110 protein-coding genes and 6 tRNA genes (2 of these 116 running past the window's edge) are annotated in these 113,005 nt (G+C 63.5%); 62 read left to right on the plus strand and 54 right to left on the minus strand.

The features are described 5' to 3' along the window. The 9 genes from V1261_RS04130 to tatC form a co-directional block, all read left to right on the plus strand. A protein-coding gene (locus V1261_RS04130; RefSeq protein WP_329770183.1) for an NAD-dependent epimerase/dehydratase family protein crosses the window boundary here: on the plus strand, positions 1-56 show its end. The gene continues 925 nt to the left of window position 1, outside the view; only the last 56 of its 981 coding nucleotides appear in the window; its start codon lies beyond the left edge, outside the window; its stop codon occupies positions 54-56. Beyond that, complete coding sequence (gene hisF / locus V1261_RS04135; protein WP_329770184.1) at positions 50-832, plus strand: imidazole glycerol phosphate synthase subunit HisF; 783 nt, start codon at positions 50-52, stop codon at positions 830-832. Before V1261_RS04130 ends, hisF begins: the two co-directional genes overlap by 7 nt. A 15-nt stretch (positions 833-847) precedes the next feature. Then, on the plus strand, positions 848-1,243 hold the full coding sequence (gene hisI / locus V1261_RS04140; protein ID WP_329770567.1) for a phosphoribosyl-AMP cyclohydrolase: 396 nt from the start codon (positions 848-850) through the stop codon (positions 1,241-1,243). Continuing rightward, a complete protein-coding gene (locus V1261_RS04145; protein WP_329770185.1) occupies positions 1,243-1,602 on the plus strand; it encodes a phosphoribosyl-ATP diphosphatase in 360 nt (119 codons plus the stop codon). Before hisI ends, V1261_RS04145 begins: the two co-directional genes overlap by 1 nt. A 36-nt stretch (positions 1,603-1,638) precedes the next feature. After that, a complete protein-coding gene (locus V1261_RS04150; RefSeq protein WP_329770186.1) occupies positions 1,639-2,082 on the plus strand; it encodes a DUF4870 family protein in 444 nt (147 codons plus the stop codon). A gap of 76 nt (positions 2,083-2,158) precedes the next feature. Continuing rightward, entirely contained in the window at positions 2,159-2,512 is a 354-nt protein-coding gene (locus V1261_RS04155) for a histidine triad nucleotide-binding protein (protein ID WP_329770187.1), read from the plus strand. Positions 2,513-2,587: 75 nt separating this feature from the next. After that, entirely contained in the window at positions 2,588-2,824 is a 237-nt protein-coding gene (gene tatA / locus V1261_RS04160) for a Sec-independent protein translocase subunit TatA (protein WP_329770188.1), read from the plus strand. Positions 2,825-2,857: 33 nt separating this feature from the next. After that, positions 2,858-3,415 carry a Sec-independent protein translocase protein TatB gene (tatB, locus tag V1261_RS04165; RefSeq protein ID WP_329770189.1) on the plus strand — a complete coding sequence of 186 codons (558 nt, stop codon included), beginning with the start codon at positions 2,858-2,860 and terminating at the stop codon, positions 3,413-3,415. A gap of 58 nt (positions 3,416-3,473) precedes the next feature. After that, positions 3,474-4,268, plus strand: coding sequence for a twin-arginine translocase subunit TatC (tatC, locus tag V1261_RS04170; protein WP_329770190.1), 795 nt, complete (start codon positions 3,474-3,476; stop codon positions 4,266-4,268). Between the two features lie 70 nt (positions 4,269-4,338). Here the strand turns inward: tatC and V1261_RS04175 are convergent, their stop codons facing one another. Together V1261_RS04175 and yhbY are read right to left on the minus strand one after the other, a co-directional pair. Further along, entirely contained in the window at positions 4,339-5,070 is a 732-nt protein-coding gene (locus V1261_RS04175; protein ID WP_329770191.1) for a glycosyltransferase, read from the minus strand. A gap of 4 nt (positions 5,071-5,074) precedes the next feature. Next, entirely contained in the window at positions 5,075-5,548 is a 474-nt protein-coding gene (yhbY, locus tag V1261_RS04180) for a ribosome assembly RNA-binding protein YhbY (protein ID WP_329770192.1), read from the minus strand. 50 nt (positions 5,549-5,598) lie between these two features. Here yhbY and V1261_RS04185 point away from each other — a divergent pair, with 50 nt between their 5' ends. The 4 genes from V1261_RS04185 to glmM all read left to right on the plus strand — a co-directional run bounded on the left by V1261_RS04185 (position 5,599) and on the right by glmM (position 10,798). Beyond that, entirely contained in the window at positions 5,599-6,267 is a 669-nt protein-coding gene (locus V1261_RS04185) for an RlmE family RNA methyltransferase (protein WP_329770193.1), read from the plus strand. Positions 6,268-6,404: 137 nt separating this feature from the next. Continuing rightward, positions 6,405-8,372, plus strand: a complete 1,968-nt coding sequence (gene ftsH / locus V1261_RS04190) for an ATP-dependent zinc metalloprotease FtsH (protein ID WP_329770194.1) — start codon at positions 6,405-6,407, stop codon at positions 8,370-8,372. Positions 8,373-8,445: 73 nt separating this feature from the next. Next, the gene (folP, locus tag V1261_RS04195; protein WP_329770195.1) at positions 8,446-9,360 is read left to right on the plus strand and encodes a dihydropteroate synthase; all 915 of its coding nucleotides are present in this window, start codon (positions 8,446-8,448) and stop codon (positions 9,358-9,360) included. Between the two features lie 97 nt (positions 9,361-9,457). Further along, positions 9,458-10,798, plus strand: coding sequence for a phosphoglucosamine mutase (glmM, locus tag V1261_RS04200; protein WP_329770196.1), 1,341 nt, complete (start codon positions 9,458-9,460; stop codon positions 10,796-10,798). Between the two features lie 50 nt (positions 10,799-10,848). Here the strand turns inward: glmM and V1261_RS04205 are convergent, their stop codons facing one another. Further along, positions 10,849-11,457, minus strand: coding sequence for an NUDIX hydrolase (locus V1261_RS04205; RefSeq protein ID WP_329770197.1), 609 nt, complete (start codon positions 11,455-11,457; stop codon positions 10,849-10,851). 91 nt (positions 11,458-11,548) lie between these two features. On the opposite strand from V1261_RS04205, the gene pgeF reads away from it, so the two are divergent. The 6 genes from pgeF to V1261_RS04235 all read left to right on the plus strand — a co-directional run bounded on the left by pgeF (position 11,549) and on the right by V1261_RS04235 (position 16,390). Beyond that, positions 11,549-12,340 carry a peptidoglycan editing factor PgeF gene (pgeF, locus tag V1261_RS04210; protein WP_329770198.1) on the plus strand — a complete coding sequence of 264 codons (792 nt, stop codon included), beginning with the start codon at positions 11,549-11,551 and terminating at the stop codon, positions 12,338-12,340. A 174-nt stretch (positions 12,341-12,514) separates the two neighbouring features. Continuing rightward, positions 12,515-14,269 (plus strand): PHA/PHB synthase family protein, encoded by a 1,755-nt coding sequence (locus V1261_RS04215; RefSeq protein ID WP_436231817.1) that lies wholly within the window; start codon positions 12,515-12,517, stop codon positions 14,267-14,269. A gap of 101 nt (positions 14,270-14,370) precedes the next feature. Next, a complete protein-coding gene (gene phbB / locus V1261_RS04220) occupies positions 14,371-15,108 on the plus strand; it encodes an acetoacetyl-CoA reductase (RefSeq protein ID WP_329770199.1) in 738 nt (245 codons plus the stop codon). Between the two features lie 159 nt (positions 15,109-15,267). Continuing rightward, positions 15,268-15,343 (plus strand) — tRNA-Asn (locus tag V1261_RS04225). A 44-nt stretch (positions 15,344-15,387) separates the two neighbouring features. Then, a tRNA-Asn gene (locus tag V1261_RS04230) sits at positions 15,388-15,463 on the plus strand. A gap of 117 nt (positions 15,464-15,580) precedes the next feature. Further along, on the plus strand, positions 15,581-16,390 hold the full coding sequence (locus tag V1261_RS04235) for a GIY-YIG nuclease family protein (protein WP_329770200.1): 810 nt from the start codon (positions 15,581-15,583) through the stop codon (positions 16,388-16,390). Positions 16,391-16,398: 8 nt separating this feature from the next. Here V1261_RS04235 and V1261_RS04240 read toward each other — a convergent pair whose 3' ends face one another. Then, a complete protein-coding gene (locus tag V1261_RS04240; RefSeq protein ID WP_329770201.1) occupies positions 16,399-17,682 on the minus strand; it encodes an IS256 family transposase in 1,284 nt (427 codons plus the stop codon). 314 nt (positions 17,683-17,996) lie between these two features. Between V1261_RS04240 and thiD the strand changes: the two genes are divergently transcribed. Continuing rightward, positions 17,997-18,836, plus strand: coding sequence for a bifunctional hydroxymethylpyrimidine kinase/phosphomethylpyrimidine kinase (gene thiD / locus V1261_RS04245; RefSeq protein WP_329770202.1), 840 nt, complete (start codon positions 17,997-17,999; stop codon positions 18,834-18,836). A gap of 78 nt (positions 18,837-18,914) precedes the next feature. Here thiD and V1261_RS04250 read toward each other — a convergent pair whose 3' ends face one another. The 7 genes from V1261_RS04250 to V1261_RS04280 form a co-directional block, all read right to left on the minus strand. Continuing rightward, positions 18,915-19,985, minus strand: coding sequence for an NAD(P)/FAD-dependent oxidoreductase (locus V1261_RS04250; RefSeq protein WP_329770203.1), 1,071 nt, complete (start codon positions 19,983-19,985; stop codon positions 18,915-18,917). Positions 19,986-20,073: 88 nt separating this feature from the next. Continuing rightward, complete coding sequence (gene fdxA / locus V1261_RS04255; RefSeq protein WP_329770204.1) at positions 20,074-20,403, minus strand: ferredoxin FdxA; 330 nt, start codon at positions 20,401-20,403, stop codon at positions 20,074-20,076. A gap of 144 nt (positions 20,404-20,547) precedes the next feature. Beyond that, positions 20,548-21,897 (minus strand): sulfate adenylyltransferase subunit 1, encoded by a 1,350-nt coding sequence (locus V1261_RS04260; RefSeq protein ID WP_329770205.1) that lies wholly within the window; start codon positions 21,895-21,897, stop codon positions 20,548-20,550. After that, positions 21,897-22,832, minus strand: a complete 936-nt coding sequence (cysD, locus tag V1261_RS04265; RefSeq protein WP_329770206.1) for a sulfate adenylyltransferase subunit CysD — start codon at positions 22,830-22,832, stop codon at positions 21,897-21,899. Before cysD ends, V1261_RS04260 begins: the two co-directional genes overlap by 1 nt. Before the next feature lie 30 nt (positions 22,833-22,862). Further along, positions 22,863-23,618: a phosphoadenylyl-sulfate reductase gene (locus V1261_RS04270; protein WP_329770207.1), complete on the minus strand. Its 756-nt coding sequence runs from the start codon at positions 23,616-23,618 to the stop codon at positions 22,863-22,865. Next, complete coding sequence (locus V1261_RS04275) at positions 23,615-24,016, minus strand: DUF934 domain-containing protein (RefSeq protein WP_329770208.1); 402 nt, start codon at positions 24,014-24,016, stop codon at positions 23,615-23,617. The genes V1261_RS04270 and V1261_RS04275 overlap by 4 nt, the downstream gene beginning before the upstream one ends. A gap of 9 nt (positions 24,017-24,025) precedes the next feature. Beyond that, a complete protein-coding gene (locus tag V1261_RS04280) occupies positions 24,026-25,828 on the minus strand; it encodes a nitrite/sulfite reductase (protein WP_329770209.1) in 1,803 nt (600 codons plus the stop codon). Between the two features lie 225 nt (positions 25,829-26,053). Between V1261_RS04280 and dnaB the strand changes: the two genes are divergently transcribed. Continuing rightward, positions 26,054-28,531 (plus strand): replicative DNA helicase, encoded by a 2,478-nt coding sequence (gene dnaB / locus V1261_RS04285; RefSeq protein WP_405198043.1) that lies wholly within the window; start codon positions 26,054-26,056, stop codon positions 28,529-28,531. A 3-nt stretch (positions 28,532-28,534) separates the two neighbouring features. Here dnaB and pabB read toward each other — a convergent pair whose 3' ends face one another. The 4 genes from pabB to V1261_RS04305 form a co-directional block, all read right to left on the minus strand. Then, positions 28,535-30,439: an aminodeoxychorismate synthase component I gene (pabB, locus tag V1261_RS04290; RefSeq protein ID WP_329770210.1), complete on the minus strand. Its 1,905-nt coding sequence runs from the start codon at positions 30,437-30,439 to the stop codon at positions 28,535-28,537. 3 nt (positions 30,440-30,442) lie between these two features. Continuing rightward, the gene (locus V1261_RS04295) at positions 30,443-32,284 is read right to left on the minus strand and encodes a PhoH family protein (protein WP_329770211.1); all 1,842 of its coding nucleotides are present in this window, start codon (positions 32,282-32,284) and stop codon (positions 30,443-30,445) included. Positions 32,285-32,515: 231 nt separating this feature from the next. After that, positions 32,516-33,004, minus strand: coding sequence for a peroxiredoxin (locus V1261_RS04300; protein WP_329770212.1), 489 nt, complete (start codon positions 33,002-33,004; stop codon positions 32,516-32,518). A gap of 208 nt (positions 33,005-33,212) precedes the next feature. Then, positions 33,213-33,593: an Mth938-like domain-containing protein gene (locus V1261_RS04305; protein ID WP_329770213.1), complete on the minus strand. Its 381-nt coding sequence runs from the start codon at positions 33,591-33,593 to the stop codon at positions 33,213-33,215. Between the two features lie 125 nt (positions 33,594-33,718). Between V1261_RS04305 and V1261_RS04310 the strand changes: the two genes are divergently transcribed. The 14 genes from V1261_RS04310 to sstT all read left to right on the plus strand — a co-directional run bounded on the left by V1261_RS04310 (position 33,719) and on the right by sstT (position 47,624). Further along, complete coding sequence (locus tag V1261_RS04310) at positions 33,719-34,951, plus strand: pyridoxal phosphate-dependent aminotransferase (RefSeq protein WP_329770214.1); 1,233 nt, start codon at positions 33,719-33,721, stop codon at positions 34,949-34,951. 35 nt (positions 34,952-34,986) lie between these two features. Next, the gene (locus V1261_RS04315; RefSeq protein WP_329770215.1) at positions 34,987-36,312 is read left to right on the plus strand and encodes a homoserine dehydrogenase; all 1,326 of its coding nucleotides are present in this window, start codon (positions 34,987-34,989) and stop codon (positions 36,310-36,312) included. A 1-nt stretch (position 36,313) separates the two neighbouring features. Continuing rightward, entirely contained in the window at positions 36,314-37,741 is a 1,428-nt protein-coding gene (thrC, locus tag V1261_RS04320) for a threonine synthase (RefSeq protein ID WP_329770216.1), read from the plus strand. A gap of 99 nt (positions 37,742-37,840) precedes the next feature. Then, positions 37,841-38,326, plus strand: a complete 486-nt coding sequence (locus tag V1261_RS04325; protein WP_329770217.1) for a copper resistance protein NlpE — start codon at positions 37,841-37,843, stop codon at positions 38,324-38,326. A 248-nt stretch (positions 38,327-38,574) separates the two neighbouring features. After that, a complete protein-coding gene (ppsA, locus tag V1261_RS04330) occupies positions 38,575-40,968 on the plus strand; it encodes a phosphoenolpyruvate synthase (RefSeq protein ID WP_329770218.1) in 2,394 nt (797 codons plus the stop codon). 195 nt (positions 40,969-41,163) lie between these two features. Beyond that, entirely contained in the window at positions 41,164-41,535 is a 372-nt protein-coding gene (rpsF, locus tag V1261_RS04335; RefSeq protein WP_329770219.1) for a 30S ribosomal protein S6, read from the plus strand. Between the two features lie 20 nt (positions 41,536-41,555). Further along, complete coding sequence (priB, locus tag V1261_RS04340; RefSeq protein ID WP_329770220.1) at positions 41,556-41,906, plus strand: primosomal replication protein N; 351 nt, start codon at positions 41,556-41,558, stop codon at positions 41,904-41,906. Between the two features lie 21 nt (positions 41,907-41,927). Beyond that, positions 41,928-42,203 carry a 30S ribosomal protein S18 gene (gene rpsR, locus V1261_RS04345; protein WP_018714095.1) on the plus strand — a complete coding sequence of 92 codons (276 nt, stop codon included), beginning with the start codon at positions 41,928-41,930 and terminating at the stop codon, positions 42,201-42,203. Between the two features lie 17 nt (positions 42,204-42,220). Then, positions 42,221-42,673, plus strand: coding sequence for a 50S ribosomal protein L9 (rplI, locus tag V1261_RS04350; RefSeq protein WP_329770221.1), 453 nt, complete (start codon positions 42,221-42,223; stop codon positions 42,671-42,673). A 111-nt stretch (positions 42,674-42,784) separates the two neighbouring features. Beyond that, positions 42,785-43,669, plus strand: coding sequence for an ATP-binding protein (locus tag V1261_RS04355; RefSeq protein WP_329770222.1), 885 nt, complete (start codon positions 42,785-42,787; stop codon positions 43,667-43,669). Then, complete coding sequence (locus tag V1261_RS04360) at positions 43,666-44,139, plus strand: NUDIX domain-containing protein (protein WP_329770223.1); 474 nt, start codon at positions 43,666-43,668, stop codon at positions 44,137-44,139. The genes V1261_RS04355 and V1261_RS04360 overlap by 4 nt, the downstream gene beginning before the upstream one ends. 99 nt (positions 44,140-44,238) lie before the next feature. Then, a complete protein-coding gene (gene nadA, locus V1261_RS04365; protein WP_329770224.1) occupies positions 44,239-45,375 on the plus strand; it encodes a quinolinate synthase NadA in 1,137 nt (378 codons plus the stop codon). A gap of 9 nt (positions 45,376-45,384) precedes the next feature. Continuing rightward, positions 45,385-46,239 (plus strand): carboxylating nicotinate-nucleotide diphosphorylase, encoded by an 855-nt coding sequence (gene nadC, locus V1261_RS04370; protein ID WP_329770225.1) that lies wholly within the window; start codon positions 45,385-45,387, stop codon positions 46,237-46,239. A gap of 179 nt (positions 46,240-46,418) precedes the next feature. Next, positions 46,419-47,624, plus strand: coding sequence for a serine/threonine transporter SstT (gene sstT / locus V1261_RS04375; protein WP_329770227.1), 1,206 nt, complete (start codon positions 46,419-46,421; stop codon positions 47,622-47,624). A gap of 2 nt (positions 47,625-47,626) precedes the next feature. On the opposite strand, the gene V1261_RS04380 is transcribed toward sstT, so the two are convergent. The 8 genes from V1261_RS04380 to V1261_RS04415 all read right to left on the minus strand — a co-directional run bounded on the left by V1261_RS04380 (position 47,627) and on the right by V1261_RS04415 (position 54,920). Beyond that, positions 47,627-48,253 (minus strand): LysE family translocator, encoded by a 627-nt coding sequence (locus tag V1261_RS04380; RefSeq protein WP_329770228.1) that lies wholly within the window; start codon positions 48,251-48,253, stop codon positions 47,627-47,629. Positions 48,254-48,256: 3 nt separating this feature from the next. Further along, on the minus strand, positions 48,257-49,933 hold the full coding sequence (gene nadB, locus V1261_RS04385; protein ID WP_329770229.1) for an L-aspartate oxidase: 1,677 nt from the start codon (positions 49,931-49,933) through the stop codon (positions 48,257-48,259). 42 nt (positions 49,934-49,975) lie between these two features. Further along, entirely contained in the window at positions 49,976-50,215 is a 240-nt protein-coding gene (locus tag V1261_RS04390) for a DNA gyrase inhibitor YacG (protein ID WP_329770230.1), read from the minus strand. 12 nt (positions 50,216-50,227) lie between these two features. Further along, the gene (gene zapD, locus V1261_RS04395) at positions 50,228-50,983 is read right to left on the minus strand and encodes a cell division protein ZapD (RefSeq protein WP_329770231.1); all 756 of its coding nucleotides are present in this window, start codon (positions 50,981-50,983) and stop codon (positions 50,228-50,230) included. Then, the gene (coaE, locus tag V1261_RS04400; protein WP_329770232.1) at positions 50,980-51,615 is read right to left on the minus strand and encodes a dephospho-CoA kinase; all 636 of its coding nucleotides are present in this window, start codon (positions 51,613-51,615) and stop codon (positions 50,980-50,982) included. Before coaE ends, zapD begins: the two co-directional genes overlap by 4 nt. A gap of 77 nt (positions 51,616-51,692) precedes the next feature. Then, on the minus strand, positions 51,693-52,538 hold the full coding sequence (locus V1261_RS04405) for a prepilin peptidase (RefSeq protein WP_329770233.1): 846 nt from the start codon (positions 52,536-52,538) through the stop codon (positions 51,693-51,695). Continuing rightward, on the minus strand, positions 52,535-53,731 hold the full coding sequence (locus V1261_RS04410) for a type II secretion system F family protein (RefSeq protein ID WP_329770234.1): 1,197 nt from the start codon (positions 53,729-53,731) through the stop codon (positions 52,535-52,537). The genes V1261_RS04405 and V1261_RS04410 overlap by 4 nt, the downstream gene beginning before the upstream one ends. Continuing rightward, complete coding sequence (locus V1261_RS04415; protein WP_329770235.1) at positions 53,715-54,920, minus strand: GspE/PulE family protein; 1,206 nt, start codon at positions 54,918-54,920, stop codon at positions 53,715-53,717. The genes V1261_RS04410 and V1261_RS04415 overlap by 17 nt, the downstream gene beginning before the upstream one ends. Positions 54,921-55,000: 80 nt before the next feature. Between V1261_RS04415 and V1261_RS04420 the strand changes: the two genes are divergently transcribed. Next, positions 55,001-55,699: a histidine phosphatase family protein gene (locus V1261_RS04420; protein ID WP_329770236.1), complete on the plus strand. Its 699-nt coding sequence runs from the start codon at positions 55,001-55,003 to the stop codon at positions 55,697-55,699. Then, entirely contained in the window at positions 55,699-57,246 is a 1,548-nt protein-coding gene (locus V1261_RS04425; RefSeq protein WP_436231798.1) for an ABC transporter substrate-binding protein, read from the plus strand. The genes V1261_RS04420 and V1261_RS04425 overlap by 1 nt, the downstream gene beginning before the upstream one ends. A gap of 15 nt (positions 57,247-57,261) precedes the next feature. Here the strand turns inward: V1261_RS04425 and V1261_RS04430 are convergent, their stop codons facing one another. The 4 genes from V1261_RS04430 to V1261_RS04445 are packed head-to-tail and all read right to left on the minus strand — an operon-like array spanning position 57,262 to position 60,861. Further along, entirely contained in the window at positions 57,262-58,047 is a 786-nt protein-coding gene (locus V1261_RS04430) for an ATP-binding cassette domain-containing protein (RefSeq protein WP_329770237.1), read from the minus strand. Beyond that, entirely contained in the window at positions 58,044-59,024 is a 981-nt protein-coding gene (locus tag V1261_RS04435) for an ABC transporter ATP-binding protein (protein WP_329770238.1), read from the minus strand. Before V1261_RS04435 ends, V1261_RS04430 begins: the two co-directional genes overlap by 4 nt. Continuing rightward, complete coding sequence (locus V1261_RS04440) at positions 59,024-59,905, minus strand: ABC transporter permease (RefSeq protein WP_329770239.1); 882 nt, start codon at positions 59,903-59,905, stop codon at positions 59,024-59,026. The genes V1261_RS04435 and V1261_RS04440 overlap by 1 nt, the downstream gene beginning before the upstream one ends. After that, entirely contained in the window at positions 59,902-60,861 is a 960-nt protein-coding gene (locus tag V1261_RS04445) for an ABC transporter permease (RefSeq protein WP_329770240.1), read from the minus strand. Before V1261_RS04445 ends, V1261_RS04440 begins: the two co-directional genes overlap by 4 nt. A 109-nt stretch (positions 60,862-60,970) precedes the next feature. Here V1261_RS04445 and V1261_RS04450 point away from each other — a divergent pair, with 109 nt between their 5' ends. Further along, positions 60,971-61,228, plus strand: coding sequence for a YfhL family 4Fe-4S dicluster ferredoxin (locus V1261_RS04450; RefSeq protein ID WP_329770241.1), 258 nt, complete (start codon positions 60,971-60,973; stop codon positions 61,226-61,228). A 39-nt stretch (positions 61,229-61,267) separates the two neighbouring features. Further along, positions 61,268-61,510 carry a hypothetical protein gene (locus V1261_RS04455; protein ID WP_329770242.1) on the plus strand — a complete coding sequence of 81 codons (243 nt, stop codon included), beginning with the start codon at positions 61,268-61,270 and terminating at the stop codon, positions 61,508-61,510. A gap of 6 nt (positions 61,511-61,516) precedes the next feature. Here V1261_RS04455 and pth read toward each other — a convergent pair whose 3' ends face one another. The 7 genes from pth to V1261_RS04490 all read right to left on the minus strand — a co-directional run bounded on the left by pth (position 61,517) and on the right by V1261_RS04490 (position 67,372). Then, positions 61,517-62,089 carry an aminoacyl-tRNA hydrolase gene (gene pth / locus V1261_RS04460; RefSeq protein ID WP_329770243.1) on the minus strand — a complete coding sequence of 191 codons (573 nt, stop codon included), beginning with the start codon at positions 62,087-62,089 and terminating at the stop codon, positions 61,517-61,519. A gap of 93 nt (positions 62,090-62,182) precedes the next feature. Beyond that, entirely contained in the window at positions 62,183-62,797 is a 615-nt protein-coding gene (locus V1261_RS04465; protein ID WP_329770244.1) for a 50S ribosomal protein L25/general stress protein Ctc, read from the minus strand. A gap of 103 nt (positions 62,798-62,900) precedes the next feature. Next, the gene (locus V1261_RS04470) at positions 62,901-63,875 is read right to left on the minus strand and encodes a ribose-phosphate pyrophosphokinase (RefSeq protein WP_329770245.1); all 975 of its coding nucleotides are present in this window, start codon (positions 63,873-63,875) and stop codon (positions 62,901-62,903) included. 86 nt (positions 63,876-63,961) lie between these two features. Further along, positions 63,962-64,038, minus strand: a tRNA-Gln gene (locus tag V1261_RS04475). Positions 64,039-64,080: 42 nt separating this feature from the next. Further along, positions 64,081-64,941: a 4-(cytidine 5'-diphospho)-2-C-methyl-D-erythritol kinase gene (gene ispE / locus V1261_RS04480; protein WP_329770246.1), complete on the minus strand. Its 861-nt coding sequence runs from the start codon at positions 64,939-64,941 to the stop codon at positions 64,081-64,083. Further along, positions 64,938-65,465, minus strand: a complete 528-nt coding sequence (locus tag V1261_RS04485) for a lipoprotein insertase outer membrane protein LolB (protein ID WP_329770247.1) — start codon at positions 65,463-65,465, stop codon at positions 64,938-64,940. The genes ispE and V1261_RS04485 overlap by 4 nt, the downstream gene beginning before the upstream one ends. A 2-nt stretch (positions 65,466-65,467) precedes the next feature. Next, the gene (locus V1261_RS04490; RefSeq protein ID WP_329770248.1) at positions 65,468-67,372 is read right to left on the minus strand and encodes a tetratricopeptide repeat protein; all 1,905 of its coding nucleotides are present in this window, start codon (positions 67,370-67,372) and stop codon (positions 65,468-65,470) included. Positions 67,373-67,529: 157 nt separating this feature from the next. On the opposite strand from V1261_RS04490, the gene mutM reads away from it, so the two are divergent. Both mutM and mutY read left to right on the plus strand, forming a co-directional pair. Beyond that, positions 67,530-68,369, plus strand: a complete 840-nt coding sequence (gene mutM / locus V1261_RS04495; RefSeq protein ID WP_329770249.1) for a bifunctional DNA-formamidopyrimidine glycosylase/DNA-(apurinic or apyrimidinic site) lyase — start codon at positions 67,530-67,532, stop codon at positions 68,367-68,369. Then, positions 68,366-69,460, plus strand: coding sequence for an A/G-specific adenine glycosylase (gene mutY, locus V1261_RS04500; RefSeq protein WP_329770250.1), 1,095 nt, complete (start codon positions 68,366-68,368; stop codon positions 69,458-69,460). The genes mutM and mutY overlap by 4 nt, the downstream gene beginning before the upstream one ends. On the opposite strand, the gene rapZ is transcribed toward mutY, so the two are convergent. The 3 genes from rapZ to V1261_RS04515 are packed head-to-tail and all read right to left on the minus strand — an operon-like array spanning position 69,461 to position 72,971. After that, entirely contained in the window at positions 69,461-70,357 is an 897-nt protein-coding gene (gene rapZ, locus V1261_RS04505) for an RNase adapter RapZ (RefSeq protein WP_329770251.1), read from the minus strand. A 17-nt stretch (positions 70,358-70,374) separates the two neighbouring features. Then, a complete protein-coding gene (gene recN / locus V1261_RS04510) occupies positions 70,375-72,060 on the minus strand; it encodes a DNA repair protein RecN (protein ID WP_329770252.1) in 1,686 nt (561 codons plus the stop codon). 2 nt (positions 72,061-72,062) lie between these two features. Then, on the minus strand, positions 72,063-72,971 hold the full coding sequence (locus V1261_RS04515) for an NAD kinase (protein ID WP_329770253.1): 909 nt from the start codon (positions 72,969-72,971) through the stop codon (positions 72,063-72,065). Between the two features lie 31 nt (positions 72,972-73,002). Here V1261_RS04515 and hrcA point away from each other — a divergent pair, with 31 nt between their 5' ends. Both hrcA and V1261_RS04525 read left to right on the plus strand, forming a co-directional pair. Further along, a complete protein-coding gene (gene hrcA, locus V1261_RS04520; RefSeq protein WP_329770254.1) occupies positions 73,003-74,022 on the plus strand; it encodes a heat-inducible transcriptional repressor HrcA in 1,020 nt (339 codons plus the stop codon). A gap of 159 nt (positions 74,023-74,181) precedes the next feature. After that, positions 74,182-75,519 carry an MFS transporter gene (locus tag V1261_RS04525; protein ID WP_329770255.1) on the plus strand — a complete coding sequence of 446 codons (1,338 nt, stop codon included), beginning with the start codon at positions 74,182-74,184 and terminating at the stop codon, positions 75,517-75,519. 52 nt (positions 75,520-75,571) lie between these two features. Here V1261_RS04525 and V1261_RS04530 read toward each other — a convergent pair. Next, positions 75,572-75,649, minus strand: a tRNA-Arg gene (locus tag V1261_RS04530). 82 nt (positions 75,650-75,731) lie between these two features. Between V1261_RS04530 and V1261_RS04535 the strand changes: the two genes are divergently transcribed. Beyond that, on the plus strand, positions 75,732-76,919 hold the full coding sequence (locus V1261_RS04535) for an MFS transporter (protein ID WP_329770256.1): 1,188 nt from the start codon (positions 75,732-75,734) through the stop codon (positions 76,917-76,919). A 60-nt stretch (positions 76,920-76,979) separates the two neighbouring features. Here V1261_RS04535 and V1261_RS04540 read toward each other — a convergent pair. Beyond that, a tRNA-Arg gene (locus V1261_RS04540) sits at positions 76,980-77,057 on the minus strand. A 284-nt stretch (positions 77,058-77,341) separates the two neighbouring features. Here V1261_RS04540 and V1261_RS04545 point away from each other — a divergent pair. The 6 genes from V1261_RS04545 (at position 77,342) to V1261_RS04570 (ending at position 82,962) form a co-directional block, all read left to right on the plus strand. Next, positions 77,342-77,653: a c-type cytochrome gene (locus tag V1261_RS04545; RefSeq protein ID WP_329770257.1), complete on the plus strand. Its 312-nt coding sequence runs from the start codon at positions 77,342-77,344 to the stop codon at positions 77,651-77,653. Further along, a complete protein-coding gene (locus V1261_RS04550; RefSeq protein WP_329770258.1) occupies positions 77,650-78,942 on the plus strand; it encodes an NAD(P)/FAD-dependent oxidoreductase in 1,293 nt (430 codons plus the stop codon). The genes V1261_RS04545 and V1261_RS04550 overlap by 4 nt, the downstream gene beginning before the upstream one ends. 139 nt (positions 78,943-79,081) lie before the next feature. Further along, on the plus strand, positions 79,082-80,419 hold the full coding sequence (locus tag V1261_RS04555) for an FAD-dependent oxidoreductase (protein WP_026320381.1): 1,338 nt from the start codon (positions 79,082-79,084) through the stop codon (positions 80,417-80,419). After that, on the plus strand, positions 80,403-80,894 hold the full coding sequence (locus V1261_RS04560; RefSeq protein ID WP_329770259.1) for a thiosulfate oxidation carrier protein SoxY: 492 nt from the start codon (positions 80,403-80,405) through the stop codon (positions 80,892-80,894). Before V1261_RS04555 ends, V1261_RS04560 begins: the two co-directional genes overlap by 17 nt. A 13-nt stretch (positions 80,895-80,907) precedes the next feature. Next, positions 80,908-81,237: a thiosulfate oxidation carrier complex protein SoxZ gene (locus V1261_RS04565; protein ID WP_018714054.1), complete on the plus strand. Its 330-nt coding sequence runs from the start codon at positions 80,908-80,910 to the stop codon at positions 81,235-81,237. A gap of 312 nt (positions 81,238-81,549) precedes the next feature. Continuing rightward, the gene (locus tag V1261_RS04570) at positions 81,550-82,962 is read left to right on the plus strand and encodes a GntP family permease (protein WP_329770260.1); all 1,413 of its coding nucleotides are present in this window, start codon (positions 81,550-81,552) and stop codon (positions 82,960-82,962) included. 192 nt (positions 82,963-83,154) lie between these two features. Here V1261_RS04570 and V1261_RS04575 read toward each other — a convergent pair whose 3' ends face one another. From V1261_RS04575 to V1261_RS04585, 3 genes are all read right to left on the minus strand, one after another. Further along, a complete protein-coding gene (locus tag V1261_RS04575; protein ID WP_329770261.1) occupies positions 83,155-84,339 on the minus strand; it encodes a GIY-YIG nuclease family protein in 1,185 nt (394 codons plus the stop codon). Further along, positions 84,336-86,423 carry a DEAD/DEAH box helicase gene (locus tag V1261_RS04580; protein ID WP_329770262.1) on the minus strand — a complete coding sequence of 696 codons (2,088 nt, stop codon included), beginning with the start codon at positions 86,421-86,423 and terminating at the stop codon, positions 84,336-84,338. The genes V1261_RS04575 and V1261_RS04580 overlap by 4 nt, the downstream gene beginning before the upstream one ends. A gap of 92 nt (positions 86,424-86,515) precedes the next feature. Continuing rightward, complete coding sequence (locus V1261_RS04585; protein ID WP_329770263.1) at positions 86,516-89,293, minus strand: class I SAM-dependent DNA methyltransferase; 2,778 nt, start codon at positions 89,291-89,293, stop codon at positions 86,516-86,518. Between the two features lie 381 nt (positions 89,294-89,674). Between V1261_RS04585 and V1261_RS04590 the strand changes: the two genes are divergently transcribed. Together V1261_RS04590 and V1261_RS04595 are read left to right on the plus strand one after the other, a co-directional pair. Further along, on the plus strand, positions 89,675-89,959 hold the full coding sequence (locus V1261_RS04590) for a BrnT family toxin (protein WP_329770264.1): 285 nt from the start codon (positions 89,675-89,677) through the stop codon (positions 89,957-89,959). A gap of 16 nt (positions 89,960-89,975) precedes the next feature. Beyond that, positions 89,976-90,239 carry a BrnA antitoxin family protein gene (locus tag V1261_RS04595; protein ID WP_329770265.1) on the plus strand — a complete coding sequence of 88 codons (264 nt, stop codon included), beginning with the start codon at positions 89,976-89,978 and terminating at the stop codon, positions 90,237-90,239. A gap of 56 nt (positions 90,240-90,295) precedes the next feature. Here the strand turns inward: V1261_RS04595 and V1261_RS04600 are convergent. After that, positions 90,296-90,372: transfer RNA gene (locus tag V1261_RS04600), tRNA-Ile, on the minus strand. A gap of 87 nt (positions 90,373-90,459) precedes the next feature. Here V1261_RS04600 and V1261_RS04605 point away from each other — a divergent pair. Further along, positions 90,460-91,113 (plus strand): DUF1345 domain-containing protein, encoded by a 654-nt coding sequence (locus V1261_RS04605; RefSeq protein ID WP_018714047.1) that lies wholly within the window; start codon positions 90,460-90,462, stop codon positions 91,111-91,113. 3 nt (positions 91,114-91,116) lie between these two features. Here V1261_RS04605 and paeA read toward each other — a convergent pair whose 3' ends face one another. The 6 genes from paeA to hemA form a co-directional block, all read right to left on the minus strand. Beyond that, on the minus strand, positions 91,117-92,412 hold the full coding sequence (paeA, locus tag V1261_RS04610; protein ID WP_329770266.1) for a polyamine export protein PaeA: 1,296 nt from the start codon (positions 92,410-92,412) through the stop codon (positions 91,117-91,119). Positions 92,413-92,527: 115 nt separating this feature from the next. Continuing rightward, the gene (grxD, locus tag V1261_RS04615; RefSeq protein WP_329770267.1) at positions 92,528-92,860 is read right to left on the minus strand and encodes a Grx4 family monothiol glutaredoxin; all 333 of its coding nucleotides are present in this window, start codon (positions 92,858-92,860) and stop codon (positions 92,528-92,530) included. Positions 92,861-92,962: 102 nt separating this feature from the next. Continuing rightward, positions 92,963-93,814 (minus strand): peptide chain release factor N(5)-glutamine methyltransferase, encoded by an 852-nt coding sequence (gene prmC, locus V1261_RS04620; RefSeq protein WP_329770268.1) that lies wholly within the window; start codon positions 93,812-93,814, stop codon positions 92,963-92,965. Further along, a complete protein-coding gene (gene prfA / locus V1261_RS04625; RefSeq protein WP_329770269.1) occupies positions 93,811-94,914 on the minus strand; it encodes a peptide chain release factor 1 in 1,104 nt (367 codons plus the stop codon). The genes prmC and prfA overlap by 4 nt, the downstream gene beginning before the upstream one ends. Before the next feature lie 78 nt (positions 94,915-94,992). After that, positions 94,993-95,631, minus strand: coding sequence for a DUF805 domain-containing protein (locus V1261_RS04630; RefSeq protein WP_329770270.1), 639 nt, complete (start codon positions 95,629-95,631; stop codon positions 94,993-94,995). Further along, positions 95,628-96,914 (minus strand): glutamyl-tRNA reductase, encoded by a 1,287-nt coding sequence (gene hemA, locus V1261_RS04635; protein WP_329770571.1) that lies wholly within the window; start codon positions 96,912-96,914, stop codon positions 95,628-95,630. Before hemA ends, V1261_RS04630 begins: the two co-directional genes overlap by 4 nt. 71 nt (positions 96,915-96,985) lie before the next feature. Here hemA and V1261_RS04640 point away from each other — a divergent pair, with 71 nt between their 5' ends. Both V1261_RS04640 and V1261_RS04645 read left to right on the plus strand, forming a co-directional pair. Continuing rightward, positions 96,986-97,315 carry a hypothetical protein gene (locus V1261_RS04640; protein WP_329770271.1) on the plus strand — a complete coding sequence of 110 codons (330 nt, stop codon included), beginning with the start codon at positions 96,986-96,988 and terminating at the stop codon, positions 97,313-97,315. A gap of 155 nt (positions 97,316-97,470) precedes the next feature. Then, positions 97,471-101,427 (plus strand): FAD/FMN-binding oxidoreductase, encoded by a 3,957-nt coding sequence (locus tag V1261_RS04645; RefSeq protein ID WP_329770272.1) that lies wholly within the window; start codon positions 97,471-97,473, stop codon positions 101,425-101,427. A 96-nt stretch (positions 101,428-101,523) separates the two neighbouring features. On the opposite strand, the gene V1261_RS04650 is transcribed toward V1261_RS04645, so the two are convergent. Both V1261_RS04650 and V1261_RS04655 read right to left on the minus strand, forming a co-directional pair. Next, entirely contained in the window at positions 101,524-102,126 is a 603-nt protein-coding gene (locus tag V1261_RS04650) for a class I SAM-dependent methyltransferase (RefSeq protein WP_329770273.1), read from the minus strand. 102 nt (positions 102,127-102,228) lie between these two features. Further along, positions 102,229-102,798, minus strand: coding sequence for a YceB family lipoprotein (locus V1261_RS04655; RefSeq protein WP_329770274.1), 570 nt, complete (start codon positions 102,796-102,798; stop codon positions 102,229-102,231). Between the two features lie 109 nt (positions 102,799-102,907). On the opposite strand from V1261_RS04655, the gene V1261_RS04660 reads away from it, so the two are divergent. Beyond that, positions 102,908-103,351, plus strand: coding sequence for an HIT family protein (locus tag V1261_RS04660; RefSeq protein ID WP_329770275.1), 444 nt, complete (start codon positions 102,908-102,910; stop codon positions 103,349-103,351). A 20-nt stretch (positions 103,352-103,371) separates the two neighbouring features. Here V1261_RS04660 and V1261_RS04665 read toward each other — a convergent pair whose 3' ends face one another. Both V1261_RS04665 and gloB read right to left on the minus strand, forming a co-directional pair. Next, the gene (locus tag V1261_RS04665) at positions 103,372-105,534 is read right to left on the minus strand and encodes a transglycosylase SLT domain-containing protein (RefSeq protein WP_329770276.1); all 2,163 of its coding nucleotides are present in this window, start codon (positions 105,532-105,534) and stop codon (positions 103,372-103,374) included. A 42-nt stretch (positions 105,535-105,576) separates the two neighbouring features. Continuing rightward, positions 105,577-106,383, minus strand: coding sequence for a hydroxyacylglutathione hydrolase (gloB, locus tag V1261_RS04670; RefSeq protein ID WP_329770572.1), 807 nt, complete (start codon positions 106,381-106,383; stop codon positions 105,577-105,579). Between the two features lie 28 nt (positions 106,384-106,411). Here gloB and V1261_RS04675 point away from each other — a divergent pair, with 28 nt between their 5' ends. From V1261_RS04675 to coaBC, 5 genes are all read left to right on the plus strand, one after another. Next, on the plus strand, positions 106,412-107,233 hold the full coding sequence (locus tag V1261_RS04675) for a class I SAM-dependent methyltransferase (RefSeq protein ID WP_329770277.1): 822 nt from the start codon (positions 106,412-106,414) through the stop codon (positions 107,231-107,233). A gap of 35 nt (positions 107,234-107,268) precedes the next feature. Beyond that, a complete protein-coding gene (gene rnhA, locus V1261_RS04680) occupies positions 107,269-107,715 on the plus strand; it encodes a ribonuclease HI (RefSeq protein WP_329770278.1) in 447 nt (148 codons plus the stop codon). Between the two features lie 76 nt (positions 107,716-107,791). Further along, a complete protein-coding gene (locus V1261_RS04685) occupies positions 107,792-109,048 on the plus strand; it encodes a Y-family DNA polymerase (protein ID WP_329770279.1) in 1,257 nt (418 codons plus the stop codon). A 54-nt stretch (positions 109,049-109,102) separates the two neighbouring features. Continuing rightward, complete coding sequence (aroQ, locus tag V1261_RS04690; RefSeq protein ID WP_329770280.1) at positions 109,103-109,576, plus strand: type II 3-dehydroquinate dehydratase; 474 nt, start codon at positions 109,103-109,105, stop codon at positions 109,574-109,576. Between the two features lie 21 nt (positions 109,577-109,597). Further along, a complete protein-coding gene (coaBC, locus tag V1261_RS04695) occupies positions 109,598-110,848 on the plus strand; it encodes a bifunctional phosphopantothenoylcysteine decarboxylase/phosphopantothenate--cysteine ligase CoaBC (RefSeq protein ID WP_329770281.1) in 1,251 nt (416 codons plus the stop codon). A gap of 19 nt (positions 110,849-110,867) precedes the next feature. On the opposite strand, the gene earP is transcribed toward coaBC, so the two are convergent. Next, positions 110,868-111,974 (minus strand): elongation factor P maturation arginine rhamnosyltransferase EarP, encoded by a 1,107-nt coding sequence (earP, locus tag V1261_RS04700; protein WP_329770282.1) that lies wholly within the window; start codon positions 111,972-111,974, stop codon positions 110,868-110,870. A gap of 46 nt (positions 111,975-112,020) precedes the next feature. On the opposite strand from earP, the gene uvrC reads away from it, so the two are divergent. Then, a protein-coding gene (uvrC, locus tag V1261_RS04705; RefSeq protein WP_329770283.1) for an excinuclease ABC subunit UvrC crosses the window boundary here: on the plus strand, positions 112,021-113,005 show its beginning. It continues 1,040 nt past the right edge of the window; the window shows 985 of its 2,025 coding nt (coding positions 1-985); its start codon is at positions 112,021-112,023; its stop codon lies off the right edge, out of view.

Genomic DNA, 113,005 nt, shown 5'->3' on the forward strand with positions numbered 1-113,005 from the left:
CGACGCCGGAACAGGGGCTGCTGCCAAGGCAGCCGTTACAATCCGCATCATGCTAGCCAAACGAATCATCCCCTGTCTCGACGTTACCGGTGGCCGCGTGGTCAAGGGCGTCAATTTTGTCGAACTGCGCGATGCCGGTGACCCGGTCGAAATCGCCGCCCGCTATAACGAGCAGGGCGCCGACGAACTCACTTTCCTGGACATTACCGCCACCAGCGATGGGCGCGACATGATCCTGCACATCATCGAGGCGGTGGCCAGCCAGGTCTTTATCCCACTGACGGTAGGCGGTGGCGTGCGCACGGTCGATGATGTACGTCGCCTGCTCAACGCTGGCGCCGACAAGACCAGTTTCAACTCGGCGGCCATTGCCAATCCCGAGGTCATCCGCGAGGCTGCCGGCCGCTACGGCTCGCAGTGCATTGTGGTGGCAATCGACGCCAAGCGCCGCGTGCTGCCCGAAGATATTGCCGCACGCGGAGAGGGCTGGGACGTTTATAGCCACGGCGGCCGCCAGAACACCGGCCTCGATGCCGTGGCCTGGGCGCGCCAGATGGCCGACTATGGTGCCGGCGAAATCCTGCTCACCAGCATGGACAAGGATGGCACCAAGAGCGGTTTTGACCTGGAACTCACGCGTGCCGTCAGCGATGCGATTTCGGTACCGGTAATCGCTTCCGGTGGTGTTGGCAACCTGGATCACCTGGCCGATGGCGTGCAGCAGGGCGGTGCCGATGCCGTACTGGCCGCCAGCATCTTCCACTATGGCGAATACACCGTGCTGCAGGCCAAACAGCACATGGCGGCGCGCGGCATTCCGGTGCGCCTGTAAGGAGACGCCATGACGATGACGCCAGACTGGCTCGATGCCGTGCGTTGGGATGCCAACGGCCTGGTGCCGGTGATTGCCCAGGAAGCCGCTACCGGCGACGTGATGATGTTCGCCTGGATGAACCGTGAAGCGCTGCAGAAGACTGCCGAGCTTGGTCGCGCCGTCTACTTCAGTCGTTCGCGCAACAAGCTCTGGTTCAAGGGCGAGGAAAGCGGCCATGTGCAGACCGTGCACGATATCCGCCTCGACTGCGACAACGACGTGGTGCTGCTCAAGATCACGCAGCTCGGCCACGAGCCCGGCATTGCCTGCCACACCGGCCGCCACAGCTGCTTTTACCAAAGCTTGCAAAACGGCCACTGGCAAGCCATCGATCCGGTCTTGAAAGACCCTGAAAGCATCTACAAGTAATGGCCATGACCTTCACCACGCAAGACATCCTCGCCCGTGTCGCCGACACGCTGGAATCGCGCCTGCCGGCACGCGGTGGCAATCCCGAGACCAGTTATGTGGCGAAACTGCTGCACAAGGGCCCGGACGCCTTCCTCAAGAAAATTGGCGAGGAAGCCACCGAAACCGTGATGGCAGCCAAGGATGTGGATGCCGGTGCCGACAAGGCCAAACTGGTGTATGAAATCGCCGATCTCTGGTTCCACAGCATGATCGCGCTCACGCACTACGGCCTGCGTCCGGAAGACATTACGGCGGAACTTGCGCGCCGCGAAGGGATCAGTGGCATTGCAGAGAAGGCGAGCCGTCCGGCCGACTGACTCCGCGCCACCCACCGTTCTCGACAAGGAGTTGCCATGAACGACGTGCTTGACGTAAAAGCCCGCGAAACCCGGCCCCAGGCGCAAGTGCAGCCGCCAGCCTTCCCGCAGGGATACGACCTGGAAACCCGCGCCCGCAACCTCAAGGCCGTGGGCTGGGTCAGCTATCTGCTGCACTTGGCGGTGGCGCTGGCCGCCGTCATTCCGGGCCTGCAGGTGGGGGTGGCGGTGCTGATCCTGGCCTTCGTGATTGACCTGGTCAAGCGCGATGACGCCAAGGGTACCTGGCAGGAAAGCCATTTCAGCTGGCGCATCCGCTCCGTGCTCTGGGCCACCTTCTGGTATGTGGTGACCAGCCCGCTGTTCCTGCTGCTGATCGTGCCCGGCTACCTGGCCTGGGGCATTGTCTCGATCTGGTTCCTGTACCGCATCGTGCGCGGCATGGTGCGCATGAATGACAACCGTCCGGTAGGTGCATGACGCAGCAATGTCAGCTATGTGTCACGGTTCCGGGTGATAATCCACGGATTGTTTGTCAAACCACCCGGACGTGAGCATGCAAGCCGACTGCATTTTCTGCAAGATTGCCGCAGGACAGATTCCCTCGAACAAGGTGTACGAGGACGAAGACATCTTCGCCTTCCATGACATCAACCCGTGGGCACCCGTGCATTTCCTGATCATTCCCAAGCGCCATATCAGCTCGATGGCGGCGCTGACCGAGGCCGATGCGGCCCTGATGGGCAAGATCATGACGCTGGCACCGAAGCTGGCCATGGAGCAGGGCTGCGAGCCCTATCCCGAAGGCGGCTTCCGCGTGGTCATCAACACCGGCGAGCAGGGCGGTCAGGAAGTGCACCACCTGCACGTCCACGTGATCGGCGGACCGCGTCCGTGGAAAAAAGGCTGAGTCAGGGCATTCCGCCTTGCTGCACCGCACATTACAATCATTTTTCTGAACTGAACATACATCAAGGAGTTCAACATGGGTTCTCTGTCCATCTGGCACTGGCTGATCGTGCTGCTGATCGTGGTCCTGGTATTCGGTACCAAGAAGCTGAAGAACATCGGCACCGACCTGGGCGGCGCCGTCAAGGGTTTCAAGGACGGCATGAAGGAAGGCGAAACGCCGGCCGATGCCGCTGCCCAGCAGCAGGTCACGGCCAGCAAGGCGGCTGACCAGGCCAACACCATCGACGTCGAAGCCAAGAACAAGTCCTGATGCGCCGTCTGACGGTGACAGGAGCAGGCGAGCGTGATTGATCTCGGTATTTCCAAGCTGGCGCTGATCGGCGTGGTGGCGCTCGTCGTCATCGGGCCGGAAAAGCTGCCGCGCGTGGCGCGCACCGTGGGTGCGCTGGTTGGCAAGGCGCAACGCTATGTGAGCGACGTCAAGGCGGAGGTCACGCGCAGCATGGAGCTGGACGAGCTGCGCAAGATGAAGGAAACGGTCGAGGGTGCCGCGCGCGATGTCGAGCGCGAGATCCACGAAACCGGCCGCAGCGTGCAGACCGACCTGGAAGGCAGTTACGACAGCGGCAGTACCAGTAGCACGATGGGTAGCGCTGCTGACAGCAGCTCCAGTTCCGGTGCCGGCTCGGTGTTCCAGTCTGACGACAGCTATGCCACGGCAGAAGGTGGCCACACCGGCTACACGCCGCGTCCGGCCTCGTCGTATCGCCATCCGCGCAAGAACTGGCGCGTCAAGCGCGGTGCCACGCCGGTCTGGTACAAGCAGCAGCAGGGCGTTCGCACCCATATCCAGTCGGCAGCTGCGCGCGTGGCACGCTTCCGCCCCAAGAAACGCATCTGATGCACACCCGGTGCCGGATCTTCCGGTGCCGGCCATCTTTTCCATCTGAACAGGTACCATGGCTGAGGACAACAAGCAGGACGAGCTCGCGGGTAGCGAGCAGCCCTTCGTCGAGCATCTGATCGAGCTGCGCGACCGCATCCTGTACATGCTGTACGGGGTCGCCGCGGTGGCGCTGGTGCTGGCCTTCTTTCCCGGTCCGGATGGCCTGCTCAACTTCATTGCGCAGCCGATCCGGGCCCATATGCCGGCCGATTCGCGCCTGATCGCGGTCGATGTGTTTTCCCCTTTCTTCGTGCCGCTCAAGGTATTGATGATGGTTGCGGTGCTGGCAGCCTTGCCCTGGCTGATGTACCAGGCCTGGGCCTTTGTCGCGCCGGGCCTGTACAACCACGAAAAGAAATTCGCGATGCCGCTGATCATCTTCGGCAGCCTGCTGGCCTATGCCGGCATTGCCTTCGTGCAATTCTTCGTGCTGGACAAGATGTTCAATTTCATCCAGCACTTCACGCCGGATTCGGTGGCGGCCACGCCTGACGTCGCTTCCTACGTGCAGGCGATCCTGTCGCTCTATCTGGCGTTTGCGCTGGCCTTCCAGGTGCCTATCGTGGTGATGCTGCTGGTGCGTTTCGGCATGGTCACGGTGGCGCAGCTCAAGTCCTTCCGGGGCTATTTCATCGTACTTGCTTTCGTCGTGGCCGCGATTGTCACGCCGCCTGACGTGCTGTCACAGCTGGCACTGGCGATTCCCATGTGCTTGCTGTACGAGGTCGGCATCTGGGGGTCGGGCTGGTTCAATCGCGTCAGCAAGTCGCCTGACAGCGAGAACGAGGACGAGGCCAAGGCGGAGTAAGCACCGCCACAGGCACGCAGGATGCAAAAGGCCGGCTTCAAGCCGGCCTTGCTGTTGCTGTATGCGCGCCTTATTCGCGCCAGTATTGCGATACCCAGGTGGCGGGTTCGATATGGCGGAAGCGGCGGTTGCGGCGGCCCGCCAGGGCATCCGGCGGGTTGCATTCGCCATGGAAGATCACGATGCGCGCGTTCTTCGGCACAAAGGGCGGCTTCCAGTAGTTGGTTGGCCAGGCGGGAATGCAGTGGTACTTGAAGCTCGGGCACCAGTCTTTCGGCCAGTAGCTCAGCTTGCCCAGCTTGTGCATCTCGTCCGACAGGTAGGCCTGCTCGTTGCGGAACTGCTCGCGGATGGTCGCAAACTCCTTGCGGAACTTGTCGAGGATTTCCGGATAGGCGCCAATCTTGAAACGGTAGACCGAGGAGTTGCCGGTAATGCGCCAGGGGCGCTTGTAATCGTGGATGATGACGAAGTCGCCGGGATAGGTAAAAAAGTCGTCCAGCGGGCCGGTGATGACGACATCCACATCCAGGAACAGGGCGGTGCCTTGCAGGCCGTGCAGGTCTGCGGTGAAGGTGGTCAGCTTGTTCCAGCCACGTTCGGGAATGCCGGGCGGCAGATCCAGCGGCGGAATCGGGTAGCATTCGACTTCTTCGCGAATGCCCTTGCTGTCATCGGTCAGGCAGACCAGACGAAAATCGCCACTCAGGTGACGGCGCACCATGGCGTACAGGCGGTTGATGTACTCGGGGCCGTACTTGGTGCCCCATTTCATGCACAGGATGATGCGATCATCGCTCATGGGCTCAGTCTCCCTGGCGCTTCTTGGGCGATACCTGGCGCTTCTTGGCGCGCTTGAGGATGCCGCCGGCAGTCAGGCGCTGGTTGCCGAGCACGCGTACCGTGCGCACCTGCGGACGCTGGCCGCCACGGCTACTGTTCTTGATGACCTTGATGTCGCGTGGGCCGGGCATGCGGTCCTCGTCAATCTCGCGCTCCTTTTCGGGGATCGGGCGCCACAGCACGAACAGCTTGCCGATATGCTGGATCGGGGCAGCATTGAGTTGGTCGGCGATCTGCTGGTACATCTGTTCGCGCGCTTCGCGGTCGTCGCCGAGCACGCGGATCTTGATCAGGCCGTGGGCGTTGAGGGCAGCATCGGCTTCGCGCAGCACGGCTTCAGACAGGCCATCGGCACCGATCATCACGACCGGTGACAGGTGATGGGCTTCGGCGCGGTGGACCTTGCGTTGCTGCGTGGTCAATACAATCTGGGGCATTGGACTATGATTCCTGAAAAGGGAGTGTCTGCAGTATGCAGGCGACAAACATGAAATTCAAAACCAAAAGCAAGAAAGTCAACAAGTCATGGCTGCATGACCATATCAACGATCCGTACGTCAAGCTGGCGCAGCGGGAAGGGTATCGTGCGCGCGCAGCCTACAAGCTCAAGGAAATTGACGAGACGCTGAACCTGATCCGCCCGGGCGACTGGGTCGTCGATCTGGGATCTGCGCCGGGAGCCTGGAGCCAGTATCTGCGGCGCAAGCTGTCTCCGGACGGAGCGGCGGTTGGTGAGCTCAATGGCAGGATTATCGCACTGGACCTGCTTCCCATGCAGCCGATCGAGGGTGTCGAATTCCTGCAGGGGGATTTTCGTGAGGACGAGGTGCTGGAACAGCTGCAGGAAAAACTGCAGGGGCGCAAGGCCGATGTGGTGGTGTCCGACATGGCGCCCAACCTGTCCGGCGTGGAATCGGCCGATGCCGCGCGCGTGGCGCACCTGATCGAGCTGGCGATCGAGTTTTCGCTGCAGCACCTCAAGCCGGAGGGTGCGCTGGTGACCAAGGTGTTCCACGGCAGCGGCTACAGCCAGCTGGTCAAGCTGTTCAAGGAAACCTTCCAGGTGGTCAAGCCGGTCAAGCCCAAGGCTTCGCGCGACAAGTCGTCTGAAACCTTCATCGTCGGCATGCGCCTGAAGGCACCGCAGCAGGACTGAAGGCCGGCGCATATCCGTGTATCCGACATGGACGGACACAAAATGCTGTCCTGCCCATGTCTTGAAACACCTAAAATGGCCCCATATGGAAATATCGGCATGCCTTCTGCATGCCATGGAATGTCATGGAGTAAGGCTTGAACAGGCAATTGCTATCAAAAGTCGCAGTATGGTTCGTGGTTGCCATGGTGCTCTTCACCGTCTTCAAACAGTTCGAGACAGGTGCAACGGGACCGGGCAGCACGGTTGCCTATTCCGAATTCATTTCGGACGTGCAGAACCGCAGGATCAAGAGCGCCACCATCCAGGAAGGCAGCAATGGTTCCACCGAGATCATGGCGGTCACGATGGACGACCGTCGCATCCGTACCACGGCCACCTATCTGGATCGCGGCCTGGTCGGTGACCTGCTGAACAACGGCGTCAAGTTCGACATCAAGCAGCGCGAGGAAGGCTCGCTGCTGGGCAGCCTGCTGATCAGCTGGGGGCCGATGCTGCTGCTGATTGGTGTCTGGGTCTATTTCATGCGCCAGATGCAGGGCGGCGGCAAGGGCGGTGCCTTCAGCTTTGGCAAGTCCAAGGCGCGCATGCTGGATGAAAACAACAACACCGTGACCTTTGCCGATGTCGCCGGCTGCGACGAGGCCAAGGAAGAAGTCAAGGAAGTGGTGGACTACCTGCGTGACCCGCAGAAGTTCCAGAAGCTGGGTGGCCGCATCCCGCGTGGCCTGCTGCTGGTTGGCCCGCCGGGTACCGGCAAGACGCTGCTGGCCAAGTCCATCGCTGGTGAAGCCAAGGTACCGTTCTTCAGCATTTCCGGTTCCGACTTCGTCGAGATGTTTGTTGGCGTGGGCGCGGCCCGCGTGCGCGACATGTTCGAGAACGCCAAGAAGAATGCCCCGTGCATCATCTTCATCGACGAGATTGACGCCGTCGGTCGCCAGCGTGGTGCCGGTCTGGGTGGTGGCAACGACGAACGCGAGCAGACGCTGAACCAGCTGCTGGTCGAGATGGACGGTTTCGAGACCAACCTGGGCGTGATCGTGGTGGCTGCCACCAACCGCCCGGACATCCTGGATGCCGCACTGCTGCGCCCGGGCCGTTTCGACCGCCAGGTCTATGTCACGCTGCCCGATATCCGTGGCCGCGAGCAGATCCTCAACGTGCACATGCGCAAGATCCCGGTAGGTCCTGACGTCAACCCGGCCATCATCGCGCGCAGCACGCCGGGCATGTCCGGTGCCGATCTGGCCAACCTGTGCAACGAGGCTGCGCTGATGGCGGCTCGCCGCAACGCGCGCCTGGTCGAGATGCAGGACTTCGAGAAGGCCAAGGACAAGATCATCATGGGCCCCGAGCGCAAGAGCATGGTCATGCCCGAGGAAGAGCGTCGCAACACGGCCTACCACGAGTCCGGCCACGCCTTGATCGGTCGTCTGCTGCCCAAGTGCGATCCGGTGCACAAGGTCACCATCATCCCGCGCGGCCGTGCGCTGGGTGTGACCATGAGCCTGCCCGAGAAGGACCGCTACAGCTACGACAAGGAGTTCATGCTGAACCAGATCAGCATGCTGTTCGGTGGCCGTATCGCCGAAGAGGTGTTCATGAACCAGATGACCACTGGTGCCAGCAACGACTTCGAGCGTGCCACGCAGATTGCGCGTGACATGGTGATGCGCTACGGCATGAGCGAGGCCTTGGGCCCGATGGTCTATGCCGAGAACGAGGGCGAGGTGTTCCTGGGTCGCAGCGTGACCAAGACTACCAACATGAGCGAAGAGACCATGCGCCGCGTGGACGAGGAAGTGCGCCGCATCATCGACGAGCAGTATGCGCTGGCGCGTCGCCTGATCGAGGAAAACTCCGACAAGATGCATGCCATGGCCAAGGCGCTGCTGGACTGGGAAACCATTGACAGCGAGCAACTGGATGCCATCATGGAAGGCCGCGAGCCGCAACCGCCCAAGGACTGGGCACCGCGCACCCCGCCCAAGGGCGATGGCGATGCGGGTGGCGGTACGGCACCGGCCACGGTGACCGCTCCCGCCACGCCGCCGGCAGCCCCGGCGCCCGAGGCCAAACCGCCGGCCTCCAACCCGACCTGATCACGCTGGCGTGATGTCCACAGCGGAGCCTGGTGCTCCGCTGTTTTGTTTTCTGAAGCGACTGGAGATTTGCATGACCGAACAGACCCTCTGGCAAGCCGGCGACTACACGCTGGACCTGCAGCGCCCACATATCATGGGCATCGTCAACGTGACTCCCGATTCCTTTTCTGACGGAGGCCACCATGCCGATACGCGCAGTGCGCTGCTGCATGCCGAGCAGCTGTTGTACCAGGGTGCAACGATCCTGGATATTGGCGGTGAATCGACCCGTCCCGGCTCGCCGGCGGTGCCGCTGGAAGAAGAGCTGGCGCGCGTGCTGCCGGTCGTGAAGGCGGCGACTGCCTACAAGGTGCCGCTCTCGGTCGATACCTACAAGCCGGAAGTGATGCAGGCCGTACTCAATGCCGGCGCCGCCATCATCAACGACATCTGGGCATTGCGCTGGCGTTCCGGCCCCGACGGGCTGGATGGCGAGCAGGTGGTGGCCCAGCATGGCCGCTGCGGCGTCTGCCTGATGCACATGCACCGTGATCCGCAAAGCATGCAGGTGCAGCCGATGCAGGGCAGCCTGCTGGACACAGTGCAGGAAGTACGCGCCTTCCTCGACCAGCGTTCGCACGTGCTGCGCAGCCTGGGCGTCAGCAAGGACCGCATCGTGCTGGATCCGGGCATCGGTTTTGGCAAGACGGTGCCGCAGAACCTGGCGTTGCTGGCGCACCAGCGCGAGCTGATGCGTGGTGGCCATGCGGTGCTGGCTGGCTGGTCGCGCAAGTCCAGCCTGGGTGCGGTGCTGGAAGCGCTGCCGCCCGGCGTGATGGACGTGAGCTACAAGTCCGACTTGCTGGCGCACGAACGCAGCCTGGCCAGCGTCAGTGCTCATGTGCTGGCCGTGGAGCGCGGTGCGCGCATCGTGCGCGTGCACGATGTAGCCGCCACGCGCCAGGCGCTGGCGGTCTGGGAAGCCATGCACCGCACCGAGTCCTGAGGCCGGGAACGTGGACTGCTACCGCCGGGATCTCACCGGAATCAGGTAGTATGGAAAGATCGCCTGCGACAGGCAAAGAAGAAAAGGTCAGAGACGCATGAGTGGCAAACGCAAGTATTTTGGAACCGATGGCATCCGCGGCCCGGTCGGACAACATCCGCTGACGCCGGATTTCGTGATGCGACTGGCGAATGCCGTTGGCCGCGTGCTCAAGCGCAGTGACGAGCGTCCCACTGTCATCATCGGCAAGGACACGCGCATTTCCGGATACATGCTGGAGAGCGCGCTCGAGTCCGGTTTCAACGCAGCTGGCGTGGATGTGGTGCTGCTCGGTCCGGTGCCGACGCCGGCCGTGGCCTATCTGACGCGTGCCCAGCGTGCCTCGCTCGGCGTGGTGATCAGCGCCAGCCACAACGCCTTTGCCGACAACGGCATCAAGTTCTTCAGCTACAAGGGTGCCAAGCTGTCCGATGCCTGGGAGCTGGAAGTAGAGCAGGGCATTGACGAACCGATGGTGTGCATGCCGTCTGAGCAGCTGGGCCGCACCTGGCGCCTCAAGGATGCGGTCGGGCGGTATGTCGAGTTCTGCAAGAGCAGCTTCGATTATTCCCTGAGCCTGCGCGAGCTGAAAATCGTCGTCGATGCCGCCCATGGTGCGGCCTACCAGATCGCGCCCATGGTGTTCCATGAGCTGGGCGCGCAGGTGATTGCCATCGGCTGCGAACCGGACGGCATCAACATCAACAAGGGCGTGGGTGCTACCGCCCCTGATGCACTGGTGGCAGCGGTGCGTGAGCATGGCGCCGATTACGGCGTGGCCCTGGATGGCGATGCGGATCGCCTGCAGATGGTCGATGCTTCCGGTCGCCTCTACAACGGTGACGAACTGGTCTACCTGCTGGCGATGGATCGCCTGGCGCAGTACAAGCCGGTGCCGGGCGTGGTCGGTACGCTGATGACGAACATGGCGATCGAGACCGCGCTGCGTGCCAAGGGCATCGAGCTGATTCGCGCCAAGGTGGGCGACCGCTATGTGCTGGAGCAGCTGCAGAAAAATGGCTGGCTGATTGGCGGCGAAAGCTCCGGCCACATTCTGGTGCTGGACAAGCACAGCACCGGCGATGGCCTGGTGAGCGCGCTGCAGGTGCTGAATGCGGTGGTGCGCAGCGGCAGCAGCATGGCCGAGATGCTGGCCGATGCCAGCCTGTTCCCGCAGACCATGATCAACGTGCGCATGGAAGCCGGCACCGACTGGCAGGGCAGTGTGGAGCTGCAGCAGGCGATTGTCGAAGCCGAACAGGCGCTGGCTGACAATGGCCGCGTACTGATCCGTGCCAGTGGCACCGAGCCGGTGCTGCGCGTGATGGTGGAAGCGCGTGATGCCGCCGAGGCGCAGCGCTGGGCCGAGGCGATTGCCGCGAAAGTGCCTGTGCGCTGACGGGTCGACTGATCGATGACGACGCCCTGCCATGACCGGCAGGGCGTTTTTTACGCCTGCTGGTCGCGTACGAAATCGCGGCCGCTGATGTCGCCGGTGTGGACCAGGAAGTGGCCGCGCACGCGATCGGCAAAAAAGGCCTGCAGCGCGTGCTGCACGGTCAGGAAAGAGAGCTCTTCCCAGGGGATTTCGTCTTCGGCAAACAGGCGCGCTTCCTGTGTCTCGATGCCCGGATCGAACTGGTCATGCTGCAGCGTGCACAGGTAGAACAGGTGCACCTGGCTGGCTTGCGGCACGTTCATCACGGCAAACAGCGGACCCATGTCAAAGGCGGCACCGGATTCCTCGCGCGTTTCGCGCGCGGCGCCCTGGGCGGTGGTTTCGCCAAGTTCCATGAAACCGGCTGGCAAGGTCCACTTGCCGTAGCGCGGCTCGATATTGCGCTTGCACAGCAGGATCTTGTCGCCCAGCACCGGAATCGTGCCGGCCACCACCAGCGGGTTGACGTAATGGATGGTGCCGCAGGCCGGGCAGACGGCGCGTTCGCTGCCATCGCCTTCGGGCACGCGCATCTCGTTACGCGTGCCGCAGTGGCGGCAGAAAAGGTTTTCGGTTCGGGGGGGCTGGCAGGTGGGCGTAAACACGTCGGGCTGATACATTGGACACACGGCAGGCGTGCGAATGCCTGCCAATTTACCATGATGTACCGATGGCAGCGTCCTGCCATGTTGATCTGCTGGAGTGATTCTTATGCCTACCGATTCCTGTTCCGACTGGATACTTCCCGACTGGCCGGCGCCGCCCTGGGTTGGTGCCGTGTTTACCACGCGCGCCGGTGGCGCGTCACAGCCGCCGTTTGACAGCTGCAACCTGGGTGACCATGTGCAGGACGATGCGGCGGCGGTGGCGCAGAACCGCGCCTTGCTGGCGCAGCGCAGCGGCGTGGAGCCAGGCTTCCTGCAGCAGGTGCATGGCGTACAGGTGGTCGATGCCGGACAGGCGCAAGGCTGTGCACCGCAGGCCGATGCCTGTTTCACGCAACAGCCAGGGGTCGGCTGTACCGTGATGGTGGCCGATTGCCTGCCGGTGCTGCTGGTGCACCGCCGCTTCCCGATCGTGGGCGCCGCGCATGCCGGCTGGCGCGGGCTGGCCGATGGCGTGATCGAACAGCTGCATGCGCGCATGCGGCAGACCCTGGCCGAACAGGGCAGGGCGCAGGATGCCGGCGGCGACTGGCTGGCCTGGCTGGGGCCGTGCATTGGCCCGACGGCGTTTGAAGTCGGCGGTGAAGTGCGCGCCACCTTCCTGCGCCATGACGCGGCTGCAGCAGCAGCCTTCCAGCCGGCCGGCCGCCAAGGCAAGTGGCTGGCAGACCTGCCACTGCTGGCGCGCCAGCGCCTGCAGACGATGGGTATTGGCGCCATCCACGGCAATGACGGCAGTTTGCCCTGGTGCACCTTCAGCCAGGAACAGCGGTTTTTCTCGTACCGGCGCCAGCCGCGCACCGGCCGCATGGCAGCCATGGTCTGGATTCGCGGCTGATGCCCATCCTGCGTACTGTGACATCCGTCACGTGCCTTCATACTGTCAAAAAAATGACTTAGGATGATGAGGAATTGGTTGCCTGCACAAACAGGGTTTTCACACCAGTCAATGCCCTGCATGCCGTTATCATGCAGAGGCGACCTCACTACAACGACGCAAGGAGACAAGCTGATGAGCCAAACCCCCAAGAACCCCTGGGAGTCCGTTGCCGCGCCCATGCAAGCCATGTGGACCAACGCCATGCAGCAGTATGGCAAGGCCATGCAGACGGGGGGCTTTGGCGCTCCGATGCCGGCTACCGAAATGATGGGCATGTTCCAGCAGATGGTGCCAACGCTGCCCAATGGCCCGCAGGTCACGTTTGACACCACCAAGCTGCAGCAGCTGCAGCAGACCTACGCGCAGGAGCTGTCCCAGCTCTGGTTGCAGGGCATGGTGCCGCCCACCATCGCCACTGACCGCCGCTTCGCCAGTGACGAATGGCAGCGCCAGCCGATGTCCGGCTTTGCTGCCGCGCTGCACCTGATCAACACCCGCATGCTGATGGGCATGGCCGAAGCCATGCAGACAGATGCCAAGACCAAGGCACGCGTGACCTTCGCCGTCGAGCAGTGGGCTGCCGCCGCTGCCCCGAGCAACTTTCTGGCCTTCAACCCCGACGCCCAGAAAAAGGCGATCGAGACCAAGGGCGAGAGCATTGCCAAGGGCATGCAGAACATGCTGCACGACCTGCGTCAGGGCCATGTGTCCATGACCGACGAGAGCAAGTTCGAAGTCGGCACCAACGTGGCCAGCACCGAAGGCTCCGTGGTATTCGAGAACGAGCTGTTCCAGCTGATCGAGTACAAGCCGCTGACCGAGCAGGTGCACGAGCGTCCGTTCCTGTTCATCCCGCCGTGCATCAACAAGTTCTACATCATGGACCTGCAGCCGGCCAACTCCATGGTGCGCTACATCCTGGAGCAGGGCCACCATGCCTTCATGGTGAGCTGGCGCAACGCCGATGCCAGCATGGGCCAGGTGACCTGGGACGATTACGTCGAGCAGGGCGCCATCACCGCCATGAAGACGGTGCTGGAAATCACCAAGAAGCCGGACCTGAACGTGCTGGGCTTCTGCGTGGGCGGTACCATCCTGAGCAACGCGCTGGCAGTACTGGCAGGCCGTGGCGAGAAGCTGGCCAACAGCGCCACCTTCCTGACCACGCTGATGGACTTCACCGACACCGGCGTGCTGGACCTGTTCATCGACGAGTCCTTCGTGCGCATGCGCGAGATGCAGTTTGGCCAGGGCGGCCTGCTGCCGGCGAGCGACCTGTCCACCACCTTCAGCTTCCTGCGTCCGAACGACCTGGTCTGGAACTATGTGGTTGGCAACTACCTGAAGGGCGAAACTCCGCCGCCGTTCGACCTGCTGTACTGGAACTGCGACTCCACCAACCTGCCTGGCCCGATGTATTCCTGGTACCTGCGCAATATGTACCTGGAAAACAACCTGATCAAGCCGAACAAGCTGGAAGTCTGCGGCCAGAAGCTGGATCTGGGCAAGGTCGATCTGCCGGTCTACATCTACGGCTCGCGCGAAGACCACATCGTGCCGATCGAAGGCGCCTACGCCAGCACCCAGGTGCTGCCGGGCGAGAAGCGTTTCGTCATGGGTGCCTCTGGTCACATTGCCGGCGTGATCAACCCGCCGGCCAAGAAGAAGCGCAACTACTGGACCAATGACGAGCTGCCGGCTGACGTGAACGACTGGCTGGCTGGCGCCCAGGATAACGAAGGCAGCTGGTGGCCGGACTGGGCCGGCTGGCTGGCCCAGCAGGGTGGCCCCATGGTGGCCGCACCCAAGCGCTACGGTAGCACCAAGCACAAGGCGATCGAACCGGCTCCGGGCCGTTACGTGAAGGCCAAGGCTTCTGTGGTCTGAAACCCTAGGGTTTCTGGCAGCAGGAGTTATACCTAGTCCGGCTGGTGCCATCCAACCGGATATTTACACTAAGAATTGAGTAGCAACCAGAGGAGACGACAATGACTCAAAAAGTAGCGTATGTGACCGGTGGCATGGGTGGTATTGGTACCGCCATCTGCCAGCGTCTGCACAAGGAAGGTTTCAAGGTAATCGCAGGCTGTGGTCCGACGCGTGACTACCAGAAGTGGCTGGACGAGCAGAAGGCAGAGGGTTACACCTTCTACGCTTCTGTCGGCAACGTGGGTGATTGGGACTCTACCGTCGAGGCGTTTTCCAAGGCCAAGGCCGAGCACGGCCCGATCGATGTGCTGGTGAACAACGCCGGTATCACACGCGACCGCATGTTCGTGAAGATGACGCCGGAAGACTGGAAGGCCGTGATCGAGACCAACCTGAACTCCATGTTCAACGTGACCAAGCAGGTCGTTCCGGACATGGTGGAGCGTGGTTTTGGCCGCGTGATCAACATCTCCTCCGTCAACGGTGCCAAGGGTCAGGCTGGCCAGACCAACTACTCGGCTGCCAAGGCTGGCATGCACGGTTTCTCCATGGCCCTGGCCCAGGAACTGGCCAACAAGGGCGTGACGGTCAACACCGTGAGCCCGGGCTACATCGGTACCGACATGGTGCGCGCCATCCGTGAAGACGTGCTGGAAAAGATCGTGGCCACCATTCCGGTCAAGCGCCTGGGTACGCCCGAAGAAATCGGCTCCATCGTGGCCTGGCTGGCTGGCGAAGACTCCGGCTTCACCACCGGTGCCGAATTCGCCTGTAACGGCGGTCTGCACATGAGCTGATCGATCAACTGCATGGCCTGCTTGCAGGTCATGCCAGTCGATACGGAATCCTGCTTCGGCAGGATTTCTTTTTTGTGCTGCCTGGCACTGAGGCTGCGCGCAAAAAGCATCGCAGGGCTGGAAAAACGCAAAAAGCTGGTATATAATCTTTGCTTCTGTTCCTCAATAGCTCAGTCGGTAGAGCGCCGGACTGTTAATCCGTAGGTCCCTGGTTCGAGCCCAGGTTGAGGAGCCAGAAATTTTTCGGCAGTTGCCCTTGGGCGGCTGCCACACCGACATTCCTCAATAGCTCAGTCGGTAGAGCGCCGGACTGTTAATCCGTAGGTCCCTGGTTCGAGCCCAGGTTGAGGAGCCAAGGTAACGGGCTGCATCACATCGTGGATGCAGCCCGTTTTTTTCGTCAATGCGTGCCCGTCATGATCTGGATCTCTCTACCGCAGCATTGCAGGGCATTTACTGGCATGATCGCTGTATGACGATGGCATCTCCAGACCTCTACGCCATGCTGGGGTTCCCGGCGGCGGATCAAGTGGCAACCCTCAAGTCTGTGGCTCACCTGTTCGGCGCAAGCAAGAAGCGGTGCGGGATCTATCTGCTTGAGTTCCCTGATGAGCGTTTCTACATCGGTCAAGCCGTTGATGCCGTGCGGCGCTTCGGCCAGCATCGAAAAAACTATGACGATATTTGCGGTTTCTCTTTCCTTCCTGTCGTCAAGGAGAGGTTGAATACCGTAGAGCGTGATCTGATTGAGCGGGCGGAAAGAGAGGGCCTTGTCATCCTCAACACGATTCATGTTTCCAATGTGGTCGGAGAGACGGATCTTGATCTGATATTGCTGCCCCAAGAGCAAGACAAGTGGCTGGAGTCGCCGGAAGCATTCAACGCGGCAGACCTAGTCTCACCCATTGTGTTGCCGATAGCGCAGCTGGAGCGGTTTGCTAGGAAGTTCCACAGGTACGGTCAGCATCCATTGAGCGCAAAGGCGAATGATTTGCTGGCTCGGTATGTTCGTCATTGCTTGCCGGCACCTCGACGGACAGAGTACTCGTTCTGGAGTGTCAGCTGCTTGCCATCAACCAACCTGAATACGTGGCCACGCCTGTTCTGTCTGAGCGCTGGTGTCATGGAGTTGCTGGTGGTGGGACACCATGCTTCGCAGCCAGACCGGATGTGGGGGTTTGTGACAGTTGCGTCTGATGTTCTCTGGAGCAAGTTTGGATCGGAAAGGGAGTGTCAGAATTTCTGTGTGCGAGGCGGTCGGGTTATTTTCCGTGACTGTTAGAAGGCCTCTTACCGTCCTGCCTGTGCCGGCTCGGTAAAACGCTCTTCATAGAGTATCGCAAACTGGTTCATCGCTTCGCGCCACTCCCGGGCCGGGCGCCCCCAGTCGGCCGTGATGTTTCGCAGCGCCAGCCACAACAGCTTGGTGGCTGCATCATCGTTGGGAAAGTGCCCCCGCGTCTTGATGATCTTGCGCAACTGGCTGTGCAGGCTCTCGATGGCGTTGGTGGTGTAGATCACGCGCCGAACCGCGGGTGGAAACGCAAAGAACGGAATCACCCGATCCCAGGCCCGCTGCCAGCTGGCAACCACCGTGGGAAAGCGCTGACCCCACGGGCCATGCTCGAAGGCGTCCAGGGCCGCTGCTGCCGCCTCGGCGCTCACTGCCGTGTAGATCGGCTTGAGCGCCGCTGCCAGCGCCTTGCGCTCCTTCCAGCCTGCATAGTCCAGGCTGTTGCGAATCAGGTGCACGATACAGGTCTGCAGCGTCGTAGCCGCAAAAACCGCTGCCAACGCTTCAGGCACCCCCTTGAGTCCGTCGGTGACGGCGATCAGGATGTCGGCCACGCCGCGCGTCTTGAGATCGTTGAAGACCTTCATCCAGAACTTGGCCCCTTCGGTGTTCTCGATCCACAAGCCCAGAACGTCGCGCGTGCCATCGGGCAGTACCCCCAACGCCAGATAGATGGCCTTGTTGCGCACCACGGCCTCTTCGCGAATCTTGACCCGCAGGGCGTCAAAGAACACCACCGGATACATCGGCTCCAGGGGGCGGGCCCGCCAGGCAAGTATCTCTTCCATCACGGCGTCGGTCACCGAGCTGATGAAATCCGGCGACACCTCCGTGCCGTACTGCTCTGCCAGGAAAGCCTGGATCTCCCGCACGGTCATGCCCCGGGCATAGAGGGCCACAATCTTGTCGTCAAACCCCGTAAAGCGCCGCTCGTGCTTGGGCACCAGCAGCGGCTCAAAGCTGCCGACACGGTCACGGGGTACCTCGATGCGCAGCGGACCGTCCTGGGTCAGCACCGTCTTAGCGCTGCTGCCGTTACGATGATTGCCCGCTTGCGCTGGCCGCTCACCCCCCGGTGGATATCCCAGATGATGGCTGAGCTCTCCACCCAAGGCACGTTCGATCAGCGCCTTCTTCAGCGCCATCGTCATGTCCTGGATCGATGCGGCCGTCATTGGGCCTTGCTGTACCAGCTGGTCCAGCAACTCCTCGGGGATGCTTGGCAGCGAGGCAGACTTCTCGGCAATCGCCGCGTTCTTCAACTTCGTTTTGCTTGACATACATGCTCCTGTTGCACATGGTATGCCTTACACACAAAATTTATGACAGGCTCATCGGAAAGGAAGCTACTGGAAAATTTTCCGTTTCTTGAGCTTGTACAACGGGATTACCGGGATGCAGGGCAGCATCAAGTGACCTTGTTCATGTCTGACCATGACATGCTGTGTGATGTCTTGGGGCATGCATACGTGCAGCAGGCGGCATCCAGCCTGGCTCTGCGTGTCATGCGTAAGCGGGCTACGATTTGCTCCAAGTTCCACTGCAAGCAGTTGGCAGACCTTGTTGTGTAGTACATTTTTCTAGGTGAATTTTCATGAATCAACTTGAATACAGCTACGTCCGCGTCCTCAGCATTGCCGGTTCCGATAGCGGCGGCGGTGCTGGCATACAGGCCGACCTGAAAACCTGCTCGGCGCTGGGCGTGTATGGCATGACGGCAATTACGGCGATCACGGCGCAGAATACGCAGGGCGTGCGCGCCATCCATCCGGTGCCGGTGGAGGTGCTGGCCGCGCAGATTGATGCGGTGGCGGAAGATATCGGCTATGAGGCGGTGAAGATCGGCATGCTGCATGCGCCCGAGGTGGTGAGCTGCGTGGCCGATGCCTTGCGTCGCCATCCGTGCGAGTTTGTCGTGCTGGATCCGGTGATGGTGGCGACCAGCGGTGCGGCGCTGATGGAAAACCGGACCATGGCGCTGATGGTGGAGCAGCTGTTCCCGCTGGCCAGCGTGATCACGCCGAACCTGGATGAGGCCGGCATGCTGCTCGGACGCACACTGGCATCGGTGGAGGACATGCAGCAGGGCGCACGCGAGCTGCAGGCGATGGGCGCGCGTGCCGTGTTGATCAAGGGCGGCCATCTGCCGGGCGACGAGGTGGTGGATGTGCTGCTGCAGGAGGACGGCAGCGAGCTGCTGTTCCGCGATACGCGCATAGCCACGCCGAATACGCATGGCACCGGCTGCACGCTGTCGTCGGCGATGGCCAGTTACCTGGCGCTGGGCGAGGAGCTGGCCGATGCGGTGAAGCTGGCGCGCAGCTATGTGCGTTTTGCGCTGATCAATGGGGCACAGGTCCAGACCGGCCAGGCGAATAACGGTCCGCTGAACCATGCCTCGCATCCGAAGGCGATGCGCCTGATGCGGCTGTAAACCGGCAGCAGCCCATGCGCAGCAAAAAGGCCTGTAGTGATACAGGCCTTTTTGCATGGATTCCCGAACGGGATCGGATCAGTCGAAATTCGGCATTTCCAGACCCAACACCTTGTGCAGCTTGGGACTGGTGGTGGTGTACTGCAGGAACACCTTCTTTTCCGGGAAGATGATATCCATGGCGCCGAAGGCGGCCAGGGCACATTCGTGGAAGCCGGACAGGATCAGCTTCTTCTTGCCGGGATAGGTGTTGATGTCGCCCACGGCGAAGATGCCGGGTTCGCTGGTGGAGAATTTCTCGGTATCGACCACCAGCTGCTTTCGTTCGATTTCCAGGCCCCAGTCGGCGATCGGGCCGAGCTTGGGTGACAGGCCGAAGAACACCATCAGCACATCCAGCGGCACACTGCGTGTGATGCCATCGCCACCGGTGACCTTGACCGCCTTGAGCACGTTGTCTTCTTCCTCGTAGCCGGTGACCTGGCCGACGATGAACTGCATTTCGAACTGTTCGCACAGCTCCTTCATGCGCGCGACGCTGGCCGGCGCGGCGCGGAAACCGTCACGGCGGTGGATCAGGATCACGCTTTCGGCCTTGTGCTCGCCTTCGACGAAGTTGAGCACCCAGTCCAAGGCGGAATCGCCGCCGCCGACGATCACCAGGTTCTTGCCGGCGTATTGCTGCGGGTCACGCACGCGGTAGAACAGCTGACTGCCTTCGAACTTGTCCAGGCCTTCGACCTTGAGTGTGCGCGGCTGGAAGGCACCGACGCCGGCTGCAATGAAGATGGTCTTGGTCAGAAAGCGCGTGCCCTTGCTGGTCTCGACAAAGAAGCGGCCGTCTTCCTGCTTTTCGACGACCGAGACTTCCTGGCCCATGTGGTAGGTGGCACCAAAGGGCTCGGTCTGCTTGAGCAGGGCATCGGTCAGCTCCTTGCCGGTGCAGATCGGGATGGCCGGGATGTCATAGATCGGCTTGTCGGGATAGAGCTCGATCGGCTGGCCGCCGGGGTAGGCGAGCGAGTCGATGATGTGGGCCTTGACCTCGAGCAGGCCCAGTTCGAAGATCTGGAACAGGCCGACCGGGCCGGCGCCGATGATCACGGCATCGGTTTCGATCGGATTGGCGAAGGGGCGTACAGCAGTCATGGCATGGGGCGGTGTGCGGCCGCCAGAAAAGAAATGGCGACGGACAAGGCCGTCGCACAGGGGGAGAAAGCAGAAGCGGAGACGGGAATCAGCGCTGCAGTTCGCCCAGCTTGTCGGTGCGGTCCTTCCACTCTTCGTGGTCGGGCAGCGGCTCCTTGCGACGGGTGATGGTCTTCCAGCCGGGCAGGCGCGCCAGTTCGGCGTTCAACTTGATCATGTGCTGCTGGTCAGCCGGCGTGTCTTCTTCGGCGTAGATAGCGCCAACCGGGCACTCGGGGATGCAGACGGCGCAGTCGATGCATTCGTCGGGATCGATGGTCAGGAAGTTGGGGCCTTCGCGGAAGCAGTCCACCGGGCAGACATCGACGCAGTCGGTGTATTTGCAGCGGATACAGGCTTCGGTGACAACGTGGGTCATGGGAGTTCTCGGAAAATGGATACGGAAAGACAGGGCAGGAACAGCTGCCGTTTACCCTATATTCTAACGATCTGCCTTCGGCTTTCGCACGATAAGACTACGCTATAAAGGGATGTTGCGGCAGCTTTTGTCCTGGATCAAGCTTCAGAAGTCTTCTTCGACCTCGGCCTGTACCAGCAACGCGGCTGCGGTGGCGTTGCTGGCACTGTCGACCAGGATCATCGCGCCCTGGCTGCGGCTGAGTGCGTAGGGCTGCAGCGGAATCGCTGCCTGCAGCGTCAGTTCGACCTGGCCGATGGCGTTGGCGGCGAGCTGGCTGGCCTCCTGTGTCTGCAGCGTGTGGATGTCGAGCTGGTGCGTGATGCGCGTGACCTTGGCCTTGATCCAGCGGTGACCGTGCAGGGCCCAGTAGACGCGGCCGACCTGCAGCGGCTCGGTATCGAGCCAGGCGATGGTGGCGCTGAACTGGTTGCGCGGACGCGGGGCGCCGGCAGCCAGCAGCCAGTCGCCGCGCGAGATATCGAGTTCACGATCCAGGATCACGCCGGTGCTGGCCGGTGCCGCCGCCTGTTCCAGCGGACGGCGACCGTGATCCAGCAACTTCACGACGGTGGCATGCTGACCACTCGGGAAGACCTGGACGCTGTCGCCGGGCTGGAGCGTGCCTTCGGCGATGCGGCCCCAGAGTACGCGGCGGCTGCGGTCGGTATCACTGCTGGCGGCGTTGGATTCGACCCATTGCACCGGCAGGGCGGCCGGCAGCTGGGTGGCGTGTGGTTCACGCGGCAGCTGTTCCAGCAGCTCGAGCAGGGCCGGGCCCTGGTAGCCGGCCCAGTCGGCATGGCGATCGACCACGTTCCAGCCGGTCAGGGCCGAGACGGGGATGATGGCGCGCACATCCAGGCCTGCCTCATCGGCGAAGGTCTGCAGGGCGCTGCGGATGCGTGCGTAGACGGCGCTGGCATCGGCCACGGCATCAAGCTTGTTGATGGCAAACACGATGTGCGGCACGCGCAGCAGTTGCGCGAGCAGGGCGTGGCGGCGGGTCTGCGGCAGCAGGGCGTGATCGCCGTCACCAGTCGCGGCCCAGGCCAGCTTGGTGGCATCGACCAGTACCACGGCGCAATCGGCCTGGCTGGCGGCGGTGACCATGTTGCGCGTGTACTGCTCGTGGCCAGGCGCATCGCCAATGATGAACTTGCGCTGCGGCGTGGCGAAGTAGCGCCAGGCGACATCGATGGTGATGCCTTGTTCGCGCTCGGCCTGCAGGCCGTCGGTCAGGCGCGCCAGTTCGGCGGCGTTGATCTGGCCGCTGGCCTGGTGCGTGACGTGGGCCAGCTGATCCTGCAGCACGGAGCGGCTGTCGAGCAGCAGACGGCCGATCAGGGTGCTCTTGCCGTCATCGACGCTGCCGCAGGTGATGAAACGCAGGGCGGAGGCGGTGCTGGCCTGGGTGTCGGCCAGGACGGGGCGTTCGGTGGTGAGAGTGCTCATCAGAAATATCCTTCCAGTTTGCGTTTTTCCATGCTGGCGTCGCTGGTCTGGTCGTCCATGCGGGTAGCGCCGCGTTCGCTGACGTTGGCCTGTACGGTTTCGCGCACGATGTCGAGCGCGCTGGCGGCCGGGCTTTCCACCGGGCAGGTGCAGGTGATGTCGCCGACAGTGCGGAAGCGCACGGTGCGGGTCTGCACCACTTCGCCGTCACGCGGCGGGGTCAGCGGCGTGACCGGTACCAGCAGGCCACGGCGTTCCACCACCTCGCGCTGGTGCGCGTAGTAGAGCGGCGGCAGGGCGATGTTCTCGCGTGCGATGTATTGCCAGACGTCGAGTTCGGTCCAGTTGCTGATCGGGAACACGCGGAAGTGTTCGCCGGGTTGCAGGCGCGTGTTGAACAGGGTCCAGAGTTCCGGGCGCTGTTGCTTGGGCTGCCACTGGCCGAAGCTGTCGCGGTGGCTGAAGATGCGCTCCTTGGCGCGCGCCTTTTCCTCGTCGCGGCGGGCACCGCCAATCAGGGCATCGAAGCGGAATTCCTCGATTGCTTCGAGCAGCGTGACCGACTGGTGCGCGTTGCGGCTTTCGTCCGGGCGCGACAGGCGGACCGTGCCGCGCGCCATGGAATCTTCCACGCTGCGCACGATCAGGTCGGCGCCCAGTTCCTGCGCACGCTGGTCGCGGAAGGCCGTAACTTCGGGGAAGTTGTGGCCGGTGTCGATCATCAGCAGCGGGTAGGGCAGGCGGCCGCGGCCAAAGGCTTTTTCGGCACAGTGCAGCATCACCAGCGAATCCTTGCCGCCGGAAAACAGCAGCGTCGGGCGCTCGAACACGGCGGCGACTTCGCGCAGCAGGAAGATGGTTTCTTCCTCCAGCGCGTCAAGATGGGCATGGCTCAGCGGCGCATCCAGCGCGTGCAGGGGCAGGGGGGCATTCATGGCAGATTCCTGTGAAAGATGCATGGCAATTCAGGCCTGCTTCACATGCAGGCCGCATTCCTTGGCGTTGTCGTCTTCCCACCACCAGCGGCCGGCGCGGAAGTCCTCGCCCAGGCTGATGGCGCGGGTGCACGGGGCGCAGCCGATGCTCGGGTAGAACTGGTCGTGCAGCGGGTTGTAGCGCACGCCGTGGCTGGCGATGTAGTGCCAGACATCGCCCCAGGTCCAGTTGGCCAGCGGGTTCAGCTTGACAGGCTTGCCGGCTTCGCTGGCATCGCGCAGCGGCACTTCGGCGCGGGCACCGGATTGCTCCCGGCGCAGACCGGTGATCCAGGCCGCCTTGCCGTCCAGGGCGCGCGCCAGCGGCTCCATCTTGCGGGTCTGGCAGCAGGCCTTGCGCAGCGCGATGCTCTGGTACATGGCATCCTGGCCTTCGCGCTGGACAAAGGCAATGGCGTGTTCGGCGACTGGTTCGAACACCTCGACCGGAACCTGGCTGTGCTGCTGCACATGCTGCAGCAAGGCCAGCGTTTCCGGATGCAGCTGGCCGGTTTGCAGCACAAAGCCCGGAATGCCCAGGCCGGCGCGTTCGATCAGGTGGTGCAATACCACGTCTTCCGCGCCCAGGCTGTTGGCCTGGATGATATGGGCGGCACCAAATTCGGCCACGGCGGCGTGCAGTGTGTCGAGTGCCTGGTGCAGGTGCTCGGCGTATTCCGCCGAGGGCTGGTTGTACAAGGCAGTGGCTGGCTGCGAGGCTGCAGGGGTAAAGGCGGAGCTGCTCATGCCGATGCGTCTTCCGAGATGAAGCGCGGTGCCGGCTGGTGTGCATCGCCCTGGTAGAAGCCCTGTTCGTACATGGCCAGCAGCTGGCGCGCCTGCTCCAGATCCTGGTCGGCACGCAGCACGGCCTCGTCGAAGCCACAGCGCTGCAGCTGTTGCAGCTGGTCGATCAGGATGTCGCCGCTGGCACGCAGCGTGCCGTTGAACTCGCGGCGGCGGCGCAGCAGCTGGGCCTGGCTGAAGGCGCGGCCGTCAGTGAACACCGGAAAATCCAGCACGATGACATGGATGCCATCCAGGTCGGTCGTCAGGGGATCGGCATCGTTGGGCAACGCCAGCAGGGCGGTGGCTTCGGGCTGGTACTGGTCGGCGGGGATCAGGCGGAGGGTGGTGGTGGTCATGGCAGGCAATCAGGCGGTAGCGGTTTCAGACTTGCTGGCGGCGTGGCCGGCAGGCACGAAGCGGGCGGCATTGGCCGCAGCCTTGAACGGATCCAGCCCGGCGCGGCGCAGTGTCTGGATAAAGCGTTCGCCCGGTTCGCGTAGCGTGCGGTAGGTGTCGAGAATCGCCTCGACCACATCTGGCACCTCGGCCGCGCTGAAGGACGGGCCGACCACCTTGCCCGGCTGGGCCGCGCCAGACAGCGCGGAGCCATCGGCACCGCCGAGCGTGATCTGGTACCACTCCTTGCCGTCCTTGTCCACGCCCAGGATGCCGATATGGCCGCTGTGGTGGTGGCCGCAGGAGTTGATGCAGCCGCTGATATGCAGGTCGATTTCGCCCAGGTCCCAGAGTTCGTCCAGGTCCTGGTAGCGCTCGGTCAGGGCGGCCGCCACCGGAATCGAGCGTGCGTTGGCGAGTGCGCAGAAGTCGCCGCCGGGGCAGGCAATCATGTCGGTCAGCAGGCCGATGTTCGGCTGCGCCAGACCGAGCGCCTTGGCCTGTTCGTACAGGGCTGGCAGGTCGCTTTCGTGCACCCAGGGCAGCACCAGGTTCTGTTCGTGCGTCAGGCGCGCTTCGCCGGCGCTGAAGGTATCGGCCAACTGGGCCACGGCGTCCAGCGTGTCGCCATCGGCATCGCCCGGGGCAAAGCCGGGGCGCTTGAACGACAGGCCGACCACGCGCAGCTGCGGCAGGCGGTGCGCACGCACGTTGCGCTGCAGCCAGCGCTGGTAGGCCTGGCCTTGCGTATCGATAGTTGCCGTCAGGCCACTCGGGCGCAGCTCGGGCTGCACAAAGCAGGCGGTGACGCGCTCCAGTTCGGCTTCGGTGATGGTGTGCGGGGCGCCATCCTGCTCCAGGATGTTGGCGTATTCGGCCTCGACCGCATCGATGAAGCGCTGGCCTTCGGCCTTCACCAGGATCTTGATGCGTGCCTTCCAGGCGTTGTCGCGGCGGCCGTACTGGTTGTAGACACGGATCACGGCTTCGAGGTAGTTCAGCAACTGCGACCAGGGCAGGAACTCGCGGATCGTCGGGCTGATCACCGGCGTGCGGCCCATGCCACCACCGACGCTGACGGCAAAGCCGAGCTCGCCGGCATCATTGCGGCGCAGCTTCAGGCCAACGTCATACCAGTGCGTGGCGGCGCGGTCTTCCTGGCCGCCGGTGAGGGAAATCTTGAACTTGCGCGGCAGGAAGGCGAACTCCGGGTGCAGCGTGCTCCACTGGCGCAGGATCTCGGCAAACGGGCGCGGATCGGCGATCTCGTCCGGCGCGATGCCGGCCAGGTCGTCGGCGTTCAGGTTGCGGATGCAGTTGCCACTGGTCTGGATGCCGTGCATCTGCACGCTGGCCAGCAGATCCATGACATCGGCACTTTTCTCCAGCGGGATCCAGTTGTATTGCACATTGGTGCGGGTGGTGAAGTGGCCGTAGCCGTAGCGCAGCAGCGGGGCGTCCAGGGTGCCGGGCTGCGAGGCCTGCAGCGCATCTTGTGTGGCTTGCGCATGCTGCAGCAACTCGTCGGAAGGCTTGTCAAACTCGCGTGCGATGCGGGCCAGCGCGCGCAGCTGGCGGCTGGCGATCTCGCCATAGGGCACGGCGACGCGCAGCATGGGCGCGTAGCGCTGGATATACCAGCCGTTCTGCAGGCGCAGCGGGCGGAATTCGGCATCGGGCAGCTCGCCGCGCAGATGGCGCTCCAGCTGATGGCGGTACTGTGCCGCGCGCTGTTCGATAAAGGACTGGTCGAAATCGGAATACTGGTACATGTCAGGCAGGGGACGATACGGGCGGGATGCCCGATACAGGCAGCTAGCACTGTAGCCCTGCTTTATGCAAAATCAAACGACATTTTTACGATGTTTATATTCCAGGTGGATATATAAGCCCTGGCCATGCCCGGCTGTCCCCAGGCTGTCCAGCCGATACCCCCTGCTTGTACACACAGTTATCCACACCCTGAACGCGCCAATCCACTACCATGGCGGCTGACCATGAACAATCACGCCGTGCAAGACTCCGATTACTTCTCCCCCCCTGACTATTACGACGAACCGGTTGATCGCGAGATCAGCCAGCTGCGCGTGCCGCCGCATTCCAACGAGGCCGAATCCAGCGTGCTGGGTGGCCTGCTGCTGGACAACAATGCCTGGGACCGTGTCGCCGACCTGCTGGTGCCGGGTGATTTCTACCGCTACGAGCACCAGCTGGTGTTCGAGGCCATCGGCAAGCTGATCAATGGTTCGCGCCCGGCCGACGTGATCACCGTGTTTGAGGCCTTGCAGACCATGGGCAAGGACGGCGAGGTTGGCGGCCTGGTCTATCTGAACCAGCTGGCACAGTACGTGCCTAGCGCCAGCAACATCCGCCGCTACGCCGAGATCGTGCGCGAGCGCTCCATCCTGCGCAAGCTGGTTACCGCCAGCGACGAAATCGCCACGCGCGCCTTCAATCCCCAAGGCATGGCGGTGGAAAAGGTGCTGGACGAGGCCGAGCAGAAGATCTTCAAGATCGGCGAAGAAGGCTCGCGCATGAAGGAAGGCTTCCAGGCGATGGAATCGCTGGTGGTCGACCTGCTGGACCGCGTCGAGGAGATGGCGCAGAACCCGAACGACATCACTGGCGTACCGACCGGATTTTACGATCTGGACCGGATGACGTCGGGTTTTCAGGCGGGGGATCTGGTGATTCTGGCGGCACGTCCCTCCATGGGCAAGGCGCAGCCGCTGGACGCGCAGGTACGCACCCTCAGGGGCTGGAAACGCATGGATGAGCTGGAAATCGGCGATGCGCTGGCTTCGCGTGATGGTGCGCCGTCCATGGTGACCGGCATTTTCCCGCAGGGCGAGCGCCAGGTCTACCGTGTGACCCTGTCTGATGGCCGCAGCACCGAATGCTGTGCCGAACACCTGTGGCGCGTGCATTTCCGCAGCTGGAAAGCGCCGCGTGTACTGTCCACCGAACGCCTGATCGACATGCTGCAAGTACAGCGTTACCAGAACCGGCTCTGGATCGAATGCGCCAGTGGCGACTTCGGTCATCAGGACGAGCTGCCGATTGACGGCTGGGTGCTGGGCGCGCTGCTGGGCGATGGCAATCTGACTGGAACCGGAACCGTCCGCTTTGCCAGCACCTGCCCGGAAACCGTGGCGCGCATGGAAGCGCGCGTTGGTCACGATTTGGTCATGAGCCATGCCGGCACTTGCAACTGGCGTGTAGTACGCCGGGATCGCGGCAAGGTGAGCGGCCTGGTGGGTGCACAGCCCAATCCGTTGCGTGTCGCCTTGCAGGCGCTGCAGTTGTCCGGCCTGAGCAGTGACCAGAAGTTCGTGCCCCAAGTCTATCTGACAGCGCGCAAGGAAGTCCGTCAGGACGTGCTGCGTGGCCTGCTCGATACCGATGGCTGGGTCGAGCGTTGGGGCAGCGTCCGGTTTTCTACCTGCAGCCGACAGCTGGCGCAGGACGTGGCGACGCTGGTGCGCTCGCTGGGCGGCTGGTGCTCGATCAGCGAGAAGCAGCCGTACTACACGGTAGCTGGTATGCGCATGGCCGGCTTGCCGGCTTTTGTCTGCCATATCCACCATCCCGAGCCGGCCAGCTTGTTCCTGATGTCGGACAAGCTGGCGTGCGTGCCGCAGCGCTGGCAGCGCCAGAAGCGTCTGAACATCCTGTCGATCACACCGACACGCCGCACCGACTGCCAGTGCATCAGCGTTAGCCATCCGGATCGGCTCTATATCACTGACCAGGATGTGCTCACACACAACACCGCCTTCGCGATCAACATCGCCGAACATGTGGCCTTGACCGAAGGCTTGCCGGTCGCCGTGTTCTCCATGGAAATGGGGGCCGCGCAGTTGGCAGTGCGTATCGTTGGCTCCATTGGCCGTATCGACCAGGGCCGCCTGCGTACCGGCAAGCTGCTGGACGAGGAGTGGCCGCGCCTGACCGAGGCGATCGAGCGCTTGCGCAATGTCTCTATGCACATCGACGAAACCCCGGGCCTGACGCCGAGCGAGTTGCGCGCCAACGCACGCCGCCTGTCGCGCCAGTGCGGCAAGCTCGGCCTGATCGTGGTCGACTACCTGCAGCTGATGAGCGGTAGCAGCCAGTCCAGCAGCGAAAACCGCGCCACCGAGCTGAGCGAGATCTCGCGTGGCCTGAAGATGCTGGCCAAGGAGCTGCAGTGTCCGGTGATTGCGCTGTCTCAGCTCAACCGTAGCGTGGAACAGCGTACCGACAAGCGGCCGATGATGAGTGACTTGCGGGAATCGGGTGCGATCGAGCAGGACGCTGACGTGATCATGTTCATCTACCGCGACGACTACTACAACAAGGAAAGCAAGGAGCCGGGCGTGGCCGAGATCATCATCGGCAAGCAGCGTAACGGCCCGACTGGCACCGTCAAGCTGGCCTTTATCAAGCCGTTGACCAAGTTCGAAACCCTCGCGCACATGGCCGAGGATTACTGAGGATCAGGCCGGCAGCAACTGCAGCGGCACCCAGCCGCGCACGCTGTTGATGAACCAGAGCCGCTCGCCGGGCAGCATGCGCTGCAGCAGGCACAGCGGCAGCACCGCTTCGCGGATCAGGCCGCGTTGCAGCAGCGCCTGGCGGAAGGTGCCCGGCAGCAGCTGGTCGCGCTGGATCGGTGTCAGCCAGCGGCCATCGGCGGTCTGCAGCACGATATTGCCGCGCGTGCACTCCAGCGCAAAACCGGACTCGTCGTGCAGCAGCACGTCCCAGGCCTGCGGAAAGGCGGCGGTCAGCGCATCGTAATGCTGGCGGCGCGAGGTCTTGTGGCAGATCCAGGGTTGCAGCTCGGTTGGGAGCGGGGAGGGTGCCACGGCTACCGGCTGCACTGTCAGGCTGTCAGCATCGGGATGGCGCAGCCAAGCGGCAGGAACCTCGTGGTGGCTGTCCCAGTCGGCGTCTGTGACTGAGTCGTCCAGCTGCGTGGCCGTCAGCCTGATCTGTCCATCCGCTGACAGCAGCAGACGTACGCGCCAGCGGCCATGCGGGTGCGCATCGGCCAGTTGCTGCAACTCCCGCTGGAGGGCCGAATCCGAGACCGGCCGCCAGTTCCATTGCCGCGTCGAGGTCTGCAAGCGCTGCAGATGCCAGGGCAGCAGGGCGTAGCGTCCCTTGTCCAGCAACAGCGTTTCCAGCAGTTCGAAGTCCGGCAGCGGCAGGCTCTCGGTATGCAGAAAGCGCGCTTTCAGCACGGCCTCGGCATATTCTGATGCTGCATCGGACGACAGCGTGATGCCACCGCCAATGCCACCGCGCAGGCAGCCATCGGGCAAGGCCGTCACGGTACGGATAGCGACATTGAACACCGCACGATACGGGCTCATGACCCCGATCGCGCCACAATACACGCCACGCGGGCCTTTTTCCAGCAAGGTGATCTTCTCCATCGCCATGCGCTTGGGCGCCCCGGTGATCGAGCCGCAGGGGAACAGCGCCTGCATCAGCGCCGGCAGGTCGATCTCCGGCCGCGTGATTGCCTGCACTGTGCTGGTCATTTGCCACAGTGTGGGGTAGGGCTCGACCTGGAACAGCGCCGTGGTTTGCACGCTGCCGGTGATCGCGACGCGGCCCAGGTCATTGCGCAGCAGGTCCACGATCATCACGTTTTCGGCGCGCTCCTTGGGGCTGGCCTGCAGCTGGCGTGCTGCTTCGGCATCCTGCTCAGGCGTATTGCCGCGCGGGGCCGTTCCTTTCATGGGCCGCGTTGCAATCTGCCCGGTCTGCCGGTTCCAGTCAAAGAACAGCTCGGGCGATGCCGACAGCACCTGCCAGCCGCCCCAGTCCAGCCAGGCGCAGTAGTTGGCTAGCTGGCGTGCGCGCAGGGCTTCGTGGTACTGCCACAGCGGCAGCCCGCCACGCTCTGCCAGTACGCGCAGCGTATGGTTGACCTGGTAGACTTCGCCGTCCTGGATCGCGCTGCGGATGGTGCCAATCGCCTTGCCGTGCTGGCCGGCATCTTCGCTCAGCTGCCAGTCGGGTGCCGCATGCACCTGGCCGGAGGCGGGCGGCGACTGTGCACCGGATTCGAAATCCGGCATAGCGTCTGGCCCGCTGAACAGCGCAAAAGCGGCCAGCGGCTCTGGCTGGCTGGCACTGGCATCCAGCTGCATCGATGCCGCCAGCTTGGGATCGAAACCGGCGGCAGCTTCATAGGCCAGCTGGCCGACTGCCCAGCAGCCGGCACGCACGCGTGCATCCAGCGTGCGCAACAGCGCAGGTACCTCATCGGCACGCCAGGCGATCAGCAGCTCTTGCGGCTGGCTGAAACGCAGCCGCTGCACGCTGCCCTTGGCGTCCGGGAAATCGGTGACGAAGACCAGCCGATCGGGATCGGGCTGCCAGGACACGATTTACAGCACCTCGCTGGCAAAGTCTGCCAGGCGCGAACGCTCACCGCGTGCCAGCATGATGTGGCCGCTGTGCGGCCAGCCCTTGAACTTGTCCACCACCGCGGTCAGGCCGGAAGAGCCTTCGGTCAGGTAGGGCGTATCGATCTGCGCCAGGTTGCCCATGCAGATGATCTTGGTGCCCGGACCGGCGCGCGTGATCAGCGTCTTCATCTGCTTGGGCGTCAGGTTCTGCGCCTCGTCGATGATGACGAACTTGTTCAGGAAGGTACGGCCGCGCATGAAGTTCATGCTCTTGATCTTGATGCGGCTGCGGATCAGCTCATTGGTGGCGGCACGCCCCCATTCGCCGGCGCCGTTGCTGTCGCCGCCCTTGGTCAGGAACTCCAGGTTGTCGTCCAGCGCGCCCATCCACGGGCCCATCTTTTCTTCTTCGGTGCCAGGCAGGAAGCCGATGTCTTCGCCCACGCTGACCGTGGCACGCGTCATGATGATTTCGGTGTAGCGGCGGTCATCCAGCACCTGGGTCAGGCCGCAGGCCAGCGCCAGCAGCGTCTTGCCGGTGCCGGCGGTACCCGTCAGCGTGACGAAGTCGATCTCCGGATCGAGCAGCAGATTCATGGCAAAGTTCTGCTCGCGGTTGCGCGCTGTCACGCCCCAGGCGGCATGCTTGGGGTGGGTATGGTCGCGCAGCGTCTTGAGTACCGCCGTATTGCCGCGGATTTCGGTCACGCGCGTGTACAGGCTGGTCTCGCCGGGCTGCTCGAAATAGACGAACTGGTTGATCAGCATCTGCTGCGTCAGCGGGCCCTGCACGCGGTAATAGGTATGCGCGCCTTCCTGCCAGCTCTCGATATCGCCTTCCTGCGTATCCCAGAAGTCGGCCGGCAGCATCAGGATGCCGTTGTACAGCAGCTCGTCGTCGTCGAGTGTCTTGTCGTTCTCGTAGTCTTCGGCCAGCAGGCCCAGCGCGCGCGCCTTGACGCGCATGTTGATGTCCTTGGACACCAGCGCGACCTGGCGGTCCTTGTGCGCGGCTTCCAGCGCGTGCACCACGCCCAGGATCTGGTTGTCGGCCTTGCCCTGCGGCAGCGAGCTCGGCAGGGTGTAATCGAGTGCCTCGGTCTGGAAGAACAGGCGGCCGGTGGCTTCCTTGTGGCCGGTCGCGTCCAGCGGCATGCCGTGGCTCATGTCCTGCGATTCCACCGCTGCCACCAGCGCATCCAGCGTGCGGCTGGTCTGGCGCGCGTTGCGCGAGACTTCCGTCATGCCCTTCTTGTGGCTGTCCAGCTCTTCCAGCACGATCAGTGGCAGGAAGATGTCATGTTCCTCGAAGCGGAACAGGCACATCGGATCGTGCATCAGCACATTGGTATCCAGCACGAACAGGCGGCGCACCTCGGGCTCGCTGCCAGTGGCCTTCTTGCGTGCACGAGCCGGCCGGGTGGCCGGGACCGGAGTGGCGGCCACCGGTTTGGCTGCAGCTGGTCTGGCGGCGGGTTGGGTCGTGACAGTGCTTGCAGGCGGCGGGCTCTCGGCTACTGCTGCCGCGGCAGGCTTGGCTGCTGCGGTGCGACGACGCGTAGGTGCCGTGGCTGCCACGGCTGCAGCGGCATCCAGCGAAGGCGTCACGGCGCTCGTCTTGCGCGTGCTGCTGGTCGTGGTGCGGCGGGTAGTGCTGCGCTTGGGCGCGCTGGTGCTGCTGTCCGTGCTGGCTGTTGTTGCTGCTGCGACGGGCGTGGTGTCAGCCGGCTCGGCCTGGCTGGCACGGGTAGGGGGAGTCTGGGTCAGAAGCTCGGCATCCAGTTTGGTGGCGCGCTTCTTGGGAGCGGGAGGCAATGGCATGTAAGTGTGCGGAAAACAGGTTGAACATGCATGCGGCTGGCGCACGCCCTGCGAAACACGACGCTAGGCGTTTCACACAGACCTAATATACATGCTGACTTGCAGATTGCCGTCACCCGGCGGTCATATTTGCAACCGTGCGTCAGCCCCCGTCTGCGGGCTGCGGGAAAGTGCCCATGAAAAAAGCGCCTGCTGGGCAGGCGCTTTCGGCTGGCGACAAGGCCAGGGAGCTTATTCGGCGGTAGCCAGGGTCTCTTTCAGTTCCTGCACGGCCTTCAGCACGGCATCCACATGGCCGGCGACCTTGACGCCACGCCATTCCTGACGCAGCACGCCATCGGGGCCGATCAGGAAGGTGCTGCGCTCGATGCCCTTGACCTTCTTGCCGTACATGATCTTGTTCTTGACCACGCCGAACATATGGCACATTTTTTCTTCGGTATCGGCGATCAGCTCGTAGGGCAGGCCCAGCTTCTCCTTGAAGCCGTCATGCGACGTCATGTTGTCACGCGATACGCCAAACACCACGGCGCCAGCCTGCTCGAAAGCCTCGTACTGGTCACGGAATTCCATGGCTTCGGTGGTGCAGCCAGGGGTGTTGTCCTTGGGGTAGAAAAACAGGACCAGGATCTGGCCATTATGGGAAGTGTTGCTGACCTTGACGTCGCTCGTGGCATTGGCCTCGAATTCGGGGATCAGCTTGTCTACGACGATTGCCATTGTGTTATTTATCTCTTTCCTAAAGACGACTCGGGCATGGTCGGGGGTGAGGCGACACAGGCGTGCCGCCGGTTGGGATGCCCGAGTGGCACAGAAGCCGGCAGACGATGGCCAGCTACCCGGCGCGGGTTGTGGCAACCCGGACGCCATCGAAACCCCTATTTTAAACGAAATTCATCACAAGCGCTTGCCAGGGTGAAAGCCCTTGTTACGGTGCCGGGGCATCCACCAGCAGCGCGGCCAGCACGCGGCGGCCTTCGCCGGCCAGGAAGTTGTAGGTGCGGCAGGCGGCAGCGGTGTCCATGGTCTCGATGCCGATGCCGCGCGCCATCAACGGGGCCGTGACCGAGGGATGCAGGAAGCGCAGGCGGTCGCCGGTGCCGAACAGCACCAGTTCGCAGGGCAGTTCGGCCAATTGGCTGAAGTGTCCGGTATCGAGCTGGTCAAAGCCGGTGCAGTGCCAGGGTTGCAGCAGGCCCTGGGCCGTCAGCAACAGGTGGTGCCTGAAAGGCTGGCCATTGACGGCCACCCAGCCCGGGCCATGGGCGGTGATGGCGGGAACGTCCATCTGGTCGGGTACGAATTTCATGGTGGAAGTCCGGTAGAGGCGGGGAAAGCGGAGCAGACGGCCGGTGTAGAACTGGCAATGCGGCTGTCTGTCGTCAAAATGTGGTCAAATTATAGTTTTCCCCTGAATTTTCCACAGGAGCCGGTGTGAAGACCATAGCCAAATCCTCCAAGCTTGCCAATGTCCTCTACGATGTGCGCGGACCCATCGTGGACGCGGCGCGCCAGATGGAGGATGAGGGCCAGAAGATCATCAAGCTCAATATCGGCAACCTGGCACCGTTCGGTTTCGAACCGCCCGAAGAAATCGTCGCCGACATGATCCGCAACCTGCCCGAATCCGCCGGCTATTCCGACAGCAAGGGCATCTTTGCTGCGCGCAAGGCGGTGATGCACTACTCGCAGCAGCAGGGCGTGCAAGGCGTCACACTGGAAGACATCTACCTGGGCAATGGCGCCAGCGACCTGATCATCATGGCCACCATGGCGCTGCTGAACGATGGCGACGAGCTGCTCGTGCCGTCCCCGGACTATCCGCTGTGGACGGCATCCACCTCGCTGGCCGGCGGCAAACCGGTGCACTACCTGTGCGACGAGAGCAACGAGTGGATGCCTGACCTGGACGACATCCGCAGCAAGATCACGCCGCGCACCAAGGGCATCGTCGTCATCAACCCGAACAACCCGACCGGCGCGCTGTACTCCGACGCGCTGCTGCTCGGCCTGATCGAGATCGCGCGCGAGCACAATCTGGTGCTGATGGCCGACGAGGTCTACGACAAGGTGCTGTACGACGGCATCAAGCATACGTCCATGGCCTCGCTGTCCACCGATGTGCTCACGCTGACCTTCAACTCGCTGTCCAAGGCCTACCGCAGCTGCGGCTTCCGTGCCGGCTGGATGGTGATTTCCGGTGACAAGTCGGGCGCGCAGGACTATATCGAGGGCCTGAACATGCTGGCCAACATCAAGCTGGGTTCCAACGTGCCCGGCCAGTGGGCGATCCAGACCGCACTCGGCGGCTACCAGAGCATCAAGGACCTGGTGGGCGAGGGCGGCCGCCTGCGTCGCCAGCGCGACCTGGCCTACGAGCTGATCATGCAGATCCCGGGCGTGAGCTGCGTCAAGCCCAAGGCGGCGCTCTACATGTTCCCCAGGCTCGATCCCGAGATGTACCCGATCCAGGATGATCGCCAGTTCTTCCTGGAGGTGCTGCAGGCGACCCGCGTGATGCTGGTGCAGGGCTCCGGTTTCAACTACCACGACAACCAGCATTTCCGCATCGTGTTCCTGCCGCAGGAAGATGCGCTGCGCGAAGCCATCCAGCGCCTGGCGCGCTTCCTCGAGGCTTACCGCAAGCGCCACGGCGCGAAATCCTGATTTTCTCCAACCCTTTTCCAACTGAAGCTAGAAACATGAATCCGATCAAAGTGGGCCTGCTGGGCATTGGCACGGTAGGCAGCGGCGTTTACAACGTCCTGAGTCGCAACCAGTCCGTCATCAAGGCACGTGCCGGCCGTGGCATCGAGATTGCCGTGGTCGCCGACCGCAACGTCGAACACGCACGCAGCGTGGTTGATGCCTCCACCGAAGTGATCGATGATGCCTTTGCCGTCGTACAGCGTCCCGATATCGATATCGTGATCGAGCTGATTGGTGGCTACACCATCGCCAAGGACCTGGTGCTGCAGGCCATCGAGAACGGCAAGCATGTGGTCACCGCCAACAAGGCGCTGCTGGCCGTGCATGGCACCGAGATTTTTGCCGCAGCCCAGCGCAAGGGCGTGATGGTGGCCTTCGAAGCTGCCGTGGCTGGAGGCATCCCGATCATCAAGGCGCTGCGCGAAGGCCTGACTGCCAACCGCATCGAATGGATCGCCGGCATCATCAACGGCACCACCAACTTCATCCTGTCCGAGATGCGCGACAAGGGCCTGGACTTTGACGTGGTGTTGAAGGAAGCCCAGCGTCTGGGTTACGCCGAAGCCGACCCGACCTTCGACATCGAAGGCGTGGACGCCGCGCACAAAGTCACGCTGATGAGTGCCATCGCCTTTGGCGTGGACGTGCAGTTCGACAAGGCCTATACCGAAGGCATCACCAAGCTGGGCGCGGCCGACATCCGTTACGCCGAGCGTCTGGGCTACCGCATCAAGCTGCTGGGCATCACGCGCCGCACCGAGCAGGGCGTGGAACTGCGCGTGCACCCGACGCTGGTGCCGGCCAAGCGCCTGATCGCCAATGTCGAAGGCGCGATGAACGCCGTGGTGGTCAACGGCGATGCCGTCGGCACCACGCTGTACTACGGCAAGGGTGCCGGCAGCGAGCCCACCGCCAGCGCCGTGATCGCCGACCTGGTGGACGTGACGCGCTTGCACACATCCGACCCGGCCAACCGCGTGCCGCACCTGGCGTTCCAGCCCGATGCCATGCAGAAGGACCTGGCGATCCTGCCGATCGATCAGGTTGTGACCAGCTACTACCTGCGCCTGCGCGTGTCCGACGAGCCGGGCGTGCTGGCGCGCATTGCTACCATCCTGTCCGATCTGGGCATCAGCATCGACGCCATGCGCCAGGCCGAATCCGACCAGGTCGGTGGCGAGGAAACCAACCAGACCGATCTGGTGATCCTGACCCACGAGTGCCAGGAAGCCCACATGAACCAGGCCCTGACCGCCATGCAGGCGCTGCCCAGCGTGCTGCAGCCCATCGTCCGGATCCGCAAGGAAGAGCTGAACTGATATGTACTATCTGTCTACCCGCGGCCACTCGGTGCCGCGCACCTTCTGCGAAATCCTGCTCGAAGGCCTGGCGCCCGATGGCGGCCTCTATCTGCCCACGGCCTACCCGCAGGTTGATGTCGCCACGCTCGAAAGCTGGCGTACGCTGTACCGCGAGCAGGGCTATGCCGCGCTGGCATTCGCCATCCTGTCGCGCTACATCAGCGATATCCCGGCAGCCGACCTGAAGGCGATCTGCGACAAGACCTATACCGCCGAGGTGTTCGGTACCGAGCAGATCACGCCGGTGCGCCAGCTCGAAGGCGAGCTGTACGTCGAAGGCCTGTCCAACGGCCCGACGATCGCCTTCAAGGATATGGCCATGCAGCTGCTGGGCAACCTGTTCGAATACGAACTGGGCCGCCGCGGCGAACAGCTCAACATCCTGGGTGCCACCAGCGGCGATACCGGCAGCGCGGCCGAGTACGCCATGCGCGGCAAGCAGGGCGTGCGTGTGTTCATGCTCAGCCCGCACGGTCGCATGAGCGCCTTCCAGCAGGCACAGATGTTCAGCCTGCAGGACGAGAATATCCACAACCTGGCGGTCGAAGGCGTGTTCGACGACTGCCAGGACATCGTCAAGGCCGTGAGCAACGACCTGGAATTCAAGCGCCAGTACAAGATCGGTACCGTCAACTCGATCAACTGGGCGCGCCTGCTGGCGCAGGTGGTGTACTACTTTGCCGGCTATTTCCAGGTCACGGAGAACAGCCAGCAGCAGGTCAGCTTCACCGTGCCCAGCGGCAACTTTGGCAATGTCTGCGCCGGCCATGTCGCGCGCATGATGGGCCTGCCGATCCGCCAGCTGGTGGTAGCCACCAACGAGAACGACGTGCTCGACGAGTTCTTTCGCACCGGCGTCTACCGCGTGCGCGGCAGCGCCGATACGCACGAGACCTCCAGCCCGTCCATGGACATCAGCAAGGCCAGCAACTTCGAGCGTTTCGTGTTTGACCTGCTGGGCCGCAATGCCAAGCGTACCGCCGAGCTGTTCGGCAGCACGCTGGGCCAGCAAGGCCAGTTCGACCTGAGCGGCGATCCGGTGTTTCCGCTGGCGGCACAGCGCTACGGTTTTGTCAGCGGCTCCAGCACCCACGCTGACCGCCTGGAGACGATCCGCGATTGCTACCAGCGCCTGGGCCAGATGATCGACACCCATACCGCTGATGGCGTGAAGGTGGCACGCGAACACCTGGAGCAGGGCGTGCCGATGATCGTGCTGGAAACCGCACTGCCGATCAAGTTCGCCGAAACCATCGAGGAAGCCCTGGGCCGCAAGCCCGACATGCCCGAGCGCTTCGCCGGCCTGGAAGCCCTGCCGCGCCGCGTGCAGGTGGTGCCGGCCGATGTCGCGCGTATCCAGCAGCTGATCGTGGCGGCCTGCGCCTGAGTTGCTTGTGTCGTAATGTACGGATGCGCTCCTGTCTGACAAGGGCAGGACACATCGTGCATGTAGAATCGGCTCCAAAACGCCTATAGGGAGATCATGATGGCTAGACGTGTTCAAGAACAAGTCCGTCGCTGGCAGCTGGCCGGCCTGGCTGCGGTGTCGCTGACGCTGGCGGGTTGTAGCGGCATGCAGGGCATGACCGATAGCGTGCTCGGCTCGATTGGCCTGATGCGTGTGCCGCAGGCGGAACGCGCGCCGGCTGGCCCGGCGGTCGCTACTTGGCCGGGTACCTACCGCGGCAACCTGCCGTGCCCGGCCTGTGCCGATCCGGCGCAGAACATGACGCTGGCGCTGACGCTGTTCTCCGATTCCACCTACGAGCTGCGCACCAAGGCGGGCCCGGACCGTGAGCATGAGCTGCGTGGCCAGTTCACCTTCAATGCCGACGAAACCCGTATCACACTGGATCCGCAAGGCCAGCGTCGCAGCTTCGACATCATCTCCAACACCATGTTGCGCATGCTCGACAAGGATGGCCAGGTTGTCACCGGCCCCGATGCGCACCGGTTCCTGCTGAGCAAGTAAGGGAATCGTCGTTTATTGACAACTATTCCGGGTAAGCCTGCATTGCAGTTTCGATGGTGATGCAGGTTTTTCCGTCAAGTGCCTCACACTTTCCCGATCGGGTTGCCGCAAAAAACCCAGTCGGACTACAATCAGATTTTGCCAGTACGCGACCGAAACCCGGTCGCGTATTGCCATGGGCTCGCCGCCTCCATAACCAGAACAAGCAAAGGCCAGGCCCGGTACCGGTTTAACTTTTGGAGCATGCTATGACTCAGCAATTCAGCGCGACCGACCTGGTCGTTCCCTTCGAAAAACTGCGCATGGACGACGTCGAGTACGTCGGCGGCAAGAACGCCAGCCTGGGCGAGATGATCTCCCAGCTGCCGCAGGGCGTGAAAGTGCCCACCGGCTTTGCCACCACCGCGCACGCCTTCCGTGAATTCCTCAAGCACGATGGCCTGACCGACCGCATCAACGCCAAGCTGGATGCGCTCAACGTCGATGACGTCAACGCCCTGGCCGCCGTCGGTGCCGAGATCCGCACCATGGTCGAAGAGCAGCCGTTCCCGGCTGACCTGGAAAAGGCCATCCGCGAGGCTTTCGCCACCCTGAGCGAAGGCAATGACAAGGCCAGCTTCGCCGTGCGTTCTTCCGCTACCGCCGAAGACCTGCCCGACGCTTCCTTTGCCGGCCAGCAGGAAACCTTCCTGAACGTGGTGGGCATCGAAGACGTGCTGCACAAGATGAAGGAAGTGTTCGCCAGCCTGTACAACGACCGCGCCATCAGCTACCGCGTGCACAAGGGCTTTGCCCACGCCGACGTGGCCCTGTCTGCCGGCGTGCAGCGCATGGTGCGTTCCGATACCGGCGCCGCCGGCGTGATGTTCACCATGGACACCGAATCCGGTTTCCGTGACGTGGTCTTCATCACTTCCAGCTATGGCCTGGGCGAAACCGTGGTGCAGGGCGCCGTGAACCCGGACGAGTTCTACGTGCACAAGCCCATGCTGCAGGCCGGCAAGCAGGCGCTGATCCGTCGCAACCTGGGCAGCAAGCTGATCCAGATGGTGTTTGCCACGCCGGAAGAAAAGGCGGCCAACGGCCAGCTGGTGAAGACCACCGACGTTCCCACCGAGCTGCGCAACCGCTATTCCCTGAGCGACACCGACGTTGAGCAGCTGGCCCGCTATGCCCTGATCATCGAAGAGCACTACGGTCGCCCGATGGACATCGAGTGGGGCAAGGACGGTACCGACGGCCAGCTGTACATCCTGCAGGCACGTCCCGAAACCGTGAAGAGCCAGGCCGAAGGCAAGGTCGAGCAGCGCTACAAGCTGAAGGGCCAGGGCACCGTGCTGACCGAAGGCCGCGCCATTGGCCAGAAGATCGGTACCGGCCCGGTGCGTCTGGTGAGCGACATCAGCCAGATGGACACGGTCCAGGCCGGCGACGTGCTGGTGACCGACATGACCGATCCCAACTGGGAGCCGGTGATGAAGCGCGCCAGTGCCATCGTGACCAACCGTGGTGGTCGTACCTGTCACGCCGCCATCATCGCGCGTGAACTGGGCATCCCGGCCGTGGTCGGCTGTGGCGATGCCACCGACCTGCTGAAGGACGGCACCCTGGTGACCGTGAGCTGCGCCGAAGGCGATACCGGCCGCATCTACGATGGCCTGCTGGACATGGAAGTGACCGAAGTCGAGCGTGGCACCATGCCCGAAATCGACACCAAGATCATGATGAACGTTGGCAACCCGCAGCTGGCCTTCGACTTCTGCCAGCTGCCCAACAGCGGCGTGGGTCTGGCCCGCCTGGAGTTCATCATCAACAACAACATCGGCGTGCACCCGAAGGCGATCCTGGACTACCCGAACATCGATGCCGACCTGAAGAAGGCGGTCGAGTCGGTAGCGCGTGGTCACGCTTCCCCGCGTGCCTTCTACGTGGACAAGGTTGCCGAAGGCATTGCCACCATTGCCGCAGCCTTCTGGCCCAAGCCGGTGATCGTGCGCATGTCCGACTTCAAGAGCAACGAGTACCGCAAGCTGATCGGCGGCAGCCGCTATGAGCCGGAAGAAGAGAACCCGATGCTGGGCTTCCGTGGTGCCGCACGTTACGTGAGCGAGGACTTCGCCGAAGCCTTTGCCATGGAATGCGAAGCACTGAAGCGCGTGCGCAATGACATGGGCCTGACCAACGTCGAGATCATGATCCCGTTCGTGCGTACCCTGGGCCAGGCGGCCAAGGTGACCGAGCTGCTGGCCGAGCAGGGCCTGAAGCGCGGCGACAACGGCCTGCGCCTGATCATGATGTGCGAAGTGCCGAGCAACGCCATCCTGGCCGAGCAGTTCCTGGAGTACTTCGATGGCTTCAGCATCGGCTCCAACGACCTGACCCAGCTGACCCTGGGCCTGGACCGCGACTCCGGCCTGGAGCTGCTGGCTGCCGACTTCGACGAGCGCGATCCGGCCGTCAAGGCGCTGCTGAGCCGCGCCATCGCCGCCTGCAAGGCGCAGGGCAAGTACGTGGGTATCTGCGGCCAGGGCCCCAGCGACCACCCGGACTTTGCCCAGTGGCTGGCACAGGAAGGCATCGTGTCCATCTCGCTGAACCCCGACACGGTGATCGAGACCTGGAAGGGTCTGGCCAAGGCCTGATGCCCTGAAACCGGCTGAGTCCGGTTGGCATGACAAGGGACTGCTGCGGCAGTCCCTTGTCGTTTCTGCCACGGGGCAGGGCGTTGTTGCCCAAATAACTTGCAGCCTGCATCGCAGGCAAGCTATAATCTACGGTTTCACCTTGCTGCACCGCATCCTGGCGCTGTGGGCAGCTTACTTCCACAAGGAGTTTTCATGCGTCATTACGAGATCATTCTGCTGATCCACCCGGATCAGAGCGAACAGGTTCCTGCCATGCTGGAACGCTACAAGGGCATGGTTACTGCTGGCAACGGCAAGATCCATCGCGTCGAAGACTGGGGTCGCCGTCAACTGGCTTACCAGATCAACAAGCTGAACAAGGCGCACTACCTGTGCCTGAACATCGAAGCCGACCAGGCCGTGATGGCCGAGCTGGAACACGCGTTCAAGTTCAACGACGCCGTGCTGCGCAACATGACCGTGCAGAAGAAGAAGGCCGAAACGGCTCCTTCCACCATGATGAAGGCCGTCGAGCGCGAAGAAGCGCGCAAGACTGCACAGGCCAGCGAGGCTGACGCTTCCTGATCACAGGTCAAGAAGCGCGAGTGGAATCCCCCGTACCCGTCGCCGTCAACCAGTTGGAACTGACGGCAGAACTGGTCGAACGTGGCCCCTTGCGAATGACGCCCGCCGGCGTCCCTGTTGTCGATGGTGTGCTGACGCACACATCCGAACAGCACGAAGCCGGCAGTGTGCGCAAGGTCAGTGCCCAGGTGGCGTGTGTCGCCATCGGGCCGATGGCAGAACAGCTGAATCGCCTCAGCCTGGGGCAACCGGCACGATTCAGCGGCTTTCTGGCCACGCCGGTACGTCGCGGGGCAGGCGTCAGCAGCAGTACGCGGCTGGTGTTCCACCTTCAGGACTTCATGCCGATAGCACGAGACAACCCTTTTTAAACAGATTTTCAGGAGTCCATCATGGCCTTCAAGAGCAACAAAGACAAGCGTCCCAAGCGCAATACCCAATCCCTGCTGTTCAAGCGCAAGCGCTTCTGCCGCTTCACCGTCGCCAAGGTCGAGGAAATCGACTACAAGGACGTGGATACGCTGCGCGATTTCATCGCTGAAAACGGCAAGATCATCCCGGCTCGCCTGACCGGCACCCGCGCGATCTACCAGCGCCAGCTGAACACCGCCATCAAGCGCGCCCGTTTCCTGGCCCTGCTGCCCTACACCGATCAGCACAAGATCTAAGCCAAGGAGTCCCAATCATGCAAATCATTCTGCTCGACAAAGTCGTGAACCTGGGCAACCTGGGTGACGTGGTCAAGGTCAAGGACGGCTTCGCCCGCAACTTCCTGATCCCCTCCGGCCGTGCCCGTCGTGCCACCGAAGCTGCCCTGAAAGAGTTTGAAGCCAAGCGCGCCGAACTGGAAAAGGCTGCTGCCGAGAAGCTGGCTGCTGCCGAAGCCCTGGGCCAGAAGATGGAAGGCCTGTCCATCAAGCTGACCCAGAAGGCTGGCGTGGATGGCCGTCTGTTCGGCTCCGTGACCAACCACGACATTGCTGACGAACTGGTCAAGCAAGGTTACGAAGTGCACAAGTCCCAGATCCGCATGCCCAACGGCCAGATCAAGACCGTGAGCGACAACACCGTCCAGGTGGCTCTGCACACCGATGTGGTGGTGGACGTGAACGTGGTCGTGTACGGCGAAACCGCCTGATACACGCGCACTAGCGCCTAGAACAAAGGCCGCCGGGGAAACCCGGCGGCCTTTGTCATGCTGGCGGCTGATGTATGCTTGAACTCTTGCCTTTACTGTCTGCCCAAGAAAATGAATGTCGCTTTTGAAAAACTGTTGATGCGTGCCGAAGCCGTGCTGGAGCGGCTGGAACAGGTGCTGCCGCAGCCGCTGCAGCAACCGGACTGGGATGCCTCGATTGCCTTCCGCTATCGCCGCCGCGGGCGCGGCATGATGGGCCAGGTCGGCGTGCTGGAGCCCGTGCGTCACGTGGCGGTGATGGCGCTGCAGGACCTGCAGGAAATCGATGGCCAGAAGGAACGCCTGGTGCGCAATACCGAGCAGTTTGTCGCTGGCCGTCCCGCCAACAACGTGCTGCTGACCGGCTCGCGCGGTACCGGCAAGTCCTCGCTGGTGCGCGCCTGCCTGCACGCCTACGCGGATCAGGGCCTGCGCCTGATCGAGGTGGACAAGACTGATCTGGTGGACCTGCCGGATATCGCCGAATTGGTGGCGCAGCGCCCGGAAAAATTCATCATCTTCTGTGACGACCTGAGCTTTGACGAAGGCGAGATCGGCTACAAGGCGCTCAAGTCCATGCTGGACGGCTCGATCGCGGCGGCTACGCCGAATGTGCTGATCTACGCCACCAGCAACCGCCGTCACCTGTTGCCCGAATACATGAAGGAAAACCTCAGCTACCAGCATACGCCTGATGGCGAGGTGCATCCGGGTGAAGTGGTGGAGGAGAAGATCTCCCTGTCCGAGCGTTTTGGCATGTGGATCAGTTTCTACCCGTTCAGCCAGGACGAGTATCTGGCGATTGTGCGCCAGTGGCTGCGCAGCCTGGGTGTGCCGGAATCGGCGATGAGCGCTGCCGAGCCTGAGGCGCTGGTCTGGGCGCTGGAACGCGGTTCGCGCAGTGGCCGTGTGGCCTATCAGTTTGCCAGGGACTATGCCGGAAGGCAGAGCGCATGAGCCGCTATACCCAAGCGCAACCGCTGGTCGCCGATGGCGATCGCCCGCGAGATGATGCTGCCACAGGCGAAGCACGCCAGCTGGTGCAGGTTGCCGTGGGCGTGCTGCTGCAGCCCGATGGCAGCTTTCTGCTGACCAGCCGCCCGCCGGGCAAGGTCTATGCCGGCTACTGGGAGTTTCCGGGCGGCAAGCTGGAGCAGGGCGAGTCGGTGGAGCAGGCGCTGCGGCGTGAGCTGCAGGAGGAAATCGGCGTACGTATCACGACGGTACAGCCCTGGCGCGATAGCGTGGTCGATTATCCGCATGCCCTGGTACAGCTGCATTTCTGCAAGGTGACGGCCTGGGAAGGCGAGCTGTGCATGCACGAGGGCCAGCATTACAGCTGGCAGCAGCTGCCGGTGCAGGTCGATCCGGTGTTGCCGGGCACGATTCCGGTACTGGACTGGCTGACCCAGGAGCGCGCCGGTTGAACTTGCAGCTCCGGGCCGACTCCAATCTGCGAGACAATACGCGGCAATGGCACAGCCGGCCGCTACGGCAGTGCCCCCAGTGAAAGAGAGAGACATAGCATGATCGAATCCCCCGTTCGCCAGTTTGATTTTCCGCTGCAGGACGCCGAAGGCGCGACCTGTACCGCCCATGCCTGGGCCAAGGTGCCGCCGCAGCTCAGCACCGCCGAGCGCGACGCACTGATGCAGCAATCGGCCGAGTTGCTCAAGGCGCGCAATGCCGTGCTGGTGGCGCACTACTATGTGGATGGCGACCTGCAGGATCTGGCGCTGGCCACTGGCGGCTGCGTGTCGGATTCGCTGGAAATGGCGCGTTTTGGCCGTGACCACGAAGCCCAGACCCTGGTCGTGGCCGGCGTGCGCTTCATGGGCGAATCGGCCAAGATCCTGAGCCCGGAAAAAACCGTGCTGATGCCGGATCTGGACGCGACCTGCTCGCTGGATCTGGGCTGCCCGATCGATGAATTCAGCGCCTTCTGCGATGCCCATCCGGATCGCAAGGTGGTGGTGTACGCCAACACCAGCGCCGCCGTCAAGGCACGTGCCGACTGGATGGTGACCAGCTCCTGTGCACTGGCGATCGTGAATCACCTGAAAGAGCAGGGCGAGAAAATCCTCTGGGCGCCGGATCGCCACCTGGGCAACTACATCCAGCAGCAGACCGGTGCCGACATGCTGTTATGGCAAGGTGCCTGCATCGTGCATGACGAATTCAAGGGCCTGGAGCTGGATCTGTTGCGCAAGCAGTATCCGGGGGCAAAGATCCTGGTCCACCCGGAATCGCCCACCAGCGTGGTGCAACAGGCCGATGTGGTCGGCTCCACCTCGCAACTGCTCAAGGCGGTGATCGATGGTGCCGAAGGCGAGACCTTTATCGTCGCCACCGACAAGGGCATCATGCACCGCATGCGTCAGCTGGCACCGGGCCGCAAGCTGATCGAGGCGCCCACGGCCGGCAACAGCGCCACCTGCAAGAGCTGCGCGCATTGCCCGTGGATGGCGATGAACGCGCTGCAGGGCGTGGTCGATTGCCTGCAGAACGGCAGTGGTGAGGTGTTTGTCGATCCCGAGATCGGTCGCAAGGCCGAAGGCTGCATCACGCGCATGCTGGATTTCGTCAAGGCGAACCCGGACGCGCTGGTGGTCAAGGATGGCGGTCGCCTGAGCGGCATGACGCCTGGCATTGGCGCAGCGTAAGGAGAGCCCATGTTCGAATCCAACGAAAGCCTGGAACAGGCGCGCGCGCGCAATATCCGCGATGCGCTGGTGGAAGATATCGGTGTCTGTGACTGGACCGGCCAGCTGGTACCCAGCCCGCGTCCGGTGCAGGCGCGCGTACTGGTGCGTGAACAGGCGGTGCTCTGTGGCCGTGACTGGTTCGAGGGCTGCATGCATGGCGTCGATCCGGAACTGCGCATCGACTGGCATTACGCCGAAGGTGAGCTGATGCAGCCGGATACCGATGTCTGCCATATCCACGGCGATGCGCGTTCCATCCTGACGGCCGAGCGTGCTTCGCTCAACTTCCTGCAACTGCTCAGTGGCACCGCCAGCGTCACGCGTCGTTATGCCGAAGCGATTGAGGGTGCTTCTGATCGCGCTTGCGCCGTGCTCGATACGCGCAAGACGATTCCCGGACTGCGCCAGGCGCAGAAGTATGCCGTGCGTGTAGGTGGTGGCCAGAACCAGCGCCTGGCCCTGTGGCATGGCATCCTGATCAAGGAAAACCACATTGCGGCTGCTGGCGGCATTCCACAGGTGCTGGAGAACGCCCGCGCGCTCAATGCCGGTGTCGAGATCCAGATCGAAGTCGAGCGCATTGACCAGCTGCAGCAGGCACTGGATGCCGGCGCCATCAGTGTGTTGCTGGACAACTTCACGCTGGACGCCATGCGTGAAGCCGTGGCCTTGACGGCTGGCTGTGCGCTGCTGGAGGCCTCCGGCGGCATCAGCTTTGACATGCTGCGCAGCATTGCGGCGACTGGCGTGGATCGCATTTCGATTGGCAAGCTGACCAAGGATGTGGTGGCGACGGACTACTCGTTGCGGATCCTGGGCTGAGGTCTGCCTTGTGAAGGTGGCGTGATCGCCACACAATGGCCTGTTCCGGCAAGGTTGATGAACAGGTCCCTGATGGCTTCCCCTAAAATTGCGGGCTTTCCCCGGTAGGTCTCATGCGTGTCTACCGGGATCGAAACAGATGATGGCGCACTTTGGTGACCGTCAGGGGAGCAAGAGAAATGTTCGATTCCATCAAGCACTTCATCCGCCACGGATCGCTGGTGCTGCAGATTTTCATGGGCCTGGTGGCAGGCATTGTGCTGGCTGTCGTCTGGCCAGACGCGGCGCGTGCCACTATCCTGTTTGGCACGCTGTTTGTCGGTGCGCTGAAGGCAGTGGCACCGCTGCTGGTGTTCGTGCTGGTGATGGCGTCCATCGCCCGGCACCAGCAGGGCGTGCAGACCAATATGCGCACGGTGCTGATCCTGTATGCCATCGGCACTTTTGCCGCGGCGCTGGTGGCGGCAGCCGGCAGTTTCCTGTTCCCGATGGAGCTGACCTTCAAGCCGGTGGAGGGTGAGCTGTCGCCGCCGGGCGATGTGCTGCAGGTGCTGAAAAACCTGGTCATGAGCATGGTGGACAACCCGGTCAGCGCCCTGATGAACGCCAACTATATCGGCGTGCTGACCTGGGCCGTGGCGCTGGGCCTGGGCCTGCGCCATGCCAACCCGGCCACGCACCAGCTGCTGGGTGACCTGTCTGACGGCGTCTCCTGGGTGGTGCGTCTGGTGATCCGCTTTGCGCCGTTTGGCGTGATGGGCCTGGTCGCCGATGCGATCCTGACTGCTGGCTGGGATGCACTGCTCAACTATGCGGCCTTGCTTGGCCTGCTGATCGGCTGCATGCTGATCGTGGCGCTGATCGTCAATCCGATCATCGTCGCGGTCATGACGCGCCGCAACCCGTATCCGCTGGTGTTCACCTGTCTGCGCGAAAGCGGCGTCACCGCCTTCTTCACGCGCAGCTCGGCGGCCAACATCCCGGTCAACATGGAACTGGCCAAGCGCCTGGGCCTGAACCGCGATACCTATGCGATCTCGCTGCCGTTGGGTGCCACCATCAACATGGCTGGTGCCGCCGTCACCATCAACGTGCTGACGCTGGCCGCCGTGCATACGCTGGGCATTTCGGTAGATTTTGGTACCACGCTGCTGCTGTGCGTGGTGGCTTCGATTGCCGCCTGTGGCGTGTCGGGCGTGGCCGGTGGATCGCTGCTGCTGATTCCCATGGCGGCCAGCCTGTTCGGCATTCCCAACGACATCTCGATGCAGGTGGTTGGTGTCGGCTTCGTGATTGGCGTGCTGCAGGATGCATTTGAAACCGCACTGAACTCGTCCACCGATGTGCTGTTTACCGCGGCCGCCGACCCGGTGATGCGCGCCTGAGGTCAGCGCTGGGACAGCAGCAGCTTGATCGCCATGCCGGCAAACACCAGGCTGGCACCGCGATTGAGCCAGCGCTGCGCCCGGGCCGATTCGCGCAGCCGCTGGCCGGCGCTGCCAGCCAGCATGGCCAGCGCAGAAAATGTCAGCCAGGCAGCCAGGATGAATAGCAGGCCAAGCCAGACCGTCTGCAGGGCGACGCTGCCATGTTTCGGATCGGCAAACTGCGGCAAAAAGGCCAGAAAGAATAGCACCACCTTGGGATTGCTCAGGTTCATCAGCACGCCGCGCATCCAGGCCTGTAGCGGCGTCATCGGCGGTGGCACCGGGCTGTCGGCCGTCATGGCGGGTGCGTTCCAGGCGCCCCAGGCCAGATAGAGCAGGTAGGCCGCACCCAGCAGCTTGAGTACGGTAAAGGCCGTGCTGGATGCGGCCAGCAGTGCAGCCACGCCAAAGGCGACGGCCAGCGTGTGCACGATCAGGCCGCTGCACAGCCCCAGCACGACCCAGAGCCCGGCGCGCACGCCGCGCAAGGCCGATAGCGTCATGACAAACACATTGTCCGGCCCGGGCGACAGGGACAGCAGTACCGCAATGCCGAAAAAGGACAGCGCAGTTTCCAGCGGCAGCATCGCTTACTTCACCTTCTTTTTCTTGCCGCTGCGGCGATCCAGATTCTTGAACAGGATGGTCGGGAAACTGGCCGGCAGCAGTTCCGGGTAGTCGCGGATATAGTGCAGGCCGCGGCTTTCGTGGCGGCTCAGGGCGCTGCGCACGATCAGCTCGGCGCAATCGACCAGGTTGCGCAGTTCCAGCAGGTCGCGGTTGACGCGGAAATTGGCGTAGTAGTCGTCGATCTCGGCACGCAGCAGCAGGATGCGGTGCTTGGCGCGTTCCAGCCGGCGCGTGGTGCGCACAATGCCGACGTAGTTCCACATCACCAGGCGCAACTCGTCCCAGTTGTGGGCAATCACGACCTGTTCGTCGGCATCTTCGACCTGGCTTTCGTCCCAGCCGGGCAGCAGCGGGTTGTGGTGGAGCTCCTGCTGCATGATGGCCTGTGCGCAGCTCTTGCCCAGCACCACGCATTCCAGCAGCGAGTTGCTGGCCAGGCGGTTGGCACCGTGCAGGCCGGTGTAGGTGGTTTCGCCCACCGCATACAGATGGTGCAGGTCGGAGCGGCCATCCAGATCGGTGACGACGCCGCCACAGGTGTAGTGTGCCGCCGGCACCACCGGAATCGGATCTTTCGTGATGTCGATACCGAGTTCCAGGCAGCGCTGGTAAATGGTCGGAAAGTGCGACTTGAGGAAATCGGCACCCAGATGGGTGGCATCCAGCCAGACATAGTCCAGGCCGTGCTTCTTGATCTCGAAGTCGATTGCGCGCGCCACCACGTCACGCGGGGCCAGCTCGGCCATCGGGTGGTGCTGCGGCATGAAGCGCTCGGCGTGGATATTGCCGTCGGCGTCTTTCAGCGGCAGCTTGAGGATGCCGCCTTCGCCGCGCAGCGCCTCGGTGATCAGGAAGCTGCGCTCGGCCGGGTGGTAAAGGCAGGTCGGGTGGAACTGGATGAATTCCATGTTGCCGATGCGGCAGCCGGCGCGCCAGGCCATGGCAATGCCATCGCCGGTGGAGGTATCGGGATTGGTGGTGTAGCGGTAGACCTTGCCGACGCCGCCCGAGGCCAGCACCACGGCGCGTGCCGGCAGCGTCATCACGCAATCCTTGTCGATATCGAGCACATAGATGCCGTAGCAGTGCTTGATCGGCGAGTGGCCCTGTTCGCCCAGGTGCTTGTCGGTCACCAGGTCGATCGCCATCCAGCGCTCGTGCAGCGTGATGTTGGGGTGTTCGCGCACGCGCGCCAACAGCGATTCGTGGATTGCCTTGCCAGTGGCATCGGCGGCGTGGGCGATGCGGCGCACGGTGTGGCCGCCTTCGCGTGTCAGGTGCAGGCCGAGCGGACCGGACGGATCACCGGTAAAAGGCACGCCTTGCTGCACCAGCCATTCGATCGCATCGGCGGAGTTTTCGGCGATAAAGCGCGCCGTGTCTTCGTCGACGATGCCGGCGCCAGCTTCCTGGGTATCGTGCACATGGCTTTCGATGCTGTCGTCGGAGCCGAGCACGCCGACGATGCCGCCCTGGGCGCGCGTGGTGGCTGATTCCTCCACCTTGCGCTTGGCAAGCATGATGACCGGCACCGATTCGGCCAGATGCAGGGCCACGGCCAGTCCGGCCAGGCCGGCACCGACGATGACGACGGGGAGTTGTGCCTCCGGGGAGGTCAGGGAGATCGGTTCGGACATGGTCGGTCAGGGAGTCAGGGCAGGGGGGGCGCGGGCCGGGTGTCAATGCCGGGGCATGGGCTCGTCGGGCAGCAGGCCATCCGGCGGGGTGTTGTCCGGCATCTGGTATTCCTCGTTGGCCCAGGCACCCAGGTCGATCTTGCGGCAGCGCTCGCTGCAGAACGGGCGCCAGGGGTTGGACGGGGCGTAGACGCTGTCGCCACCGCATTGCGGGCAGCGCACGATGCGCTCGGAAAAGCCGGGCGTTGCACCGGAGGGGGAATCGGAATCAGGCTTGGACATGGGCAAACAGGGTCAGGCGCACAGGGTCAGCTCGAAGCTGACGTCGATCGGATGCAGCGCCAGATGGCCGTCAGGATCCTGGCGCATCATGCGCACCGAGACCAGCAGGCGGTTGGCGCTGATTTCCGGAATCACCTGGTGTACCGGGTCGACCGCGAGCTGCAGCAGCTGGAAGCTGCGCGACTGTGGCAGGTTGAGCTGGAACTGGCCGTTCTGCGCCGTCATGCGCTGGGTATGGCCGCCGTTGCGCACCAGACTCAGCAGCAGGCGGATGCTGTCGGATACCGGATGCATGCCGGCCATCCAGTGTTTCAGATCGGTCTTGCGCCGGGTTTCGGGCAGATGCTGCCAGGCATGGTAGGCCGGCAGGTCGAATTCGCAGGTGCCGCCGGGAATCGCGATGCGGCTGCGCAGTGCCATCAGCCAGTCGTTGCTGGTGATGCCGTGGCCGATCTTGCCCTGCATCTGTTCCAGCAGGCGGAAGCAGACATCGGCTTCGCGCATCAGGCGATCCAGCGTGCCTTGTGCGACCGCCGGGTTGTCACGCCAGCTGGAGAGCTGCTGGCGCAGCCGGTCCAGGTCCAGCATGATCTCCTTTTTCAGGTCGGAGCGGCTGGTGATCTCGAGGATCTCGAACAGGGTGTAGAGCGCGTAGTGGTGGTCCACCGGCATGTCACGCGCGGACAGTTCGGCGTAGTGGCCAAACAGGTGTTCCAGTCGCAGGTAGGTGCGGATGCGCTCGTTGAAGGGGTATTCGTACAGGATCACGCCGGGTTTCCTTTGGCGTCAATGATAAGTCCGAAACGCCGTGCCAGCGCACGCGTCTGCGCCTGCAGCCCGGCCAGGCTGATGCCGGCACCGTTGCGGATCACGGCATCGGCAATCTGCCGACGTTGCGCGCGTGTCGCCTGCGAGGCGATGATGCCCTCGATGGCGCTACGCTCCAGCTGGTTGCGCTGCATGACGCGGGCGATCTGCGTCTCGCTATCGCAATCGACCACCACGATCTGCTGCAGGCGCTGGCGCCAGTGCGCCGATTCGGTCAGCAGCGGGATGTCGTAGACGATGACGCGGATGCCACGGGCGCTGGCGGCTTCCGCCTGCTGGCGGATCTGCTGCAGCACCAGCGGATGGATGATGGCCTCGAGCTGCTTGCGCGCGTCCGGATCGCGGAAGGCCAGCTCGCGCATGGCGTTGCGGTCGAGTGCGCCTTCGGGCGTGATGAAACTGGCGCTAAACTGCGTGCGGATGGCGTCGATGGCGGCGCCGCCCGCCGCCGTGGTGGCGCGCGAGATGGCATCGGCGTCAATGACGCAGGCGCCGAGTTGCTGGAACATCTGGCTGACGGTGCTCTTGCCGCTGCCGATGCCGCCCGTGAGTCCGATATGCCAGGTGTGCATGGATGCGCTGCGGTGCGGGGAATCGTCTGGCGCCGCCTGCTGGCAGGCGGCGTCCCGGAGTGCCGCCAGTGGCGGACTTACAGGGGCCATTGTAGCCAGACTGGCAGTGGCATCAGCCAGGCAGACCAGCCGGCCAGCGCCAGGAAGGGCCCGAACGGGACATAGCCACCCTCGCGCAGCTGGCCCTTGACCTTGAGGTACAGCCCGACCATGCTGCCGGCGAGCGAGGCCAGCAGCAGGATCGGAATCAGTCCGGCCAAGCCGAACCAGGCACCGAGCGCGGCATACAGCATGGGGTCCCCGTTGCCCATGCCAATGCGGCCGGTGACCAGGTGGAACAGCGTGCTGACCAGCCAGAGCAGGCCATAGCCGGCCAGCGCACCCCAGACGGTCTGCTGCAGCGGGACATCCAGCCAGCCCAGGCTGCTGCCCAGCAGGCCGAGCGCGAGCAGGCTGAGGCTGAGGGAATCGGGCAGGTAGGTGGTGTCCCAGTCGATCAGCGCGATGACCAGCAGCAGGCAGGCAAAGCTGAACCAGAGCAGGGCAGCAGGTGTCAGGCCGTAGCGCCAGGCACACCAGCCCCCAAAGCCGGCGGTCAGCAGTTCCACCAGCGGGTAGCGCACGCTGATGCGCTGGCTGCAGTGGGCACAGCGGCCACGCAGCCAGAGCCAGCTCAGCAGCGGAATCAGCTGGTACCAGCGGATCCGCGTGTGGCAGGAGGGGCAGTGTGAGGGTGGCTGCGCCAGGTCGTAACGCGGCCCGGGCGCGGGTGCCGGCAGACCCTGGCGTTCCGCCTGCCAGGCGGCCTGATCGGCCTCCCAGGCGGCTTCGATCATGCGTGGCAGGCGATGCACCACCACATTCAGAAAGCTGCCGGTGAGCAGCCCCAGCAGCAGGCCGATGAGCAGCACAAACAGCGTCACAGTACCTGCCCCAGCTGGAAGATCGGCAAATACATGGCCAGTACCAGGCCGCCGACCAGCAGACCGAGCAGCAGCATCAGCGCCGGTTCGGCGATGGTGGACAGGGTGCGCAGCAGTTGCTGCAGCTCTGCTTCGCACAGCTCGGCGATGCGCGCCAGCATCTGTTCCAGCGTGCCGGAGGCTTCGCCAGTCTGCACCAGCTGCAGCGCCAGCGGCGGGAAAATGCCCTGCTGCTGCATCGCCGCGGCCAGCGCCGAGCCTTGCAGCAGCTGTTCGCGCAGGCGCTGGCTGCGTTCGGCCATGCAGCGGTTGCCACTGGCCTGGCCGGCAATCGGCAGTGCATCGGCCAGCGGCAGGCCGGCCTGTGCCAGTGTCGCCAGCACGCGTGCCCAGCGCGCGGTAGCGGCCTGGGTCAGCAGTGCACCCAGCAGGGGGAGTTGCAGCAATCGGGTATCCATGATCAGTCGCATTGTGGCATGGCGTTGCCACAGCCGCAGCAAGGGCACGCCGGCCAGCAGCGCGATCAGCGGCAGCAGCCAGCCCCAGGCGATGGCAGCTTCGCTCAGGCGGATCACCAGCTGCGTGGGCCAGGGCAGTTCGGCACCAAAGCTGGCAAACATCTGGGCAAAGGTGGGCACGACAAACACCAGCATGGCGGCCATGACGATGCCGGCGGTGAACAGCACCAGCAGCGGGTAGGCCAGCGCCCCGCGCAGCCGGGCGCGCATGGCCTGGGCCTGCTCCATGTGGGTGGCCAGGCGCAGCAGGGTCTGGTCCAGCGTGCCGGAGGCTTCGCCGGCTTCGACCAGGCTGGCGCTGGCGGCATCGCACCAGCGTTGCTGGCGCAAGGCCTGGTGCAGCGCCTGGCCCGATTCCACCACCTGGCGGACCTGGTTCCAGCCGTGCGCCATCGCGGGCGGACTGCCGCTGGCAGTCAGCTCCAGCGCCTGCAGCAGCGGCAGGCCGGCATGCAGCAGGGTGCCCAGCTGGCGCATGCTGCGCGTCAGGGCGGCACGGCGCGGCTGGCCATGCGCTTGCAGCGGGCGTGTGCGGATGCGCTGCGGCTGCACGCCTTCGAGCAGCAGTTGCAGCCGTGCGGCACGCAGGTCGCGCGCATGCAGCTGGCCCTGTTGCAGCTGTCCGCTGGCATTCAGCCCCTGCCAGTGGAACAGGCGTTCAGTCGGTGGTGGCATGCAATACCTCTTGCAAGGATGTCTCGCCCTGCAGCACCTTGCGCAAGCCGGCCTGGCGCAGGCTGCGCATGCCAAGCTGGCGTGCCAGTCCTTGCAGCTGGTGGCTGGCGGCCTGCTGCAACATGGCGTCCTGCAGCTCGCTGCTGATCGGCATCAGCTGGAAGATGCCGGTGCGGCCTCGGTAGCCCTGATGACAATGGGCGCAACCGACCGGCTGCCATGCCTGCGGGCGCGAGGCGAGCTCCGTCTCCGGCAGGCCGGCAGCCAGCCATTGCGAGGCATGCAGTGGCTGCGGCTGGCGGCAGTGCCGGCACAGCTGGCGCACCAGCCGCTGCGCCACGACCAGGCTGATGCTGGCGGCCAGCTGGTAGGGCGGCACCCCCATTTGCTGCAGCCGCGTCAGCGCCGAGGGCGCATCGAGCGTGTGCAGCGTGGACAGCACCAGATGCCCGGTCTGCGCTGCCTTGAGGGCGGTGTCGGCCGTAGCCAGATCGCGGATTTCACCGACCATCAGGATGTCCGGATCCTGGCGCAGAAAGGCGCGCAGCACGCTGGCGTAATCCAGCCCGGCTTTTTCATGCAGATGCACCTGGTTGATGCCTTCCAGCCGGATTTCGCACGGGTCTTCGACACTGGCGATATTCACATCGGGACGGTTCAGCGCTTGCAGGCAGCTGTACAGCGTGATGGTCTTGCCGGAGCCGGTCGGCCCGGTCACCAGCACCATGCCTTGTGGCCTCTGGATGGCATCGCGCAACTGTTGCAGCTGCAGCGGCTCCAGCCCGAGGGCGTCGAGCTGCACCTGGGCGTTGTCGGTGGGCAGCAGGCGAATCACGATTTTTTCGCCAAACAGCGTGGGCAGGGTGCTGACGCGCAGATCACCCGTCTGCCCGGCTGGCAATTCCAGCCGGAACTGGCCGTCCTGCGGCAGGCGTTTTTCGGCGATATCGAGTCGCGCCAGCACCTTGATGCGGCTGGCGATGCGTTCCTTGAGGCTGGCTGGCGGAGCTGCCACCGGCTGCAGCTGGCCGTCGATGCGCAGCCGTACCCGGTAGCTGTGTTCGTAGGGTTCCAGATGCAGGTCGGATGCGCCGCGTGCCCAGGCCGCAGCCAGCAGCGCCTGCAACCAGGACACGGCGCTGCTGTCGTCGGCAGAGGGTAGGGGTGGGGCGGCGGCAGGTGGGTACATGGCAGGCATAAAATTAATATTTAAGTATTATTATTGCATGATTCCATCGCCGCTACATATTGCCCCCTTACAATGGCTGCATGCCCGAGCTGATCCTTATCCGACACGGCGAAACCGACGCCAACAAGGCCCTGCGTTTTCAGGGCCACACCGATATTCCGCTCAACGCCATGGGCCAGCTGCAGTCTGACCGGCTGGCCAAGGCCTTGCGCGACAACGGCATCCTCGACCGCGTGGTGGCGGCCTACAGCAGCGACTTGCAGCGCGCCGCCAAGACGGCTGAAACCGCCTTGCACCAGCTGCCGCTACAGGCGCGCCTGCTGACTGAATTGCGCGAGCAGTCCTTCGGCATTCTCGAAGGGCTGACGATGGACGAAGCCCGCCTGCAGCATGCCGACATCCTGCACGACTGGATGCGCTTCGATCCCGATTACCAGCTGCCGCACGGCGAGAGCCTGCGCCGTTTCCACCAGCGTACGCTGGGCGCGCTCACCGGTATCGCGCAGGCGCACGCCGACATGCCGGCGGATGGCTGCATCCTGGTGTTTTCGCACGGCGGCGTGGTAGACATGGCCTGGCGCACGCTCACCGGCCAGTCGCTGGCCGGCCCGCGCACGGTGGAGATCCCCAACGTGGGCCTGAACCACATGCGCTGGGATGGCTCGCAGTTCCAGCTGTTGCACTGGGCTGATGCACGCCATGTGGCCGATTTGCCCAGCCAGCCACGCTATGACCAGACGCGGCTGCAAGTTCCCGCTTCCGACAAGGAGAATGCCTGATGATGGATAGACGCACGGTATTGCTGTCTGGCCTGGGGCTGACCGCCACAGGCAGCCTGGGCCTGACGGCTTGCAAGCCCTCCGACGCTCCGACTATGGCGGGCAGCGGTGCCGCTGCGGCCGCTGGCAAGAGCGGCCAGACCAGCCTCACGCTGGGCATGGTGCTAGAACCGCCAGGCCTGGACCCGACCACCGGTGCCGCTTCCGCCATTGGCGAGATCACGCTCTACAGCCTGTACGAAACGCTGACCAAGATTGGTCCCGATGGCAAGGTTGGCCCCTTGCTGGCCGAATCGTGGGAACATACGCAGGATCTGCTGCGCTGGACTTTCCGCCTGCGCCAGGGTGTCAAGTTCCACAACGGCGAGGCCTTCTCGTCCGATACCGTCAAGTTTGCCTTCGGGCGCGCCGCCGCATCGGACAGTACCAACAAGGACAAGCGCCTGTTCAGCAGCTTTACCGGCATCGACACGCCGGATGCGCACACCGTGGTGCTGACCGTGTCCGAGCCCAATCCGGATCTGCCTTTCCTGCTCGGCCAGGCGACCGCCATCATGGTGGAGCCCAAGAGCGCTGCCAGCAACGGCATCCATCCGGTCGGCACCGGCCCCTATCTGGTGGACAACTGGCGCACCGGCGCCTCGCTGATGCTGAAGGCCTGGCCGGATTACCGCGATGCCGGCAACATCGCCCTCAAGCAGGTGACTTTCCGCTTCATTTCCGATACCGCGGCACAGACAGCAGCGCTGCTGTCGGGCGATGTAGACCTGTTCCCGCGCGTGCAGGTGGCGCGCAGCCTGGACCAGTTCCGCAACAACCCGCGCTTCCAGGTATTGGTGGGCGGATCACGCGCCAAGACGATCCTGGCCATGAACCATGCGCGCAAGCCGCTGGGCGATGTGCGCGTGCGCCGTGCCATCAGCGCCGCGATTGACCGTCAGGCCGTGGTTACTGGCGCCGCCGATGGTTTTGGCGTGCCGATCGGCAGCTATTACGTGCCGGGTGCGCCGGGCTATGTCGATACCACCAGCATCAATAGCTACGATCCTGAACGTGCCAAGGCCTTGCTGAAAGAGGCTGGCATCGACAAGCTGACGCTGACCATCAAGCTGCCGCCGCCGCCGTATGCGCGCCAGGGCGGCGAGGTGATCGCGGCCATGCTGGCCAAGGTCGGCATCACGGCGAGGCTGGAAAACATCGAATGGGCGCAGTGGCTGAGCAACGTCTATGGCGGCAGCCAGGATTACGACATGACCATCATCAGCCATGTCGAACCGTTTGACCTGGACAATCTGGCCAAGCCCGATTACTACTGGCACTACGATTCGCCGCAGTTCCAGGAGCTCTATACGCGCATCACGCGCACCGCCGACGAGACCGAGCGCAACCGCCTGCTGGGCGAAGCCCAGCAACTGGCCGCGACCGATGCCGTCAGCGCCTACCTGTACCAGCCGCAGTGGATCACGGTGACGCGCAGCGGCATTCAGGGCCTGTGGCAGGACATGCCGGTGTTCGTCAACGACCTGTCGGCGATCCGCTTCCAGTAAGCGGACAGTTGTTGTTCATAGCCGCGGCACGGCCGACAGCAATTTCTGCGTGTAGGGGTGCTGTGGCGCCTTGAACAACTGTTCGGCCGGCGCGTATTCCACCAGCTGGCCGCGATACAGCACGGCAATCTGGTGACACACATGGTGCACCACCGCCAGGTCGTGGCTGATCAGCACAAAGCTGATGCCATGCTCCTGCTGCAGCCGGCAGATCAGGTTCAGCACCTGGGCCTGTACCGATACATCCAGTGCGCTGACGGGCTCATCGGCCACGATCAGGCGAGGTCGGCTGATCAGCGCACGCGCCATGGCAATGCGCTGACGCTGGCCACCGGAAAACTCGTGCGGGTACTTGTCCAGATCGGGTTCGCGCAGGCCCACTTCCTGCAGCGCCAGCAGGGCGCGCTCACGCAGCGTAGTGCGATCCAGCCCGTCCATGTGCAGCGGTTCGGTGACGATGCGCAGCACGGTCTGGCGCGGATCGAGCGAGGCATACGGATCCTGGAACACCATCTGGAAATCCTTGCGCGCCTGCAGCAACTCGCGCGCGGGCAGCGCATGCAGGTCCCGCCCCAGCAGCAGCACCTTGCCGGCATCGGGCTGGTCCAGTGCCATGATCAGGCGTGCCAGCGTGGTCTTGCCACTGCCCGATTCGCCGACGATGCCCAGGCTTTCGCCGGCCTGCAGCTCCAGGCTGACATCATCGAGTGCGCGCGTGATGCGTGGCGGCTCGAACAGGCTGTGGCGGCGCTGGCGGTAGTGGCGGGACAGGTGTTGCACCTGCAGCAACGGCGTGCTCATGACTCAGGCTCCAGATGCAGGCAGCGTGCCAGGTGCGGAATCGGGCTGGCGGCCGGCAGCGCGACCATCGGCGGTTCGGCCAGGCGGCAGTCATCCTGCACGCGGCTGCAGCGGTCGGCAAAACGGCAGCCAGGCGGTGGCGCAAACAGGTCCGGCACCTGGCCCGGAATGGTCGGCAGGCGGGTGCCGCGTGCCGCATCCAGCCGCGGGCGCGCTTGCAGCAGGGCGCGTGTGTACGGGTGCGCCATGCGCGCAAACACTGCGTCGGTGGCGCCGGATTCGACTACGCCGCCGGAGTACAGCACCAGCATCTGCTGCGTGTAGCGCGCAATGACTGCCAGATCATGGCTGATCAGGATCAGCGCCATGCCGCGTTCGGCCACCAGATCGCGCAGCAGGTCCAGAATCTGCGCCTGGACCGTCACGTCCAGTGCCGTGGTCGGTTCATCGGCAATCAGCACATCGGGGTCGCAGGCGAGGGCGGCGGCAATCATGACACGCTGGCGCTGGCCGCCGGAAAACTGGTGCGGATAGTCCTTCAGGCGCTGCTGCGCATCGGGAATGCCGACGCGCTCCAGCAGCGCCGCCGCATGCTCCAGCGCCTCGCGGCGACGCATGCCGCGGTGCAGGCGCAGCGGCTCGGCCACCTGATCGCCAATGCGCTGCAGCGGATCGAGTGCCGTCATCGGTTCCTGGAATACCATGCCGATATCGTCACCGCGCAGTGCGCACAGCGCTTCTTCGCTGGCCCCGACCAGCTGCTGGCCGTTGAACAGGATGCTGCCCTGTGCCTCGGCGTTGTTCGGCAGCAGGCCCATCAGCGCCAGCATGCACAGCGTCTTGCCGCTGCCGGATTCGCCAATCACGCCCAGCGTCTGGCCGCGTTCCAGCGCAAAACTCACTTGGCGTACGCCGGCGGCACTGCCGCGGTGGGTGTGCAGCAGCACGCTCAGATCCTTCACTTCGAGCAGCGCCATCAGCGGCCTCCCTCGGAAATGCGCGGATCCAGCAGGTCGCGCAGGGCATCGCCCAGGAAATTCAGGCCCAGCACCGCCAGCGCGATCGCCACGCCCGGGTACACCGCCAGCATTGGATGGCTGAACAGCAGCGTCTGCGCATCGGCCAGCATGCGGCCCCAGCTCGGTTGCGGTGGCTGCGTACCCAGGCCCAGATAGGACAGGGCGGCTTCGGCCAGGATCGCCACCGAGAACTGGATGCTGGCCTGCACGATCAGGATCGCCGCGATATTCGGCAGGATGTGCTCCAGCGTGATGCGCAACTGGTTCTTGCCACAGGCCTGCGCCGCCAGCACGAACTCGCGTGTCCACAGCGCACGCGCGCCGGCACGCGTGACGCGGATAAAGGTGGGAATGTTGAAGATGCCGATGGCGATCATGGCGTTGACCATTCCCGGCCCCCAGACGGCTGCCAGCATGATGGCGGTCAGCAGCGCCGGAAAGGCAAAGGTCACGTCGGTGAGGCGCAGGATGACTTCTTCCAGCCAGCCACGCCGTGCCGCTGCCAGCAGCCCCAGCGCCGTGCCCACGGTCAGGCCGATACCGACCGCAATCACGCCCACAAAGATCGAGCTGCGTGCGCCCACCAGCAGCTGCGATATCACATCACGGCCCATCACGTCGGTGCCCAGCCAGTGCGTGGCGCTCGGGCCGGCCAGCCGATTCGCCAGATCCATCTCCAGCGGCGGATGCGGCGTCCAGACATAGGACAGCAGGGCGGCGGCCACCAATAGCAGCGTCAGCAGCGCGCCGATCCACAAGCCGGGATGACGACGCGCACGGCGGCGGAAGCGGCGGCCCGGGGTATCGGGCTGGTGCGGGGTGCTCACGGCGGTACTCATGCGCCGCTCCGGTTGCGCGTGCGCAGGCGCGGATCGATCAGCGCATACAGCACATCGACCAGGAAGTTGACCACGATCACCATGCTGGCCAGCAACATCACGCAGTTGCGCACCACAATCAGGTCACGATTGGCGATGCTCTGAAAAATCAGCCGGCCCAGACCGGGCAGGAAGAACACGTTTTCCACCACGATGGTGCCGGCCAGCAGGCTGGCAAACTGCAGGCCCATGATGGTCAGCACCGGAATCATGGCGTTGCGCAGCACATGGCGATAGAGCACGGCACGCTGGCTCATGCCGCGTGCGCGCGCAGTGCGCACAAAGTCTTCCTGCATCACCTCGAGTACCGAGGAGCGCGTGATACGGGCCAGGATCGCCGTCTGCACCACGGCAAGTGACAGCGCCGGCAACAGCAGGTCACGCAGGCCGTTCAGGATGCCGGCACGCCAGCCGTCAAAGCCGCCAGCGCCAAACCACTGCAAATGCACGGAAAACAGCAGGATCAGCAGGATGGCAAACCAGAAATTGGGCACCGCCATGCCGATCTGCGCCAGGCCCATGACCACGACGTCGCCGGGCTTGTTGTGGCGCGAGGCGGCATAAACCCCCACGGCCAGCGCCACGATGCTGGTGATCAGCATTGCCAGCAGTGCCAGCGGCACGGTCAGTGCCAGCCGTTCGGCAATCAGCGGCCAGACTGGCCGGCCATAGGCATGGCTGATGCCCATGTCGCCCTGTACCAGGCCGCTGATCCAGCTGGCGTAGCGGCTCCACAGCGGCTGGTCCAGTCCGAGCTGGCGTGCCAGTTCGGCCACCGCCTCGGGGCTGGCGTCCGGGCCCAGCATCACCTGGGCGGCGTTGCCGGGCAGGATTTCCAGCACGCCAAACACCACCAGCGAGGTGAGCAGCAGTGTCAGCAGCAGGCTGGACAGGCGTTGGACAAGATAGGCGCTCATGCAGACAGGGGGAATGGGGTTATAGGCTGACGCCCAGGGCGCAAAACCGGATAATACTGGTTTTATATCATCTGCCCGCAAGGCAGTGCATGAAGAAGAGGTAAGGCCCGTGGCCCTGATGATCACCGATGATTGCATCAACTGTGATGTATGCGAGCCCGAGTGCCCGAATGAAGCCATTTATCTGGGCGAAGAGATCTACGAGATCAATCCATCCAAGTGTACCGAGTGTGTCGGTCACTTTGACGAGCCCCAGTGCGTGCAGGTCTGCCCGGTGGCCTGCATCCCGATAAACCCCGAGTTTGTCGAAACGCGGGAACAATTGATGGACAAGTTCCATCAACTGCAGGACAAGCAGGACGCTTGATCCGCGCAGGGCGGCTCCCTGCAGCAGGAGATCGCCGCCATGCCTATTGCCAACATCGTCATCTATTTCGCCTGGATTGCGGCTGTCGTTGCCTTTGTCCTGGCCGGCCTGTCCCTGACGCACGTGGGGGCTGGCATCCATCCCTTGCTGGGCGATACCCAGGCTGGCCTGGTGTTCCTGCTGTGCGGCATCACCATGGTGGTGTTTGCGATTTTTCCGCGCCTGATCTACCGCCTGACCAAGCGTGAAAAGGAACAGCACACTGCCGAGGACGATGCCTGAACGGTCTCAGGGTGCCGTATGGATGTCCTTGGTCGCCTTGGTCATGTCGCCGGCCAGCAGGTCGGGCAGGGCCTTGAGGCTGTGGTCAATCGCCTGTTCGATGGCGATGCGGTGGTCGGGCGAGGGCTTCTTCAGCACCCAGTTCACCACTTCGGACTTCACGCCCGGATGGCCGATGCCGATGCGCAGGCGCCAGTAATCGGGTGAACCGAGTTGCGCGTGGATATCGCGCAGGCCGTTGTGGCCGGCGTGACCGCCATCTTTCTTGAGCTTGACCTGGCCCGGTTCCAGATCCAGTTCGTCGTGCACCACCAGGATGTTTTCCGGTGGAATCTTGAAAAAGCGTGCCAGCGCGCCGACCGACTGGCCGGAGCGGTTCATGAAGGTCTGCGGCTGCAGCACCCAGACCGGCTTGCCCTGGATCGTGGTGCGGCCCATCAGGCCGTGGTAGCTGCGCTCCATGTTCAGGAACAGGCCCAGCTTGCGCGCGGCGGCATCGGTCCACCAGAAGCCGGCGTTGTGGCGGGTGTCTGCGTATTGCGGTCCGGGGTTGCCGAGGCCGACGATGAGCTGGATCATGACGATGTCTTGCGTGGAGAAAAGAAAGAGGATACGGCAGCGCCCATGAAAAAGCCCACCGAAGTGGGCTTTTCCTGTGCGAGTGTGCCGGGATTATTCGGCAGCAGCTTCGCCTTCGCCTTCAGCAGCGGCAGCAGCGCCACCACCGGCCGGGCCAACAATGGTCACCAGCACCGGGTCGGTTTCACCGCCCTGGGCGACGAATTCCACGCCTTCGGGCAGGGTCAGCTGGCTGGCCAGCACGACGTCACCCTTCTTGGCCTGGCTCAGGTCCACGACGATGGCTTCCGGCAGGTCCTTGGGCAGACAGACGATTTCCAGTTCGTTCTGGACGTGGTTGACCGTGCAGCGGTCCAGCTTGACAGCGTCCGACTCGTCAGCACCCACGAAGTGCAGCGGCACCTTCAGGGTCAACTTCTCGCCAGCGACCACGCGCTGGAAGTCCACGTGCAGCACCAGCTGCTTGTAGGGGTGGTATTGCACGTCACGCAGCAGCACCGGGGTGACCTTGCCGGCCACTTCCAGGTTCAGCACGGAAGAGTGGAACACTTCCTTTTTCAGGGCGTGCCACAGGGCGTTATGGTCCAGTTCGATGGCGACCGGATCAGCGTTGCCGCCGTAAACGATACCGGGGGTTTTACCAGCATTGCGCAGGCGGCGGCTCGCACCCGTACCTTGCATGGTGCGCTCAAAAGCGACGACTTTCATGGTTTTCTCCATTGGTGGCAGCACCGCGACCAGTGTCTGCCTGGGTTGATAAAAAAATCTGCACTTGAACGTGTGCAGAGGACGTTGTAAGGAGACCGGAAGATCAGTTCTGGTCGTCGCTGTCGCTGAACAGGCCCAGCACGGAATCGCCATTGGCAATGTGCTGCATGGTCTTGGCAATCAGCGGGGCTACCGAGACCTGGCGGATCTTGGTGCAAGCCTGCGCTTGCGGCGACAGCGGAATGGTGTTGGTCACCACCACTTCGTCCAGGGCGTCGCCACGGGCAATGCGCTCGATGGCCGGACCGCTGAAGATCGGGTGGGTACAGTAGGCATAGACATTCTTGGCACCGCGCTCCTTGAGCACTTCGGCAGCCTTTACCAGGGTGCCGGCGGTGTCGATCATGTCGTCCATGATGATGCAGGTACGGTTGCCGATGTCACCGATGATGTTCATCACTTCGCTGACGTTGGCGCGCGGACGGCGCTTGTCGATGATGGCCAGGTCGCAGCCGAGCTGCTTGGCCAGTGCGCGGGCACGCACCACGCCGCCCACGTCCGGCGACACCACGATCGGGTCATCGTAGTTCTGCTGGCGCAGGTCGCTCAGCAGCACCGGGGAAGCGTAGATGTTGTCCACGGGAATATCGAAGAAGCCCTGGATCTGGTCGGCGTGCAGGTCCATGGTCAGCACGCTGTGCACACCCATGGTCTGCAGCAGGTTGGCCACGACCTTGGCCGAGATCGGCACGCGCGAGGAACGCGGACGGCGGTCCTGGCGGGCGTAGCCGTAGTAGGGGATGACGGCCTGGATGCGCTCGGCGGAAGCGCGCTTGAGCGCGTCTACCATGATGAGCAGTTCCATCAGGTTGTCGTTGGTCGGGGCGCAGGTGGGCTGGATGATGAAGACATCACGTGCGCGCACGTTCTGCTTGATTTCCACCGTGACTTCGCCGTCGGAGAAACGGCCTACCTGGACTTCGCCCAGGGTGGTGCCCAGGCACTGGACCACTTCTTCGGCAAGACGGGGGTTGGCGTTGCCGGTGAAGACGAGGAAGTCAGAGGCGGAAGAGGTCATTTCGGGTTCCGGAAATGAAAAAAGCCATCGGCAGGATCGTACGCTGGCGATGGCCGTTAAACGGTGTGATGCTCTGGACAGGTAGATGGCAGGGGAGGAAGGATTCGAACCCTCGCATGCCGGAATCAAAATCCGGTGCCTTAACCAACTTGGCTACTCCCCTACACACGCTGACTGTCATGAACAATCAGCGTCATGCTGTTCGTTAAGCCCTCCATTGTAGCAGAGGATGAAGGGCCATATTGCTGCAAACCCGTATTTTCCAGTTTTTTGTTGCAGGCTGTTGTAAATCTGCACTCTGGAAGCTGGTGGGCAGCTCAGCAAACACTGCAGTGCCGGAACCGGTCATGCGCCCTTGCAGCTGGTGCTGCTGCAGCCAGGACAGAGCCTGGGTGACGGAAGGGCAGAGCCCTTGGGCAACCGGTTGCAGGTCATTGCGTCCGTACTGGTACGGGCTTGTGCTTGCAACGAAGTCTGCGATTGTAGCAGCACTTGTATCCCTTTTTAAGGCTGGGTCGGTAAAAATTTTTCCCGTGGGTGCGCCTTCCTCGGGCTTGACCACCAGAAAGCGTGCCGGCGGCAGCTCTACCGCCTGCAATTGTTCGCCAATGCCCTCGACCCAGGCGTTGCGGCCGAACAGGAAGAAGGGCACATCGGCACCGAGTTCGAGGCCTATGGCCGCCAGTTGCTGCGGCGACAGGCGCAGGTCCCACAGCCGGTTGAGCGCCAGCAGGCAGCTGGCGGCATCGGAGGAGCCACCGCCCATGCCGGCTTCCGAGGGAATCTGCTTGTGTAAATGGATATGGGCGCCCAGCGTGCAGCCGGTGGCTTGCTGCAACTTGCGCGCGGCGCGCACGCACAGGTCTTCGGCCGGCAGCTGGCTGTGCGGATCGGCATCGCTGCGGGTGATGCGGCCATCGGCCTGCAGGCGGAAATCCAGCGTGTCCTGCCAGTCGATCAGCATGAATACCGATTGCAGCAGGTGGTAGCCGTCCGGGCGGCGGCCGGTGATGTGCAGGAACAGGTTGAGCTTGGCAGGCGCCGGAATATCACGCAGCTCGGTCATGTCGCGTCTGCATCCACCGATTCGATGATGAGCTGCAGGCGTGCCGTGGGCAATGGTTGCAGGCGTTTGGCGATCAGGCGGCCTTCGCTGCGCTGCGACAGGTCGGGCTCCCAGCCGGGGACCGGGGTGGGACGGCCATCGAGCCAGTCGAACAGCGAAGTGACGGGCACATTGGTGCCGGTGACTTCGGTGACCAGGCTGTCCAGGTCCGGATAGGCGCGCGTGCCATTGCCTTGCTGCAGCTCGGCGACACCGGGCATCCAGCGGATCTGCGCCAGCTGGCCGCCCAGCGGGTTGAACAGGCCGAGCGTGCCGCTGAGGGCGTTGCCGGTCAGTTCAAAGCCGGCGATAAAGGATTGCGGCGGATCCTGGTCGAGTACCAGCGACAGGCGGCCGGCCCAGGCACGAATCGGGCCGTCGGGAATCGGCGTGGCGGGAACGGAGGCGCAGCCAGCCAGCGTGGCACCCAGCAACAGGGCGGCACCCAGCTGCAGGCTGCGGCGGCGGGAAATGGAATCGGTCATGGTCAGGGGCGGGTGGGGGTGGCGGCAGGGCGCGGCGTGTAGCCCAGGCGCTGCATGGTTTCTTTCAGTACGGTGTCATCCTTGTCCAGCACCAGGCCTTCCTCGAATACCTTGCCAGCGGCTTCACGGTCGCCGATGGTCCAGAGCACCTCGGCCAGGTGGGCGGCCACTTCGGCCTGCGGTTCGGCGACAAAGGCCTTTTCCAGCCAGCGGCGTGCTTCCGGCAGATTGCCCAGGCGGTATTCGACCCAGCCCATGCTGTCCTGGATGGCACCGCTGTCGGGCGACAGGTCCAGCGCCTTGCGGATCAGTTCCTTGGCTTCGGGCAGGCGTTCGTTGCGGTCGGCCAGCGTATAGCCCAAGGCGTTGAAGGCGTTGGGTGAATCGGGGCGCAGCGCCATCACCTTGCGCATGTCCTGCTCGGTGGCGGCGTAATTGCCCAGGCGCTCCTGCGTCATGCCGCGTGCGTACAGCAGTTCGGCATTCTCCGGGCTGCGGGCGATTTCGGCATCGAGCGCGCGCAGCGCCTCGGCGTGGCGACCGGCACGATCCAGCAGCTGGGCCTCGGCCAGGCTGCGCACCTGGCGCTGCTCGTCGTTGTCGGCGGGCAGGGCACGGATCTGCTGCAAGGCGAGATCGTACTTGCCCAGGCTGTTGAGGGTTTCGGCGCGCTGCACCATGGCGGCGTGGCGGGCGCTTTCCGGCTGGATGCGTTCCAGCCAGCGCGCCGCTGCGGCCGGGTCATTCTGGTGATCGGCGATCTCGGCCATCATGATGTTGGCCTGCATGTCGCTGCTCACGGTCAGGTTGGCCTGCAGGATGCTGAGCGCGATATTGCCGTCTTCACGCGGGCCGGGCATCGGGTCTTCGGCCTTGCGTACGCGGAAATACTGCTGCAGCGATTTTTCAGCCGCCGCCCATTGCTTCTCCTGCAGTTGCAGGCCGCCCTGCAGCATCCAGGCCATGGCGTAATCCGGGTGCCTGCGCAGCACCAGGTCCAGTTGTTTCAGCGCATCGTCATGGCGGCGGATCTCGATCAGGGTCTTGGCATAGGCCAGCTGGATCTCTTGCGTGGCCTGGGGCGCGGTGGCGATCTTGCGTGCCAGCAGTTCGGCGCGGCGCGCCACGTCGGGCTGCTCCTGGCGCGAGGCGCGCATCAGGTCCATGGCGACCAGGCCTGGCAGCTCACGGTTGTGCAGCAGCGCTCCAAGCGCCACCTCGGGTGGCGTGGCCTGCTGGCTGCGTTCCAGCATCTGCAGCGAAGGGGAGAAATCGCGTGCCAGCATCTGCATGCGTGCCATCGCCAGTGCGGCGACGAAGGCGGTATCGCGCTGCTCCACATACGGCTGCAGCGGTTCGCGCACGATGCCCAGGGCCTGCTGCTGATCCTTGACGTTCAGGTAATAGCTCGGGATGTTGTGGATCAGCGTCTGGCGCTTGTCGCCGCTGGCGTGGGCCAGCGCCTGGCGCAGCGGATCGGCGGTTTCACTGACGCGATCCAGCATCAGCAGCACCTGCAGCTGGTAGGTGTCTGCATTCGGGTCATTCGGCAGGGCGGTCTGCCAGGAGCGGATCGCCGTCAGTGCAGCATCCGGGGCACGGCCCTGCAGCGCGATCTCGACGGCGCGCGCATAGAGGCGGCCGTCTTGCGTGCGGCGTGCCGCATCCATCAGGTAGATGAAACCGCGCGAAGGGTTGTTGCGCTGCACGTAAAGCTCGCCGGCCAGGGTGTCGTACAGGGCGGTGGAGCTCTCGATCACGGCCTGCAGGGCGGTGCGGTCGGCGGCCTGCTGGGCGGCACTGCGCGGGGCGATGAGGGCCTCGGCGCCAGGCGTGGTGGCAGCCAGGGCCGGTGTCGTGCTCATGGCGGCAGCCAGACTCAGGGCAAGAAGGGAAAAGCGCTGCAAGGGAATGTCCTCGGAAATGCGGGCAGAATCGGGCCGGCCGGTCGGTGGCCTGTCTGTGGATAATAAAGGATGTTGGGCGCGTCCCCCGCAAACGGGGCCTTCGCCCGGTATGCAGATGCAACGGCGCCAGGCGCCATTTCCCGAGAGACCGAATCCCGTGCCTGAATTGCCCGAAGTCGAAGTGACACGCCGCAGCTTTGCTGACCGCATCCGTGGTGCCACCATCCGTCAGGTGCAATTGGGCAAGCCCTTGCGCTGGCCGCTGGGCGTGGATCCGGATGACCTGCAGGGTCGCGTGGTGCAGGGCGTGCGCCGGCGTGGCAAGTACCTGCTGATGGATCTGGACCAGGGCCTGCTGATGCTACACCTGGGCATGTCGGGCAGCCTGCGCTTTGACAGCCGGCTGCCGCCCGCCGGACCGCATGACCACTTCGAGATGAACACCACGCTGGGTGTGCTGCGCCTCAACGATCCGCGCCGCTTTGGCGCCATCATGTACATGGAAGGCGAGCACGATCCGCGTGCGCGCAAGCTGCTGGACCATCTGGGCGTGGAGCCGCTGGAAGACGCGTTCAGCCTGCAGCACCTGGCCGAAGGCCTGGCCAGGCGCAAGGCGCCGGTCAAGCAGGTACTGCTGGCCGGCGACATCGTGGTGGGCGTGGGCAATATCTACTGCTCGGAAGCGCTGTTCCGTGCCGGTATCGATCCCTTGCTGCCGGCCAACCAGCTCAAGCCGGCGCAGGTACGCCGCCTGTGGGAAGCGATCCGCCATATCATCCAGTGGGCGATTGACGAAGGCGGCAGCACGCTGAAGGATTTTTCCAGCGCTGAAGGGCGCAACGGCTATTTCCAGCTGCAGGCCATGGTGTACGACCGCGCCGGCCAGCCTTGCCGCGTCTGCGACACGCCGATCCGCATGCTGCGCCAGGGCCAGCGCTCCACCTATGTCTGCGCCAAGTGCCAGAAAATGCCGCGCTCGCGCTTTCCGAAGCCATGAGCAACGTACCCCTGTTTCCGCTGGCGGAGTTGGATACCAGCGCAGCGGCCAGCCAGCAGCGCCTGTTGCAGCTGCGAGATGCTTTCTTTCCGCGGCTGGTGGTGTGGCAGCGCCAGCATGGCCGCCATGGCTTGCCCTGGCAGCAGCAGCGCGATCCCTACCGCGTCTGGCTGTCCGAGGTGATGCTGCAGCAGACCCAGGTGGTCACGGTGCTGGATTACTACGCACGCTTTCTACAGGCCTTTCCCGACGTACGGGCGCTGGCCGATGCGACGCAGGAAGAGGTGATGGCCTTGTGGAGCGGGCTGGGCTACTACAGCCGAGCACGCAATCTGCATGCCTGTGCCCAGCAGGTGCGCGATGTGCATGGAGGCGAGTTTCCGCGCAGCAGCGCCGATCTGGTCAAGCTGCCGGGAATCGGCCCGTCTACAGCCGCGGCGATTGCGGCGTTCTGCTTTGGCGAGCGGGTCTCGATATTCGATGCCAACGTACGGCGTGTGCTGGCGCGGCTGCTCGGTTTTGGCGAGGACCTGGCATCGGCCAGGGCGGTACGCGCCTTGCACGACATGGCGCAGCAACTGGTGCACGCGGATGCCGATGCGGCGGACATGGCTTCCTATACGCAGGGCCTGATGGATCTGGGCGCGACTGTCTGTACCGCACGCCAGCCGCGTTGTGCCGCCTGCCCGATGGCCAGCCTGTGCGCCGTGGCCGGTCAGGATCTGGCGGTGGAGCTGCCACGCAAGACGAAAAAGCTCAAGCGCACGGCTGAATCATGGTGGCTGCTGGTGCTGCGCAGCCCGCAAGGCATCTGGCTGGAGCGGCGCGGGCAGCAGGGCATCTGGGCCGGGCTGCACTGTGTGCCCTTGTTCGGTTCGGAGGCCGATGCACTCGCTGCCGCAGCGGGGCTGGGCAGTGCGCATCATGCGCCCATGTTCCGCCATGTGTTGACGCACAAGGACTTGTACCTGCATCCGGTCCTGATCGATGTGGCCGGCGGGCAGCAACCCGCCCTGGCCGGGGAATGGCATGCCGACTGGGCGGCGCGCGGCCTGCCTGCCCCCGTGCGCAAGTGGCTGGAGGCGCTGTGATCAGTGGTCGTCCTGCTCGCGGTGGCGCTTGAGCACCGAGCTCCAGTTGGCACGGAAGTCCTGGAACAGTTTTTCCACCAGGTAGACCGAGCGGTGCTGGCCGCCGGTACAGCCAATCGCCACCGTGACATAGCTGCGGTGGTCCTTGGCCAGTTCGGGCAGCCAGTGGCGCAGAAAGCCGTGGATATGCTGGCGCATCAGCTCCACATCGGGCTGCTGTTCCAGGAAATCGATCACCGGCTGGTCACGGCCGGTCAGCTCGCGCAGGCCGGGCTCGTAATGGGGATTGGGCAGCATGCGCACGTCAAACACATAGTCGGCATCAGCCGGCACGCCGCGCTTGAAGGCAAAGGATTCGAAAATCAGCGTGAGCTGTTGCGGATCGACCGCGATCAGACTCTTGATCTGGCTGCGCAATTGGGCCGGGCGGCGCAGCGTGGTCTCGATCACGTGCGCCTGCAGGCGGAACTCGGCCAGCAACTTGCGTTCCAGCGCGATGGCGGCTTCGAGATCATGCGTCTGGTCGTTGGTGGCGACGACGGTGAGCGGGTGCTTGCGGCGCGTTTCGGAGAAACGTCGCATCAGCATCGGGTCGGATGCATCCAGGAACAGGGCGGTGACCAGGATGCCGCTGCGACGCAGGGCATCGACCTGCATCGGGATCAGCGGCAAGGACTTGGAGCTGCGCGCGTCCATGGCCACGGCTATGCGCCGGGACTGGTGCTGTTTTTCGATCTCGATAAAGGGCAGTAGCAACTCCGGCGGCAGGTTGTCCACGCAGTAGTAGCCGGAATCTTCCAGCGCCTGCAGGGCGATGGATTTGCCGGAGCCTGACATGCCGCTGATGATGACCAAGTGCATATCGGCTTCGTCGGGAGTCGGATGGTGGGTGGTCATGGCGTGTCCTGTGGCAGCTAGGAAGTGGGCATGCTGTCGGCATGGGCAGCCTGCAGCATTTCTGTTGCATGTAACAGTGTAGCCTCTGAATCGGAAGTACTGCCCAGCATGCGTGTCAGTTCCTGCACGCGTTGTGGCGTATCCAGCGCCAGTGTCTGGCTGACCGTGGTCTGGCGGCCATCGTGCTGCGACAGCGCCTTGGACACGCGCAGGTGATGATGGCCATGCGCGGCGACTTGCGGCAGGTGCGTGACGGCCAGCACCTGGCGGTCGGCGCCGAGCTGGCGCATCAGCCGGCCCACGGTGTGTGCCACCAGGCCGCCGACGCCGGCATCGACCTCGTCAAAGATCAGGGTAGGGGCGCTGCCGAGCTGGCTGGTGGTCACGGAAATCGCCAGTGCGATACGCGACAGTTCGCCGCCCGAAGCGACCTTGGCAATCGGGCGCGGCGTGCTGCCGGCGTGGCCGGCAACCAGAAAATCGATGGCATCCTGGCCGCTGGCACCGGGCTGGGCGGCTGGCGTGATCTGGACCTCGAAACGGCCACCTTCCATGCCAAGTTGCTGCATGGCGTCGCTGATCTGCTGACCGAGTCGGCTGGCGGCCTGCTGGCGTGCCTGCGTCAACTGTTGCGCCTCGAGCGCATAGGCTCGGCCGGCCTGGTCGGCGGCGGCTTGCAGGGCATCCAGATCGTCTTCTGCGTCCAGGTTCAGCAGCTGCTGCTTCCAGCCCTCCCAGTGGCTGGCCAGCTCCTGCGGCTGCAGGCGGAAGCGGCGCGCCAGCGAGATCCAGGCCGACAGGCGCTGGTCCAGCTGCTCCAGCCGCTGTGGGTCCAGATCAGCGCGGTCCAGGTAGTTCGACAGGCCGCGCTGCACCTCCTGCAGCTGGTCCTGGCTGCTGGCGATCAGCGTGATCCAGTCCTGGAAAGCGGGTTCGATATGCGATTGTTCCTGCAGTGCATGGCTGGCGCGGTGCAGGCTGTGCTGCACGCCTTGGCCATCACCGTCCAGTAGCGCGAGGGCCTGCTGCACGGCGTCCAGCAACTGCTGAGCATGCGCCAGGCGCTGGTGTTCGCTGTTGAGCTGATCCCATTCGTCAGCCGCCGGGGCGAGCTTGTCGACTTCGGCGATTTGCCATTGCAGGCGCTCGCGCTCCTGCTGGCGCTGTGCCTGGCCCTGGCTGGCGGCATCCAGCTGCTGCTGGCGGTCACGCCAGTCCTGCCAGCGCTGGCGGATGGTATCCGTGGCAATGCGGCCGTAGCCGTCCAGCAGGGCGCGCATGCTGCCGGCCTGCATCAGGCCTTGCCAGGCGTGCTGGCCATGGATATCGACCAGCAGGGCACCGAGGGCGCGCAGCTGGGTGGCGGTAGCGGGAATGCCGTTGATCCAGCCGCGGCTCTTGGCCTGGCTATCAATCGTGCGACGCAGCAGGATCTGATCTTCATCAGGATCAATGTCATATTCCTGAAGCAGTTCCAGTATTTGCGGGGTGGTGTCGAAGACGGCGCTGATATCGGCCTTGTCGCAGCCTTCGCGTACCAGGCCGGCATCGGCGCGCGCGCCCATGAGCTGTTGCAGGGCGTCGATCAGGATCGATTTGCCGGCACCGGTTTCGCCCGTGAGTACGGAAAAGCCGGAGGCCAGCTCAAGGTCCAGCGCTTCGACAATGACAAAATCCTTCAGGATGATGCGTCGCAGCGCCATGGTCAGTTGCTCCCGCTGTTCCAGTGCAGTTTTTCGCGCAGGGTGTCGTAGTAGTTCCAGCCGATCGGGTGCAGGAACACGGCCTCGTGACGCGAACGGGTGACCATCACGCAGTCATCGGCCTGCAGCTGCGACAGGGATTGCGTATCGAAGTTGGCGCTGGCCTTGCGTCCGGCCACCAGGCGCACGGCAATCTCGGAGCTGCCGCTGAGCACGATAGGGCGGTTGGACAGGGTGTGCGGTGCAATCGGCACCAGCACCCAGCCTGGCACCGAGGGGTGCACCAGCGGGCCACCGGCCGACAGCGCATAGGCGGTGGAACCGGTAGGCGTGGCAATGATCAGGCCGTCGGCGCGCTGGTTGGAGACGAAGTGGCCGTCCACCTCGATGCGCAGTTCGACCATGCCGGCGGTGCTGCCACGGTTGATGCAGACATCGTTGAAGGCGAGGGCCTCGAACACCACTTCGCCTTCGCGCATGACGCGGCCCTGGATCATGGCGCGCCGGTCTTCCTGGTATTCGCCGCGCAGCATGGGCGGAATCGTCTCGTTGATGCGTGTGAGTGAAATGTCGGTGATGAAGCCGAGACGGCCCTGGTTGATACCGATCAGCGGCACCTTGCTCGGGGCCAGCTGTCGCGCGGCGGCCAGCATGGTACCGTCACCGCCCACCACTACCGCCAGGTCACAGTGGCGGCCGATCTGGTCCAGCGCCAGGGTCGGAAACATGTCACCCAAACCACTACGTTCGGCGGTGGCAGCTTCTACCGATACCTGACAGCCATGGGCCAGCAGGCAGCCAATGACAGAGCGCAGCACCGCCTGTGGCGTCCCCTCGGAAGGGGAGGCTTGCGGACTGGGCGCCTGCAGGTATTTGCCGACAACGGCAACGTGGTGAAACTGTTTCTTCATGATTGGAATTAAACCATTAAAATGACATCCCATGCTGGATGAACGCGCGAAATTGCTCCTCAAAACCCTGGTCGACCGCTACCTGGCAGACGGTCAGCCGGTTGGTTCCCGCACCCTGTCGCAGGCCTCGGGGCTGGAGCTGTCGGCCGCCACCATCCGCAACGTCATGGCTGACCTGGAAGGCCTGGGCCTGATCGCCAGCCCGCATACCTCGGCCGGGCGTATTCCCACCAGCCGTGGCCTGCGCCTGTTCGTGGACACCATGCTGACGGTGCAGCCACGCGAGCTGCAAGATATTGCGCCGCAGCTGGCGCTGGCGCCCGAACAGCCCAAGAAAGTGATTGCCAGCGCGGCCAACATGCTGTCCAGCCTGTCGCAATTCGTTGGCGTGGTGATGAGCCCGCGTCGCGGCTCGGTGTTCCGCCATATTGAATTCCTGCGCCTGTCCGAAAAACGCATCCTGGTGATCATCGTCTCGCCCGATGGCGATGTGCAGAACCGCGTGCTGTTCACCGAAACCGACTTTGACCAGAGCCAGCTGGTCGAGGCTTCCAACTACCTGAACGCGCATTACAGCGGCATGGCGATGGAGCAGGTCTGGGCGCGCCTCAAGACCGAAGTCGAAAGTCTGCGTGGCGAAATTGCCGGCCTGATGCAGGCGGCGATCCAGGCCAGCACCGAGGCCATGCAATCGGCTGCGGAGCAGGACGTGGTGATTGCCGGCGAACGCAACCTGCTGTCGGTCAGCGATTTTTCCTCCGACATGTCGCAGCTGCGTCGTGCCTTTGACTTGTTCGAGCAAAAGACGCTGCTGATGCGGCTGCTGGATGAATCGAGCCAGGCCGAGGGCGTGCATATCTATATCGGCGGCGAAAGCCAGGTCGTGCCGGTCGAGGAATTGTCGGTGGTGACGGCGCCGTACCATGTGGATGGGCAGGTGGTTGGCACGCTGGGCGTGATTGGCCCGATCCGCATGCCGTATGCGCGCATGGTCGAGGTGGTGGACATCACCGCGCGCCTGCTGGGCAATGCACTGAGCCCGCGCAGCTGAAACGCAGCATTTTTTCTGTCAAAACCGGATGGTGCGATGCAGAATAGGGCCTGCAGCGGGTGATTTCTTGCGCCAGATCAAGAAATCCTGCATTTTGCCCGCTGCAATAAATGGTTGAAATTTACAATCATATAAGCGCAATACGAACAAGGAAATCCGATGGCGACTTCCACCCCTTCCCGGACGGGCCCTGCACGCGGCTTCAGCCGCTGGCATTGGCGCATCATGCTGGGGGGCTGCCTGGTCATGATGGGTGGTTCCATCGTCTTGTCGGGACTGTCCTTCATTCACCCCTACGTGATCCAGGAGCTGTTCCCGCAGCGCAACGGTGCCTTTCTCTGGTACTACACCTTCACGCTGCTCTCCATCGTGCTGTCGATGATGCTGCTGGGCAGGACGCTGTTCCCGAAGCTCGGTGCCAAGCGCATGATGTACTTGGGTACCAGCCTGGTGACCGTGGGCATGGTGCTGTTTGCCTCCAGCACGGAAGTGTGGCACTTTTATCTGGCGGGCATCGTGCTGGGCACCGGCTATGGCCTGAGCTTTCATCTGGTGCCCATCATCTGGGTCAACAACTGGTTTGTCGGCGGCAAGGGCACGGCGATTGGCATCGTGATGGGCGGTACCGGCGTGGGTGGCATGCTGTGGTCGCTGCTGGTGCCCATGGTCTCGTCCAGTGCCGGCTGGCGTGCAGCCATGCTGCTGGCCGCAGTCATCGTGTTCGTGATTCCGGTGCTGGCGACCTGGCTGCTGATGCGCGATACGCCGCAGGAAGTGGGCCTGCTGCCACACGGCTTTGACCCGGCGCTGAGCTCGCCTGATCCTGCCAACCAGCCGGGTCAGCTCTACCACGAGGCGCTGCGTTCGCCCTGGCTGTGGCTGGTATACGCCATGGTCATCGTGATGGGCATGGTGCATGCCGGGGCGCAGGTGCTGGCGATCTACCTGCAGGGCACGTCGATCTATTCCGATCCCACGCTGCCGCTGAAAATGCAGCCGCCCGAGGAGACGGCTTTCTTCTCGATGCTGATGATTGTCTGGACGCTGGGTCTGCTGGCGTTCAAGCCGCTGCTGGGCTGGCTGAATGACCGCATCGGCATGCTCGTCACCATGCTGGTGTCGCTGGGCATGCAGGCGTTGACCTTTCTCTATCTGCCGTACATGGTCTACGGCAGCCCGGCGGTACTGATGTTCGTGGCCATGATCTTCATGGCGGCCGGCATGTCCAACGGCACCGTGCAGCCGCCGTTGCTGCTGTCGGGGACCGTGGGCCAGCGTGACTTTGGCAAGATCTGGTCGTTTTTTGGCACGGCCTACTTTATTGGCCTGGCGCTGGGTACGCCGCTGTGGGGTCTGGTGCGCGACCTGAGCGGCAGCTTCCTGCCGGGATTCCGCGCGGCACCGGTGCTGCTGATGCTGGTGGGGCTGCTGTCCTGGTGGGGCATGAAGCAGGGCCACGCCGCGTATCTGCGTCGTGCCGGGCAGGAAGGGCGCTGATGGACAGGCAAACGAAAAACCCGTTGCAGCAGGACTGCAACGGGTTTCTGTATGGTGCGGCTGGCAGGATTCGAACCCACGACCCCTTGGTTCGTAGCCAAGTACTCTAATCCAACTGAGCTACAGCCGCTGAAAGATGAAATTGTATACCGGAATTTGCTGTCGTGACAAGTCGCAGGTAAAAAAATGACAAATTTCTGCAGGAGAGTGGCATGTCGGTGAATCGGTCGGGCTTGCGCGGCATGCCGGCGGGCATCTGGGTGCTGGGCCTGGTCAGCCTGCTGATGGATATTTCCTCGGAGATGATCCACAGCCTGCTGCCGCTGTTCATGGTGACCGTGCTGGCGACTTCCGCCACCACGGTCGGCATCATCGAAGGGCTGGCCGAGTCGACGGCGCTGATCGTGAAGGTGTTTTCCGGCGTGCTGAGCGACTGGCTGGGCAAGCGCAAGGGGCTGGCGGTGCTCGGATACGGGCTGGGCGCGCTGACCAAGCCGCTGTTTGCCGTGGCCAGCAGCTCCGGGCTGGTGCTGACGGCGCGGCTGCTGGACCGGGTCGGCAAGGGCATACGCGGTGCGCCGCGCGATGCGCTGGTGGCGGACCTGACGCCGCCGGAAATCCGTGGTGCCGCCTTCGGCCTGCGGCAATCGCTTGATACCGTGGGCGCCTTCCTCGGGCCGCTGCTGGCGGTGGGTCTGATGCTGTTGTGGGCGAATGATTTCCGTGCCGTGTTCTGGGTGGCCGTGATTCCGGGTGTGCTGGCGGTGCTCTTGCTGCTGTTCGGCCTGCGCGAACCGGCCAGCCCGGTGCGCGAAAAGCGCGTCAATCCGATCCGGCGCGAGAACCTGCAACGTCTCGGTGCAGCCTACTGGTGGGTGGTGGCGATTGGCGCGGTGTTCACGCTGGCACGCTTCAGCGAGGCCTTTCTGGTGTTGCGCGCAGAGCAGGGCGGCATGGCGCTGGCGCTGATCCCGCTGGTGATGGTGGCGATGAATGCGGTGTATTCGCTGTCGGCCTATCCGTTTGGCAAGCTGTCGGACCGGGTCAGCCGGCAGGGGCTGCTGGCAGTAGGCCTGATCGTGCTGATTGCGGCCGACCTGGTGCTGGCCAGCAGCGCGCACTGGGCAGTGGTGCTGGCGGGCGTGGCGCTGTGGGGCGTGCACCTGGGGATGACGCAAGGCTTGCTGGCGGCACTGGTGGCCGATACCGTGCCGGCAGATTTGCGCGGCACCGGCTATGGATTCTTCAATCTGGTGAGCGGCATCGCCATGCTGGTGGCGAGCGTGCTGGCTGGCATGCTGTGGGACCGACTGGGAGCGGCGTACACTTTTTATGCCGGGGCCGTGTTCAGCGTGCTGGCGCTGGGGATGCTCTGGTGGCATGGGCGGCGCATGCACTGAGCGATTCAGGTATCGGACAAACGAAAAACCCGTTGCAGCGAACTGCAACGGGTTTCTGTATGGTGCGGCTGGCAGGATTCGAACCCACGACCCCTTGGTTCGTAGCCAAGTACTCTAATCCAACTGAGCTACAGCCGCTGAAGACACGCATTGTAGCAGCATTTTGGCAGCCGGTTCAAGGAATTTTCAAAATTCTTGGCGAGCCCGGTCTGGATGTCGATATCCATATTTTTTAATTGTCTAAGTTGCGTGGAAAAAGTGACGCTCTGCGTCTTATGCTGATGCCCCAGAGCCAAGTCGGCTCGAAGCGGGTAGGGCGTCACGTGCCTGCCTTCCTGTGTAAACCATGATCATGAGGTGTCCAGTTGGATCTGCAATCATCCCGTTTCAGGAATGAAACACCCCCTTCGGGCCAGGCGCGCATGCGCCTGCTGCCTGCTGCTGCCGTGCTGGCAGCCACCTTGACTACGGCTATGCCGGCGCTGGCCCAGCCGGCGCTGCAGGACATTGCGGTGGCGGCTGCCACCTGCTTCAACTGCCATGGCACGGATGGCCGCTCGAGTGGCTCGATCCCCTCGATTGCCAGCCAGCCCGAGCACTTCCTGCTGCAGCGCCTGCAGGATTTCAAGGCCGGCAGCGTCCCGCATGCGACCGTGATGACGCGCCTGATGAAGGGCTACAGCGATGCCGAGCTGCAGGGCCTGGCCAAGTATTTCTCGGAGGTGCCGCGATGAGCCAGCATGACAGCTCCTATTCCCGTCGGCAGATTCTGGGCGGCATGGCCGCTGGCGGCCTGTTGCTGGGGGCGCCTGCGCTGGTACGCGCGCAGCAGGCTTCGGCCCATGTGGTGGTGGTAGGTGGCGGCTTTGGCGGAGCCACGGCGGCACGCTATCTGCGCCGCTACCAGCCGGATGTGAAAATCACCCTGGTGGAACCGGCGCAGCGTTTCTATACCTGCCCGTTCTCCAACCTGTACCTGGCTGGCCTGAAGGAGTGGGATAGCCTGGGCCACGGCTTTGATGGCTTGCGCCAACTCGGCATCGAGGTGGTGCATGCCAGTGCCGAGCAGGTCGATGCCAACTCGAAGACAGTGAAGCTGTCCAACGGCGCTACGCTGCGCTGGGACAAGCTGGTACTGTCGCCCGGCGTGGACATGCAGTGGAACAAGCTGCAGGGCTATGACGAGGCTGCCGCCCAACTGGCGCCGCACGCCTGGAAGGCCGGCGCGCAGACACAACTGCTCAAGCGCCAGCTGCAAGACATGAAGGACGGCGGCACTTTCGTCATGACGATTCCGGAAAACCCGTTCCGCTGCCCGCCCGGCCCGTATGAGCGTGCAGCCATGGTGGCGCACTACTTCAAGCAGCACAAGCCGAAATCCAAGATCCTGCTGCTGGATGCCAAGACGGCATTCTCCAAGCAGGCGCTGTTCATGCAGGGCTGGAAGGCCCTGTACGGCGACATGATCGAGTGGGTTGGCCAGGTGGATGACGGCGAGGTGGTGCGCGTGGACGCAGCCAAGCGCGAGGTGGAAACGGCGTTCGGCCAGATCCACCGTGCCGATGTGCTGAACGTGATCCCGCCGCAGAAGGCCGGCTTTATCGCCGAGCGTGCCGGTGTTACCAATGGCAGCGGCTGGGTACCGGTCAACGGCGCCACGTTCGAATCCAGCCAGGTGAAGGATGTGTTCGTGGTGGGCGATGCGACGATTGCCGCCCCCATGCCCAAGTCCGGCTTTGCTGCCAACACCCAGGGCAAGCTGGTGGCGGCTGTAATCAGTGCGCAGCTGCGTGGCCAGGCCTTGCCGCAGGCCTCGTTTGCCAATACCTGCTACAGCCTGATCGGGACGGATTACGGCATTTCCGTGGCCGGCGTCTACAAGGCCGAAGGCAACAAGGTGATCGAACTGCCGGATTCGGGTGGCGTGAGTCCGCTGGATGCCGATGCGCGTTTCCGCCGCCAGGAGGCGCTGTATGGCGAAGGTTGGTATCGCGCCATCACGGACGATATCTGGGGCGCGTAAAGAGGAACTGAAGGGGTATATACCAGGGGCAGACGTTCTCCAAACGCTTACTCCGGTATCATCGGGGGCGACAAGCTTGCAATCTGGCTCTGGCCAGCTGCCTTGTCGCCCCTTTTTTGCACTTGACTTCATTCTTGACATGAAACGCAGAACCTTCATGGCCGCGCCGTCGGCCCTGGCGCTGGGTGCGGCCGCCGGCTTGCCCCTGTCCGCCGTAGCGGCACCCTCCATCATCAACGCCGAAACGCGCCTGTTGCCGCGCCATGGCGGTGGCCCGCGCATCGTCATCTGTGGCGGTGGCTGGGGCGGCCTGACCGCGGCACGCTACCTGCGACAGTGGATACCCAAGGCCGATGTGGTGGTGCTGGAACGCAACCCCACCTTCTGGTCCGGCCCGATGAGCAACAAGTGGCTGGTGGACATCGTCAACACCGACTTTGTCCATCACGACATGACACATCCCGCCAACAAGTACGGCTATCGCCTGATCCAGACCGAGGTCAACGGTTTTGACCGCCAGAAGCGCGAGGTGCGCACCGCGCATGGCGTGGTGGATTACGACTACCTGATTCTGTCAGGCGGCATTCGCGACAACTTCGAGGCCTGGTTTGGCGATGACCGCGAAGCGGCTAGCTACACCAGCAACCACTTCAACAGCGCCTACATTCCCAATGCCAAGATGCATGCGGTCAAGGCCAAGCTGAAGAACTTCAAGGGCGGCACCATGGTGATGACGTTGCCGCCACCGCCGCACCGCTGCCCGCCGTCGCCGTACGAACGGGCCTGCCTGATGGCCTGGCACATCAAGAAAAACAAGATCCCCGGCAAGATCCTGATCCTGGACCCCAAGCCCAAGATCGGCCCGATTGGCGAAGGCTACCGTCAGGCGTTCGAGGAGCTGTATCCCGAGATCATCACGCACGTGCCGAATGCCGGCGTGAAGTCGCTTGACCCGTACAAGAAGCGCATTTCCACCGCGGCTGGTGATTACGACTTTGACGATGCCATTCTGATGCCGCCGCACCAGGCGGCCGACATGGTCTGGCAGGCCGGCCTGATCGGCAAGGGCGAGGACGGCAAGCCGACCGGCTGGGCCGACATGGATCCGCGCTACTACACCGCGCGCAGCGATGACCGCGTGTATTTCGTGGGCGACCTGATGGGCGCGATCTCGCCGCAATTCGGCTATTACCCCAAGAGCGGCCACGTGGCCAACGCCATTGGCAAGATCGTGGCGCGCAACATCTCCGAGCGCGTGGCCGGCAAGGAAGTGGTGGCGGTGCTGCCCGACAACCTGTGCTTCATGATGGTGAACGGCGAACCGCAGGAGGAAATTGCGGTCAAGTTCGAGTACGAGGTGGACAAGGCCAGCGGCCATGTGCACCAGACGCAGATCGACATCGATGTGCGTACCACGGAAATGGTGAAGGAGGACTTTGCCTGGATCAAGGGACGATTTGATGATTTCCTGTTCTGAACATGGGTTGGCGTTGCCGTCGCGTCGCCAGCTGATCAAGGGCGCTGCCGCAGGTGCGGGGCTGGGTGTGCTGTCGCCGGTGCTGCTGGCGCAAAACGCCGATGCCCCGGTCAGCCCGCAGGTGACCAAGCTGGTGAATGACTTCCTGAAAGGCGGCAAGCCGCTGGCCGATGGCCTGAAGCTGGATCTGCCGGTGCTGGGCGACAACCCGTCCTCGGTGCCGATCAAGGTGCGCATCACGCTGCCGGTCAACGAGCAGAACTGGTGCGAGGAACTGATCGTGATCGCCGAGAGCAATCCGGTGCCGCTGGCCAGCCGTTTCTTCTTTTTCCCGGCCATGGGCACGGCAGAGGCGGCTATCCGCCTGCGCCTGATTGCATCGCAGAACATCCGTGCGCTGGCACGCATGAACGATGGCCGCCTGCTGATGACGCGCCAGTTCATTGAAGTGGTGCCCGGCAGCTGCGGTCTGTAAAGGAGACATCGAGATGATCAGACCCCCCCGCATCTGGATCAGCAACGCCACGCCCAAGAAGGGCGAGAAGGTGCGCGTGCGCGCCCAGACCACGCACCGCATGGAAACCGGGCTGCGCTCGGACGAAGGCGGCAAGACCATTCTTCGCAACATCGTCAACAAGTTCGAGGCTTCCCTGGGCGGCCAGCGGCTGTTCGTCTGGAACCCGGAAATCTCGGTGGCGATTGACCCCTACATCGAGTTCGTGTTCGTGGCCGGCAAGTCGGGTACGCTGAACATGGTGTGGACCGATGATGCCGGCAAGACGCAGTCGGCAGCACGCGAAGTGCTTGTGGCTGGCTGAAGCTTGCCGCCTGTCGCAGCAACGCCGCAGCCTGGAGCTGCGGCGTTTTTTTGCGCGCCATCGCTAGGGGTTTTCCATGATTGCAAAAAGCGACAATCAAGAATTTCATGCATTTTGCATCGCCAGATGTCGACTTCCAGCCATGCAAATCTTTGAATCTGCAGCGTATTTTGAAAATTACTTATTTCACATAGTGATATAAGTACGTGGAGCACATGTGCTGCAGCAATCCTGTACGGATTCCAAGGCTGTGTCAGCTTACCGTCAAGTCGCTCGGGATAATGCGGGTTTTTACTAGGGGGACAACCTTTCATGAGCACTTTTGCGATTGTCTTGTCACTGGTATTGCTGATGTTCCTGGCATACCGTGGCTACACCGTACTGCTGCTGGCGCCCATCATGGCGGCGCTGGCGGTGATCCTGTCTGGCGATGTGAGCCAGATGCTGCCGATCTATACCGAAACCTTCATGCGGGCGCTGGGCAACTACATGCTGGCGTTTTTCCCGATCTTCCTGCTGGGCGCGCTGTTTGGCCAGCTGATGGCGGATTCGGGTGCGGCGACCTCGATTGCGCGCTGGATCGAGCGCACGCTGGGCAGCAAGCACGCGATTCTGACCGTGGTGCTGGCCTGCGGCATCCTGACCTATGGCGGCGTGTCGTTGTTCGTGGTGGCGTTTGCGATTTACCCGATTGCCAAGTCGCTGTTCCGTGATGCCGACATTCCCAAGCGACTGGTGGCTCCGGCGATTGCGCTGGGATCGTTCACCTTCACCATGACGGCGCTGCCGGGCACGCCCTCAATCCAGAACGCGATCCCGATCAAGTATTTTGGTACCAATACCTTCTCGGCCCCGGGCCTGGGCCTGATTGGCGGCCTGATCATGTTTGCACTGGGCATGCTGTGGCTGCGTTCACGCGAACACAAGGCGCGCGTTGCCGGCGAGGGCTATGGCAACCACAACGACCACGAAGTAGGCCTGCGTGGCATGGTGGGCGAGGCCGACATGGGCGGCGACATCAACAAGACCATGCCGTTGCTGCTGGCGCTGCTGCCGCTGGTGCTGGTGATTGGCGTGAACGCGCTGTTCACCTACGGCATTTTCCCGGGCATGGAGTGGAGCTTCCTCAAGGAACGTTTCCCGACCATGGATGCGACCAAGCAGACCGGCATGTGGGCGCTGATCATTGCGCTGGTGGTAGCGATCGTGACGCTGCTGCTGGTGAGCATGGGCCGCTGGAGCAATCTGCAGGAGAGCATCAACAAGGGGGTGCTGGGCTCCATGCTGCCGATTTTCAACACGGCTTCCGAAGTGGGTTATGGCGCGGTGATTGCCAGCCTGGCCGGCTTTGCCATCATCCGTGATGCGGTGCTGAACGTGTCCAGCAACCCGCTGATTTCCGAGGCGGTGGCGATGAACGTGCTGGCGGGTATCACCGGTTCGTCGTCGGGCGGTTTGTCGATTGCGCTGCAGACGCTGGGCGCCGACTACCTGCGCATGGCGACCGAAGCCGGCATCAGCCCGGACCTGCTGCACCGCGTGGCCGTGATGTCGGCCGGCGTGTTCGACTCGCTGCCGCACTGCGGCGCCATCATCACGCTGCTGTCGATCTGCAAGCTGACACACAAGGAGTCGTACCTGAACATTGCGGCGATGACGATCGTGATTCCGCTGATGGCGCTGTCGGTGGTGATTGCGCTGGGGACGATGTTTGGGTCGTTCTGATGGAGTGAGATGAGGTCCTGGGCTGCGGCCTGCAGCTCAGCCGCACGCCGTTTGCCTTCCTCTTCAGTCTGGAAGGGTTCTACGCCAAGCCAGATCAGGGCTTCAATACTCCGGTCTCGCTTGTCGATGAAGCCCCAGCCGATAGCTGGCTGCTCTGCTTTTTGGCTTATGCTATTGCCCCTTTATGGCTACTTATGCAGAAACCAGTCGTGCGTTCGTTGGATCATAGACATAGCCTGTTATGGACTTGTCCTTGATCCGCTCGACCACCTCATCAATTACCTGCAACGGCACCAGAAACCACTCCCTGGGCCTGACCGGCTGCCCAAACCGGTCCTCGATCATCAGATCCAGCTGCGCAGCAGCAAAGACGCGGTGGAAGATGGCTTCCAGGCGGGTGCGGTTGAGGTTGTGCAGCTTGTAGGTGGCAACTATCTCCACATCTGCCAGCAGATAGGTGGCGTCTTTGCTGGCAGCGGCAATGCGGGTTTCCACTTTGCCACCGGTGACACCAATCTTGTGGATGATCTCGCGATGTTCGGCCACAAACGGGTGGCTGGAGAGGCTGCGCAGCACGTAGATGGTGCCTGTTTCCAGGTCGTCTGGTTCCGGAGCGTCGCCAAAGAGTGGCCCCATGTCTGGTTCGCTCAGGCGGCGACCGGTATCGTCCTTGTACAGGGCTCGCTGCAGGGAGAGTAGCAACAGGTTGCTTTCCGTGCCATTGGCAAAGATCACGCGCAGGCGGGCATCGTTCTTGCCATTGGGAGCCTTGAAAGACTCCCCAACTTCGGCCACGTAAGCCATTTGTCCACCCACGATAAAGAAGTTGCCTTGCTCCACACTGGTATCACGCCCAAAGCGCAGTGCCTTGCGGATGCCCGCTTGCAGCTCCTGTTCAGCCTGTTCAAAGAGGGGGGCAAAACGATCAAAGTCATCGCAGGCGCTGCGTTCCGCAATGTCTTCTGCGGCGCGCTTGGTGGCACTGGAACGCACATGGCGCAGCACGCTGATGTCATCAGGGTTGTCAGAGGTGGTTTCCACGCCAAGTTGGGAGAGCAGGGCGTCATCATCCAGGCTGTCCGGATCGACAGTGGTGGCGGCGCCTGGTTGCAGCAAACCAGGCGTATCCATCCCCGCTAGCAGCGCCTGAGCTTCCGGCAGTTTGCGCAACTGTTCCAGGCGTACCGCATACAGGCGCTCGAAAATATCTGCTTCTTCTGTCATCGCCGGAGCACGTCCATGCGCCTGGTAAAAGCGCAGAATATCCTCGAAGCCCGCCATGATGCGTTCTTCGCGTGGGGAGTGTTGCTCTGCCTTGATTGGTACAACTTCAACCCCCAGGGCCGCCAGCAGGGCATCATCATCCATGTGATTCACTGTGCAGCCTCCCGTTGCGCCTTGGCGCGGTAGCGTGCCAGTGCCGCAACGCCTTCGGCCATCCTCTGTTCCCAGGCGTCGGACGAGTTAATGTCCGGCAGGCGTCCGCGTTCCTTCTTGAACATCAGGGCCCGCATGGCCAGCTCGCGTGCTTCCTCTTCGGACAAGGTGATTTTCTTGCCGGCAATACTGGCTTGTACCTGGCGCAGGGTTTTTTCGTCCATGGTCCTGGCCAGCACGGCGTAGGCTGCTTCAAAGGGGTTGATGCGGTCGATCAGGTCAATGTCCAGGTCACGCACGTTGACAAACTTGCGTACGCCATCGATCAGTGCGGTATTGCCGCCGCCATGGGCATCGCCCTGAGCCAGCGCCAACTTGGCCTGCTGGGTGATGTTCATGGCGGCAATTGCGTGCTGTCGAATGGCTTCCTGTTCTTCGGTGCTCAGCTCCGGGTAGCGTTCCCGCACGATTTTGCCCATGCGCAGCACGGTCAGGTCTTCTGGCAGGGTATTTTCCTGGTCGAACAGGCCGCGTTCCAGTGCCGTTTTGTCCTGCAGGAAGCTGGTGATGACCTCATTCAGATCTTCGCGGCAAATGCGGCTGGCCTCGGGCGTGGTGGGCTGGTTCAGGCCGTTGATTTCGATATGGTATTGGCCGGTAGCCTCGTTCACCCCCACATTGCTGCGGCCTTCCAGGTAGCCCTCCGGACCATAGTCATAGCCATCCCTGGGGCCTTGATTCTTTGGCGTGAACTCGTAACGGGGCGCAAGTACCTGCTCCATCAGCAAACTGGCGGAAATGGCCTTGAGCATGTCGTTCACGGCTTCCGTCACGATGCTCTGGTCTGCCGCAGGTTCGGCAATCAGGTTGGTAAAGCGGGCGCGCTCCTTGCCTTCGGCATCGCGGGTGGCGCGGCCAATGATCTGCACGATTTCGGTCAGGCTGCTGCGGTAGCCAATGGTCAGCGCGTGTTCGCACCAGATCCAGTCAAAGCCTTCCTTGGCCATGCCCAGCGCGATGATGATGTCCACATGGTCGCGGTTGTGCTTCTGCGCCGGATTTTTCAAGGCGCTCAGCACGCTGGAGCGGCGGGCCTGGTCACTGTCATCCACCAGGTCGGCAATTTTCAGTATGCGGCCCTCCGGCGTTTGCACCAGATGAAAGCCGGTGGCTGCATCAACCCCTTTCCATTCCCCCAGCGCGTGCATGATCTCGTTGACCTCGCGTTCCTTGTCCTGCAGGCTTTCACGCGAATTGACGTTGGGAATATGGACAATGGTCTTGAAAGCCGGATTCAGCACATGGTGGATGGCTTCCACATAGCTGCGCGTATAGAAGAAGTAGCCAATATCCAGCGACTTCAGCCAACGATAGCCATTGAGCTGCTCGTAATAGGTGTAGGTCACTGTTTCAAAGCGCGCTTCGTCAGCGGGTGCCAGCACGGCGGCGCTATCGCCCCGGAAATAGGAGCCCGTCATGGCGACCAGATGCACCTTGTCGCGGGCAATGAATGCGCCCAGTTGCTGGCCCAGCTTGTTGTCCGGGTTGCTGGACACATGGTGGAATTCGTCGATGGCGAGCAGGCGGTCGTCAAAGGCCTCGATGCCCAGTTCATCCACTGCAAAGCGGAAAGTGGCGTGGGTGCAAACCAGCACCTTGTCATTACTGGCCAGAAAGTGGCGAACCGCCTCCACCTTGGATTTGGCTACCCGCGGTTCATCAATACCGGGTGCATTGCACAGGTTCCATTGCGGGGCGACCTGCCAATCGGCAAAGAAGCCGAATTGGCTCAGGGGTTCATCGGCAAAGCTGCTGCCAATGGAGCGTTCGGGTACCACAATGACGGCTTGTTTGAGGCCTTGATGGTGCAGTTTGTCCAGGGCGATAAACATCAGCGCACGGCTCTTGCCGGAGGCGGGCGGGGACTTGATCAGCAGGTATTGCTCGCCACGTTTGGCATAGGCGCGCTCCTGCATGGGGCGCATGCCCAGGGCATTGGACTTGCTGGACGCGCCGGTACGTGCGGTGGTGATGGACACTGCAGGGATGATGCGGGCGTTGGCCGGGTTGCTGTCTTGGGTCATGTCTGGAGTGTAGGCGGGCAGGAATGGGTGGATGTAAAAAAGAGAGGCTTCAAACCGCCCTGATGTAGCCCGGCAGACATCTCATCAGGCTGTCAGCGGGCTTTGCGCTTATTGCCACTGGTGGTCATCCGGGTGTACAGGTCAAACAGCTTCTCCAGCCGTTCAGTGTCGTTCCTGAAACGGCGGCCGATGTAGATGCGTTCCAGCACTTCGTCGTTGCGTTCGTGGGCGTGGCGCAGGTTCTCGGGCATCTTGTCCGGGTCGTACAGATCCGCGATGGTGGCGGGGAAATGCACCTCGCGCGCCAGCAGGATGTCTTCGGCGCAGCGCGTCAGGTCGAGCTTGTTCTGCTCCGTCAGCAGGGGGACGGGGAAGGTGTTCCAGCCCAGGGTGTTGGAATAGCGAAAATCAGTTTTCAGCTTGCCACATACCGTGCCGATCCAGACCAGATGCAGGCGGGAGGCGATCAGGGCCATGTTCCAGAGGGGGGCGTCGTAGAGGGCGAAGGCGAGGTTGGTCACTGTCGTGCGCGCATCCACGAGCCCAACGGGCAGATACTGGCGGTTCTCAGATGAAACACCTGGCATGACCAGCGTTTGCTGCGTCCCGATATTCATTTCCCGCATTTGATGCGCGCGCTCTGCCATCTGGCGCGCGCCGGCATCGCGGCTGGCCAGACGCATGGCGCGCACGCCCTCTATGCGTTGTCGGATACTGGCAATCTGCATGGCCTCATCCAGGTCGGCATCGCTAATCCACAGGCAGTAACGCTCCAGCCCACGAATAAACTCCGCAGAACCATAAATGCGGCGAATAAAGCGTTCGCGCTGCGCGGGCATCAGTTGCAGCGCTGCTACCTCATCTCTGGTCAGCAGCAGATGGCCGCCATCGACGGGCTTGTTGCCAAAGTTCATGTCTGCCTGACCACATAAGGGGCGAGTGGCCTTGCTCACTGTCACATTGACGCCCGGCACCAGATAGGCATTGATATGGCTGACTTCCTTGACATCCACAGCGTCCTTGTTGCCATCGGCAGGCAGGGAGTACAGGCGCCGCGTTGCCGGTGGCTGGCTGGAAATGCCCACAATGGCCACCGTCACGCCCGCATTGTGGCTGGCCAGATTGGCCCACTTGAAGCTGGTATGGGCAAAGGCGATTTCACTGCCGGTGGCAAAAATGGCCGGCCACAGAATCGGCACCTGCTGCCCCTGGCAAATGGAGTTGGTCGTTACAAAGGCCGCAACTGACGGGGTTTGCGTTCCGTATTCGGCAGCCTTCATGAACCAGCCGGCCACGTAATCCAGTGAGCGCCACTGTCGCGCATGGCGTGCCAGCACCGCCTCCAGATCGGCCTTTTGCTCATCGCTTTGCCAGGTGGAGCCCAAGTACGGTGGGTTGCCGCAAATATAGGTTTCACCACCTTCGTTGTCGAAGTGGATTTCGGCCTGATCCAGCGGAATTTCAAAGAGATCATCCGCCACCAGTTGCACATGGGTGCCGGTGGGCGGACAAATGCTCAGCCAGTCCAGTCGCAGGGCGTTGCCGCTGACAATCCAGTTTTCATTGCTCAGAGGCAAGAATTCGGCCAGCGCATCCTGTTGTCCCCGGTACAGCACATCACACTGGAACTCGGCAATGATCAGCGCCAGCCGGGCAATCTGCGCCGGAAAATCGCGCAGTTCGATACCCCGGAAATTGGTCAGCGGAATCACGCTGCCCAGGTGGGGCTCCTGACGGCGGCGGTTGATCTCCGCCTCGATCGCGCGCATCTGCTTGTAGGCAATCACCAGAAAGTTGCCACTGCCGCAGGCCGGATCAAATACGCGAATGCGCGCCATGCGCTTGCGCAGGTTCAGCAGCTTGCGCTCGTTGTTGCCTGCTGCTTCCAGCTGGCTGCGCAACTCATCCAGAAACAGCGGATTGAGCACCTTCAGGATGTTCGGCACACTGGTGTAGTGCATGCCCAACGCGCCGCGCTCATTGTCATCGGCCACGGCCTGGATCATGCTGCCAAAGATATCGGGGTTGATCTCCTTCCAGTTCAACGCGCCAGCGTGCAGCAGATAGGTGCGCGCCATGCGGGTAAAGCGCGGCACCTGTGGTGTACCGGCAAACAGGCCACCGTTGACGTAGGGAAAGGCATCGGCCCAGCCGGGCAGGCGGGGCAGGTCGTTGCCGCGATCCGAATGGCGCAGATTCATGGCGCGGAAGATGTCTGCCAGCACCGCATGCGTGTTGCTGCTGTCGCGCTCGCTCATCTGCTCCACGGTCTGGGTAAACAGGCCGTTTCGGCTAAAAATCCCCGTGTCTTCGGCAAAAAAGCAGAAGATGAGCTGAGCCATGAAGTGGTTCATGTCAGCGCGGCGGTCTTCGCCAGCCCAATCCGGGTTCTCGCGCAGCAGTTCCAGGTACAGCTTGTTCAGGCGACCCGTGGCGCGCACATCGACCGGGTTGTCCTTGATTTCCTGAATGGTGGAAATGCCCGCCAGCGCCAGGAAAAAGCCGAAATGGTCGGCAAATTGCGGGTAGGCGCAGGCAATGGTGTCGCCTTCCAGCAGGTTTTCTGCTTCCAGTGTGTCGCCATCGGTGGCCAGGATGTAGCGGGCCTTGCCCCTGGTCGTGGCCGGGCTGCTACGTAGCGCCTGCAAGGTCTGGCTTACCTGACCAGCCTCGCACACGGCCAGATGGATGTTGTTGCGCTGCAGAACGCCGCCTGTTACATCCGAGGCATTGTTGTTGCCGCTGCGCAGGCGCTTGAGCGCAGTTTCCTTGTTGCCAAACGCAGCCAGAAACGCAAACGGAAACTCCGCAGCGTCAAAGTCCTGCAGGGCCAGGTCGGAGAGGGCGGCTTCGATTTCTACGGCGTTCATGGAGGGAGATTATCACCGCAGCCATACCGCCGAGGCTGGGTTGGGCAGTCATGGCGGTGGTTCCCATGGGGTGATGTGGACTGTGTTCCTGCTGGTTGGTCCTTGGCTGCTTTGTGCATGGCTCATGCTGCGGCTCCGCATGACATGGCAGGTTGTCAGTCGGTGTCACCAACTCGGCACAATAAAAATATAGGTCCAATGAATTATTATTTTTAATAAATATAATTAAATAAAATCTAATATTGATGTGTGAGAGCCATGCTTGCGCAACTGCGTATTGGTGTGGACCAGCAAGGCGATCCCTGAATGCTGGCATGAGAGACAGTCATTTCGTAACTACAAAAATGCTTGACAAACCATTAAGCGTAACTACAATAATTTATGCCAATCCTGACGTTTGACTCGAACAAGGATGCCATCAACCAGCAAAAGTATGGCATGGCATTGGGTGTAGCCGGTGAACTTGCATGGGACGAAGCCCTGGGCTGGGAGGATTCGCGGAAAGACTATGGAGAAAAGCGGATGTGCGCCCTGGTGCCCATGGAGGATCGCCTGTACTTTGTAGCCTATGTAGACAGGCCACCAGCCGCTCCTGCAGAGCGCCGCATCATCAGCCTGAGAAAAGCGAACCTGAGAGAGGTACACCGTTATGTCACGGAATATTAAAAGCCGCACTGGCAGAGTGCTGCAACTGCCGACACCAGCCGAAGATGCCGCCATCACGACTGCCGCTCAGGTTGACCCCGATGCACGTCTGCTCACAGATGCCGAATGGGAGCAAGTCAGGCCACAGCTGCGTCGCGGGCGTCCGCCGGGCAGTGGCAGCAAGACGCAAGTCACCTTGCGCATTGACAGCGCCGTACTGGAGGCCTTCAGGGCCACGGGCGCTGGCTGGCAGACGCGCATCAATGAGGTATTGAAAAGCTGGGTGAAACACCATGCGTGATGCGGGGCAGGTACTGCTGTGCTGCAACAGGCAGAAGCGCTTGCCCTGAAGGCATCTGGTAGGGCGTGCAGGACTTGAACCTGCGACCAAGGGATTATGAGTCCCCTGCTCTAACCAACTGAGCTAACGCCCCCCTGCGTTCCACGCAATCGCGTATTGTAGCCGCCAATGGCAGGGCAGGGGCATGCCACGACCCCATCGCCTCCTGTAGCATAACGCCATGCTCACCCTGATCCGTACCCATCCCCGACTCGCCGCCAGCATTGCCGTGGGCGTGTTGGCCGGTGGCCTGTTGCCCTTTGTCTGGCATGCCGATCTGCACGCCCATGTGCTGGTGGCCTGGAGCATGGGGGCGGTGGTGTATCTGCTGTCGGTGTGGCACATGTGCCAGGCCGATGCCAGTGTGGACAGTATCCGCCGGCGGGCCCGTGTGCAGGCCGAGGGCCATGGCATGGCGCTGGGGCTGGCCCTGCTGGCAATTGTGCTGGCACTGGTGGCCGTGGTCACGCAAATGGCGGCGGCGCGCGCGTTGCAGGGCACAGCCAAGGGGCTGCATGTGGCGCTGGCGATGCTGACGGTATCGCTGGCCTGGGTGTTCATCCACACCCTGTTTGCGCAGTTGTACGCGCATGATTATTACGAGCAGGAGCGCCTGCACGGCCAGCCAGGTCTGGCGTTCCCGGATACGCGGCAGCCCGGCTATCTGGATTTCTTCTATTTCGCCTTCGTGATCGCCACCTCGGGCCAGACGGCTGACGTGAGCTTTACCAGCACCCGCATGCGCCGCACCGGCCTGCTGCACTGCGTGCTGGCCTATGCCTTCAACGCCATCGTGCTGGCCATGGCCATCAATATCGCGGCCGGTTTTTTCTGAGCCTTACTCGGGTGCAGTTTCCCGCGTCACCATCACCTGGTCGATGCGGTAGTTGTCCACGTCCATCACCTCGAAGGTGTATTCGCCCCACACCACGCGGTCGGTGCGGCGCGGCATGCGGCGCAGCATCACCATCATGAAGCCGGCCATGGTCTCATAATCGCCCTCGTGCGGCAGGTCGTCCTGGAGGTGCAGGGCGCGCTCCACATCGCTGATCGGCGTGACGCCATCAATCAGCCAGGAATGGTCGTCACGGCGCACGATCAGGTCTTCCTCGTCCATGGACACCAGATCGCCCATGACCGTGCTCATCACGTCATTCAGCGTTACCACGCCCACCACCATGCTGTATTCGTTCACCACCACGGCAAAGTCCTCGTGCACCTGGCGGAACTGTTCCAGCACCTCGGCCAGCGTCAGGCGGTCGGGCACGGCCAGTACCTTTTGCAGCAGGGTCGGATCGCGCAGGTGGATGGCCTCGTTGCGCATGGCGCGCTGGAACAGGTCCTTGGCATCCACATAGCCCACCACGCGGTCCATGTCCTCGTCCATCACCGGGTAGGTGGAGAAAGGTTCGGCCGTGATGCGGGCACGGATGATGGCATCAGGCTCGTCCAGGTCAAACCAGGCGATGCGGTCACGCGGCGTCATGGCGCTGGTGACGGTGATGCTGTCGAGCTCGAACACGTTCTCGATCACCTGCTGCTCGTTGCGTGCCAGCAGGCCGGATTGGGCACCGGCCTCGGCCAGCGAGAGGATGTCATCGGGCGTGACGCGGTCATCGCGCTGGGTCGGCATGCCGAACAGGCGCAGCAGCACATCGGCCGTCTTGCTGTAGAACCACACCAGCGGGCGCAGCAGCAGCGTGACCAGCTGCATGGGCCGCACCAGGCGGATGGCAAATTTTTCCGGCTCGTTCATGCCGATGCGCTTGGGCAGCAGATCGGAAAACAGGATGAAGGCCGACGTCACCACCAGAAAGGAGAGGGCGAAGCCCAGACTGGCGGCTTGTGTGGCAGGCAGCACGCGTGCCAGCAGCTGGCTGAATACTGGCGTCAGGCTGCCTTCGCCCACGATACCGCCCAGGATGGCGATGGCATTCTGGCCCACCTGCACCACGGTGAAATAGTCGCCGGGCTGTTCCTGAATGCCCAGCACCACATGGGCACGGGCCTCGCCATCATCGGCCAGTTGCCGCAGGCGGACGCGGCGTGAGGCCGCCAGCGAGATTTCCGCCATGGAAAAAAACGCCGATGCCAGGATCAGCGCAATCAGCAACAGGGCTTGGGCAAGCGTCATACAGGAGAGGGTGGGTGGCACACCGGTAGCGGACAGCGTGTGCAGCGGGCTACCGGCCCGGCTGTCCGTACCACGAGGCGGCCCCGCCGCCGCTCAGGCGGCAGGGGCAGCGGGATCAGTCCTGCTTGGGCAGGGCCTGCACCATTTGCTGCAGCTCGCCGTTTTCGTACATTTCCATCATGATGTCGGAACCGCCGATGAACTCGCCGTTCACGTACAGCTGCGGAATAGTGGGCCAGTTGCTGTAGGTCTTGATGCCCTGGCGAAGCTCATCGTCTTCCAGCACGTTGACGGTAGCCACCTGGCGCGGGTCCACGCCGATTGCCTTCAGGATCTGGATGGCACGGCCGGAGAAGCCGCACATGGGGAAGCTGGCGTTGCCTTTCATGAACAGCACAATGGGGTGGCTCTTGACCAGTTCGTCGATCTGTTGCTGGGTATCGCTCATGGGAAAAATCCTGCTAAAAAAGTCTCAATACAGCGCACCCGGAGCTGGGTGCATGGGGGAGATTATCGGCCAATTCGGGTGTCCTGAAATCGGCAAGGTTGCTTAGGGTGTCTCCTCCAGACAGCCACCCGTGCAGCGGGCCGTGCCGGCCAGATCCCGGCGCGATTGCACCTGGCTGAAGCCCTGCTCGCGCAGCAGTTGCTGTACGGCCTCCGCCTGATCGTAGCCATGTTCCAGCAGCAGCCAGCCGCCGGCATGCAGGTGCCGTGGCGCCTGCGCGATGATCTGGCGGATGTCCTCCAGGCCATCGCTGCCGCTGGTCAGCGCCTGCAGCGGTTCGTGCGTGAGCGCAGCCAGATGCGGATCGTCGTTGCGGATATAGGGCGGGTTGCTGACGATCAGGTGAAAGCGCAGGTCGCCAAAGGGCTGCAGCCAGTTGCCATGGGCAAAACGGATCGGCAATTGCAGCGTGCGGGCATTGTGTTGCGCTACCTGCAGGGCGTCGGCGCTGGCATCGCAAGCATATACCTCGGCCTGCGGCGCGTTGGCCGCCAGTGCGCAGGCAATGGCGCCACTGCCGGTACCCAGATCGGCCAACAGCGGCTGTTGTGGCAGGCCGGGCAGCAGTTCCAGCGCCCAGTCGACCAGGGTTTCCGTATCGGGGCGCGGATCGAGCACGCGCGCATCCACTGTCAGCTGCAGGCCGTAAAACGCATGAAAACCGCGCAGATAGGCGACCGGCTCGCCGGCCAGCCGGCGCTGCACCAGCTGTTGCCAGTGTGCCAGTTGTTGCGCGGTCAGGGTCTGCTCGTCATGCGCCAGCAGCCAGGCCCGGTCGGCATCGTCCTGGCCAATGGCGTGCAGCAGCAGCAATTGCGCATCGATGCGAGGCAGGCCCGCATGTGCGACCTGCTGCAGCGCCTGGGCCAGGCTGGGCAGGGTGGCGGCTGTCACTGGTTGACTTCCAGCTCGGCCAGCAGTTCGGCCTCGCGCGCATGGCAGAGCGCCTGCAGCACTTCGGACAGATCGCCCTCCATCACATAGGCCAGCTTGTACAGCGTCAGGTTGATGCGGTGGTCGGTCAGACGGCCCTGCGGAAAATTGTAGGTGCGGATGCGGTCGCTGCGGTCGCCGCTGCCGACCAGGCCCTTGCGCAGCGCGGCCTCCTTGGCGGCACGGGCGCTGCGCTCCTGCTCCTGGATACGCGCTTGCAGCACCTGCAGCGCCTTGGCCTTGTTGCTGTGCTGGCTGCGGCCGTCCTGGCATTCGGCCACGATGCCGGTGGGCAGATGCACCACGCGCACGGCGGAATCGGTTTTGTTGACGTGCTGGCCGCCGGCGCCGCTGGCGCGGAAGGTATCGATGCGCAGATCGGTCGGGTTGAGCGTGATGGCCTGGGCCGGGTCGGGTTCGGGCATCACGGCCACGGTGCAGGCGCTGGTGTGCACGCGACCTTGCGATTCGGTGACTGGCACGCGCTGCACGCGGTGACCGCCGGATTCGAACATCAGCGTGCCGTACACGCCCAGATGCGTATCGCTGCTGTCCGGGCCTTCCAGCCGCAGCACGATTTCCTTGTAGCCGCCCAGTTCGGCCGGCGATTCGCTGATGGTTTCCACGCGCCAGCCCTGGGTTTCGGCGTAGCGCGTGTACATGCGCGCCAGATCGCCGGCAAACAGGGCGGATTCGTCACCGCCGGTGCCGGCGCGGATTTCCACATAGGCCGGGCGTTCGGCGTCCGGATCCCTGGGCAGCAGCAGGCGCTGCAGCTCGTTTTCCAGCGTGGCCAGCTCGGCCTGGCCGGACTGGATTTCCTCTTCGGCCATCTCGGCCATGTCGGCATCGTCCAGCAGCTCCTGCGCGGTGGCGATATCGGTCTCGACCTGCTGGTAGCGCTGCCAGCGGCCAGCGATCTGCGTGATCTGGCTGTGCTCGCGCGAGAGCGCCAGGAACTTGTCCATGTCCTGCATGATGTCCTCGCGGCTGAGCAGGAAATCGAGTTCGTGCTGGCGTTCGGCGTAGCGCTGCAGCTGGGTGCGGAGAAAGGGCTTCATGGCAAGACGGGCCGGCGGGAATCGGACAACAGGCCTGCGCGGGCAGGCCTGGAAGGCGGGGCAGGGGAGCGTGCGGCGCTAGACCAGCGGCGGGCCGTACTTGTTGCTGCCCGGCTCACCCTGGCGCAGGGTCAGGACCAGCACGATCACGCTGCCGATGATGCTGAACACATGCAGCAGCTGCCACCAGCCGCTCAGGCCGGTATCGTGCAGGCGGCGCGCGCCCACGGCGTACATGGGCAGCGAAAAGGCCAGCACGGCCACGGCCGACAGCAGGGTCAGCGCCGTGGCCTGTTCCTCGCTCAGCAGCAGGGCGGCGGGCAGGGCGACGATGTAGTAGAACAGCAGGAACCAGAAATATTCGGAACGCGAAGCACGGCCGGAGAAATCGGCGTACTTGCGCAGGCAGGTCTGGACTGCGGTGATAAAGCCCATGCGCTGCGTGCCCTGTGCGGCCAGCGGGGCAGCGGAGGGGCTCCAGCCGGCTGGAGCCGGCGGCGGTGCGGCATCGGCAGCCGGCTGCAGTCCGGTGGACTGCCACAGGCCGGGGACATCACGTGCCGGCATCCACTCGGTCAGGCCGTTGTGCCAGACATGGTCGTTCATGCCGAAGCGGCCTTGACGGGCCTGCTCCTGCAATTCGGCGCGGGTGTAGGGGCCGGATTTCTGCTGGTCGACGGCAAACCACCAGATGCGGTCCTGCGTTGTATCACTCATGCCTTGGCTTGATTCCTGTTGCTGCGGAGATAGAAACGGCGCACCGCATCGCTGGCGTGCACCTGGGTCGCCAGATCGGGCTGGCGCAGTTCGGACAGGGCGCCGTGCAGCATCTTCTGCGTGAGGCCGCGGCTGAGCGCCTCGAGCACGGCGTCGATGTCATCGCCCTTGGCCAGGCGCTTGCGGGCCTTGGCCAGCTCCAGCGCACGCCATTGCTCGGTCTGGTCCTGTACTTCACGGATCAACGATACCACGCCATAGTGCGGATCACGTTGCTGCAGCCAGTGCATGAAGTTGCGCACGCCTTCATCGATGATGGCCTCGGCTTGCGAGACGGCGGCCTGGCGCTGGGCCTGGCCGGTCTGCACCACGCTGGCGAGATCGTCCACGGTGTAGAGGTAGGCATCGGACAGGGCCTTGACCTCGGGCTCGATATCGCGCGGCACGGCCAGGTCCACGATGAACATGGGGCGGTGGCGGCGCTTCTTCAGCGCGCGCTCTACGGCCCCCAGGCCGATGATGGGCAGGGTGCTGGCGGTACAGCTGATGACGGCATCGAACTCGTGCAGGCGATCGGGAATGTCGGCCAGCTTCATCACGCTGCCGCCAAAGCGGCTGGCCAGGGCCTCGCCGCGCTCCATGGTGCGGTTGGCAATCACGATCTGCTTCGGATTGCGCGCGGCAAAGTGGGTGCTGGCCAGCTCGATCATCTCGCCCGCACCGACGAACAGGATGCGGATCTTGCCGATGTCCTCGAACAGCTGCGAGGCCAGGCGCACGGCGGCGGCGGCCATGCTGATGCTGTGGGCACCGATTTCGGTACTGCTGCGCACCTGCTTGGCGACCGAGAAGCTGCGCTGGAACAGCTGGTTGAGCGTGGTGCCCAGGCTGCCGGCGGCTTCGGCGGCGCGCACCGCGTCCTTCATCTGGCCCAGGATCTGGGCTTCGCCCAGCACCATGGAATCGAGTCCGCTGGCGACGCGGAAGGCGTGGCGCGCGGCGGTATCGTTCTGCAAGGTGTAGGTGTACTGGCGCAAGGCATCGCTGCTGACGCCGCCGGCCTGGGCCAGCCAGTCCAGCGTGTGGGCGATATCGATGCGGTCACTGGCGCAATACACCTCGGTGCGGTTGCAGGTGGAAATGATGGCCGCTTCCGGATGCTGCGAAAAAGTCTGGCGCAGGCCGTGCAGGGCCGGCCCCATCTGCTCGACGGCAAATGCGAAACGGCCACGCAAATCCAGCGGCGCGGTATTGTGGTTGATGCCCAAGGCCCATACTGACATGGGCATGATTATAAAATCCCTGTTTGCTTCTGTCTGCACAGATCTACAACAGTCGCACAAGCTACTACACCATGGGATTTTTCGACCTGCTCAACCACCTGTTCAACCTGCTGCTGCCAGCCCTCTGGATGGCCACGCTGCTGCTGCTCTGGCACCGCCTGCTGGCGCGCCGCCATGCCATCACGCTGGGCTGGCGCCAGCAGTGGCTGCGCCTGTTCGTGGCCGGTGCGCTGGTGCTGCTGGTTGGCCTGGTGTTGCAGGGCGATGGCGCCATGACCACCTATATCGCGCTGGCCGTGGTCACCGGAGCCTATCAGGCCTGGCTGTTGCGCCGCTACCGTCCGGCCTTGCCTTCGCTGGATCCGGCCGCAACGGTGACACAGTACCCCGATCCCCGCTGAGCCCGGGGCAGCGGCTTTTTGCTTTCACATTTGTTGCAGTGCAGTATCCACAAAGATGTCTGGTGTAACCCCTTAGACTAAAATCCCTGTTTGCGCCAGATTTACCCAGCGTCCCGCCCGCTCCAGGCGCGATGCGTCATGAGGCCCTGATCGCCATGAATGCACCCGTAATGCACAAGAATTTGCTGGCCGCCGCCGATGGCCGCCAGCGCATCCGCGAGATTCCCTACAACTACACCAGCTTCTCCGATGCCGAGATCGTGGAACGCCTGATGGGCTACCACGGCTGGGAACTGCTGAACGAGTTGCGCAGCGAGCGCGAGACTGGCCGTTCCGCCCGCATGCTGTACGAGGTGCTGGGCGACATGTGGGTGATCAAGCGCAACCCCTATGTGCAGGACGACCTGCTGGACAACCCCAAGCGCCGCGCCATGCTGATTGATGCCATGCGCCACCGCCTGGGCGAGATCGACAAGCGTCGCAGCAACGGTGGCAACAGCAAGGACGAGCGCCGCAATGCCGCCGTCGGCGAGTTGCTGGAACTGGCGCACGAGGCGGTCAACAGCTTCGATCGCTCCTTTGGCGTGACACTGGATCTGCGCCAGCAGGTGCAACGCCGCCTGGGCCGCCATACGCACAAGGACAACATCAAGTTTGACGGCCTGAGCCGCGTCAGCCATGTGACCGACGCCACCGACTGGCGCGTCGAGTATCCCTTTGTCGTGCTCACCCCCGACACCGAAGCCGAAATGGCCGAGCTGGTCAAGGGCTGTGTCGACCTGGGCCTGACCATCATTCCGCGTGGCGGCGGTACCGGCTATACCGGTGGCGCCATCCCGCTGACCTGGAAGAGTGCCGTCATCAACACCGAAAAGCTGGACCAGCTGACCGAAGTCGAGATGGTGCAGCTGCCCGGCATGGACCATCCGGTGCCGACGGTCTGGAGCGGCGCCGGCGTGGTGACGGTCCGCGTGGCCGAAGCCGCCGAGCGCGCCGGCCTGGTGTTTGCCGTGGACCCGACCTCGATCGAGGCTTCCTGCATTGGCGGCAACATCGCCATGAACGCCGGCGGCAAGAAGGCCGTGCTCTGGGGTACCGCGCTGGACAACCTGGCCAGCTGGCGCATGGTGACACCGAATGCCGAATGGCTGGAGGTGCACCGCATTGGTCACAACATGGGCAAGATCCACGACGCCGATATGGCCAGCTTCGAGCTGCGCTACTTTGCCGCTGACGGCAAGACGCCGCTGCGCACCGAACGCCTGGATATTCCGGGTGCCACCTTCCGCAAGGAAGGCCTGGGCAAGGACGTGACCGACAAGTTCCTCAGCGGCCTGCCGGGCATCCAGAAAGAGGGCTGTGACGGCCTGATCACCAGCGCGCGCTGGGTCATGCACCGCATGCCCACGCACAGCCGCACCGTCTGCCTGGAGTTCTTCGGCAGCGCCAAGCTGGCCGTGCCCAGCATCGTCGAGATCCGCGACTTCATGTTCGAGGAGCAGAAGCGCACCGGCGTGATGCTGGCTGGTCTGGAGCACCTGGACGACCGCTACCTGAAGGCAGTCGGCTACGCTACCAAGAGCCAGCGTGGCTCCAGCGGCGAGATGGGCGGCAGCGGCCTGCCCAAGATGGTGCTGATCGGCGATATCGTCGGTGACGATCCGGACGCCGTGGCACGTGCCACCAGCGAAGTCGTGCGCATTGCCAACAGCCGCGCCGGCGAAGGCTTTATTGCCACCACGCCCGAAGCGGCGAAGAAATTCTGGGCCGACCGCAAGCGCACCGCGGCCATCAGCCGCCACACCAACGCCTTCAAGATCAACGAGGACGTGGTGATTCCGCTGCCGCGCATGGCCGAGTACACCGACGGCATCGAGCGTATCAACATCGAGCTGAGCCTGCGCAACAAGATCCAGCTGTGCGACGAGTTGCTGGCCTTTTTTGACCAGCCGGTGCTGCCGCTGGGCAAGTTCGATGCCGAAGCCGCCGCCATGGAAAGCGGTGATGTGCGCGACCTGCTGCCGCAGCGCGTGGCCAAGGCCAAGGCGCTGATTACCGAAGTGCGCGCGCAGTGGCAGGGCTGGTTCGACAATATCGATGCCCACTTCCTGGAACTGCAGGACCACTCCTTGCGCGCCAGCTGGAAGACCCAGCTGCGCAAGCCGTTCCAGTCGATTTTCCTGGGCGATGCTTACAAGCCGCTGCTGGAAGCGGTGGATGCAGTACACCAGCGCGTGCTCAAGGGCCGTGTCTGGGTGGCGCTGCACATGCACGCCGGTGACGGCAACGTGCACACCAACATCCCGGTCAACAGCGATGACTACGACATGCTGCAACTGGCCCATGGTGCGGTCAAGAACATCATGGCGCTGGCGCGCAGCCTGGACGGCGTGATTTCGGGCGAGCACGGTATCGGCATCACCAAGCTGGAATTCCTGACCGATGACGAGCTGGCGCCGTTTGCCGACTACAAGGCGCGCATCGATCCCGAAGGCCGCTTCAACAAGGGCAAGCTGCTGCGTCCGGTGGTAATGAGCGATTCCCAGCGTGCCGTCTATGCCGGCACCACGGCGCTGGCCGACTTGACCAATGCCTATACGCCGAGCTTTGGCCTGATGGGACACGAGTCCATCATCATGCAGCAGAGCGATATCGGCTCCATTGTCGACAGCGTGAAGGACTGCCTGCGCTGCGGCAAGTGCAAGCCGGTGTGCGCCACGCACGTACCGCGCGCCAACCTGCTGTACAGCCCGCGCAACAAGATCCTGGCAACCTCGCTGCTAGCCGAAGCCTTCCTCTACGAGGAGCAGACGCGCCGCGGCGTCAGCCTGCGCCACTGGAGCGAGTTCGAGGACGTGGCCGAGCACTGCACGGTCTGCCACAAGTGCTTTGCGCCGTGCCCGGTGGACATCGACTTTGGCGATGTTTCCATGAACATGCGCAACCTGCTGCGCAAGATGGACAAGCAGAGTTTCCGTCCCGGCAAGGCGCTGGCCATGACCATGCTCAACGCCACCGAGCCGACCAAGATCAACCTGATGCGCACCGCCATGGTGAACGTCGGCTTCAAGGCGCAGCGCGCCGCGGTCGATGTGTTCCGCGTGGCCAGCAAGCAGCAGACCGCGCACCCGCCGGCCAGCGTAGGCCAGGCGCCGCTGAAGGAACAGATCATTCACTTCGTCAACAAGAAGTTGCCGGGTGGCCTGCCGACCAAGACCGCGCGTGCGCTGCTGGATATCCAGGATCGTGCCTATGTGCCAGTGATCCGCAATCCGCAGAACAGCTCGGTCGATAGCGAGGCGGTGTTCTACTTCCCGGGCTGCGGCTCGGAGCGCCTGTTCAGCCAGGTCGGCCTGGCGACGCAGGCGATGCTGTGGCATGCCGGCGTGCAGACCGTGCTGCCGCCGGGCTATGTCTGCTGTGGCTACCCGCAGCGCGGCTCCGGCCAGTTCGACGTGGCCGAGAAGATGATCACCGACAACCGCGTGCTGTTCCACCGCGTGTCCACCACGCTCAACTACCTGGATATCAAGACCGTGGTGGTGAGCTGCGGCACCTGTTATGACCAGCTGCAGGACTACCAGTTCGAGAAGATCTTCCCGGGCTGCCGCATCATCGACATCCACGAATTCCTGCTGGAAAAGAACATCACGCTGCCGCGTCCGGAAGGCTATCTGTACCACGATCCCTGCCACACGCCGCTCAAGCTGCAGGATCCGATGAAGACGGTGAAGGGCCTGCTGGGCGATGCCGTGGTCAAGAGCGATCGTTGCTGTGGCGAATCCGGCACGCTGGGCGTGAGCCGTCCCGACATCTCGACCCAGGTGCGCTTCCGCAAGACCGAGGAAATTCGCAAGAACGCCGGCCAGCTGGCCGAGCTGCAGCAGGCCAATGGCCTGGCGCCGTCGGAAGGCAAGCAGCCGGTGAAGATGCTGACCAGCTGCCCGAGCTGCTTCCAGGGCCTGAGCCGCTACAACGAGGACCTGCCGAACGGCCTGATGGAAACCGACTACATCGTGGTCGAGATGGCCAAGCAGATCCTGGGCGAGAACTGGATGAAGGAGTACGTGGATGCTGCCAACAGCGGCGGCATTGAGCGCGTGCTGGTGTAAGCTGGTTTTCAGACGTCCATGACGACACAGGCCTGGCGATTGCCAGGCCTGTTTTTTGTGCGTCAGATCAGGAAATATTCCTGATCAGGATGTTTGTCAGATTTTTTGGCCGATCCAGCGAGTGACATAGGCCGGCCCCTGGTGGCCAGGTCCTTCGTCGAGCACGGTTTCCGATTCGCTGGCCAGCAGCTCCTGCATGGCTGCGGCCAGGTCGTTGCGCAACAGTTCCAGCGTGTACAGCATGGCTTCGTTCTTCGGGCCACCGCTGTGGTAGTGCAGCTGGCGTGGATGGAAGGCTTCCAGGATCAGCAGGCCACCGGGCTTGAGTGCCTGCACCAGCTTGTGCATCACCGGCGTACGCAGCTCTGGCGGCAGGTGCAGATAGGTCAGCACCACGGCATCGGCGCTGGCTGGTTCCGGCTGCCAGTCGGCCAGGTCCGCCAGCACGGTTTGCAGCGGTACCTGGCGGCGGCGCGCCAGGTCATCGGCCTTGGCCAGGCCGACCGCCGAGTTGTCCAGCGATGTCACCTCGTGGCCTTGTTCCGCCAGCCAGACGCCGTTGCGGCCTTCGCCATCGCCGGGTACCAGCACGCGGGCGCCGGCCGGAATCCGGTGCGCCTGTTCCTTCAGAAAGGCGTTCGGCTGTTCGCCGTACTTGTAGCCCTCGGCATCGCTGTAGGCCTGGTCCCAATGGTTCATCTGTGTCTTCCCTTGCAAGAACGGCGCGTAGCCGCGTGAATCAATTAATTGTTTGGTGAAGTGATTCTAGATGCGGGATGAATCCGGCATGGCGTGCAGGGTCTAGCTGGATGGCAACAGCTCGATTTCCAGACCGCTGCGGCGCACCGTGACCTTGCCGGGCTTCAGGCGCAGCTGGCGTGCCTTGGCCAGGTCGGATTCGGTCAGCTGGTAGACGTTGTAATCGCTGAACAGCTGCTCGCCGAGCAGGCTGACCGCCTGGTTGATGCGCGGCTGGCTGCGGCCGGCGGGATCGCGCAGGTCGATGGTCTGTACGCGCAGGTCGGTGATGCGCACGCTGTTGTCCGTGGGTTCGTAGCGCAGGCCATAGCGCAGGTCCACCGGGCCGGACAGCGCTGGCGTGAGGCCGAATACCGAGGGCACATCGGCCTGTACCCGGGTGCCGATCTGGTTGCTGTCGGGGTGGAAGCTCAGGCGCGGGTTGCGCAGCGTGATCTCGGCACCGAGCAGGCGCTGCTGCATCGGGAAGCGCGCAGCCAGCTTGCGCTGCAGCATATCGCCATCAAGATCAATGTTGCGCAGCACCGAGGCGACCGAGCAGCCACTCAGGCTGAACAGGCCGAGGGCGGGAATCAGTTGCAGGCAGTGGCGGCGGGATACGGGAGCGGGCATGGCAGGGCAATGGTGTGGCGTACGATAATCCCCGAAGATAGCAGGTCGGGGCGCGCATGGCATGCGGCTTTGCGACAGGATGTGCCTGCAGCCGGAAAGGAACAACATCATGAAACAGGATTGTGTGCTGTGCAGCGAGGACGGTGGCCGTGTCGTCTGGCGCGGTCGTGACTGGCGGCTGGTGCACGCCGGCGAAGCGGCCAATGCGCCGTTCCCGGCGTTCTACCGCCTGATCTGGAATCGCCATGTGGCGGAGTGGAGCGATCTGTCGGCCTGTGAACGCCAGCAGGGCATGGAAGCGGTGACTCTGGTGGAGCAGCAGCTGCGCGACTACTTGCGCCCGACCAAGATCAACCTGGCCACGCTGGGCAATGTGGTGCCGCACCTGCACTGGCACGTGATTGCCCGTTTTGACTGGGACAGCCATTTCCCCGGGCCGGTCTGGGGTGGTGCGCAGCGGCCTTCGCCAGAAGCGCGCGTGGCTGCGGTCAAGACGCAGCTGCCAGCGCTGGAGCAGGCGTTGGCGGCGCGCCTGCAGCAGCAGTTTGGCTGAAACCGATCCCGATCACGCGCTTAGCGTGATCGGGCGGTGGTTTTCTTGTCGGCAGCAGGCTTCTTGTCTGCTGTCCTCTTGTCAGCCGGCTTCTTTTCCGTGACTGGCTTGTCTGCGGCTGCTTTTCGGTCAGCAGCGGGCTTGGCGCGCGTCGGCTTGTCGTCGGCAGTGTCGGTGGCGCGCGCTGCCTTGCCGGTGTTGCGCTTGGCGGGTTCGGCCTCGGCCCTGGCCGATCTGGCGCTAGTGCGGCTGCTGGCCTTGCTGTCGGTCGCATCCGCCTTGGTGTCGGTCTTGCTTGCAGCAGCCTTGCCCGTGGACGCGAGCTTGTTGGTGCTGCGGTCTTCTGCCTTCACGGCACGCTGGCTTTTGGCTGGAGCAGTTTCTTCCTGCCTGCTGGTGCGCTTGCCCCTGGCGGGTGCGGTTTCCTCGGCCTTGCTGTCGGCGCGCTGTCGGCTGTCGCTGGTGGCGGCGGTACGCGTATTGCGTTTGGCCGGCGTGGTGGCTGCTTCCGGCTTGGCGTTGCGTGCGGCGCGTGTGCTGCCTGCTGCACGCGTGTCGGTGGCCGGCGTAGCGGTACGGCGATTGCTGCTGCGCGCTGTCGCTGGTTCGGCGGCTGGCTGGTTGCGCACGGCACGTGCCTGCGGCTCTGCTGCACGGGTACGGCGTTCGGCAGCGGCACGTTCTTCGGCATCTCGTGCCCGGCGTTCAGCGGCGGCGCGCTGCTCTTCGACTTCCCGGGCACGGCGCTCGGCCGCTGCCTCAGAGCGTTCCTCGGCTTCCCGTGCGCGGCGTTCGGCAGCGGCTTCGGCCTGTTGTTGCTGGCGCAGCAACTGGCTGGCCTGCTGGCGCGGCAGCTGCACGGTCACTTCCTGGCCGGCGCCCAGGCGTGTGTTCGGACTGGCATTGTTCCAGCTGGCGACAGAGCTGACCGGCAGGCCGAAACGCTCGGCAAAGCTGGCAATCGTGTCGCCGGCTTCGGCCTTGAGCGAGGTGGTCTGCAGCGCCACTTCGGGCAGGAAGCTGATGCTGCCGCTGCGCGCCACCAGCGGCGAAATCTCGTCGGCATGGTGATCCTGGCGCGGCACCAGCAAGGTGGAGCCGCTGCGAACGCGCATGCGTGAGGGAATGCGGTTGATGCTGCGCAGCTCTTCCTCATCGGCGCCGTGCTGGCGCGCCACTTCGGCCACGCTCATGTCGGCCGGCACGGTCCAGACGGTCCAGCTGGCCAGCTGCTCGTCACGCGCGTTGGCCAGGTTCTGGCGGAAGCGCGGCGCGCTCTGCCAGGGCAGCAGCAGCGTGGGCGTCAGCGAGGCAATCACCAGCGGGCGGTTGAGCGAGGGGTTGAGCGCACGGAAATCATCGAGCGAGATGCCGGCCATGCGCGCCACGATGCTGGCGTCCATGTCACGCGTGATGCGCACCTGGTCGAAGTACGGGTGGTTGGCGATGTTGGGCAGCGCGGTGTTGAAGGTGGCCGGGTTGCGCACGATGTTCTTCAGCGCCTGCAGCTTGGGCACGTACTGGCGCGTTTCCTGCGGCATGGTCAGCTCGGAATAGCTGGTGCCACGGCCAGCCGCCTGGTTGCGGCGGATGGCGCGCTGTACATTGCCTTCGCCCCAGTTGTAGGCGGCCAGCGCCAGGTGCCAGTCGCCAAACATGTTGTAGAGGCGCTGCAGGTAATCGAGTGCGGCGCGCGTGGATTGCACCACATCGCGCCGGTTGTCCAGGAACAGGTTCTGGTGCAGTTCGTACTGCCGGCCGGTGGCCGGCATGAATTGCCACATGCCGGCGGCCTTGGCGCTGCTCACGGCCAGCGGGTTGAACGAGCTTTCCACGTAGGGCAGCAGCGCGATCTCGGTCGGCATGTTGCGGCTTTCCAGCGCCTCGATCACGTGGTAGATGTACTTGTCGGAGCTGCCGATCAGGCGCTGGATCGAGGCCGGGTTGCGCGTGTACCAGGATTCACGATCACGCACGGTGGCGTTGTCCAGATCCGGCATGGCAAAGCCTTGGCGCAGGCGATCCCAGACGTTGTTGGGGTTGTTGAGGCCGAGGCTGGTGCGGCCACGATCAAGATCGGGAACGCGCAGGCCGGAACCGGTGGAAGAGGTCTGGCTGGTAGAGGCGCAGCCCGCCAGCAGGACCAGCATCAGGGCAGCGCACAGGTATCGGAATGTCGGCATGAACAGTCGGTGTCGGGAAACCCGATGCAGCCGCGCAGGAAATCAGAAGCGGTTTTTCCATTCGCGCAGGGCTGCCAGGGTGTCCACCGGGCCGGTACTGGCGGCACCTTGTGCCTGCGCGGCCTGCTGCAGGGCAGGCTCCCGGACCCGGAGGAAGGGGTTGATCTGGAGTTCCCGTCCGATGGTGGACGGGACGGTCGGCTTTCCCTCGGCGCGCAGGGCCTCGCACTGGCGCAGGTAATCGGCCAGTTCGGCATTGTCGGGTTCGGCAGCCAGCGCAAAGCGCAGGTTGGACAGCGTGTACTCGTGCGCGCAGCACACCAGGGTGCGGGCGGGCAGGGCTGCCAGGCGATCAAGCGAGGCCAGCATCTGCGCTGGCGTGCCTTCGAACAGGCGGCCGCAGCCACCGGAGAACAGCGTGTCGCCACAGAACAGCAGCGGTGGCTGGCCGGGAACGGCATCGCTGGCATAGGCCACATGGCCGGCGGTATGGCCGGGCACGTCGATCACGCGGAACGGGCTGCCGAGCAGGGTGATGTGGTCATCGCCCTGGACAAAATGGATCGCGGAAGCCGGGACGCTGGCGTGGGCGCCGGGCGCCACGCCGTCGGCCACGGGCAGGTACACTTGCGTGGCAGCGCTGCCGCAGGCCTGGTAGAGCGCGTCGAGCCCGCCGACATGGTCGGCGTGGTGGTGCGTGATCAGCACGGCGGCCAGGGCCAGCTGTTGTGCGCGCAGGGCTTCAATGACCGGGGTGGCATCGCCCGGATCGACCACTACGGCGGCAGCGCCGTCGTGCAGGATCCAGATATAGTTGTCATTGAAAGCAGGTAGCGCCAGCAGGTGCATGAGGTTCAAAACAGGCTGATCAAGGGAAATGTCCTCCGAGATTATAGATTTTGCGCAATGGTTCCGCTCGCCAGCCGGAAGATATCTGCACGCCTGGGAACTGGAACATGGCGATCAGGTGGTGGCCGACTGCTTTGGCTACCACGCTTTGCAGATCGGCTGCGAGTATCTGCAGCTGCTGCGCAGCTCACGCATCCAGCACCGCTGGCTGGCTGGCGTGGAGGCCTGCTGGCAGGACGAACCGGCCACCGTGACGCCGCAGGAAGTGCAGGCCGCCGGTGTGCCGCAGCCGCAACCCGACCTGATCCTGGACCCGACCGCCTTGCCGTTTGCCGAGAACAGCCTCGATCTGGTGGTGCTGCCGCACACGCTGGAAGCCAGCGCCGATCCGCATGCCACGCTGCGCGAAGTGGCGCGCGTGCTGGTGCCCGAGGGGCGCCTGATCGTGATCGGCTTCAACCCGACCAGCCTGTGGGGGGCGCAGCAGCACTACAGCATGCTGGCGCACCGCATGGGCGGCCGGCTGGAACCTTTCATTCCCGATGTGGATGACCTGATCGGGCATCGGCGGCTGCGTGACTGGCTGCGCCTGCTGAATCTGGAAGTGGAGGGCGGCCGCTTTGGCTGCTATCGCCCGGGCATGGACAGCGCACGCTGGTTCGAGCGGCTGGAATGGATAGAGCGCGCCGGCGACCGCTGGTGGCCGGTGCTGGGCGGGGTCTACCTGCTGACGGCAGTGAAGCGCGTGCGCGGCATGCGCATGCTGCAGCCGCGCTGGAAGGAAATCAAGCGCCAGCGCAGCCAGGTGCCGGTAGCGCAGCAAAGCGGGTCGTCGCGCCGGCGTGTATGATCCCGGACCTTCGGAAGCTTCGGGAGAATACAAGCATGCAACACGTCACCATCTACACCGATGGCGCCTGCAAGGGCAACCCGGGGCCGGGCGGCTGGGGCGTCTGGCTGCAGTCCGGATCGCACAGCAAGGAACTGTTTGGTGGCGAGGCCGAGACCACCAACAACCGCATGGAACTGACCGCGGTGATCCGCGGCCTGGAGGCGCTCAAGCGGCCCTGTCAGGTCGATTTGTACCTGGACAGCCAGTACGTGCGCCAGGGCATTACCGAGTGGATCCACAACTGGAAGAAGAAGGGCTGGATCACGGCCAGCAAGCAGCCGGTGAAGAACGCCGAACTCTGGCAGCAGCTGGATGCGCTGGTGCATGGCGGCATCCATCGCATCAGCTGGCACTGGGTCAAGGGCCATGCCGGCGATCCCGGCAACGAAAAGGCCGATGCGCTGGCGAATCGCGGTGTGGAGCAGGTGCAAGGCAGATAAGGTTCAGGGGGCTGTTCAGCGTCGCCAAACTGATGCAGAATACTGGAAATTCATACAGTAAATATTTTGCATTGCCATGCTGCGCGTCCTCTTCATCGATTTCAATGCCTACTTTGCCTCGGTAGAGCAGCAGCTGGACGCGTCCCTGCGCGGCGAGCCGGTGGTGGTGGCGCCGGTCATGGCAGAGAGCAGCTGCTGCATTGCCGCCAGTTACGAGGCACGCGGCTATGGCATCCGCACCGGCACCCGCATCAGCGAGGCGCGCCGGCTGTGCCCCAAGCTGATCGTGCGCGAGGCACGGCCAGAGCTGTATGTGCAGATGCACCACCGCGCCGTGGCCGTGGTCGACAGCCTGGTGCCGGTGCTGCGCGTGATGTCGATCGATGAAATGGCCTGCGAACTGACTGGCAGCTGGCGTACGCCGGAACGCGCACAGTGGCTGGCGCAACAGCTCAAGCAGCGCCTGCATGAGGAACTCGGCGAGTGCCTCAAGGTCTCCATCGGCATCGCGCCGAATATCCTGCTGGCCAAGCAGGCCTCCAATATGCACAAGCCCGATGGCCTGACCGTGATCACGCGCGAGGAGCTGCCGCAGCGCCTGTTCGGGCTGGCGCTGCGCGATATCCATGGCATTGGCAAGCGGCTGGAGCGCCGCTTGCAGGCCTGCGGTATCCACACGGTGGAGCAGCTCTGTGTCGCACCGCGTGATCTGCTGCGTACCGCCTGGGGCGGCATCGAAGGCAGTGCCATGTACGACAAGCTGCGCGGCGAATGGCATCTGGCCCCTGAGGTGGAGGCGCGTTCCATCAGCCACTCGCATGTGCTGCCACCGGCGATGCGGCATCCGGAAGCGGCGCGTGCCGTGCTGCACCGGCTGTTGCAGAAGGCCGCCATGCGACTGCGCCGGCAGGGCTTTTATGCGCAGGCGCTGCAGGTCTGGGTGCAGGGCCATCTGGGCATGGCCTTGCCCGAAGCCACCACCGCCATGCGTGACCTGCATTTCCAGGAAACGCAGGACACGGCCATGTTGCTGCGCCTGCTCGATCTGGCCTGGGGCAACGGGCTGGCTGCGGTGGCGGTGCCGCAGCAGGTCGGGGTGCTGTTGCATGAACTGGTGCCGCACCAGCAGCACACGCCAGACCTGTTCGAGGATCCGGGCGAGTTGCCCGGTCTGACGCCGCGCGCCCGTGACGATCTGCTGCGCGCCGTGGATGCGCTCAACCAGCGCTTTGGCCGCAATGCGGTCTACTTTGCCACCTCGCACGAGGCCATCGAACACGCCCCGATGCGCATCGCCTTCAGCCGCATCCCAGACCTGGACTCCGAAGCCTGAGCGCGCGGTATCATGCGCACAGAGGCGGGCCTGCCCCGCAGACAGGATTTTTTCATGACAACTGCATCCAGTACCCAGGCCAGCAAGACCGTGCTCGTGCTCAATGGCCCCAACCTCAACCTGCTGGGCTCGCGTGAGCCGACGGTGTACGGCTCGTCCACGTTGGCCGATGTCGAGCAGCTGTGCCAGCAGGCCTGCACGCGCCACGGCTGGACACTCGATTTCCGCCAGAGCAACCATGAAGGCGATCTGGTGGATGCCATTCACGAGGCCGGTCGCCTGCATGCGCAGGGCCTGCTGGTCGGCGTGGTGCTGAATGCCGGGGCCTATACCCATACCAGCGTGGCCCTGCTCGATGCCATCAAGGGCACGGCGGTGCCGCTGGTCGAGCTGCACATCAGCAATGTGTTTGCGCGTGAGGCCTTCCGCCACCATTCCTATATTTCGCCGGCAGCCCGCGCCGTGATGTGCGGCTGGGGCGTGCAAGGCTATGCCATGGCCATCGATGGCCTGCAACACTGGCAGTAAACAGAGGGAGAGGGGAAAGCCATGGATAACTGTTCCGTCAAGCAAGCTGCCGGCGAATTGCAGGGCCGCCATATCCTGCTCGGCCTGACCGGAGGCGTGGCCTGCTACAAGTCGGCCGAATTGTGTCGCCAGCTGATCAAGGCCGGCGCCACGGTACAGGTGATGATGACCGAGGCGGCCTGCCAGTTCATCACGCCGGTCACCATGCAGGCGCTGTCCGGCCATCCGGTGGTGCTGAGCCAGTGGGATGCGCGCACCGTCGACAACATGCCGCACATCCATCTGGGCCGTGATGCCGACCTGATCCTGCTGGCACCATGCAGCGCCGATTTCATCGCGCGCCTGGTGCAGGGCCGTGCCGACGAACTGCTGAGTCTGACCTGCCTGGCGCGTCCGGCCGGCAAGCCGCTGCTGATTGCGCCGGCCATGAACCGCGAGATGTACGCGCATCCGGCCACGCAGCGCAATCTGGCGCAGGTGGCGGCTGATGGCGCCCAGGTGCTGGGTGTCGGCCATGGCGACCAGGCCTGTGGCGAAGTCGGCGATGGCCGCATGCTGGAGCCGGAGCAGCTGCTGCAGGCGGTGATTGCCCATTTCACGCCCAAGGTGCTGGCCGGCCAGCAGATCCTGATTACCGCCGGCCCGACCTTCGAGGCGATTGATCCGGTACGTGGCATCACCAACCATTCCAGCGGCAAGATGGGCTTTGCCATTGCGCGCGCGGCGCAGGAAGCCGGTGCCTCGGTCAAGCTGATCGCCGGCCCGGTGCACCTGCCCACGCCCGAGGGCGTGACGCGCATCGATGTGCAGAGCGCGCAGCAGATGCTGGATGCGGTGCGCCTGCATCTGCCCGAATACGGCATCTTCGTGGCCACCGCCGCCGTCGCCGACTGGCGCCCGGCAGAAGCCGCCGAGCACAAGATCAAGAAGGACGGCAGCGGCGAGGTGCCGGCGATGGCCTTTGTCGAGAACCCGGACATCCTGGCCACCGTGGCGCAGACACCGCAGGCCAGGGACGGTTCGCTGTTCTGCGTCGGCTTTGCTGCCGAAAGCCAGGATCTGGAGGCCAATGCCCAGGCCAAGCGCGAGCGCAAGCAGGTGCCACTGCTGGTCGGCAATATCGGCCCGGCCACTTTTGGCAAGGATGACAACGCCTTGCTGCTGGTCGATGCCGAAGGCACGACCGAACTGCCGCATGCCAGCAAGCGCGTGCTGGCGCAGCAGCTGGTGACCGAGATCGCACGGCGCCTGCCCGATACGCGCAGCGCCTGAATCTTGGCCCGCGTCGGCTTCAGCCGGCCTGCGCCAGCACCAGCAGCTGGCTGACCAGATCCGGCTGCGCCAGCAGGCGTGCACGTGCCTCCAGCGCACAGACGCGCCAGCGCGCCAGCCGCTCCGGCGTCAGTTCTGGCAACACTACTTCGCCGATGCTGTTCCAGGCATGGTGGAAATCGCGCCAGTCTGCCGGCGCCTGCAACCAGTCCAGAAAGGCATCGAGCTTGGCATGGTGGGCATTGTCGTCCTGCGGGTAGATGTGCCAGACAAAGGGTTGGCCAGCCCAGAGGGCGCGCACCAGTGAATCTTCACCGCGTACGGCATTGAAATCGCTGGCCCAGAGCACCGCGTCAAACCCGGCCTGGTCCAGCCAGGGTAGCGGCAGCAACTGGCTGCTGCCGTGCTGTACCGGCAAGCCATGGCCTGTTAGCTGCTCCAGTGCGGCGCGACCACGACCCTGGAATACCAGCCAGCTGTTCGGGCTGGCGCTGCCGGACAGCTGTTGCAGCAAGGCTGGCAGCGCGTCCGGCTCGTAACAGAACAGGCTCAACACCAGATCGCTGCCAGTCGCCACGCCCAGTTGCTGGCGCCAGCCGGCACGGTCAAAGTTCTGCTGGCGCTGCAACAGACCGGCTTCACGCAGCAGCCCGCCAGTGCCGGACACAAAACCCGGATAGATAAAGCGCTTGCTGCAACCGGCGGCCAGCCCGCGCATCACCGGCGACTGCAGGCCGTGGCAGCGCAGCACATAGTCTTCGGCCGACAGGTATTCGAGGTTCAGCCAGAGGCCGCTGCTGGTGCCATGGCCCTGTGCCCACCAGGCCTGCACGCTGTCATCCAGTTCGCAGCCAAAGGCCTCGATCAGCACCTCGCCTGCCTGGGTCGGCAGATCGGCCGCAGGCAGCGGGCTGACCCAGTGCCGTACGTCCACCGCGCTGTGTTCCGGTGCCATCCAGGTCAGCACCTCTGGCTGGTCGATCCACAAGCGTACGCGCTGGCCGCGGCTGGCCAGCTGGCTGGCGAGACGCCAGCAGACGCCGGCATCGCCGTAGTTGTCGATCACGGTGCAGAAGATGTCCCATTGCAAGGGCGGCAGGGCGGGCAGGGCAGTGGTATCAGGCATGCCCGCATTGTCCGTCATCCCGGTGCGGCAACCCTACAATGCAGGCATGAGCGCATCGCCCCAGGACCCCCAGCCCGCAGAATCCCCGACGCCCGCAGCCAGCAGCGGCCATGATCCCGCCGTGCTGGAGCAGGTCGCAGCGCTGCCGGCGCTGCCCGGTGTCTACCGCTATTTCGATGCCGACGACCAGGTGCTGTACGTCGGCAAGGCGATCCACCTGAAGCGGCGTGTCTCCAGCTATTTCCAGAAGGACCACGGCGGCACGCGCATCGGCTTCATGGTGGGCAAGATCCGCCGGCTCGAAGTCACGGTGGTGCGCTCCGAGGCCGAAGCGCTGATCCTGGAAAACAACCTGATCAAGACGCTCAAGCCCAAGTACAACATCCTGTTCCGGGATGACAAGAGCTATCCCTATCTGCGCTTCAGCGGCATCAGCCATAACAAGAACTTGCCGGACGACAAGCCGCAGCCCGGCGCGTTTCCGCGCATCTCCTATTACCGTGGCGCCACCGACAAGCACAACCGCTACTTCGGCCCGTACCCGAACGCCTGGGCGGTGAAGGAAAGCATCCAGCTGCTGCAGAAGGTATTCCGGCTGCGCACCTGCGAGGATTCGGTTTTCAGCAACCGCACGCGGCCCTGCCTGCTGTACCAGATCAAGCGCTGCACCGCACCCTGTGTCGGCCTGATCGATACGGCAGCCTATGCCGATGATGTCGCGCATGCCCAGGCCTTTCTCGATGGCTCGGCCGATGACGTGATGCGCCAGCTGCAGCAGCGCATGATGGATTACTCCGAGCGCATGGCGTACGAGCAGGCGGCGCAGGTGCGCGACCAGTTGTCGGCGCTGAGCGCCATCCTGCACCAGCAGGCGGTGGAATCCACCAGTGACAAGGACGTCGATATCCTGGCGGTCAAGGTGCTGGGCGGCAAGGCCTGTGTCAACCTGGCGATGGTGCGCGGTGGCCGCCATCTGGGCGACAAGCCGCATTTTCCGTCGCAGCTCGATGATGCGCGCAAGCTGGTCGAAG

This window comes from Brachymonas sp. J145, assembly GCF_036312245.1.
Lineage (GTDB): Bacteria > Pseudomonadota > Gammaproteobacteria > Burkholderiales > Burkholderiaceae_C > Brachymonas > Brachymonas wangyanguii.

Bases quoted from the DNA above. Each gene is read 5' to 3' on its own strand.
- hisF (WP_329770184.1), top strand. From the start codon at position 50: ATGCTAGCCAAACGAATCATCCCCTGTCTCGACGTTACCGGTGGCCGC.
- hisI (WP_329770567.1), top strand. From the start codon at position 848: ATGACGCCAGACTGGCTCGATGCCGTGCGTTGGGATGCCAACGGCCTG.
- V1261_RS04145 (WP_329770185.1), top strand. From the start codon at position 1,243: ATGGCCATGACCTTCACCACGCAAGACATCCTCGCCCGTGTCGCCGAC.
- V1261_RS04150 (WP_329770186.1), top strand. From the start codon at position 1,639: ATGAACGACGTGCTTGACGTAAAAGCCCGCGAAACCCGGCCCCAGGCG.
- V1261_RS04155 (WP_329770187.1), top strand. From the start codon at position 2,159: ATGCAAGCCGACTGCATTTTCTGCAAGATTGCCGCAGGACAGATTCCC.
- tatA (WP_329770188.1), top strand. From the start codon at position 2,588: ATGGGTTCTCTGTCCATCTGGCACTGGCTGATCGTGCTGCTGATCGTG.
- tatC (WP_329770190.1), top strand. From the start codon at position 3,474: ATGGCTGAGGACAACAAGCAGGACGAGCTCGCGGGTAGCGAGCAGCCC.
- V1261_RS04175 (WP_329770191.1), bottom strand. From the start codon at position 5,070: ATGAGCGATGATCGCATCATCCTGTGCATGAAATGGGGCACCAAGTAC.
- yhbY (WP_329770192.1), bottom strand. From the start codon at position 5,548: ATGCCCCAGATTGTATTGACCACGCAGCAACGCAAGGTCCACCGCGCC.
- V1261_RS04185 (WP_329770193.1), top strand. From the start codon at position 5,599: ATGAAATTCAAAACCAAAAGCAAGAAAGTCAACAAGTCATGGCTGCAT.
- folP (WP_329770195.1), top strand. From the start codon at position 8,446: ATGACCGAACAGACCCTCTGGCAAGCCGGCGACTACACGCTGGACCTG.
- glmM (WP_329770196.1), top strand. From the start codon at position 9,458: ATGAGTGGCAAACGCAAGTATTTTGGAACCGATGGCATCCGCGGCCCG.
- V1261_RS04205 (WP_329770197.1), bottom strand. From the start codon at position 11,457: ATGTATCAGCCCGACGTGTTTACGCCCACCTGCCAGCCCCCCCGAACC.
- pgeF (WP_329770198.1), top strand. From the start codon at position 11,549: ATGCCTACCGATTCCTGTTCCGACTGGATACTTCCCGACTGGCCGGCG.
- V1261_RS04215 (WP_436231817.1), top strand. From the start codon at position 12,515: ATGAGCCAAACCCCCAAGAACCCCTGGGAGTCCGTTGCCGCGCCCATG.
- phbB (WP_329770199.1), top strand. From the start codon at position 14,371: ATGACTCAAAAAGTAGCGTATGTGACCGGTGGCATGGGTGGTATTGGT.
- V1261_RS04235 (WP_329770200.1), top strand. From the start codon at position 15,581: ATGACGATGGCATCTCCAGACCTCTACGCCATGCTGGGGTTCCCGGCG.
- V1261_RS04240 (WP_329770201.1), bottom strand. From the start codon at position 17,682: ATGTCAAGCAAAACGAAGTTGAAGAACGCGGCGATTGCCGAGAAGTCT.
- thiD (WP_329770202.1), top strand. From the start codon at position 17,997: ATGAATCAACTTGAATACAGCTACGTCCGCGTCCTCAGCATTGCCGGT.
- V1261_RS04250 (WP_329770203.1), bottom strand. From the start codon at position 19,985: ATGACTGCTGTACGCCCCTTCGCCAATCCGATCGAAACCGATGCCGTG.
- fdxA (WP_329770204.1), bottom strand. From the start codon at position 20,403: ATGACCCACGTTGTCACCGAAGCCTGTATCCGCTGCAAATACACCGAC.
- V1261_RS04260 (WP_329770205.1), bottom strand. From the start codon at position 21,897: ATGAGCACTCTCACCACCGAACGCCCCGTCCTGGCCGACACCCAGGCC.
- cysD (WP_329770206.1), bottom strand. From the start codon at position 22,832: ATGAATGCCCCCCTGCCCCTGCACGCGCTGGATGCGCCGCTGAGCCAT.
- V1261_RS04270 (WP_329770207.1), bottom strand. From the start codon at position 23,618: ATGAGCAGCTCCGCCTTTACCCCTGCAGCCTCGCAGCCAGCCACTGCC.
- V1261_RS04275 (WP_329770208.1), bottom strand. From the start codon at position 24,016: ATGACCACCACCACCCTCCGCCTGATCCCCGCCGACCAGTACCAGCCC.
- V1261_RS04280 (WP_329770209.1), bottom strand. From the start codon at position 25,828: ATGTACCAGTATTCCGATTTCGACCAGTCCTTTATCGAACAGCGCGCG.
- dnaB (WP_405198043.1), top strand. From the start codon at position 26,054: ATGAACAATCACGCCGTGCAAGACTCCGATTACTTCTCCCCCCCTGAC.
- V1261_RS04295 (WP_329770211.1), bottom strand. From the start codon at position 32,284: ATGCCATTGCCTCCCGCTCCCAAGAAGCGCGCCACCAAACTGGATGCC.
- V1261_RS04300 (WP_329770212.1), bottom strand. From the start codon at position 33,004: ATGGCAATCGTCGTAGACAAGCTGATCCCCGAATTCGAGGCCAATGCC.
- V1261_RS04305 (WP_329770213.1), bottom strand. From the start codon at position 33,593: ATGAAATTCGTACCCGACCAGATGGACGTTCCCGCCATCACCGCCCAT.
- V1261_RS04315 (WP_329770215.1), top strand. From the start codon at position 34,987: ATGAATCCGATCAAAGTGGGCCTGCTGGGCATTGGCACGGTAGGCAGC.
- thrC (WP_329770216.1), top strand. From the start codon at position 36,314: ATGTACTATCTGTCTACCCGCGGCCACTCGGTGCCGCGCACCTTCTGC.
- V1261_RS04325 (WP_329770217.1), top strand. From the start codon at position 37,841: ATGGCTAGACGTGTTCAAGAACAAGTCCGTCGCTGGCAGCTGGCCGGC.
- ppsA (WP_329770218.1), top strand. From the start codon at position 38,575: ATGACTCAGCAATTCAGCGCGACCGACCTGGTCGTTCCCTTCGAAAAA.
- rpsF (WP_329770219.1), top strand. From the start codon at position 41,164: ATGCGTCATTACGAGATCATTCTGCTGATCCACCCGGATCAGAGCGAA.
- rpsR (WP_018714095.1), top strand. From the start codon at position 41,928: ATGGCCTTCAAGAGCAACAAAGACAAGCGTCCCAAGCGCAATACCCAA.
- rplI (WP_329770221.1), top strand. From the start codon at position 42,221: ATGCAAATCATTCTGCTCGACAAAGTCGTGAACCTGGGCAACCTGGGT.
- V1261_RS04355 (WP_329770222.1), top strand. From the start codon at position 42,785: ATGAATGTCGCTTTTGAAAAACTGTTGATGCGTGCCGAAGCCGTGCTG.
- V1261_RS04360 (WP_329770223.1), top strand. From the start codon at position 43,666: ATGAGCCGCTATACCCAAGCGCAACCGCTGGTCGCCGATGGCGATCGC.
- nadA (WP_329770224.1), top strand. From the start codon at position 44,239: ATGATCGAATCCCCCGTTCGCCAGTTTGATTTTCCGCTGCAGGACGCC.
- nadC (WP_329770225.1), top strand. From the start codon at position 45,385: ATGTTCGAATCCAACGAAAGCCTGGAACAGGCGCGCGCGCGCAATATC.
- sstT (WP_329770227.1), top strand. From the start codon at position 46,419: ATGTTCGATTCCATCAAGCACTTCATCCGCCACGGATCGCTGGTGCTG.
- V1261_RS04380 (WP_329770228.1), bottom strand. From the start codon at position 48,253: ATGCTGCCGCTGGAAACTGCGCTGTCCTTTTTCGGCATTGCGGTACTG.
- nadB (WP_329770229.1), bottom strand. From the start codon at position 49,933: ATGTCCGAACCGATCTCCCTGACCTCCCCGGAGGCACAACTCCCCGTC.
- V1261_RS04390 (WP_329770230.1), bottom strand. From the start codon at position 50,215: ATGTCCAAGCCTGATTCCGATTCCCCCTCCGGTGCAACGCCCGGCTTT.
- coaE (WP_329770232.1), bottom strand. From the start codon at position 51,615: ATGCACACCTGGCATATCGGACTCACGGGCGGCATCGGCAGCGGCAAG.
- V1261_RS04410 (WP_329770234.1), bottom strand. From the start codon at position 53,731: ATGCCACCACCGACTGAACGCCTGTTCCACTGGCAGGGGCTGAATGCC.
- V1261_RS04415 (WP_329770235.1), bottom strand. From the start codon at position 54,920: ATGTACCCACCTGCCGCCGCCCCACCCCTACCCTCTGCCGACGACAGC.
- V1261_RS04420 (WP_329770236.1), top strand. From the start codon at position 55,001: ATGCCCGAGCTGATCCTTATCCGACACGGCGAAACCGACGCCAACAAG.
- V1261_RS04425 (WP_436231798.1), top strand. From the start codon at position 55,699: ATGATGGATAGACGCACGGTATTGCTGTCTGGCCTGGGGCTGACCGCC.
- V1261_RS04430 (WP_329770237.1), bottom strand. From the start codon at position 58,047: ATGAGCACGCCGTTGCTGCAGGTGCAACACCTGTCCCGCCACTACCGC.
- V1261_RS04435 (WP_329770238.1), bottom strand. From the start codon at position 59,024: ATGGCGCTGCTCGAAGTGAAGGATCTGAGCGTGCTGCTGCACACCCAC.
- V1261_RS04440 (WP_329770239.1), bottom strand. From the start codon at position 59,905: ATGAGTACCGCCGTGAGCACCCCGCACCAGCCCGATACCCCGGGCCGC.
- V1261_RS04445 (WP_329770240.1), bottom strand. From the start codon at position 60,861: ATGAGCGCCTATCTTGTCCAACGCCTGTCCAGCCTGCTGCTGACACTG.
- V1261_RS04455 (WP_329770242.1), top strand. From the start codon at position 61,268: ATGCCTATTGCCAACATCGTCATCTATTTCGCCTGGATTGCGGCTGTC.
- pth (WP_329770243.1), bottom strand. From the start codon at position 62,089: ATGATCCAGCTCATCGTCGGCCTCGGCAACCCCGGACCGCAATACGCA.
- V1261_RS04465 (WP_329770244.1), bottom strand. From the start codon at position 62,797: ATGAAAGTCGTCGCTTTTGAGCGCACCATGCAAGGTACGGGTGCGAGC.
- V1261_RS04470 (WP_329770245.1), bottom strand. From the start codon at position 63,875: ATGACCTCTTCCGCCTCTGACTTCCTCGTCTTCACCGGCAACGCCAAC.
- ispE (WP_329770246.1), bottom strand. From the start codon at position 64,941: ATGACCGAGCTGCGTGATATTCCGGCGCCTGCCAAGCTCAACCTGTTC.
- V1261_RS04485 (WP_329770247.1), bottom strand. From the start codon at position 65,465: ATGACCGATTCCATTTCCCGCCGCCGCAGCCTGCAGCTGGGTGCCGCC.
- mutY (WP_329770250.1), top strand. From the start codon at position 68,366: ATGAGCAACGTACCCCTGTTTCCGCTGGCGGAGTTGGATACCAGCGCA.
- rapZ (WP_329770251.1), bottom strand. From the start codon at position 70,357: ATGACCACCCACCATCCGACTCCCGACGAAGCCGATATGCACTTGGTC.
- recN (WP_329770252.1), bottom strand. From the start codon at position 72,060: ATGGCGCTGCGACGCATCATCCTGAAGGATTTTGTCATTGTCGAAGCG.
- V1261_RS04515 (WP_329770253.1), bottom strand. From the start codon at position 72,971: ATGAAGAAACAGTTTCACCACGTTGCCGTTGTCGGCAAATACCTGCAG.
- hrcA (WP_329770254.1), top strand. From the start codon at position 73,003: ATGCTGGATGAACGCGCGAAATTGCTCCTCAAAACCCTGGTCGACCGC.
- V1261_RS04525 (WP_329770255.1), top strand. From the start codon at position 74,182: ATGGCGACTTCCACCCCTTCCCGGACGGGCCCTGCACGCGGCTTCAGC.
- V1261_RS04535 (WP_329770256.1), top strand. From the start codon at position 75,732: ATGTCGGTGAATCGGTCGGGCTTGCGCGGCATGCCGGCGGGCATCTGG.
- V1261_RS04545 (WP_329770257.1), top strand. From the start codon at position 77,342: ATGCGCCTGCTGCCTGCTGCTGCCGTGCTGGCAGCCACCTTGACTACG.
- V1261_RS04550 (WP_329770258.1), top strand. From the start codon at position 77,650: ATGAGCCAGCATGACAGCTCCTATTCCCGTCGGCAGATTCTGGGCGGC.
- V1261_RS04555 (WP_026320381.1), top strand. From the start codon at position 79,082: ATGAAACGCAGAACCTTCATGGCCGCGCCGTCGGCCCTGGCGCTGGGT.
- V1261_RS04560 (WP_329770259.1), top strand. From the start codon at position 80,403: ATGATTTCCTGTTCTGAACATGGGTTGGCGTTGCCGTCGCGTCGCCAG.
- V1261_RS04565 (WP_018714054.1), top strand. From the start codon at position 80,908: ATGATCAGACCCCCCCGCATCTGGATCAGCAACGCCACGCCCAAGAAG.
- V1261_RS04570 (WP_329770260.1), top strand. From the start codon at position 81,550: ATGAGCACTTTTGCGATTGTCTTGTCACTGGTATTGCTGATGTTCCTG.
- V1261_RS04580 (WP_329770262.1), bottom strand. From the start codon at position 86,423: ATGACCCAAGACAGCAACCCGGCCAACGCCCGCATCATCCCTGCAGTG.
- V1261_RS04585 (WP_329770263.1), bottom strand. From the start codon at position 89,293: ATGAACGCCGTAGAAATCGAAGCCGCCCTCTCCGACCTGGCCCTGCAG.
- V1261_RS04590 (WP_329770264.1), top strand. From the start codon at position 89,675: ATGCCAATCCTGACGTTTGACTCGAACAAGGATGCCATCAACCAGCAA.
- V1261_RS04605 (WP_018714047.1), top strand. From the start codon at position 90,460: ATGCTCACCCTGATCCGTACCCATCCCCGACTCGCCGCCAGCATTGCC.
- paeA (WP_329770266.1), bottom strand. From the start codon at position 92,412: ATGACGCTTGCCCAAGCCCTGTTGCTGATTGCGCTGATCCTGGCATCG.
- grxD (WP_329770267.1), bottom strand. From the start codon at position 92,860: ATGAGCGATACCCAGCAACAGATCGACGAACTGGTCAAGAGCCACCCC.
- prfA (WP_329770269.1), bottom strand. From the start codon at position 94,914: ATGAAGCCCTTTCTCCGCACCCAGCTGCAGCGCTACGCCGAACGCCAG.
- V1261_RS04630 (WP_329770270.1), bottom strand. From the start codon at position 95,631: ATGAGTGATACAACGCAGGACCGCATCTGGTGGTTTGCCGTCGACCAG.
- hemA (WP_329770571.1), bottom strand. From the start codon at position 96,914: ATGTCAGTATGGGCCTTGGGCATCAACCACAATACCGCGCCGCTGGAT.
- V1261_RS04640 (WP_329770271.1), top strand. From the start codon at position 96,986: ATGGGATTTTTCGACCTGCTCAACCACCTGTTCAACCTGCTGCTGCCA.
- V1261_RS04645 (WP_329770272.1), top strand. From the start codon at position 97,471: ATGAATGCACCCGTAATGCACAAGAATTTGCTGGCCGCCGCCGATGGC.
- V1261_RS04650 (WP_329770273.1), bottom strand. From the start codon at position 102,126: ATGAACCATTGGGACCAGGCCTACAGCGATGCCGAGGGCTACAAGTAC.
- V1261_RS04655 (WP_329770274.1), bottom strand. From the start codon at position 102,798: ATGCCCGCTCCCGTATCCCGCCGCCACTGCCTGCAACTGATTCCCGCC.
- V1261_RS04660 (WP_329770275.1), top strand. From the start codon at position 102,908: ATGAAACAGGATTGTGTGCTGTGCAGCGAGGACGGTGGCCGTGTCGTC.
- V1261_RS04665 (WP_329770276.1), bottom strand. From the start codon at position 105,534: ATGCCGACATTCCGATACCTGTGCGCTGCCCTGATGCTGGTCCTGCTG.
- gloB (WP_329770572.1), bottom strand. From the start codon at position 106,383: ATGCACCTGCTGGCGCTACCTGCTTTCAATGACAACTATATCTGGATC.
- V1261_RS04675 (WP_329770277.1), top strand. From the start codon at position 106,412: ATGTCCTCCGAGATTATAGATTTTGCGCAATGGTTCCGCTCGCCAGCC.
- rnhA (WP_329770278.1), top strand. From the start codon at position 107,269: ATGCAACACGTCACCATCTACACCGATGGCGCCTGCAAGGGCAACCCG.
- V1261_RS04685 (WP_329770279.1), top strand. From the start codon at position 107,792: ATGCTGCGCGTCCTCTTCATCGATTTCAATGCCTACTTTGCCTCGGTA.
- aroQ (WP_329770280.1), top strand. From the start codon at position 109,103: ATGACAACTGCATCCAGTACCCAGGCCAGCAAGACCGTGCTCGTGCTC.
- coaBC (WP_329770281.1), top strand. From the start codon at position 109,598: ATGGATAACTGTTCCGTCAAGCAAGCTGCCGGCGAATTGCAGGGCCGC.
- earP (WP_329770282.1), bottom strand. From the start codon at position 111,974: ATGCCTGATACCACTGCCCTGCCCGCCCTGCCGCCCTTGCAATGGGAC.